The sequence below is a fragment of the Myroides sp. LJL119 genome (genome assembly GCF_054871605.1).
The window spans coordinates 1-115343 of record NZ_JBTXLO010000001.1 but is presented as its reverse complement, the minus strand read 5'-3'; the positions used below and the strand labels follow the sequence as shown (position 1 = coordinate 115343).

Annotated in this window: 97 protein-coding genes, 10 tRNA genes and 1 pseudogene (1 of these 108 running past the window's edge); 54 read left to right on the top strand and 54 right to left on the bottom strand. The window is 33.6% G+C overall.

Annotation, left to right across the window (positions count from 1 at the left end; translation table 11 throughout):
- Positions 1–10, bottom strand: the start of a protein-coding gene (locus ACYSNV_RS00540) for a mechanosensitive ion channel family protein (RefSeq protein WP_461760614.1). The gene continues 752 nt to the left of window position 1, outside the view; 10 of the gene's 762 nt are visible here — the first part of the coding sequence; its start codon is at positions 8–10; its stop codon lies off the left edge, out of view.
- Between the two features lie 15 nt (positions 11–25).
- Positions 26–2032 carry a thioredoxin domain-containing protein gene (locus ACYSNV_RS00535; protein ID WP_461760613.1) on the bottom strand — a complete coding sequence of 669 codons (2007 nt, stop codon included), beginning with the start codon at positions 2030–2032 and terminating at the stop codon, positions 26–28.
- A 152-nt stretch (positions 2033–2184) separates the two neighbouring features.
- Between ACYSNV_RS00535 and ACYSNV_RS00530 the strand changes: the two genes are divergently transcribed.
- Complete coding sequence (locus ACYSNV_RS00530; RefSeq protein WP_461760612.1) at positions 2185–4464, top strand: inorganic phosphate transporter; 2280 nt, start codon at positions 2185–2187, stop codon at positions 4462–4464.
- A 749-nt stretch (positions 4465–5213) separates the two neighbouring features.
- Here ACYSNV_RS00530 and ACYSNV_RS00525 read toward each other — a convergent pair.
- Positions 5214–6113 (bottom strand): NifU family protein, encoded by a 900-nt coding sequence (locus ACYSNV_RS00525; protein WP_461760611.1) that lies wholly within the window; start codon positions 6111–6113, stop codon positions 5214–5216.
- A 116-nt stretch (positions 6114–6229) separates the two neighbouring features.
- Here ACYSNV_RS00525 and ACYSNV_RS00520 point away from each other — a divergent pair, with 116 nt between their 5' ends.
- Positions 6230–8824, top strand: coding sequence for a T9SS type B sorting domain-containing protein (locus ACYSNV_RS00520; protein ID WP_461760610.1), 2595 nt, complete (start codon positions 6230–6232; stop codon positions 8822–8824).
- 7 nt (positions 8825–8831) lie between these two features.
- Positions 8832–9845, top strand: coding sequence for a PorP/SprF family type IX secretion system membrane protein (locus tag ACYSNV_RS00515; protein WP_461760609.1), 1014 nt, complete (start codon positions 8832–8834; stop codon positions 9843–9845).
- Positions 9846–9878: 33 nt separating this feature from the next.
- Here ACYSNV_RS00515 and ACYSNV_RS00510 read toward each other — a convergent pair whose 3' ends face one another.
- The 4 genes and pseudogenes from ACYSNV_RS00510 to ACYSNV_RS00495 form a co-directional block, all read right to left on the bottom strand.
- Positions 9879–10130 (bottom strand): RteC domain-containing protein, encoded by a 252-nt coding sequence (locus ACYSNV_RS00510; RefSeq protein WP_461760608.1) that lies wholly within the window; start codon positions 10128–10130, stop codon positions 9879–9881.
- Positions 10131–10306: 176 nt separating this feature from the next.
- Complete coding sequence (locus ACYSNV_RS00505; protein ID WP_461760607.1) at positions 10307–11971, bottom strand: hypothetical protein; 1665 nt, start codon at positions 11969–11971, stop codon at positions 10307–10309.
- A gap of 84 nt (positions 11972–12055) precedes the next feature.
- Positions 12056–13129 carry a LuxR C-terminal-related transcriptional regulator gene (locus ACYSNV_RS00500; RefSeq protein WP_461760606.1) on the bottom strand — a complete coding sequence of 358 codons (1074 nt, stop codon included), beginning with the start codon at positions 13127–13129 and terminating at the stop codon, positions 12056–12058.
- Positions 13130–13366: 237 nt separating this feature from the next.
- Positions 13367–13573 (bottom strand): annotated as a pseudogene (locus ACYSNV_RS00495) (plasmid mobilization protein).
- Positions 13574–13756: 183 nt separating this feature from the next.
- Here ACYSNV_RS00495 and ACYSNV_RS00490 point away from each other — a divergent pair.
- Positions 13757–14266, top strand: a complete 510-nt coding sequence (locus ACYSNV_RS00490; RefSeq protein WP_461760605.1) for a gamma carbonic anhydrase family protein — start codon at positions 13757–13759, stop codon at positions 14264–14266.
- Positions 14267–14320: 54 nt separating this feature from the next.
- Here the strand turns inward: ACYSNV_RS00490 and murI are convergent, their stop codons facing one another.
- The 8 genes from murI to ACYSNV_RS00450 form a co-directional block, all read right to left on the bottom strand.
- A complete protein-coding gene (gene murI, locus ACYSNV_RS00485; RefSeq protein ID WP_461760604.1) occupies positions 14321–15100 on the bottom strand; it encodes a glutamate racemase in 780 nt (259 codons plus the stop codon).
- A gap of 66 nt (positions 15101–15166) precedes the next feature.
- Positions 15167–15682 (bottom strand): OmpH/Skp family outer membrane protein, encoded by a 516-nt coding sequence (locus tag ACYSNV_RS00480; protein ID WP_461760603.1) that lies wholly within the window; start codon positions 15680–15682, stop codon positions 15167–15169.
- Between the two features lie 43 nt (positions 15683–15725).
- Positions 15726–17006, bottom strand: coding sequence for an OmpH/Skp family outer membrane protein (locus tag ACYSNV_RS00475; protein WP_461760602.1), 1281 nt, complete (start codon positions 17004–17006; stop codon positions 15726–15728).
- A 27-nt stretch (positions 17007–17033) separates the two neighbouring features.
- Positions 17034–19700 (bottom strand): BamA/OMP85 family outer membrane protein, encoded by a 2667-nt coding sequence (locus tag ACYSNV_RS00470; RefSeq protein WP_461760601.1) that lies wholly within the window; start codon positions 19698–19700, stop codon positions 17034–17036.
- A gap of 15 nt (positions 19701–19715) precedes the next feature.
- Positions 19716–20453, bottom strand: a complete 738-nt coding sequence (locus tag ACYSNV_RS00465) for an isoprenyl transferase (protein ID WP_461760600.1) — start codon at positions 20451–20453, stop codon at positions 19716–19718.
- Positions 20454–21170 carry a type IX secretion system protein PorG gene (porG, locus tag ACYSNV_RS00460; RefSeq protein WP_461760599.1) on the bottom strand — a complete coding sequence of 239 codons (717 nt, stop codon included), beginning with the start codon at positions 21168–21170 and terminating at the stop codon, positions 20454–20456. It abuts the gene before it with no gap.
- A gap of 139 nt (positions 21171–21309) precedes the next feature.
- Positions 21310–22194: an NAD kinase gene (locus tag ACYSNV_RS00455; RefSeq protein WP_461760598.1), complete on the bottom strand. Its 885-nt coding sequence runs from the start codon at positions 22192–22194 to the stop codon at positions 21310–21312.
- A 1-nt stretch (position 22195) separates the two neighbouring features.
- On the bottom strand, positions 22196–22864 hold the full coding sequence (locus ACYSNV_RS00450; RefSeq protein WP_461760597.1) for a CBS domain-containing protein: 669 nt from the start codon (positions 22862–22864) through the stop codon (positions 22196–22198).
- A gap of 94 nt (positions 22865–22958) precedes the next feature.
- Here ACYSNV_RS00450 and ACYSNV_RS00445 point away from each other — a divergent pair, with 94 nt between their 5' ends.
- The 8 genes from ACYSNV_RS00445 (at position 22959) to clpX (ending at position 31556) form a co-directional block, all read left to right on the top strand.
- Positions 22959–23672 (top strand): pyridoxine 5'-phosphate synthase, encoded by a 714-nt coding sequence (locus tag ACYSNV_RS00445; protein WP_461760596.1) that lies wholly within the window; start codon positions 22959–22961, stop codon positions 23670–23672.
- Positions 23672–24454 (top strand): alpha/beta fold hydrolase, encoded by a 783-nt coding sequence (locus tag ACYSNV_RS00440; protein ID WP_461760595.1) that lies wholly within the window; start codon positions 23672–23674, stop codon positions 24452–24454. Before ACYSNV_RS00445 ends, ACYSNV_RS00440 begins: the two co-directional genes overlap by 1 nt.
- Positions 24455–24886: 432 nt before the next feature.
- Positions 24887–26137 carry an OmpP1/FadL family transporter gene (locus ACYSNV_RS00435; protein WP_461760594.1) on the top strand — a complete coding sequence of 417 codons (1251 nt, stop codon included), beginning with the start codon at positions 24887–24889 and terminating at the stop codon, positions 26135–26137.
- A gap of 18 nt (positions 26138–26155) precedes the next feature.
- Positions 26156–27742 (top strand): hypothetical protein, encoded by a 1587-nt coding sequence (locus ACYSNV_RS00430; protein ID WP_461760593.1) that lies wholly within the window; start codon positions 26156–26158, stop codon positions 27740–27742.
- Positions 27743–27770: 28 nt separating this feature from the next.
- The gene (locus ACYSNV_RS00425; protein WP_461760592.1) at positions 27771–28127 is read left to right on the top strand and encodes a phage holin family protein; all 357 of its coding nucleotides are present in this window, start codon (positions 27771–27773) and stop codon (positions 28125–28127) included.
- A 99-nt stretch (positions 28128–28226) separates the two neighbouring features.
- A complete protein-coding gene (gene tig, locus ACYSNV_RS00420) occupies positions 28227–29552 on the top strand; it encodes a trigger factor (protein ID WP_461760591.1) in 1326 nt (441 codons plus the stop codon).
- An 83-nt stretch (positions 29553–29635) separates the two neighbouring features.
- Complete coding sequence (gene clpP, locus ACYSNV_RS00415; RefSeq protein WP_461760590.1) at positions 29636–30295, top strand: ATP-dependent Clp endopeptidase proteolytic subunit ClpP; 660 nt, start codon at positions 29636–29638, stop codon at positions 30293–30295.
- Positions 30296–30302: 7 nt separating this feature from the next.
- Positions 30303–31556, top strand: a complete 1254-nt coding sequence (gene clpX, locus ACYSNV_RS00410; protein WP_461760589.1) for an ATP-dependent Clp protease ATP-binding subunit ClpX — start codon at positions 30303–30305, stop codon at positions 31554–31556.
- A 347-nt stretch (positions 31557–31903) separates the two neighbouring features.
- Here clpX and ACYSNV_RS00405 read toward each other — a convergent pair.
- The 9 genes from ACYSNV_RS00405 to ACYSNV_RS00365 all read right to left on the bottom strand — a co-directional run bounded on the left by ACYSNV_RS00405 (position 31904) and on the right by ACYSNV_RS00365 (position 38803).
- Positions 31904–31989: transfer RNA gene (locus ACYSNV_RS00405), tRNA-Leu, on the bottom strand.
- Positions 31990–32297: 308 nt separating this feature from the next.
- Positions 32298–32383: transfer RNA gene (locus ACYSNV_RS00400), tRNA-Leu, on the bottom strand.
- Between the two features lie 613 nt (positions 32384–32996).
- Positions 32997–34310 carry a serine hydrolase domain-containing protein gene (locus ACYSNV_RS00395; protein ID WP_461760588.1) on the bottom strand — a complete coding sequence of 438 codons (1314 nt, stop codon included), beginning with the start codon at positions 34308–34310 and terminating at the stop codon, positions 32997–32999.
- A 166-nt stretch (positions 34311–34476) separates the two neighbouring features.
- Positions 34477–34562 (bottom strand) — tRNA-Leu (locus ACYSNV_RS00390).
- Between the two features lie 168 nt (positions 34563–34730).
- A complete protein-coding gene (locus tag ACYSNV_RS00385) occupies positions 34731–35093 on the bottom strand; it encodes a hypothetical protein (RefSeq protein WP_461760587.1) in 363 nt (120 codons plus the stop codon).
- A 94-nt stretch (positions 35094–35187) separates the two neighbouring features.
- Positions 35188–35276, bottom strand: a tRNA-Leu gene (locus ACYSNV_RS00380).
- Positions 35277–35287: 11 nt separating this feature from the next.
- Positions 35288–35360: transfer RNA gene (locus ACYSNV_RS00375), tRNA-Gly, on the bottom strand.
- A 206-nt stretch (positions 35361–35566) separates the two neighbouring features.
- Positions 35567–38167: a DNA mismatch repair protein MutS gene (gene mutS / locus ACYSNV_RS00370; protein ID WP_461760586.1), complete on the bottom strand. Its 2601-nt coding sequence runs from the start codon at positions 38165–38167 to the stop codon at positions 35567–35569.
- Positions 38168–38254: 87 nt separating this feature from the next.
- Positions 38255–38803, bottom strand: coding sequence for an FUSC family protein (locus ACYSNV_RS00365; RefSeq protein ID WP_461760585.1), 549 nt, complete (start codon positions 38801–38803; stop codon positions 38255–38257).
- 222 nt (positions 38804–39025) lie between these two features.
- Here ACYSNV_RS00365 and ACYSNV_RS00360 point away from each other — a divergent pair, with 222 nt between their 5' ends.
- Positions 39026–39559 carry an RNA methyltransferase gene (locus ACYSNV_RS00360; RefSeq protein ID WP_461760584.1) on the top strand — a complete coding sequence of 178 codons (534 nt, stop codon included), beginning with the start codon at positions 39026–39028 and terminating at the stop codon, positions 39557–39559.
- Positions 39560–39588: 29 nt separating this feature from the next.
- Here ACYSNV_RS00360 and folK read toward each other — a convergent pair whose 3' ends face one another.
- Positions 39589–40737 carry a 2-amino-4-hydroxy-6-hydroxymethyldihydropteridine diphosphokinase gene (gene folK / locus ACYSNV_RS00355; protein ID WP_461760583.1) on the bottom strand — a complete coding sequence of 383 codons (1149 nt, stop codon included), beginning with the start codon at positions 40735–40737 and terminating at the stop codon, positions 39589–39591.
- Positions 40738–40860: 123 nt separating this feature from the next.
- Here folK and sppA point away from each other — a divergent pair, with 123 nt between their 5' ends.
- Together sppA and ACYSNV_RS00345 are read left to right on the top strand one after the other, a co-directional pair.
- The gene (gene sppA / locus ACYSNV_RS00350; RefSeq protein WP_461760582.1) at positions 40861–42621 is read left to right on the top strand and encodes a signal peptide peptidase SppA; all 1761 of its coding nucleotides are present in this window, start codon (positions 40861–40863) and stop codon (positions 42619–42621) included.
- Between the two features lie 83 nt (positions 42622–42704).
- Positions 42705–45362 carry an AsmA family protein gene (locus ACYSNV_RS00345; RefSeq protein ID WP_461760581.1) on the top strand — a complete coding sequence of 886 codons (2658 nt, stop codon included), beginning with the start codon at positions 42705–42707 and terminating at the stop codon, positions 45360–45362.
- 68 nt (positions 45363–45430) lie between these two features.
- On the opposite strand, the gene ACYSNV_RS00340 is transcribed toward ACYSNV_RS00345, so the two are convergent.
- Positions 45431–46228 carry a DUF2797 domain-containing protein gene (locus ACYSNV_RS00340; protein WP_461760580.1) on the bottom strand — a complete coding sequence of 266 codons (798 nt, stop codon included), beginning with the start codon at positions 46226–46228 and terminating at the stop codon, positions 45431–45433.
- 108 nt (positions 46229–46336) lie between these two features.
- On the opposite strand from ACYSNV_RS00340, the gene ACYSNV_RS00335 reads away from it, so the two are divergent.
- Positions 46337–47863 carry a GH3 auxin-responsive promoter family protein gene (locus tag ACYSNV_RS00335; protein WP_461760579.1) on the top strand — a complete coding sequence of 509 codons (1527 nt, stop codon included), beginning with the start codon at positions 46337–46339 and terminating at the stop codon, positions 47861–47863.
- 90 nt (positions 47864–47953) lie between these two features.
- On the opposite strand, the gene ACYSNV_RS00330 is transcribed toward ACYSNV_RS00335, so the two are convergent.
- Complete coding sequence (locus tag ACYSNV_RS00330; RefSeq protein WP_461760578.1) at positions 47954–48169, bottom strand: hypothetical protein; 216 nt, start codon at positions 48167–48169, stop codon at positions 47954–47956.
- A 122-nt stretch (positions 48170–48291) separates the two neighbouring features.
- Positions 48292–50454: a S46 family peptidase gene (locus ACYSNV_RS00325; protein ID WP_461760577.1), complete on the bottom strand. Its 2163-nt coding sequence runs from the start codon at positions 50452–50454 to the stop codon at positions 48292–48294.
- A gap of 279 nt (positions 50455–50733) precedes the next feature.
- Between ACYSNV_RS00325 and ACYSNV_RS00320 the strand changes: the two genes are divergently transcribed.
- On the top strand, positions 50734–51573 hold the full coding sequence (locus ACYSNV_RS00320) for an aldo/keto reductase (protein WP_461760576.1): 840 nt from the start codon (positions 50734–50736) through the stop codon (positions 51571–51573).
- A gap of 71 nt (positions 51574–51644) precedes the next feature.
- On the opposite strand, the gene ACYSNV_RS00315 is transcribed toward ACYSNV_RS00320, so the two are convergent.
- Positions 51645–52895, bottom strand: coding sequence for a 3-deoxy-D-manno-octulosonic acid transferase (locus ACYSNV_RS00315; protein ID WP_461760575.1), 1251 nt, complete (start codon positions 52893–52895; stop codon positions 51645–51647).
- Between the two features lie 158 nt (positions 52896–53053).
- Between ACYSNV_RS00315 and ACYSNV_RS00310 the strand changes: the two genes are divergently transcribed.
- Positions 53054–54187: a DegT/DnrJ/EryC1/StrS family aminotransferase gene (locus tag ACYSNV_RS00310; RefSeq protein WP_461760574.1), complete on the top strand. Its 1134-nt coding sequence runs from the start codon at positions 53054–53056 to the stop codon at positions 54185–54187.
- 93 nt (positions 54188–54280) lie between these two features.
- On the opposite strand, the gene ACYSNV_RS00305 is transcribed toward ACYSNV_RS00310, so the two are convergent.
- From ACYSNV_RS00305 to ACYSNV_RS00275, 7 genes are all read right to left on the bottom strand, one after another.
- Positions 54281–55465 (bottom strand): multidrug effflux MFS transporter, encoded by a 1185-nt coding sequence (locus tag ACYSNV_RS00305; RefSeq protein ID WP_461760573.1) that lies wholly within the window; start codon positions 55463–55465, stop codon positions 54281–54283.
- Positions 55466–55552: 87 nt separating this feature from the next.
- Positions 55553–56425 carry an ACP S-malonyltransferase gene (gene fabD / locus ACYSNV_RS00300; RefSeq protein ID WP_461760572.1) on the bottom strand — a complete coding sequence of 291 codons (873 nt, stop codon included), beginning with the start codon at positions 56423–56425 and terminating at the stop codon, positions 55553–55555.
- Between the two features lie 116 nt (positions 56426–56541).
- Positions 56542–58644 carry a peptidylprolyl isomerase gene (locus ACYSNV_RS00295; RefSeq protein ID WP_461760571.1) on the bottom strand — a complete coding sequence of 701 codons (2103 nt, stop codon included), beginning with the start codon at positions 58642–58644 and terminating at the stop codon, positions 56542–56544.
- 239 nt (positions 58645–58883) lie between these two features.
- On the bottom strand, positions 58884–59081 hold the full coding sequence (locus ACYSNV_RS00290) for a hypothetical protein (RefSeq protein WP_461760570.1): 198 nt from the start codon (positions 59079–59081) through the stop codon (positions 58884–58886).
- A gap of 1 nt (position 59082) precedes the next feature.
- Positions 59083–59643 (bottom strand): LPS export ABC transporter periplasmic protein LptC, encoded by a 561-nt coding sequence (lptC, locus tag ACYSNV_RS00285; RefSeq protein WP_461760569.1) that lies wholly within the window; start codon positions 59641–59643, stop codon positions 59083–59085.
- 14 nt (positions 59644–59657) lie between these two features.
- The gene (locus tag ACYSNV_RS00280) at positions 59658–60926 is read right to left on the bottom strand and encodes an outer membrane protein transport protein (protein ID WP_461760568.1); all 1269 of its coding nucleotides are present in this window, start codon (positions 60924–60926) and stop codon (positions 59658–59660) included.
- Positions 60898–61653 (bottom strand): type III pantothenate kinase, encoded by a 756-nt coding sequence (locus ACYSNV_RS00275; RefSeq protein ID WP_461760567.1) that lies wholly within the window; start codon positions 61651–61653, stop codon positions 60898–60900. Before ACYSNV_RS00275 ends, ACYSNV_RS00280 begins: the two co-directional genes overlap by 29 nt.
- A 127-nt stretch (positions 61654–61780) precedes the next feature.
- On the opposite strand from ACYSNV_RS00275, the gene ACYSNV_RS00270 reads away from it, so the two are divergent.
- The 5 genes from ACYSNV_RS00270 to ACYSNV_RS00250 all read left to right on the top strand — a co-directional run bounded on the left by ACYSNV_RS00270 (position 61781) and on the right by ACYSNV_RS00250 (position 62322).
- Positions 61781–61853: transfer RNA gene (locus tag ACYSNV_RS00270), tRNA-Phe, on the top strand.
- A gap of 32 nt (positions 61854–61885) precedes the next feature.
- A tRNA-Phe gene (locus tag ACYSNV_RS00265) sits at positions 61886–61958 on the top strand.
- 25 nt (positions 61959–61983) lie between these two features.
- Positions 61984–62056 (top strand) — tRNA-Phe (locus ACYSNV_RS00260).
- 90 nt (positions 62057–62146) lie between these two features.
- Positions 62147–62219, top strand: a tRNA-Phe gene (locus ACYSNV_RS00255).
- A 30-nt stretch (positions 62220–62249) separates the two neighbouring features.
- Positions 62250–62322: transfer RNA gene (locus ACYSNV_RS00250), tRNA-Phe, on the top strand.
- 131 nt (positions 62323–62453) lie between these two features.
- On the opposite strand, the gene ACYSNV_RS00245 is transcribed toward ACYSNV_RS00250, so the two are convergent.
- The 7 genes from ACYSNV_RS00245 to purH are packed head-to-tail and all read right to left on the bottom strand — an operon-like array spanning position 62454 to position 70124.
- A complete protein-coding gene (locus ACYSNV_RS00245; RefSeq protein ID WP_461760566.1) occupies positions 62454–62981 on the bottom strand; it encodes a hypothetical protein in 528 nt (175 codons plus the stop codon).
- A gap of 58 nt (positions 62982–63039) precedes the next feature.
- Entirely contained in the window at positions 63040–64293 is a 1254-nt protein-coding gene (gene rodA, locus ACYSNV_RS00240; protein WP_461760565.1) for a rod shape-determining protein RodA, read from the bottom strand.
- Entirely contained in the window at positions 64290–66158 is a 1869-nt protein-coding gene (mrdA, locus tag ACYSNV_RS00235; RefSeq protein WP_461760564.1) for a penicillin-binding protein 2, read from the bottom strand. The genes rodA and mrdA overlap by 4 nt, the downstream gene beginning before the upstream one ends.
- Complete coding sequence (locus ACYSNV_RS00230; RefSeq protein WP_461760563.1) at positions 66155–66679, bottom strand: rod shape-determining protein MreD; 525 nt, start codon at positions 66677–66679, stop codon at positions 66155–66157. Before ACYSNV_RS00230 ends, mrdA begins: the two co-directional genes overlap by 4 nt.
- The gene (gene mreC, locus ACYSNV_RS00225; RefSeq protein WP_461760562.1) at positions 66672–67502 is read right to left on the bottom strand and encodes a rod shape-determining protein MreC; all 831 of its coding nucleotides are present in this window, start codon (positions 67500–67502) and stop codon (positions 66672–66674) included. The genes ACYSNV_RS00230 and mreC overlap by 8 nt, the downstream gene beginning before the upstream one ends.
- A 10-nt stretch (positions 67503–67512) precedes the next feature.
- On the bottom strand, positions 67513–68541 hold the full coding sequence (locus ACYSNV_RS00220; protein WP_461760561.1) for a rod shape-determining protein: 1029 nt from the start codon (positions 68539–68541) through the stop codon (positions 67513–67515).
- 53 nt (positions 68542–68594) lie between these two features.
- On the bottom strand, positions 68595–70124 hold the full coding sequence (gene purH, locus ACYSNV_RS00215; RefSeq protein WP_461760560.1) for a bifunctional phosphoribosylaminoimidazolecarboxamide formyltransferase/IMP cyclohydrolase: 1530 nt from the start codon (positions 70122–70124) through the stop codon (positions 68595–68597).
- Between the two features lie 158 nt (positions 70125–70282).
- Between purH and ACYSNV_RS00210 the strand changes: the two genes are divergently transcribed.
- Entirely contained in the window at positions 70283–71539 is a 1257-nt protein-coding gene (locus ACYSNV_RS00210; protein WP_461760559.1) for an ABC transporter permease, read from the top strand.
- Positions 71540–71639: 100 nt separating this feature from the next.
- Here ACYSNV_RS00210 and accD read toward each other — a convergent pair whose 3' ends face one another.
- The 3 genes from accD to tamL are packed head-to-tail and all read right to left on the bottom strand — an operon-like array spanning position 71640 to position 76247.
- Complete coding sequence (gene accD, locus ACYSNV_RS00205) at positions 71640–72494, bottom strand: acetyl-CoA carboxylase, carboxyltransferase subunit beta (RefSeq protein ID WP_461760558.1); 855 nt, start codon at positions 72492–72494, stop codon at positions 71640–71642.
- A gap of 44 nt (positions 72495–72538) precedes the next feature.
- Positions 72539–73606, bottom strand: coding sequence for a class II fructose-bisphosphate aldolase (fbaA, locus tag ACYSNV_RS00200; protein WP_461760557.1), 1068 nt, complete (start codon positions 73604–73606; stop codon positions 72539–72541).
- Between the two features lie 46 nt (positions 73607–73652).
- Positions 73653–76247 (bottom strand): translocation and assembly module lipoprotein TamL, encoded by a 2595-nt coding sequence (gene tamL, locus ACYSNV_RS00195; protein ID WP_461760556.1) that lies wholly within the window; start codon positions 76245–76247, stop codon positions 73653–73655.
- A 13-nt stretch (positions 76248–76260) separates the two neighbouring features.
- On the opposite strand from tamL, the gene ACYSNV_RS00190 reads away from it, so the two are divergent.
- Entirely contained in the window at positions 76261–76998 is a 738-nt protein-coding gene (locus ACYSNV_RS00190) for a TrmH family RNA methyltransferase (RefSeq protein ID WP_461760555.1), read from the top strand.
- A gap of 74 nt (positions 76999–77072) precedes the next feature.
- On the opposite strand, the gene porT is transcribed toward ACYSNV_RS00190, so the two are convergent.
- The 7 genes from porT to ACYSNV_RS00155 form a co-directional block, all read right to left on the bottom strand.
- Complete coding sequence (gene porT, locus ACYSNV_RS00185) at positions 77073–77882, bottom strand: type IX secretion/gliding motility protein PorT/SprT (protein ID WP_461760554.1); 810 nt, start codon at positions 77880–77882, stop codon at positions 77073–77075.
- Between the two features lies 1 nt (position 77883).
- Entirely contained in the window at positions 77884–78612 is a 729-nt protein-coding gene (gene ubiE / locus ACYSNV_RS00180) for a bifunctional demethylmenaquinone methyltransferase/2-methoxy-6-polyprenyl-1,4-benzoquinol methylase UbiE (RefSeq protein WP_461760553.1), read from the bottom strand.
- A gap of 138 nt (positions 78613–78750) precedes the next feature.
- A complete protein-coding gene (locus ACYSNV_RS00175; protein WP_461760552.1) occupies positions 78751–79311 on the bottom strand; it encodes a GNAT family N-acetyltransferase in 561 nt (186 codons plus the stop codon).
- Between the two features lie 39 nt (positions 79312–79350).
- The gene (locus ACYSNV_RS00170; RefSeq protein ID WP_461760551.1) at positions 79351–80835 is read right to left on the bottom strand and encodes an alanine/glycine:cation symporter family protein; all 1485 of its coding nucleotides are present in this window, start codon (positions 80833–80835) and stop codon (positions 79351–79353) included.
- Between the two features lie 444 nt (positions 80836–81279).
- The gene (locus ACYSNV_RS00165; RefSeq protein ID WP_461760550.1) at positions 81280–81807 is read right to left on the bottom strand and encodes an inorganic diphosphatase; all 528 of its coding nucleotides are present in this window, start codon (positions 81805–81807) and stop codon (positions 81280–81282) included.
- An 82-nt stretch (positions 81808–81889) separates the two neighbouring features.
- Positions 81890–84373, bottom strand: coding sequence for a DUF5686 and carboxypeptidase-like regulatory domain-containing protein (locus ACYSNV_RS00160; protein ID WP_461761065.1), 2484 nt, complete (start codon positions 84371–84373; stop codon positions 81890–81892).
- Positions 84374–84469: 96 nt separating this feature from the next.
- Positions 84470–85447 carry a pyruvate dehydrogenase complex E1 component subunit beta gene (locus ACYSNV_RS00155; RefSeq protein ID WP_461760549.1) on the bottom strand — a complete coding sequence of 326 codons (978 nt, stop codon included), beginning with the start codon at positions 85445–85447 and terminating at the stop codon, positions 84470–84472.
- A gap of 678 nt (positions 85448–86125) precedes the next feature.
- On the opposite strand from ACYSNV_RS00155, the gene ACYSNV_RS00150 reads away from it, so the two are divergent.
- From ACYSNV_RS00150 to ACYSNV_RS00115, 8 genes are all read left to right on the top strand, one after another.
- Positions 86126–86872 (top strand): electron transfer flavoprotein subunit beta/FixA family protein, encoded by a 747-nt coding sequence (locus ACYSNV_RS00150; RefSeq protein ID WP_461760548.1) that lies wholly within the window; start codon positions 86126–86128, stop codon positions 86870–86872.
- A gap of 27 nt (positions 86873–86899) precedes the next feature.
- Positions 86900–87868, top strand: a complete 969-nt coding sequence (locus tag ACYSNV_RS00145) for an electron transfer flavoprotein subunit alpha/FixB family protein (RefSeq protein ID WP_461760547.1) — start codon at positions 86900–86902, stop codon at positions 87866–87868.
- A gap of 124 nt (positions 87869–87992) precedes the next feature.
- On the top strand, positions 87993–88619 hold the full coding sequence (locus tag ACYSNV_RS00140) for a bifunctional nuclease family protein (RefSeq protein ID WP_461760546.1): 627 nt from the start codon (positions 87993–87995) through the stop codon (positions 88617–88619).
- Positions 88620–88639: 20 nt separating this feature from the next.
- Positions 88640–89464 carry a thymidylate synthase gene (locus ACYSNV_RS00135; RefSeq protein ID WP_461760545.1) on the top strand — a complete coding sequence of 275 codons (825 nt, stop codon included), beginning with the start codon at positions 88640–88642 and terminating at the stop codon, positions 89462–89464.
- Between the two features lie 18 nt (positions 89465–89482).
- Positions 89483–89899, top strand: a complete 417-nt coding sequence (locus tag ACYSNV_RS00130; RefSeq protein ID WP_461760544.1) for a 2TM domain-containing protein — start codon at positions 89483–89485, stop codon at positions 89897–89899.
- Between the two features lie 40 nt (positions 89900–89939).
- A complete protein-coding gene (locus ACYSNV_RS00125; protein WP_461760543.1) occupies positions 89940–90425 on the top strand; it encodes a dihydrofolate reductase in 486 nt (161 codons plus the stop codon).
- A 3-nt stretch (positions 90426–90428) separates the two neighbouring features.
- Positions 90429–91226 carry a hypothetical protein gene (locus ACYSNV_RS00120; protein ID WP_461760542.1) on the top strand — a complete coding sequence of 266 codons (798 nt, stop codon included), beginning with the start codon at positions 90429–90431 and terminating at the stop codon, positions 91224–91226.
- Positions 91226–91834, top strand: a complete 609-nt coding sequence (locus ACYSNV_RS00115) for a deoxynucleoside kinase (protein WP_461760541.1) — start codon at positions 91226–91228, stop codon at positions 91832–91834. The genes ACYSNV_RS00120 and ACYSNV_RS00115 overlap by 1 nt, the downstream gene beginning before the upstream one ends.
- A gap of 565 nt (positions 91835–92399) precedes the next feature.
- Here ACYSNV_RS00115 and gldA read toward each other — a convergent pair.
- Positions 92400–93305: a gliding motility-associated ABC transporter ATP-binding subunit GldA gene (gldA, locus tag ACYSNV_RS00110; protein ID WP_461760540.1), complete on the bottom strand. Its 906-nt coding sequence runs from the start codon at positions 93303–93305 to the stop codon at positions 92400–92402.
- 279 nt (positions 93306–93584) lie between these two features.
- Between gldA and ACYSNV_RS00105 the strand changes: the two genes are divergently transcribed.
- The 21 genes from ACYSNV_RS00105 to ACYSNV_RS00005 all read left to right on the top strand — a co-directional run.
- Positions 93585–94673 carry a chorismate mutase gene (locus ACYSNV_RS00105; RefSeq protein WP_461760539.1) on the top strand — a complete coding sequence of 363 codons (1089 nt, stop codon included), beginning with the start codon at positions 93585–93587 and terminating at the stop codon, positions 94671–94673.
- Positions 94674–94691: 18 nt separating this feature from the next.
- A complete protein-coding gene (rsgA, locus tag ACYSNV_RS00100) occupies positions 94692–95657 on the top strand; it encodes a ribosome small subunit-dependent GTPase A (protein ID WP_461760538.1) in 966 nt (321 codons plus the stop codon).
- Positions 95658–95776: 119 nt separating this feature from the next.
- Positions 95777–97753, top strand: a complete 1977-nt coding sequence (locus tag ACYSNV_RS00095) for a DUF3857 domain-containing protein (RefSeq protein WP_461760537.1) — start codon at positions 95777–95779, stop codon at positions 97751–97753.
- A gap of 147 nt (positions 97754–97900) precedes the next feature.
- A complete protein-coding gene (dtd, locus tag ACYSNV_RS00090) occupies positions 97901–98353 on the top strand; it encodes a D-aminoacyl-tRNA deacylase (protein WP_461760536.1) in 453 nt (150 codons plus the stop codon).
- Complete coding sequence (locus tag ACYSNV_RS00085) at positions 98350–98556, top strand: hypothetical protein (protein ID WP_461760535.1); 207 nt, start codon at positions 98350–98352, stop codon at positions 98554–98556. The genes dtd and ACYSNV_RS00085 overlap by 4 nt, the downstream gene beginning before the upstream one ends.
- Before the next feature lie 3 nt (positions 98557–98559).
- Positions 98560–98886 carry a nucleotide pyrophosphohydrolase gene (locus ACYSNV_RS00080; RefSeq protein ID WP_461760534.1) on the top strand — a complete coding sequence of 109 codons (327 nt, stop codon included), beginning with the start codon at positions 98560–98562 and terminating at the stop codon, positions 98884–98886.
- Positions 98887–98917: 31 nt separating this feature from the next.
- Positions 98918–100147 (top strand): 3-phosphoshikimate 1-carboxyvinyltransferase, encoded by a 1230-nt coding sequence (locus tag ACYSNV_RS00075; RefSeq protein ID WP_461760533.1) that lies wholly within the window; start codon positions 98918–98920, stop codon positions 100145–100147.
- A 115-nt stretch (positions 100148–100262) separates the two neighbouring features.
- Positions 100263–101312 carry a tRNA preQ1(34) S-adenosylmethionine ribosyltransferase-isomerase QueA gene (queA, locus tag ACYSNV_RS00070; protein WP_461760532.1) on the top strand — a complete coding sequence of 350 codons (1050 nt, stop codon included), beginning with the start codon at positions 100263–100265 and terminating at the stop codon, positions 101310–101312.
- A gap of 490 nt (positions 101313–101802) precedes the next feature.
- Entirely contained in the window at positions 101803–102633 is an 831-nt protein-coding gene (ygiD, locus tag ACYSNV_RS00065; protein ID WP_461760531.1) for a 4,5-DOPA-extradiol-dioxygenase, read from the top strand.
- A 467-nt stretch (positions 102634–103100) separates the two neighbouring features.
- On the top strand, positions 103101–104378 hold the full coding sequence (kynU, locus tag ACYSNV_RS00060; protein ID WP_461760530.1) for a kynureninase: 1278 nt from the start codon (positions 103101–103103) through the stop codon (positions 104376–104378).
- Between the two features lie 64 nt (positions 104379–104442).
- Positions 104443–105540, top strand: a complete 1098-nt coding sequence (locus ACYSNV_RS00055; RefSeq protein WP_461760529.1) for an agmatinase family protein — start codon at positions 104443–104445, stop codon at positions 105538–105540.
- A 201-nt stretch (positions 105541–105741) separates the two neighbouring features.
- A complete protein-coding gene (locus ACYSNV_RS00050) occupies positions 105742–107088 on the top strand; it encodes an FAD-dependent oxidoreductase (RefSeq protein WP_461760528.1) in 1347 nt (448 codons plus the stop codon).
- Between the two features lie 1180 nt (positions 107089–108268).
- Complete coding sequence (locus tag ACYSNV_RS00045) at positions 108269–109105, top strand: MotA/TolQ/ExbB proton channel family protein (protein WP_461760527.1); 837 nt, start codon at positions 108269–108271, stop codon at positions 109103–109105.
- Between the two features lie 75 nt (positions 109106–109180).
- Positions 109181–109798 (top strand): biopolymer transporter ExbD, encoded by a 618-nt coding sequence (locus ACYSNV_RS00040; protein WP_461760526.1) that lies wholly within the window; start codon positions 109181–109183, stop codon positions 109796–109798.
- Positions 109799–109816: 18 nt separating this feature from the next.
- Positions 109817–110359 (top strand): ExbD/TolR family protein, encoded by a 543-nt coding sequence (locus tag ACYSNV_RS00035; protein WP_461760525.1) that lies wholly within the window; start codon positions 109817–109819, stop codon positions 110357–110359.
- Between the two features lie 29 nt (positions 110360–110388).
- The gene (locus ACYSNV_RS00030) at positions 110389–111231 is read left to right on the top strand and encodes an energy transducer TonB (protein WP_461760524.1); all 843 of its coding nucleotides are present in this window, start codon (positions 110389–110391) and stop codon (positions 111229–111231) included.
- A 9-nt stretch (positions 111232–111240) separates the two neighbouring features.
- Positions 111241–111474, top strand: coding sequence for a hypothetical protein (locus ACYSNV_RS00025; RefSeq protein ID WP_461760523.1), 234 nt, complete (start codon positions 111241–111243; stop codon positions 111472–111474).
- Positions 111475–111623: 149 nt separating this feature from the next.
- A complete protein-coding gene (locus tag ACYSNV_RS00020; protein WP_461760522.1) occupies positions 111624–112616 on the top strand; it encodes a PstS family phosphate ABC transporter substrate-binding protein in 993 nt (330 codons plus the stop codon).
- Positions 112617–112637: 21 nt separating this feature from the next.
- Positions 112638–114314: a tetratricopeptide repeat protein gene (locus ACYSNV_RS00015; RefSeq protein ID WP_461760521.1), complete on the top strand. Its 1677-nt coding sequence runs from the start codon at positions 112638–112640 to the stop codon at positions 114312–114314.
- A gap of 130 nt (positions 114315–114444) precedes the next feature.
- Positions 114445–115077 carry a 7-carboxy-7-deazaguanine synthase QueE gene (locus tag ACYSNV_RS00010; RefSeq protein ID WP_461760520.1) on the top strand — a complete coding sequence of 211 codons (633 nt, stop codon included), beginning with the start codon at positions 114445–114447 and terminating at the stop codon, positions 115075–115077.
- Between the two features lie 97 nt (positions 115078–115174).
- The coding region (locus ACYSNV_RS00005; RefSeq protein ID WP_461761064.1) for a transposase at positions 115175–115343 on the top strand (169 nt) is incomplete at its 3' end.

Sequence of the window (115343 nt, the reverse complement as noted above, 5' to 3'; positions counted from 1 at the left end):
GATCTAACATTTGCATGGGGTTAATTTATAGGGTGATTTTAGTTAAAAATGTTTCCTTAAATTCTACTGGTAAACAGTTGTGTTGTGTGCATAAATAAAATGCATTTTTTTGGTCATACATAGGTTTATTTAAATAGGGTACCTGAGATGGTTGTGTTACGGGGTATATCAAAGCACGAGTGATAATTTTTCGATGGAGTTTTAAAACTTTTTTAACCGCATCTTTACCTGTAATTACTAATTCAGAAGGATTATCAATATATAATTGTACCAATAACCAATTGGAGTAGGCCGACCCGTAGTCGATTTGGCTTAGTACCACTTGGGTCATATGTTTTGCAATTTGTGTATAATGATAATTCTCAAAGAGTAGTCCTAATTGTAAAAGATTTTTGGCCATTACCGAATTGCAGCTTACAATCACATTGTCTTCGGTTTCTATACTTGGTAAAACAGCCTGGTTTTTTGACTTTGAGAAAAAGAAGAATCCACTTTTTTGATCCCAAAAATAATCCAATGTAACATCACAACATTTCTTTGCTATATGTAGGTATTTAGTTTCACCAGTAAATTGATATAGTCCCAATGCTGCTTGTATAAAAAAAGCATAGTCATCCATGTAAGCATCGGGTCCAGTTTGTTGATTGGTCATACTGTGATACAGTCCTTTATCTATGTCATAGAGTTCACGGTAAAGAAAATCAAAACTTTGTTTTGCTAACTGTAAATAACTATCCAAAGCAAGTGCACTATAACTATCTAAAAGACCTTGGATTAACATAGCATTCCAACTTGTTATAATTTTATGATCTAAATGTGGGGGTTTTCTTTTTTTTCTATGTTTTTCTAATAACTCTTCCCACTTTTTCTTTTTCTGAATTAGTGATTCTAAAGTTATATTATTTTGTTCAGCAATGAGTTGTAATGGTTTATCTTGGATTAAGACGTATTGTTTTTCGTGATCCCAATATCCAAAATCATTAATATTGAATATTTGACTAAAAACGTAGAAATCATCTTGTAAAATCTCTTGCAGTTCTTCTTTACTCCAGGTATAATAAGCACCTTCTACTAATTGGCTATCAGCATTAAGACTATCTGCGTCTAAAGCACTGTAATATCCGCCTTGCTTGTTAGAGAAACAAGTTGTTATAAAATCAATAGTTTTTTGTATTACTTGTTTATACAAGGGGTTTTCACAACGCTTGTATCCATCGCTATAAACACTTAAAAGCTGCGCGTTGTCATAGAGCATTTTTTCAAAATGAGGTATATGCCATTTATAATCAACCGAATACCTACAAAAACCACCTTGGATAGGGTCAAAAATACCTCCCCAAGCCATTTTTGTAAGAGTAAGATCAATGTATTGTAGAATTTTATCATCCTTATTTAGCACAGCCAAGCGTTGTAAGTAAAGCAAATTATTTGGCATCATGAATTTAGGACTTTTGCTATATCCTCCGTATTCCCAATCAAAACTTTTAGCCCATTTATCTACTAACAGCTCTACGTTAAAGCGATTGCTCTGATCTAAAACGGGACCTTTACTTAAAATACTAACACCTTGATCTAATTTTTGGGCAAACTCTAAGACTTTTTCAGGATTGCTTTGATAGAGTTGTTGTAGTTGTTCTAAGGATTCAATCCAGTGCTCTGTCTTAAAATAAGTACCTCCCCATATAGCTCTACCATCAGGCAGACAAACTACATTTAAAGGCCACCCGGCTTGCTTGGTCATTAATTGAACAGCTTTTATATAGTAATTATCCACATCGGGTAACTCTTCACGGTCTACCTTTATGTTGATAAAGTTAGTATTCATTACCTGGGCAACTTGCTTGTTTTCGAAGCTTTCCTTTTCCATGACATGACACCAATGACAGGTGGAATAGCCAATACTAATAACAAGTAGTTTGTTTTGTTTTTGGGCCTTGTCAAAGGCTTGTTGGTTGTATGGCTGCCAATCTACCGGATTTTGAGCATGTTGTAATAGATAGGGACTTGTTTCAAAGATTAATTGGTTTGGCATAGAAAGTTATTTTAAGCGGCTAGTAATTCTGGATAAAGATACGTAAGGATTTTGATAAATTTGGTAGCTTAAAACATAACAGTGGCTTAACATTCGAAAATTAATTAATCAAGAACTTTGCACCTCACTTGAATTAAATATAAAATAAGCAAATGGAGCAAATTTTTATTGTCATGCTAATCGCCCTTGCGGTTCTTGCCGTTATCGATATTATGGTAGGGGTTAGTAATGACGCTGTAAACTTTTTAAACTCAGCTATTGGTTCAAAGGCCGTGCCATTTAAAGCAATTATGGTTGTAGCCTCTTTGGGTATATTAGTTGGAGCGATATTCTCTGAAGGTATGATGGAAATTGCCCGTAGTGGTATTTTTGTCCCTAGTATGTTTACCTTCAATGATGTAATGATTATATTTTTAGCCGTAATGATTACAGACGTTTTATTGTTAGACGTTTTTAATTCATTGGGTTTACCAACCTCTACAACGGTCTCTATTGTATTTGAATTACTGGGAGCTGCTGTGTGTTTGGCGGTATTTAAAATTATAGCCAGTGAACAGAGTTTTAGTGTACTTCCTAACTTTATCAATACAGATAAGGCTACAGAAATTGTTTCGGGAATCTTACTTTCTGTTCTTTTAGCTTTTACCCTAGGTGCTTTAGTTCAGTATATTTCTCGATTGGTTTTTACTTTTAATATTGATAAAAAGCTACAATCTGTTGGAGGAATATTCGGAGGAGTTGCTATTACCGCTATTAGTTTTTTTATTTTAATAAAAGGATTAAAAGGGGCTAGTTTTTTAAGCGATCAAACAAGTGATTGGATTGGAAATAATCAATTATTACTTGTAGGAATTAATTTTGCTTTTTGGACAATCTTGTCTCAAATCTTAGTAAGTGTATTTAAAATTAATATTCTGCGTATTATTATAGTAGTGGGTACTTTTGCACTTGCTTTGGCCTTTGCTGGGAATGACCTTGTAAATTTCATCGGGGTACCGATTGCGGCTTATCAGAGTTTTGAATTTTTTACAAGTTCTGGAATGTCAGCCGATACCTACATGATGGATAAGCTAGCTCAAGAGAATCTAGTGGCACCGTTTTACTTTTTAATTATTGCAGGAGTTATAATGGTTTATACCTTATGGACCTCTAAAAAGGCTCATAATGTGGTGGAAACTGAAATGAATTTATCTCGTCAAGACGCCGGGAGTAGCGATGAGCGATTTTCACCCAATGTATTTTCAAAGGCTGTTGTAAGATCGATGGTTTTCTTGGGTATGGGTATGAATTACATTTTGCCTAAATCGTTACAAATAAAATTAGATAAGCGTTTTGAGAAGCCTGTTAAGACCACCAAAAAACAAGCTAAGGATGAACCTGCTTTTGACATGGTTCGTGCTTCTGTGAATTTAATGGTAGCAAGTATTTTGATTTCCATAGGTACATCTTTAAAATTACCATTGTCTACCACTTACGTAACTTTTATGGTGGCAATGGGGACTTCTTTTGCCGATAGAGCCTGGGATAGGGACTCGGCGGTTTACCGTGTAGCCGGAGTTATTAACGTTATTGGAGGTTGGTTTGTAACTGCAATTGTTGCTTTTACAGCTTCCTTTGTGGTGGTTTATATTCTTCGAATTGGTGAGATTTATGCGCTTGTGGGAATGTTAATATTAGTGGGTATTTTACTATACAGAAGTAACAAGGCTCACAATAAAAAACAGAAGCAGAAAAAAGAGCAAGAAACACAGTTTAATTTAGTTGATATTAGTACCATTCAGGGTGTTATTTCTGAGAGTTCTTCTCAAATTGCTAAAGTTATTGCAAAGGTAAACGAGCAATATACCATTGTAATAGACTCGATTGCTCTGCAAGATTTAAATAAATTGAAACGCAGTCGTAAAAAACTTAAAAAGCTGGAGAAAGAAGTAGATAGTTTAAGAGGAAATGTTTATTTCTTTATTAAAAATTTGGATGAAACCTCCGTGGAGGCCAGTAAGTTTTATGTATTGACTTTAGGTTATTTACAAGATATGATAAAAGCAATTAGTTTTATATCTCAAAATAGCTTTAATCATGTGGATAATAACCATAAGAAATTAAAATTCAATCAAATTCGAGATTTAAAATTAATTGATCAAAAATTACAAAGCTTATTTGATCAGATTCATACGTTGTTTTCACAAGAGAAATTCACCGAAATAGATACAATTTTAAAAGACAAAGAGGATTTAATTACAACGGTTGATAAACTAATTCAAAAACAAATTGTACGTATTCGTACAACTGAAACAAGTGCTAAGAATAGTAAATTATATTTCTCAATTTTATTTGAATCCGATGATTTAATTAAATCTACTATTGGATTGTTGGAATTATTTAAAAATTTTGATTTAGACCCTAAAAGCAAGCCATTCAAGCGAATGAGTTAAGCTATATTTGATTAAAGTGAACTAGAGACTTATACCAATTTGGATAGGTCTCTTTTTTTTTATGGTTGTTTGAGAATTTATTTTTCTGCTTTATAGAGTTGAGTTAAATAAGGTTTTGTAGACTTTTTTGATAACTAGCAAATAAAAAGCATGTAGGGCAAATTTTACGTATTTATAAGCTTAATAATATTATAAAGATAGGAGATAAGGTCCAAGATTAAATCAGGTAGCCCAGTAAAAGTCATGCTTTAAAATTGGGGATGTAAAAGTATTGGTGGAAGTCGGTATATTAGAATATACATATAACCTAAAACCAATTAATTGGAAAATATTAGATTAAATAAAAGGTAATTAGTTGTAACTATAAACTTTTTACTCTGATTTATTATTACGTTACTTGTGATTTATAAGTAGCCAAATAAAATACGCTTATCAAACTTTATAAGGTAAAACAAGTTTCACGGTATTATTAAAAAATATAATAGACTCCTTGAGGATAAATATAATTTGTTATATTTTTTAAATTAAAGATGTTTTTAAAAAATAACAAGGTATTAGAAAGTCTAAAAAACAATTAGTTGTATAGTAATTAATTAGAGCAAAACAAATAAATACTGTCCAATAGTTCTTGGTATATTAAAAACAATTAGTGTTTTTTTAGAGCAAATAAGCTTCAAGTGAAATAAACAATTGGATAGTAAGGGAAATAATCCCTTACTTCCTACTGTATCATATTATTTTAAAAACGATTACCCGTTTATTGCCTCAACGATAATATCATTATCGTTTAGCATTTGTTTAAGCATATTTTCAATACCATTTTTCAGAGTAAAAGTAGAGGAAGGACATCCGCTACAAGCTCCTTGTAGAATAACTTGTACGATATTGTTTTGTTGATTATAGTTTTGAAAAGCAATATTACCGCCATCTGCCTGTACAGCTGGCTTAACATACTCCTCTAAAATATTTATTATTCTTTGGGACTTTTCATCCAAAGAGTCAAAATGTTGTTCTTCTTGTTGATCTAGTACTTTTGTATCAATTATTAAAGACTCATCAACGGCCAAATTTCCTTGTTCCAAAAACTCTTTAATGAAAGAGCGCGTAGGCTGAATCAACTCGTTCCAATCAAAAGCATCGAATTTAGAAATAGAGACATAATTCTCGTCAATGAAGATTTCCTTAACAAAAGATTTTTTGAATAATTCTTGTGCTAACTTAGAAGAATTCGCTTGATCGATATTTTTAAATTCTACTCCTTTTTTAGTAAGTAATTTATTTGCTACAAACTTAATTACCGATGGATTAGGTGTTGATTCGGCGTAAATCGTTATAGGCTGCTTTTTACTTTCTGTTTTAGTTTCAATTAGTATTTTATTACCTTTATCCAAGAATGTTTCTATTTGCTGAGCAAGGGAGTCTTTTACATCATCCCACTCTACGATAGAAAATTTTTCGACAGCGATAAAATTATTTGAGATATAAACCGTTTTAACAAAAGGAAGATAGAAAAGTTCACGAGCCAAAGGAGAGTTTGAAGTCTCATCTATGTTCTTAAACTCGAAATTTTCACCTTTAACTATAAAATCTGGTAAAACAAATTTTATAATTGTAGGATTTGACGTATTTTGAATTTGTATTTTTGACATATTGTTTTTAGTTTTTTCAAAATTAACAAAGAATAAATGTAACAGTCAAAGATAAGATCTTTTTAAACATATAATTAACATATAACTAAGCATTAACAATTAAAAGTAACGATAAGATGAGCAATAAAATAGGGCTAATAGGTATGGTCTTGATGTGTTTGTTTTTTTATAAGCACAGTCTGGCTAAAACATCTACTTATGCATATAATGTACATGAGAATACGCAAAGGGAGGTTTGGCAAGATACCGATACAGTTCCAGCAATTGTCTTTGGAAAACCTCATGATTTAACCCAGTGCGCTGGACCTTCTTCGGTAGATCCGGCTACGTTTTATTTACCCGACGCGGTAAAGGGGAAGGCTGAAAAGTTGGATAACCCGGATAACTCTGAAGTTGATATAGTTCCCTTTGGTTATCGTTACGCTTTTTATCTAAGCCAAAGTGATGCTGAGGCTCAGCAAAATGAATTAACCGCAGAGAGTCTTTGGGTTAAATTACAGAGAACTAGTGAGAATGTAATTTATTTTGTTAGGGTTTATTCGGTTTTAGATCCAACTCTATATAAGATTTCGAGTTTTACTTTATTTGTTAAAAAACAAGATTGTACTATACAAGATTTTATTGTATCTGTTGGTGATTTGTACCAAAGTGTTGATTCTCCAGATCAGCCAGGGATATTTAATTTAGCAGGAAATGCGAATCGCGCACTTTTGGGAAATATTGTGGAATATGATGTGCGATTATTTCAAGTTTTAGATTCAGGAGTTAAGCAAGAGATTTTAAATCAGAATAAGGCTTGGGAAAATTTTTCGGCAAGCAATAATACTGTAATTGAAATACAGGCTACCAATAAAAAGGATGGATCTGTGGATGTGGGAAGTAAACGATTTGTTTTGTATACAGAATACTTAGATGTTAATCTACAAGTTAGTCTACTGGCCAATCAAAGCAATGATCAGGTTGAAGAATCAAAACGCGAAGGAATCTTTAATTTACAAGTTGCCAAAGACTCCATTGGCAAAGACAAAGGAATATATGCGCCTTATCTTTTTGTAGAGTATTTTAAGGACCCTTCAAGAAGAGAAAAAATAGATAATCCTTTGGAGTATACTGCTACAAACGGCAGTAAAGTATATACTAAAATAAGTAATTTATTGTTTAATGCTAAGCCTGTTGTAGTAAAATACGGGGAGGTTGAATTAAAAATAGTAAATAAACCAATTATTGGTGATTTTGAAAATTTAACGCAATGTACCGATGATTTAACGCAGTGGAGATTCGATTTATTGACTCTGAATCAGGATATTTTAGGAGATTATCCACCAGCAGATGCGCAAGAAACTACCGGTTATAAAGTTGCTTATTTCGATACAGAACAGGATGCCATTGACAATCAAAATGAACGTTCCAATAGTTTAAATGTTTCTATTAATCAACTAGTAAAAGTATGGGTGAGGTTAACTGATCTGGAAACAGGAAATTTTAATCATACAAGTGTAACGGCGTCTTTGGGATATGATGGAATAAGAGCTTACAATGGGTCTATAAGTTATTGTTACTCAAGTACTAATCAAAATACAACCAACCTTTATGGTGCAAAAAATATTGTGGTTGGAAACAGTTCTTTAAACCAGGAAGTTAGCGAGCTTTATCCTTCCAATGATTTATTAGATGTTCTGTTTTTTGAAAATGAAACGGATGCGCAAAATAATGTAAATGCTTTATCTAGGGATCAAGCCAGTTCCTACCCACTACAAATAGGTGTTAAAAAGACATTATATGCAAGAGTAACTATGATAGAGGGTTTTTCTTGTGAGAGTAACAATTATAGTAAATTGGAAGTTTCGACAAATCTACAGGTAGATGGAAAGGCATTTCCTAATGTACCTATCTTACAACTTTGTAGCAACGGGGAGAATCAAGGTGAGATTGGCAGTACGGTTTGGTTTGAACCGGATGTAGCTGGAGTATATAAAGTTGACTTAGTTAAACAGTTGGAAAATAGTAATGTGGGAACTGTTGTGGATACAAAAGTTGGAAGTAATGCAATGGAGTTAAGTTTTGAATTAACCCAACCTGGTAATTATTGGTTGCGTGCTCAATATGCTAGTAACCCATATCCTGACACGCCTGCTTGTTCGTTTCGCTCAATAACATGGAGTGTTAAGCCAGTTTTTCAAGTGCTTATTTTAAATGCGGATGCCACCAATATGATTAATTCATTTGATGTAGATGAAAAGGGGAGAGCTTTTGTTGAAATAGGAGTAGATGTAGAGGATGATAGCGACTTTCAATACGCGATAGATAATGGAGTTTTCCAAGAGTTTAATCGATTTGAGAATATTCCAATCGGAGATCATGTTGCATGGGTAAGAAGTAAAAGTAATGGTTGTGCGGTTATGAAAGTCTTTTCTGTTTTTGGATATCCAAGATTTTTTACGCCAAATGGTGACGGATATAACGATACATGGAATATTCCTGGTTTAGCAGGACATCCTGAGGCTAGAGTTACTATTTTTGATCGCAATGGTAGACTTTTAAAGCAGATGAGCCCTAATAATGGCCAAGGATGGGATGGTACTTTCAACGGACGTGAATTACCCTCAACAGATTATTGGTTTTCAGTTGAATTTACAAATGATTTACCAGGAAATAGTGAACTAAATGGTCGCCAAGTAAAATACACGGGACATTTTTCTTTAAAAAGATAAATAAGTTATGAACAAAATATTTAAAAAAGGATATATCGCATTAGCCTTAGTTATAGGTCAAATTGGTTTTGCTCAACAAGGTCTTTCAGTTACTACGGAATATCTAGCCGATAACTATTATCTTTTGAATCCTGCTATGGCCGGAATTAAAAATTCGGCTCAATTTAGACTATCTACCAGACAGCAATGGAGCGGAGTGGATGATGCACCTAGTTTATTTACTTTTGCTGGAAGTGCGAGAATTGCCGAACGAAGTGGTGTGGGAATTATAGCCTATAATGATAAAAATGGATATCATTCCAACAGTGGCTTTAAATTGACTTATTCTCACTTTATTACCTTTAGTGAATCTAGATATGATTTAAATCTATTGTCTTTTGGTATAAGTGCTGGTTTTGATCGTACGGCTTTAGATGAGACAGAATTTGGAGGTATTTTTGATCCAAATATCAATGGAACTATCACCACCAAGGGCTCTGTGTTTTCCGTGGATGTTGGAGCTGCCTACCATTATCAAAATCTTTTTGCAATGCTTTCTGTACAAAATTTAGCAAATTCAAAAAACGATTTATATGATGATGCTCAAAGCAATAATTATAGAAAATATCTATTAGGGGTTGGTTATGATTTTGGAAATACCAAGTATGGTACTGGTTGGATATATGAACCTTCTACTTTAATAAAATATACAGAGGAACTTGAGCAATTAACTATAGATTTAAACATGAAGGTATATCGACAGTTTGATTTTGGTCGTGTTTATGTGGGGGCATCGTATCGAACATCTACCCAAGGTGCGGATTATATAACTAGCAATGGTAAAGAAAAAACCCAACGTATGCAGTATATAGCACCTTTGCTAGGAGCGAATTATAAAAACGTTTCTTTTTCTTATTCCTATGTTGAGACTTTAGGTGATTTAAAGATAACAAATTCCGGCATGCATCTTTTTACAGTGGGCATTAACTTATTTGCCAAAAGAAGTAGTTTAGATTGTAATTGTCCTGGCGTTCAGAATTAGATAAAAAATAATCCCGATATTTATCGGGATTATTTATTTTAAAGTTTTTAGGAAAAAGCTGTACCGGTTGAATACTAAGCTTTTGTATAGGTTATCAAAAAATCTTTTGAGCTTTGATAGTTCCTTATTGTAATAGTCTTGCAAAACTTCTTTTCCGCCAAAAGGTCTTTTGGCTTCAATCTTATAAATGGCATTATAATAAATGAGCTTCGCAACAATGGCAGGTTTCTGATGTTTGAAAAAACGGATTTCTTTGTATTTATCACTGAACCCTGTTTTTAGCACATATTCTTTTACTTTAGATAGGGGTTGGGTAATAGTGGATATAATAGTTTCTATCTACTGTAAAGGGTTATTGACTTCAATCCTTAAACCGTTGATTGTTTTTTCTAACGATTAAATGCACAAAGGTTCAGCTTAGGTGTTACCCCGCCATTTTACAAAACTGATTTTGTGCGTAGTTATTCTTTTACGATTTCCATATTTCCGTCATTTTTATTTACGAGTTTCCAGTTTGGATTGAGTTCGATTTCATAAAATTCTCCGAAGATTTTCGTTTCAGTTATTTCTGTTGGCAAAGGAAATACAAAGTAAATCATTCCGTTTTCTTCGTAGCTTAAAATACCGGATTTTCCAAGTTCATCTTTCCCCTCGATCGTTGAAAAACTCCCAAAGTTTTTTCCGTCAGATTTATCTCTTCCACGTATGCTTGAATATACAATCCCTTCATCGTTTAGCGTCAATGTTCCGTTCATATTGAAAGAGCGGGCGTAATTCTCAAAATCCGTGATAGCAACTTTTAAAGTAGGTTTATTGATAAGTAAATCGGTGTAATGGGCAATCAGTTTATTTTGACGTTCCTCTCTTGCGGTTTCCTGCTTACTTATCTCCTCAAAGTTGCTTCTTACTTTGGCTTGGTCCAAAGCTTGTTTGCGGATTTTTAATTTTGATTTACTTATTTGAGTTTCATAGATTTCCGCAAAATTGTAGATTTTATCTAAACCGTTTTTCCAATTGATGTTCAAATAGTCAAAAATAAGTCCGTAAGCTGGTCCTGTTGCATAAGGGAAAGGGCGGGTATAGGTTTCTGCCTTCTCTCTTTGGTTTATTTCAGATATGGCTTTGTCATATTTATTTTCATAAGTTGATAAAACAAAACCTGTATAATTTGCCAAACCCTCCAAAGTTTCTATTTCTAATTCAGCGTTCAGGTATTTTGAATATTGTTTTTGTCTTTCTTTTCTAAACCCGACAGCATCTTCAAGATAACTTTTCACTTCATCAACTCCTTTGTTTTCATTGATGGCTTTCAAGGTATTTCGTAATGCCTCATATTCTAACCGCAATAAAATCCGTGCATTGGTTTCGTCCAAGTAAGCAATTCCATCTCCGTTGAATTTCCTGAATTTGAATTGAAATAAATGAAAAAGCTCGTGAATAATGGTTGAACTATTATCTTTCAGATAATTGCTCAAAACGGTTGCGTATTCTTCTCCCTCATATTTCTGTGTGGTATTTACAAAAACCAGCGTATTGGACTCCATTGTTTTGTAGTACAATGTACCATCGTCCGTTTGGCTGTTTGATAATTTTGTCAGACTGTAAATGGTATTATCATAATCAATCACAATAATATTGTCATTCCAGATTTGATGCCCCCAAAGCTTTCCGTTATCTTTTTCTAAAATAGCTTTTGCTTCCAGAAGTTTTTCTTTGATGTTTTGTCTGTTTCTACCAGGTTGAGTTACTTTGTTTTCTTTGATTTTAGAAATGACATTTTTCCATTCATTTGTAGTATGCCATTTTTGAAATTCGTTTTGGTTATTTACTTTTTCAATGTCAGAATAAAATCGTTTGCCAATCAGATAATTCAAAATATTAAAAGTTTTTTCCCGGTTATTATTACCTGAAAAAATGATTGCTCCCTGAAACAAAACGTAATCGGACAGGTTTTCAATCCCTTTTGCTAAATCTATTAATTTAGAAAAATCATCTGCCGATTTTTTATAGTCTTTGGCTTGGTAATTCTCAATGGCTGATTGATAAATTTTGTTGATGTCGGTTTCTTGTGCGTTGGCAAATTGTATAATAATTGAGAGAGCCAACAATAAAAATACTCTTTTCATTTCCAATTGATTGTTTAAAAATTCGCAAGCAAAAGTAATAAGGCAAGTATGGAAAAGTGGGGTAGATAAAGGTTGAAATTAGGACTAATCCCAAGTATGATTTTTGAATTTATCCGATAATTCGTATCTGTTCGCTACATTTAGTTTTGCGTATAGGTTTCGGATATGTGTTTTTACCGTACTCAACGAAATGAAAAGTTCATCAGCAATTTCCTTGTTTGATTTATCTTCTAAAATCAGTTTAGCAATTTTTTCCTCTTGATTGGTCAATGTCAGACTTTCAATTTCTTGTTTGATTTCTTTAGGTTGGATTGTTCTCAATTTTTTAAACAGCAAAAAAGAAATAAAAGCCAAAATCAGTACCAAAATCCCAAAAATGTAATTGAGGTTTTTGTGGAACGAATATTTTTGTTGAACAATAACGTTTGAAATTTTAGAAATTTCGTCTTGAAATTGAAGATAATACGATGTTTCTGAATAGTATTTTTTAAGCGAGTTAAGAATGTTGTTGTAAAAGTCTGGATTTTTTTCAAAGTCATTTTTCAGGTCAAAAGAGTTTCTTTTTATGTCCGAAAATGCAAGAAGTTTTACCAATGGGTGCAAAATGTTTTTATTGGTGTATGCTTTTGTTTTTTCCGAAAAATCATTGATAGCCTGTTGTTTGGCTTCCTTATTTTTCATTTCATCATATCCTTTTACCAATTTTTCTTCAAATTGCTTTAAGGTATTCCATTCTCTGTCTGCTCCATTAGTGTTCTGGGATTGACTAAACCAATGATTTCCAGATTTTGAAAAATAAACGGTGTCCGTATTTGAAAAAATGAAATTATGATAATTGTTTTTATCGCTGTCGCTTATCAACTGCAAACCTTTTGTATCGTCAAAATTTGAATGGATACGGTAAAGCTTGTCTTTTTCAGACAATAGTTGACCTTTAAATTCAAAATATCCGGTATTGTCGGTTTGGGTAGAAAAAAGGATTTGGTTTTCGGTAATTAGCGCTTGTTCGTCATATTTCAATAAACTCAAATAAACAGTTTTGCTTTTTTGCTCGGTTTCAATATGTCCAGCAATAAAATATTGTCCGTAACAAGTCGGGATAATTAGAAATGTAGCTATTAAAAATATTAAAAGATTGATTGTTTTTCTTTGTTGCATTCTCGGTTTTATAATACGTACAACGTGTTTATAGATACGACAAAATTACAAAATATTTCCTGCCCTTCACTTTGCTGGAAGATGTTATTTGCAAGCAAATTACAACCTCTTGCCTTTCTTATTTTTCTTGATTCGGTTGGCAAACTGTACTTCTTCGTAGTCCTCGCTCTGTTCTTTGGGAAACAGGCTGAACGATCCCAAATCGTAATTAGACGAATGCCTCTGTGAAAACTTTTACTATTTCTTTAGATAATTTCTGTCAAATTTCTCTGTTATCTCAACAACCTTTTTGAATAAACCTATCATCTCAACAGTCTGCTTTTCCAACTTGTAGAGGTATGGCAATGCTTTTTTTTCTGAAATATTAGCTTTTAATTACTATACAATCTGGTTATAATTCACTCCAATAGAGCGGAATTGACTGTGAAACGATGTCAATCGCATATAAAAGTCAACTGTTCCTTTGTCGATTTTAACTATTTTCATTTCCTTTCCAAACTTCGCTTTTCCCTGCTTTTTATCACATTACCAAACAATCAAAAAACGATTGTAAAGCCTTTGTTTACAGCCGCTTTACCTGTTCTTAATCTTTGATGTATATTTGCTGAAAATTTATTTTAAATTGATATGATTATAAAAACAATAAAAGGAAAATCACCTAATATACCTGAGGATTGTTTTGTAGCTCCTAATGCTACAATTGTAGGTGATGTTAGTTTAGGTGCGCAATGTAGCATCTGGTTTAATGCAGTTATTCGTGGCGATGTAAATAAAATTACCATAGGGGATAAGGTAAATATTCAAGATGCTGCTATAATTCATTGTACTTATTTAAAACATCCTACTACTATAGGCAACAATGTATCTATTGGACATGGTGCTATGGTACACGGTTGTGTAATACACGATAATGTATTAATTGGTATGGGTGCAATAGTAATGGATAATTGTGTGATACATAGTAATTCCATTATAGCTGCAGGAGCTGTAGTGACTCAAAATACAGTTGTTGAATCCGGGGCTATCTATGCAGGGGTTCCAGCAAGGAAAGTTAAAGATTTAAGTGAGTCAGATTTTGCAGGGGAAATTAAGCGTATTGCCGATAATTACGTGATGTATTCCAGTTGGTATGACTAGTGAATAAATTCAATATATAACACAAAAGCCTATTGGAAACAATAGGCTTTTGTGTTAAAAATCTTTATACTGTATTTCTGCGGATTCTGTTATAAAACTAGCTAAAATTTTTGGGTCAACATTCGAATAGAACTTATAGCTAGGCTTAGTAAGTTGAACTTTTAATAGATTATGTTGGTCAAGTATATTTTTGGTTTGTAAGGCAACAGCTTTACCTGAGTCTATGATTTTGATATGATCGGGTATTATTTGTTTGATTAAAGGAATTAAATAGGGGTAATGGGTACATCCTAGTACTAAAGTATCTATGCCTTTATCCACCATAGGTAATAAGTAATCCTTTAAATGCTCCATCATTTGTTCAGAGTTAATTAATCCAGATTCTATTAAGGTAACAAGATTATAGCCTATTTGCTCTATTATTTCAACGTGAGGATACTGTTTGATCTTCGCGCTATAAAAATCGCTAGTAATGGTTCCTTTTGTGGCTAAAATACCAATCTTAGAGTTTTTTGTCAAGATTGTTGCTGGCTTAATAGCTGGCTCTATTCCTATGATAGGAATTCTATAATGTTCTCGCATCTCACTAATGGCGTTTGTGGTTGCTGTATTACAAGCGATAACAATAATTTTGCAATCTTGTTGGATTAGAAAATCTATATTTTTAAAACATAAGTTAATAATCTCTTGTTTAGTCTTTAAGCCGTAAGGAGCATTTTTTTGATCACCTAGAAAAACAGTGCTCTCCAAGGGCATTAGTTGATTAACTTCACGCCAGATGGTAGTTCCGCCTATTCCGGAATCAAATAAACCGATGGGATTGTTTTTTAGCATATACAAATATAAAAAAAACCACTCTAAAGTTAGAGCGGTTTTATATGGTTTTTATTTATCAAATAATTAGTTGATACCTAATTCTTTTTTAACATCAGCAAGTAGATTATCTCCATCTGCTAAAAGTACTCCAGAACCAACAGAAGAGTCTAATACATAGTTAAAACCTTTAGCTTTTCCAACTTTTTGGATCGCTGCTAGAGTTTTCTCTAAAATTGGTTGAGATAACTCGTATTGTTTTTTCTGTAAGTCTTGTTCAGCTGTTTGACGGAACTGTTGAATTCTTTGTTGTAAATTTTCTATTTCAACAGCACGCTCTTCATTTGTAGCATCTCCAACAGTAGCTGCTTCAGATTGATATTTTTGAATTTTTGTTTGATATTCAGTCATCATCGTGGTGAAGTTCTTATCGTAATCTTCTCCTAATTTTTTTAGTTGAGCTTCTGCAGCTTTCATTGCAGGTAGTTCACTCATTAAAACTTGAACATCAATGTGAGCTACTTTAGATTGAGCCATCACAGCTGTAGTACCTACGCCGAAAAACATTACAGCTGCAATTAATAACGATTTCATTTTTTTCATTGTTACTCGATTTTTTGATTTATTATCTATAATTATTATTCAATTAATTTTTCTGTTCTTTTTCTTGCTTTGCTTTTTCTATTTGATCCTTTCTATCTTGGATCTCTTTGGCAATGCGCTCTTTACGTTGTTGGGCCTCTTCCAAGGCTTTTTGTTTTCTTTGTTCGTTTTGAATACGAACTTGTTCTATTTCTTTATTTCGACGTTCGATAGCTTCTTCGCGTTTTATTCTTGCAGCTTCTTGTCTTTTTTCTAAATCTATTCTACGTTGCTCGCGCAAGGCTTCATAATCTAGAGTTTGTTTGTTTTTTTGACGTTCTAAGTTGAGTTCAATACGTTTTTGACGTTCTTCCTCAATTAGCTTGTCTCGCTCTTGTTTTTGCCTTTGTATTTCGGCTTTTTGATCTTCAATAAGCTGTTTTCTTTCCTCAAGTGCTTTTTGTTTGGCTAGTGCTGACTTTTCTCTTTGCAGTTCAAGTTCTTTTTGTTTTTCTTGATACATTTTCTCTTGTTCTGCAATTTTAGCAAGTCTAGCTTGTTCTAACTCTTTAGCCTTGGCTTCTCTTTGCTTATTAAGCTCCTCTTGTTTTGCAAGTGCGGCTTGTTGTTGTTGGAACTTAGGATCGTTTGCCTGTTCAGCTTTACGTTGTTTTTCTTGTTGACGTAACAAACGGTCTGCCTCGGCTTTTCTTCTTTGTTGTTCCTCTCTTCGAGATTGACGAAGTGCCATTTGGTCTTCCTCTTTCTCTTCTTGTTCTAAGGCAGCAACTTGCGTTTTTGTCATGTTTTGTTTGCGCCTAGCACTTGCCATTCGCTTTAAAACCAACTCGCTTATATCATGCCTTTTGGTAGCTAAAACCATTGTAGACTCGGTGTTCTTGTCTAAAACATAATCAAATTTTCTAGCCTCAGAAATATCTTCAATAATAGAAAAAACTTGATCTTGTATTGGCTTAGACAACATTACTTTTTGGGTAATTAAGTCTCCTTTGGCTCCAAATCTTTTCTGTTGATATTCGTATAACTCTTGTTCTAGTATAGAAATTTCTTCTTCTTTTTCTAATATTAGCTCACGAGTTAGTAAGATTCGTTCAGCTGCCAAATCATCTTTCAAAGACTGGATTTGCATTTTTTTAGCATCCGCTTCCGCCTTCCAAGATTCTGCTCTAGAATCAATGGCCGCAGTAGCTTCTATATATTCTGGGGTTTTACCCAGAATATACTCCATGTCTATATACGCAACTCTTGCACTCCCGCCTTGAGCTAGTACAAAGTTGAAAGATAATGTAAATATACAAATTATAGAAGCTAAAACAACTCTCATTTTAATCGAATTTAAGTATTATCTACATTAAAACGATTGACCAAGTATAAAGTGTGTTTGCCATCCACTCTTACGTGTTTCCCCTGGAACAGGATCAAATCCATAACCAAAGTCAATACCTAATAGACCAAACATTGGCATAAATACGCGTACTCCTAGACCAGCTGAGCGTTTAAGTTCAAAAGGCTGATAGTTTCTAAAGGTATCGTAAGCATTCCCTGCCTCTGCAAAAGACAACACATAAACTGATGCACTCGGTTTTAATGTAATTGGATATCTTAACTCTAACGTAAATTTGTTATAAATAGTACCTCCAATTTGTTCTCCTCTACTATTTATTGGCGTAAGGGTTTGGTTTTGGTAACCTCTTAATTGGATTACTTCACGACCATCTAGTGAGAAGTTCGCAAGTCCATCACCTCCAAGGTAGAATCTTTCAAAAGGTACAATACCTCTGTGTTGGTTATAAGCTCCCATATATCCAAACTCACCAACTGTTCTAAGTACTAGTTTACCTGCAAGGGTTGTGTACCAGTCTGCTTTGAATTTTAATTTATAGTACTCTAACCAGTTAAATCTTTTTTGGTCAATTTTACTTTGATCAGGTGCCGCATCTTGCCATTTAGAAACTGCTTGTCCTTTATCGTTAATATAGGTACCGGCTGCTAAAGGTAGTCCTGTTGATGGATCTATGGCGCCTTCTTTTGCCGTTAGCTTATATTGTTTTTCATTATGTAGATTTTGGTAGTCTACTTTGTTAAATAAAGAGTACGGGGGTGTGAACTTTCCACTAATACTAAAAAACGAACCAAAAGTAGGGAAGATCGGATCAATACCACGATTATCTCTTCTTAATTCAATTTGGTAGGCTAAGTTTTTAGATTCTCCGTCTCCGAAAGTAAATAGACCTGTATTATAGTTTTTCATGTCATAGTACTGAAAACTTAGGGTATGCGATAATACAAAATAGTCATCAGGTACATTTAATTGTTTGGCTAAACCAAAGGATAAAGTTGTGATGTTAAACCCTCTACTTCTATCGGTTGTACGTGTATAGTAATCATACATGTTTTGCTGGCTATAGGCAACTGTTCCAAAGAAACTAATTGGTTTTTTACCTCCAAACCATGGTTCGGTAAAACTTAAACTATAGGTCTGGTAGTAACTACTTCCTTGTAAACGAAGTGCTAATGATTGACCATCACCCATAGGGAAAGGTTTGTATGCTTTTTTATTAAAGATATTTCGTAAAGAGAAGTTGTTAAATGAAAGACCTAAGGTTCCTATAAAACCACCGCCTCCATATCCACCTTGAAGCTCTACTTGACTTGATCCTTTTTCCACTACTTGCCAATCTACATCAACTGTACCAGCGTTAGGATCTGCATTTAAAATATCCGGAACGATCGCCTGGGCATCAAAGATTTGTAGTGCTCCTAATCGACGCATTGTTTCCATAACTTGTGCTTTACTCCAAGTCTCGCCTGGTCTGGTACGCAATTCTCGGTGTATTACTCGGTCGTGGGTTGTTTTGTTTCCACTTACTGTAATGTTGTTAAACTTAGCGATAGGTCCTTCTGTAATTCGGATTTCAAAGTCTATTGTATCGTTTGCAGTTTTAACCTCCACAGGGCGAATTTGAGAGAAAAGATATCCGTTGTTTTGATACTGGTTAGTAAGATCAAATGCATCTGGATTTTTTTGATCTTGTACACGCTTATCTAATAAGACACCATTATATACATCACCTTTTTCGATTCCTAAAATACGATTTAAATACGCATTGTTATAAACTGTATTTCCAATAAAGCGTATATCTCCGAAATAGTATTTGTTTCCCTCTTGAACATCAATGTTAATAGCTACGGTGTTTGTGGCCGGATCATAAGCCGTAGTATCGGCTATAATACGGGCATCACGGAATCCATTTTCTTTATATTTCTCAATAAGGTTCTGTAAATCTTCTTCATATTTAGCAGAAATATATTTTGATGGTTTAAATAAACGCAAAGGATTCCAAGGACTACGTTGTTTTGTGTCCTTCATTGCTTTTTTAAGTTTTTTATTGGAAAGTTTTTCATTGCCATTAAAGTCGATCTTGGAGATGCGGACTTTTTTGCCTTTATCTATACCAATAACTAAATCAACTTTTCTTCCTAATGTATCAGTAGGAACAGTTTGAAGGGTAACTTTTGTATTGTAAAAACCATCTTTCTTATACTTATTTAGTAAAAAGTATTTCGTGGTAGAAAGGAAATTCTCATTCACAATTTGCCCCTTTGTAAGCTTAGCCTCTTTTATAAGAGCCTCCGATTTTGTTTTCTTATATCCTTTAATATCGATATTGTCTAAACGAGGTAGCTCATTTAAACTTAACTCTAGATTAATTGTATCATTAACAACCGATGTTTCATAGATGTTGATATCTGTAAAGAAATTTAAATTCCATAGCTTTTTCAAGGCATCCGAAATTTCTTCTCCAGGTACTGCTATTTGCTGTCCTTTGGTAAGGCCAGTAAAGGTTATAACGGTTTGTGGGTTATAATTAAATTTTCCAGACACTTTGATGTCTCCAATGGTGTAGATTTTTGGAGCCTCAAAAGAAGGAATGTTAATACTGTCTTGCGCTTGTGCGTTTTTGCAGAAAAATCCTGCAGCTAACAGTGCAAAAAGTGTTGTACCTTTTTGAAACATTATTTTCGTTTTTTATTAAAGTTGTTCACTAGTTTTTCCAAATCTTCTTTCTCTATTTTGATAAGTTAGAAGGGCCTTATAAAATTCCTGTTCGCAAAAGTCTGGCCATAGTACTTCTGTGAAATATAGCTCGGCATATGCTATTTGCCAAAGCATAAAATTACTTATTCTTTGTTCACCGCTTGTTCTAATTAAAAGATCAACTTCGGGCAAGTCATGCGTGTAAAGATGCTCATTTATAATCGATTCGTCAATATCGGTTACAGAAATTAAGTTATTTTTAACTTTATTTGATATATTTTGTATTGCTTGGATTATTTCGTTGCGAGAACCGTAACTAAGGGCTAATGTAATTGTTAAACCAGTGTTAGATTTTGTGGTTTCCATAACCTGTTTAAGGTTTTTCTGCACCTTAGAAGGTAATAGGTCTATATTTCCCATAGCAGTTAAAACCACATTATTTTGCATAAAAGTGTCTAGTTCTTTTTTTAGAGATCTAACCATAAGATCCATAAGCATATCTATCTCAAATTTAGGTCTTGACCAGTTTTCTGTAGAAAAAGCATATAGAGTTAGAAAGGGTATTTTTAGATCTACGCAAGTCTTAATGGTGGAACGAACCGACTTTACGCCATTCTCGTGTCCAATTGTTCGTAAGAAACCTTGCTTTTTAGCCCACCTACCGTTCCCATCCATTATAATGGCAACATGTTGTGGTAATTTGTTTAAGTCTAGTTGATGTTCTAAATTCATTTAATCTGCGCAATAACATGGGTTTTTCCCAAATGTATAACTTAAAGAGATACCGCTGTAGAAAAACCAATCGTTTTGGTTTTTACCAAAACTATATGGTTGTTTATTTTCTTGAGAAGGATGGCTACCATCTAAATTATTAGTAAATGTGTAATTGGCCATCACCTCTGCATTGATGTTTAATTGTGGAGTTAATCTAAACTTTAATCCCAGAGCAAAAGGCACTGTTACCGAGTTTTTCTTATCTCCTTTAACCAAATCTACTCGATTGGATGCCAATAGGCCATCCTCTGGTTCGTCTGGTTTGAAATATAAATCCGTGTATCGGATAGCCGAAATTCCAAAATACACATACGGTGTTAAACCAAAACTCTCTTGATGTAAATCAAACTCAAAAAAGTTAAACTCTAATCCCAGAGCCAACTGCTGTATGGTATTATCAAATTTTAGGCCTCGTTGTTTCCTGCCTGGCGCATCCGATTTAGCATCATCTCCACTTATTTTAGTTTGTGTAAAACTAATTCGGTAGGAATGACGCGGACTTTTATTTAATCTATAGAATAAAGAAAAACCTGCATCTTTAGGATTAATAAATTGACTGCTTCCAATATCTCCTACATAGTTTCCAGCTCCTACTCCTAGACCAACTTCATGAATTTGCCCATAGGCAATTGACATGCTAAAGATCAATAAAAAAGACAATAGGATTTTATTCATTCTGTTAAAATAATTTACAAATATAGCAATATAGGAAAACAAATAAACATTTATTTTCACAAGTAATATTTACTTTTGTTCTGTTATAACTCTTAGAAGCTTGTTTTATTATAGAAAAATCTTTTTTTAATGCAATAGACTAATTTCTTTTATCTTCTCCCCAAAGTAGTTTTGTGCGTAAGGTTTTGATAAAGCTTTGATCTTGGAATTCCACAAGGTCTATTGTAAAAGGAGCTTTTGAAATGGTTAATTCAGTTTCGTTGTCAATTGCCTTTGTTGTTGTATCTAATGAAACTAAGAATTGGTTCTCGCGACTACTTACTTTTAATTTTATTTTTAAATTATCTGGAATAACAAGTGGTCTAACATTTAAGTTGTGAGGCGCCAGTGGAGTTATTACAAAACAGTTTGTTTCTGGCTCAATAATAGGTCCGCCACAACTCAAAGAATAGCCTGTAGAACCAGAGGGAGTTGATATAATTAGTCCATCTGCCCAGTAGGTGGCTAAGTATTCGTGATCTAAATACGTGTCAACAGTTATCATCGAAGTGGTGTTTTTGCGTGAAACAGTTACCTCGTTTAGAGCATAACGTATATCAAAGTCGTTATTTTTCTCAGGATTACACTGTAGACTTAATAAAGAGCGTTTTGATAAGGTATAATTTTTTGTAAATAGATGAGGTAAAAGAGTTTCTATATCGTCTTGTTGTACGTTGGCTAAAAAACCAAGTCTACCTGCGTTGATTCCTACAATTGGAATATTCATACTTTTAATAAAGTTTGCCGCCCTTAACATGGTTCCATCGCCTCCAATGCTAATAAAAAAATCAGTGTCATTATCCAAAGGTGTGTCCTCTCCAAAGGTTTGGTAATCTAAGGATAATAGATTGTTTTGTTTTAGTAGGTTATAAAAATGATCTTCAAAAATAATTTGAGTTTGGTAGCCTTTAAAAACGTTTAATAAACGAAGTATAATGTTTTGGACTATAGGCTTACTAGTTTGTCCGTATATTGCAACCTTCATATTAGATATCTAGGTATTTGTTTAAATATTGTGATCTTTGCTTTAAGTCATTTAAATAAGTGTCTTCCTTGTGGTGAGAAAGAATTTCAAATCCATGTCTTCTAAGATCATCTAAGATTGTTTTTGTATTTTGTTTGTTTTTCTTTATCAATATCTGTATTTGTCCATTATTTTGTTCAAGTAACACAATGCCATAAATTTTAGCATTGTTACTCTCGATAATTTGACTAATTAGGGAAATGCTATAATCTTCCACCTTTTGAGATACTATTAAACTAATTCCTGGCTGTTCGATAAAAATGGTTTTTGACCAAAAATTAAGTAGCGATTCTTTTTTTAAAATTCCTGTTAAACAACGGTTTTTATCTACAACGGGTAATACATTTGTGTCGTTATAGGTAAATAAGTCGTATATTTCAAAAATGTTCAGTACAGTATCTTCTTCGATGCAAAAGTACTCTAAATTGTAGATAATATCGTTAGATAATTGCTCCGATTCTTGGTTTTCGAAATCCTCTGCCAGTAGACTTCCTAAAAACTCTTCGTTTTGATTTACAAATGGTAAATGGGAAAGGGAATTGTCTAGGATGTATTCTCTACATTGTTTTACTGTACTATTACTGGAAAAATGTGCAACAGACTCAATTAAACTGGGTTGAAACTCAAACATATCGACTTGGATTTATACGTGTTGCAAAATAATCAAAATTTAATCAATAGAGGTTAATTATACTTTGTATTTTTGTATTTAAATATTCTAAATTATGACTAAGTTATCTGTAAATATTAATAAAATAGCTACTCTGAGAAATTCTAGAGGAGGTGATGTTCCCAATTTATTACAAGTAGCCAAAGATGTTCAAAAGTTTGGAGCTCAAGGAGTGACTATTCATCCACGTCCAGATGAACGACATATTCGTTATCAAGACGCTCGAGATCTTGTTCAGGTGGTACATACTGAATACAATATCGAAGGAAATCCAATGGATAATTTTTTAAATTTGGTTTTTCAGTGCAAACCCACCCAAGTTACCTTGGTTCCCGATGCAGTTGATCAATTAACCAGTAATGCAGGATGGGATACTTTAAAGCATAAAGATTTTTTAACCGATGTAATTAAGGAGTGTAAATTAAAGGGAATTCGTACCTCTATCTTTGTAGATCCTGAATTAGCTTTTATCGAAGGAGCTAAGATAGTCGGGGCGGATCGTATTGAATTATATACCGAAGAATTTGCCCTTGGATATGGTAGGGGAGATTTAAAGGCAATAGATCCTTATATAGAAGCTGCGAAATTGGCTACCGAGTTGGATTTAGGGATCAATGCTGGTCATGACTTAAGTTTAGATAATATTGCTTTTTTCAAACAAAATATTCCTAATTTATTAGAGGTGTCCATAGGTCACGCATTAATTAGTGAATCTTTATACTTAGGATTGGAAAATGTAGTGAACATGTATATTAGAAAATTACAATAATGCAGGAGATTTTATATTCAAATATTGAGGGGACAAAAGGCACTCCAATGTTAGTGATTCATGGGTATTTGGGAATGTCTGATAATTGGAAGAGTTTTGCAAAGCATATAAGTGAACTTGGGTATCAAGTGCATGTATTAGATCTTAGGAATCATGGACGAAGTTTTCATAGCCAACAGTGGTCATATCAAGTAATGGTTCAAGATGTAATCAATTATATGGATTACCATAATCTACAAAAAGCCATTGTTTTAGGACACTCCATGGGGGGAAAGGTAGCTATGAACTTGGCCACACAGCACCCTTTACGTGTAGAGAAACTTATAGTAGCTGATATTTCGCCAAGGGAGTATGCGCCTCATCATCAAGATATTTTTCAAGCTTTAGATGCAGTAGATTTTTCGCTAAAGCCTAGTAGAGCTGAAGTAGATAAAATTATTAGTCATTATATAAGTGATCAGGCAACTAAATTATTTTTATTAAAGAGTTTGTATTGGGTTGAGCCAGGTCAACTTGGTTTTCGATTTAATAAAGAGGTTTTTAATGATAATCCACAAGTTGTCGGAGAGGCACTTGATAAGCAAGCTACCTATGATGGACCTACTTTGTTTATTCGTGGGCAGGAATCGAATTATATTTTAGAAAAAGATTGGGAGTTAATTCAAAAGCACTTCTCTAATGTAATTCTACGTACAATTCCAAATGCGGGTCATTGGTTACATGCGCAAAATCCAGAATTATTTTTTAAAATAGTGAATGAATTTTTGCAAGGAGCAAATTAAAATTATAAATTAAGAATTATTGATTTAATTCCTAAAAAAGATAGTGAAAAAAGCTATTTACCTTTGCGTAAGTAGCTTTTTTTTGTTTTAATGCTGGATTTGTTTTTAGTATTCATTTTAATCTCATAGTGCGATAATGATACTTTTTAGCTAAAAACTATGTTGTTTATTAAGGCTTATGTGGGTTATTGGTTTTCGAATCTTAATTTTTTAAGAAATAAGTCTTTGGTTTTAAGATATTTTAAGTTTGTGTTGTTTTTAGTTATTTTATCATATTTAGAAAAAGTCAATTATTATGCATGCATAGTATGTGTATTTAATGAAAATAATGTATTTCTTTATTTTTTAATGTTAAAATAAGAATTAAAAATTTGTAAAATTATTGTAATCATTTATATTTGAATAATGACGAATTTTAAATAAAAAACGATTATGATTAGAAAATTAATATCATTGTCCCTTTTGTCCTTAATATCTTATTCCGCTTTTGCAGGGGGGTATCGTGTAAGTATGCAAGGAAATAAGCAACTTGCTATGGGACACACAGGGGTAGCTGTGATTAGTGGAGCTGAGACTTTGTTTTTCAACCCAGCAGCTTCGGTTTTTTTAGAAGATACGTGGAGTTTTTCAGCTGGTATCACTTATTTAGTGGCCGATACAAAATTTGAAAATAAAACTTACGATTGGAAAGATGAGACGCGTAATCCAGGTACTCCAATGTATGCTTATGCTGCTTATAAAGCTACAGATTGGATGACCCTTGGATTGGCTATTTACACTCCTTATGGAAGTAAAGTGGAATGGGATCATGGATGGCAAGGAGCTCACCTTGTTAATAATATCGATTTAAAGTCATTTTATATTCAGCCAACTGTGGCCATTAAAGTTAGTGAGCGCTTTAGTTTTGCCGGGGGGCCTATTTTTGTTAGTGGGGGCGTAACCTTTAATAGAAACGTATCTCGTAGTTTAACTAATGAACAAGGTGATTATACAAACGTGACGGTAAAGTCTCACAATGTTACCGCCTGGGGATGGACCGCGGGGTATCTCTTAAATGTGGATGATCATCTACGTATAGGTATGAACTATCGTTCGGAGATCATTATGAAGGCCAAAAATGGGACGGCGCAATTTCATGATGTTCCAGCATTTGGTCAAGCTTTATTTAAAGATGGTAAAATTACCGCTCAAATGCCTTTACCTGCAGAGTTAACAGTGGGAGCTTCTTATGAGTGGGGGAAATGGTTGTTTGCCTTTGATTATAACAGAACTTTTTGGCATGTTTACGATGCTTTAGTTATTGATTTTGTGGATAGTCCTGCTATTGGAACTTCTGTGAATCCTAGAAATTATAAAGACTCTAGTACTTATCGTCTTGGAGGACAATATACTTTTAATGATCAGTGGAGTGTTAGGGCTGGTTGGTATTATGACCAAAGTCCAGTACAAGATGGTTATTTTGCTCCTGAAACCCCTAGAAATGATTCTCGTGCATACACTGGAGGTTTCACCTATAAGTTCAAAAATGGAATTGGTATTGATGTAGCAGCTTCGTTCCTAGACTTTAGTTCAACTAAAAATTCTTATGATTATTACCAAGAGGATGGTAATTACGTTTCTTTTGGAGGTACTTATAAAAGCGCGGTAACAAGCGGAAGTATCGGTATTAGCTATAGTTTTTAACATCGAAAAAGAAAAATTATGAAAAAAAGATATTTATTACTTTTACCAGCCTTGGCTATTATGACAAGTTGTGAGCCGGATATAAAAGATGGAATTGATTCCCATACCTATTATGCTGGAGAGGCGGATTTCTCTACCTATGTTGCTGTAGGTAATAGCTTAACGGCTGGTTACATGGATGGGACCGTTTTTAAAAGCGGGCAGAAGTACTCTTTTCCTAGTATTTTAGCAGAAAAATTTCAAGTAGTGGGTGGGGGAGAATTTACTCAACCATCTTTTGAGGATGATGTGAACAATGTTGGGGGATTACTCTTAGGAGGCAATGAGATAGCTCCAACTCGTTTAATTATGAATATGCAAACAAGTTCTCCTGAGAACATTAAGGGAACTATTACCATTGAGGTTTCTAATCAGCAAAAAAAGGCTTATCATAATGCTGGGGTGCCTGGAGCAAAGAGCTTCCATCTTTTAGCACCAGGTTATGGATCGTTGGCTGGAGTAGCCAATGGAACTGCTAATCCTTATTTTGTACGAACAGCAACCAGCGAGCAGGTTTCTGTTTTAGAGGATGCACTTAGTTTAAACCCAACATTTTTTACCAATTGGATTGGTTCAAATGATGTGTTAGCTTATGCTACAAGTGGGGGTGAAGGAGTAGATCAAAATGAAGTTAACGGTTATGATCCTGCATTATATGGTGGTAACGACATTACTCATGTAGCTGTTTTTGCTAGTGTATATGAGACAATGACCGAGCTTTTAACAAAGAATGGGGCAAAAGGTGTGGTTGCAACAATTCCAGATGTAACTGCAATTCCTTATTTCACAACGGTGCCTTATAATCCATTAACACCAGAATTAATAGGGAAGGAAAAAATACCGACTTTAAATACTTTTGTAGGAATGCTTAAACAGATTTTAGCCCAAGGTGGACAGGCTGATCGTTTAGAGCTTTTCTCGGCAGAGCATTCAAATGCTCTTTTAATTCAAGATAAATCATTGGCTGATATGTCTGGTTTGTTGAAAATAGGATTAAAACAAGTTTCCGATCAGGGACTTTTTCCTTTGACAGATACGGAAATTGCTATGATTAGTACCTTGTTTGCTCAAGCTAGACATGCGACAAATAAAGATTTATTTGTATTAACAAGTAAAGCGGCCATAGGAGTGCCAGTTGGTAATACGGGTAATCCTGCTTTGGATGCGCTTCTTGTAAGTGGAGTTACTTATCCGCTTAATGATTCTTATGTGTTAACTCCACCAGAGCAACTTAAAATCAAAACAGCAACAGATAACTTTAATGCTATTATAAAAACTACTGCAGCTAAATACGGCTTAGCAGTAGCTGATATGAACGCAATTTTAAATCAGGCTGTCAGTGGTCTTAGAGTAGAGGATGGTCAGATTTATACAGCTGATTATTTTCAAGGCATGGGCAATTTAAATACAGTAATGTTTTCTTTAGATGGAGTACATTTAAACCCTAGAGGATATGCTTTTATCTCCTCGGAAATCATAAAGGTAATCAATCAGCATTTTAAAGCGAATATTCCACTTGTAAATCCAGCCACATATCCGGGGCCTACTTTATTGCCTAGTAATTAAAAAATAACTAAATTTATAAAAAAAAGTTATGGGATTAATTATTAGATTATTAATAACGACTGCTATTGTAATGTTTTTATGTTGGTTATTACCAGGAGTAGAAGTACAGGGTTGGACCTCTGCATTATGGGTAGCGGTGGTATTGGGATTATTGAATTCGTTTTTAAGACCTGTTTTAATTTTTCTAACTCTACCGGCAACTTTAATTACTATGGGATTGTTTCTTTTAGTTATTAATGCGGTAATAATTTTAATTTGTGAATATTTTGTTAGTGGTTTTCATGTGGATGGATTCTGGTACGCGGTTTTATTTAGTATCGTTTTGACCTTTTGTCAATCACTTGTCAATGGGTTTATTCAAAAAGACAGCCTAGAAAACCAATAAAAAAATTAGGGATTGAAATACAATCACTTAAAAACTTGGATGGGTTGTAAAAATAATTTATTTTTGCAACCCAAATTTATTATGTAAATACATCAAAAAATGAATATTACAAGAAATAATGTAGATGCTCTAAATGCAATCGTAACTATTGAGCTTGCAAAGGAAGATTACCAAGGTAATGTTGATAATGTTTTAGCTAATTACAAAAAGAACGCAAACGTTCCAGGATTTAGAAAAGGTGCTGTACCGATGAGTTTAATTGAAAAACAATACGGGAAAGCAGTTTTATTTGAAGAGGTAAACAAAATTTTGCAAGAAAAATTAAACAATTACCTTGTTGAGGAGAAAATCGATATTTTAGGAAACCCACTTCCAGTTGCAAACGATCAGTTTGATTGGGATGCTGATGTATTAAAATTTGATTTCGAATTAGGTTTAACACCTGAATTTACTGTTGATTTAGAAGCAAAAAAAGGTGTTACTAAATTCACAGTTGTTGCTGATGAGCCAATGCTTGATGAACAAGTAGAGTATATTCAAAAGCAGTATGGAAAATTAGTTTCTAAAGAAGCAGTAGAGGAAAGCTCTGATTTATTAGTTACTGTTACAAATGAGGAAGCAGGAATTAATCACGAGGCAAAAATTGCAGTTACTGATTTTAGAACAAAAACAAATCAAAAGAAATTCTTAAATAAAAAAGTAGGTGATCAAATCACTGTTGCTACAAAAGGATTATTTGATGACGAGCACAAGTTAATGAACTTTACAGGTTTAGATCACGATGCTGTTCATGGATTAGAAGTTGATGTAGTTGTTACTATCAAAGAAATTAATGAAACAGAAAATGCAGAATTAAACCAAGAGTTATTCGATAAATTATTTGGAGAAGGAGTTGTAACTTCTGTGGAGCAATTAAAAGAAAAAATTAAAGAGGACGCAGAAAAGCAATTCAAAACTCAAGCAGATCAAAAATTCATGAGCGATGTTTATGAAAACTTAGTAGAAACTACTTCTTTTGATTTACCTGCAGAGTTTTTGAAAAAATGGTTACAAACTGCTGGTGAAACTGCAATGACTCCAGAGCAAGCAGAAATAGAATATAACGGTAGTGAAAAAGGTTTGCGTTTTCAATTAATTGAAGGAAAATTGATGTCTCAGTTTGACTTACAATTAGATTTCGAAGAAATTAAACAGCACACAGTTAAATTAATTAAAGATCAGTTAGCACAATTCGGACAAGCTGAACCAGATGAAAAAACTGTTGAGGATATTGTTGCTAGAGTTATGTCTAACCAAGAAGAAGTTAAGCGTATTTCTGAACAAGTAATGAATGAAAAAGTTTTAGCTTTATTTAATGAAAAAGTAAAAGCTGATACAAAAGAAGTTTCTTACAAAGATTTCGTTAAAGAAATGTATGGAGAATAATTTCTCAAGAAAAAAATAAGTATATTTGAGCGTCTTCCTAAAAGGGGGACGCTTATTTTTTAGAACAAAAAAGCAATAGATATATGGACTACGGTAAGGAATTTCAAAAATTTGCTACAAAGCATCATGGTATCAATAGCATGTACTACGATAAGATCGTAAGTAGTATGACGCCTTATATTATTGAAGAAAGACAAATGAATGTGGCTTCAATGGATGTATTTTCTCGTTTAATGATGGATAGAATTATCTTTTTAGGTACGGGAATCGATGATTATGTAGCTAACATTATCCAAGCACAATTATTGTTTTTGGAGAGTGTAGATAATAATAAAGATATTAGTATTTATATTAATTCTCCTGGAGGAGGAGTTTACGCTGGACTTGGTATTTATGATACAATGCAGTTTATAAAACCTGATGTAGCTACTATTTGTACTGGAATGGCTGCTTCTATGGGAGCTGTACTTTTATGTGCTGGTGCTGCAGGAAAACGTTCTGCTTTACCACATTCACGTGTGATGATCCATCAGCCACTTGGAGGGGCACAGGGACAGGCATCGGATATTGAGATAACAGCGAGAGAAATTTTAAAATTAAAAGACGAATTATACCAAATCATTTCTAAACATTCTGGACAATCAATGGAGAAAGTACATCACGATAGTGATCGTGATTACTGGATGATAGCTCAACAAGCCAAGGAGTATGGAATGATTGATGAGGTATTAATTAGAGAATAAAAAATTTATGGCAAAACAACAGATGAAATGTTCTTTTTGTGGTAGACCCGAATCAGAAACAAATATTTTAATAGCAGGTATAGATGCTCATATTTGTGATCGATGTGTAGAACAAGCCTATGGTATTGTTTTAGAGGATACTTCTTCGGAGCAAGTAGAAAGCTTAGGTAAGGAATTGCTACTTAAAAAACCCATGGAAATACGAGCTTTTTTAGATCAATATGTTATCGGACAAGATCAAACTAAGAAAGTTATGTCTGTTGCGGTTTACAATCACTATAAGCGCTTGTTGCAAGAGTCAAAAGCACAGGAAGATCAAGAGCAGGATATAGAGATTGAGAAAAGTAATGTAATAATGGTAGGGCAAACCGGAACAGGTAAAACCCTAGTGGCTAAAACTATTGCTCGAATGTTAAATGTTCCTTTGGCAATTGTAGATGCTACTGTATTAACCGAAGCGGGTTATGTTGGTGAGGATGTTGAGGGTGTTTTAACTAAATTATTGCAAGCTGCGGATTATGATGTAGAGAAAGCAGAGCGTGGAATTATTTTTATTGATGAAATTGATAAAATAGCACGCAAAAGCGATAATCCTTCTATTACCCGTGATGTATCAGGGGAAGGAGTTCAACAAGCTTTATTAAAACTACTAGAGGGTAGTATAGTTAATGTACCGCCAGAGGGTGGAAGAAAGCATCCTAATCAAAAATTTATTGAGGTTAATACAAAAAATATTTTATTTGTAGCAGGTGGGGCTTTTGATGGTATTGAAAGAATTATTTCAAAACGTCTAAATTTTCAAGCTGTAGGATATAGCTCCCTTAAAGATGCGGATCAAGTGGATCGTGCCAATTTGATGCAGTACATTATACCAAGAGATATTAAAGAATTTGGATTAATTCCAGAAATAATAGGTAGGTTACCTGTATTAACTCATATGGATCCTTTAGATCGCAGTGCTTTAAGAGCTATTTTAACCGAACCTAAGAATGCTTTAATTAAGCAATATGAGAAGCTTTTTGCAATGGATAATATAACTTTGGAGGTTATGCCAGAGGCTTTAGATTTTATTGTAGAAAAAGCCTTGGAATATAAGTTAGGAGCTAGAGGATTGCGTTCTTTATGTGAAGCTATTTTAACCGATGCAATGTATGAGTTACCAAGTAAACCTGAAATTACTAGTTTAGTGGTAGATTGTGCTTATGCACAACAAAAGTTAAATAAAAACCTGTTACAGCGTTTAGAAGCTGCAGCTTCTTAAATAATTAAAAAAAGAAAATAGGACTGATTCCAAAAAGTTGGATGAAGTTTTACAATCTTTGTATAATAATGAGCTCGGTATTTTATATCGGGCTCATTGTATTTAAATTACCGCGTATTGGCTATTTGTTATAATATTTAATGAACAGTTGTCTTTTTACTCTGGGGCAAATTCCTATTTAAACATCTCTTTTTTTTTTATTAGTATTTTTTTAAAAGCTATGTATAATTCAAGGACGGAGCTTCATTTTGCAAAAAATAAAGGTAGATAATAAAACCAATAGATTCGAATCGGTGATTTTGTAATTTTTAATAAAAAAAGGGAGAAGTATAAAACTTCTCCCTTTGTACTCGGAGCGGGAATTGAACCCGCACGAACATTACTGTTCACTGGATTTTAAGTCCAGCGTGTCTACCAATTCCACCACCCGAGCTTAACGCGGCTTTCCTTGTGGATTGCGAGTGCAAATATAGGATAAAATATATTTCTGACAATAAACTTTTTAAAAGTTTTTTAGATAAATAGCAAGAATGTTGATTTGTAAACACTTACAAATAATTATTTTAAGTATGTTGAAGTCTCAAGTCAATATCTAGTAAAAACTAGGGATTCTTTGGATATAAAAATCGCTATTTTTCTCAAATAGTCTCGATTATATATACTTTTAAACTAGTAGTAAACTACTTTTATTACATAACAAAATAAATAAAAAAAGGGAGAAGTATTAACTTCTCCCTTTTGTACTCGGAGCGGGAATTGAACCCGCACGAACATTACTGTTCACTGGATTTTAAGTCCAGCGTGTCTACCAATTCCACCACCCGAGCTTATCGTGGCTTTCCTTGTGGATTGCGAGTGCAAATATAGGTTAAAAACTTGTTTTTGCAATAAACAGAGAAGGATTTTTTAATCTTTTTTCAAAGTTTTTTTTATCATATTGAAATGTAGTTATTTAGGATTTAAAAGAGGAAGCGAAAGATCTGTAAATTCAGATTTACGCTAAGTACTTTATTAAAGTTTGATGATAATTAGAATTCTAAAGTCTTTGAATTTGGGTATATCTATAGATAATTGGTAGAATATTTTTGTTGTACTGTTTTGTCTTCATACAAGTTTTGTTGTCTTGTGTTTTTTTCTTGATATCGGGTATCTATTTTATGTATTTCTGGATTTGATAAAGCAAACCTTTTCGCAATGCTTTTTTTCAGGTTAGAAGAACAACAGAGTTTATTTTATGCTATTATTTTGTTTTCTAAGGCTTAGATTTGACTATTATTTATTTTGTTCCTTTTTACTTTGAGTCTTATCGTCTTGGAGCTCGTATTTTTTTGTTGGTTTACTATTTAGCTGTTTTTAAAATATAACTAGGTTTATCTTTTAGGTTGAATTTACATACAAGTAAGGTCGTTTTTTTTTATAGTTTGTTTAAAGGTTTTGGTGTTATTTTTTATGCATTAAATAATCCGCTACAGCTTGATAGGCGGGCAATGAAGTTGGATCGTTTGCTTTATTGGCAGCAATGGGGTGCGAGGCTAATCTAACAATAACCATTTGGGCTGTAGGATCAATATATATGGCTTGACCATGTACGCCTCTTGCCGTAAAGGCCCTGTTCTTATTTTCTGTTATCCACCACATATTTCTGTAGGACCATCCTTTTAACTGATGGTTCTCCGATTTTGCGAAAGCTTGTTTATTACCTCCTTTTTCAATATCTAATATAGCTTGTTTTGGAATGATTTGCCTATGATCGAATTGTCCTTGATTACGTATTAATTCACCAAATCTTGCTAGATCTCTTAAACCAGCATTTAAGCCTCCTCCTGCAAAGGCTATACCAAGGGCGTCAACTTGATAATATGCGTCTTGTTCAGCGCCAATTTTAGACCATATAAGCTCACTTAGTAATGTTGGTATAGATTTATTTGTACTACGAGAAATAATCCATCCTAAAGCATCAGAGTTAACAGTTTTGTATCCAAATATTTCTCCGTGATTTCCTTGTTTTTTAATTGTCTCTAGAAATTGGTAATAACCTACGGGACCTTGGTGTGTTTTAGGATTTATAAGATGGCTACCTGCTTGTGAGAATTTCCATACATCTGCATTTGGATCTGAATAATCTTCACTGTACTTTAAAGCAGTTGTCATATCCATTATTTGTCTAATTGTAGCATCTGCAAAAGCTGAGTTTTTAAGTTCAGGAACATAATAAGATGCTGTTTTTTGCGGATCTAATATTCCTTGTGCAACTAAAATACTAGCAAGGGTACCGGTGAAGCTTTTGGTTAAAGACATAGTGGCATGCACATTTTGTGGTGTAAAATCCGATAGGTAGCGTTCATATACTACTTTGCCTTTGTGTAGAATTATGATTCCGTCCGTATAGTTTGCCCATAAAGATTCTTCCCAGCTCATGGTTTGATGAGTATTTGTCACTGTAAATGTAATCTTATCTATATTGGAGTCTAATTCATATGGAAAGTCAATGGGAGCTTCTAAGCCTTGTGAAACATTTTTAGTGGGTAAGAATTCACGCATATGCATAACACTATAGCGCAAAGCGGGGAACTCAAAAAAGGAACCATCCTGAGCACTTAATACTCTATCTTTCTTTGGTGGAAATCCTTGCATCCAACCAAATTTTTCAGGTTCACTTTGCTTTGCGGTTAAAAATTCTGTGTCTTGGGCTTGTAAGGCTCCAGTGGATAATAATGCCGATAAAAGTAAGGTAGTGTTCTTTTTTGTTGTCATAGTTAATTTTTACAGGTAAGATGGTATGTCTTTGATTGATATAGGTAAATAGATTTTTGGGAATAAGCTTAGACCTAAAGTTACTATAAAAATAATAGGATATTGTTTTTTACGCTATAAGATTTTCTAAAATAAAAAAGGGAGAAGTTTTAAACTTCTCCCTTTGTACTCGGAGCGGGAATTGAACCCGCACGAACATTACTGTTCACTGGATTTTAAGTCCAGCGTGTCTACCAATTCCACCACCCGAGCTTATCGTGGCTTTCCTTGTGGATTGCGAGTGCAAATATAGGTAAAAAATAAAAATAGGCAAGATTTATTTTTTTTAAACAGCTATTAATTTTCGTCTTTCTTTTTAGATGCGTAATTATCAATATAATAGATATAACCCAGTAGAGTAATTATTTTAAAAAAAGTAAGTTAAAGGTCTTCTGATACGGGAAAATCAGAAAAAACATCATGAGAGAAGTCTAGAATTTCAGCTTGATGGAAGTTTTTATGAATTTCATCAATAGCATTTTCAAATCGAGTTGAGGTATTAAACTTTCTTGATGTTGCGTATGTTTGTTGATCTAAAAGTATTTTAAAATAAAACTTTCCACTTACTGTTTTATAGCGTGAGATAGTTAATAAAGAAAAGTTTTTTTGTAAGAAATCAATAGTAGTATATATATCCTGTTTGTTAGGATATTCAATACTAGTTAACAAAGTACGTCCTCTACGGTGTTCAAAGGTATATTTGTAACTGTCGTTTTCTTTAACACTTATTACAAAAGCGCTCATAATGAAAAATATAATAAATTTTTATGTATTGATTGGTCTAAAATAGGGAAGTTTATTGCAAAAAAAAATCCTAAACTAAAAGTTTAGGATTTTTTGGTACTCGGAGCGGGAATTGAACCCGCACGAACATTACTGTTCACTGGATTTTAAGTCCAGCGTGTCTACCAATTCCACCACCCGAGCAATTGGTCTTGAGCGAAAAACGGGGTTCGAACCCGCGACCTCAACCTTGGCAAGGTTGCGCTCTACCAACTGAGCTATTTTCGCATAATGTTGTTGTTTATGAACTCCGCTTTACTTCTGTATTGCGAGTGCAAATATAGAACGTTTTTTGTTTCTTGCAAACTTTTACAATGAAAAAAAATGAACTTTTTTGTAAGTTATTGATTTGCAGGTATTGTATTGTTGAAAAAAAAACAACTTTTTTTTGCATGCCGTTTGATTTGGCTAAACGGCATGCTGTTTTTGTATGCTTAAGAAATCTTTTTTTGGATTTCATTTAATTTCATCAGAGCTTCCACAGGTGTTAAAGTATTTATATCAATATCTAAGATATCTTTTTTTAACTGTTCTAATAAAGGATCATCCATATTAAAAAAGCTTAGTTGGATATCTTTCTCAATTGGCTTTAAGGTAATTTGCTGTTCCGGGGCTACTTTGCTTTCCAATTGCTTTAACATTTTTTGGGCATTTTCGATTACTTGAATTGGCATTCCTGCCATTTTAGCTACGTGAATACCAAAGCTATGTGCGCTACCTCCAGGAACTAATTTTCTAATAAAAAGTACAGTATCTTTGAGTTCTTTCACCGATACATTGAAGTTCTTTATACCATCATAATATTTAGACATATCATTTAATTCATGATAATGAGTGGCAAAAAGTGTTTTAGCCTTGGTTTTGTCTTGTGCTATAAATTGTGCTATGGCCCAAGCGATAGATATACCGTCATAAGTACTTGTACCTCGACCTATTTCATCTAGCAATATTAAACTACGGGGAGTTAAATTATTTAAGATTGACGCGGTTTCATTCATCTCCACCATAAATGTTGATTCTCCCATTGAAATATTGTCCGATGCTCCAACTCTGGTAAAAATTTTATCCACAATGCCCATAGTAACCGAGGATGCTGGTACAAAACTACCAATTTGGGCAAGTAAAACGATTAAGGCGGTTTGTCTTAAAATAGCACTTTTTCCAGACATATTTGGACCTGTAATCATTATAATTTGTTGATCTTTATTATCCAAATACACATCGTTTGCTACATAAGGAACATCTAAAGGCAATTGTTTTTCAATAACCGGATGTCTTCCATCTTTTATATCTAAAGTAAAGTCTTCAATTAATTCAGGCTGTATATAGTTATTGGATTTAGCTAGTTGTGCAAAACCAAGTAGGCAATCTAATTGCGCAATGATTTGTGCGTTTTTCTGTACAGGTTCAATATACTGCATGGCCCATAAAACAAATTCCTGATAGATTTTGTTTTCTAATTCTGCTATTTTTTCTTCTGCACCTAAGATTTTGGATTCGTATTGTTTTAATTCCTCTGTAATGTAGCGTTCGGCATTTACCAAAGTTTGTTTTCTAATCCAGGTATCGGGAACTTTATCTCGATGTGTGTTTCGAACCTCGATGTAATAACCAAAAACATTATTAAATGCTACTTTTAAAGAGGTAATGCCTGTTGCTTGTATTTCTCTTTGTTCTAAAGCATCTAAAAAGGTTTTCCCTGATAGGGAAATATTTCTTAATTCATCTAGTTCCGCGTTAACACCGTTTGCTATGGCATTTCCTTTTGTAATGGAAACCGGTGCGTCTTGAAAAAAAGTAGATTCTATTTTATGAATTAATAAATCGCAATCCACAATGTTCTTAGCTATGTGATTCAGCGCTTTATTTTGCGTTTTCAGTGCGTGTTTTTTTAATGGAATAATTGCCTTTAAAGACTCCATTAGAACCACAAGTTCTCTAGGGGATATTTTTGTTGTTGCAACCTTAGAGCTTAAGCGTTCTAAGTCTGAAATTTGTTTGATTTGAGTTTGAAAACTAGTGAGTATTTCAATATTGTTATAAAAATATTCGACTATGTGATGACGTTCTTGTATTGCTTTTTTATCTTTTAAAGGAAGTGCTAGCCACCTTTTTAAAAGTCGTCCTCCCATAGGAGAAATGGTTTTATCTATTACATCTAAAAGTGTAATAGCATTTTGATTTGTACTATGGTAAAGTTCTAAGTTCCTAATGGTAAAGCGATCCATCCATACATAAGAATCTTGTGCGATTGCTTGTATGTTTGCAATATGCTGGATTTTTGTATGTTGGGTTTCTGCCAAGTAATATAAAATAGCACCACTAGCAATTATACCTAAATCTAATTCGGCAATCCCAAAGCCTTGTAAGGAATTTGTTTTAAAGTGAGTGGTTAATGACTCAAATGCATAGTCTTTTTTGAAAATCCAATCCTCTAAAAAAAATAAGTTATATCCTGTACCAAATTGCTCTAAGAATTCCATCTTATACCCTTTTTGGATTAGAATTTCACTTGGAGCGAAATTTTGAAGTAATTTATCGATATAATCTTGGTCACCTTGGGAGGTTAAAAATTCCCCAGTAGAAATATCAAGAAAAGAAATTCCAATATACTTTTTATTAAAGTGTAATGCACATAAAAAGTTATTTGTTTTTGATTGTAAAACTTCATCATTAAATGCTACCCCAGGTGTTACTAATTCGGTAACTCCTCTTTTAACCAAAGTTTTAGTTGTTTTTGGGTCTTCCAATTGATCACAAATAGCTACTCGTAGCCCAGCTTTAACTAATTTAGGTAAATATACGTTTACAGAATGATGTGGAAACCCTGCTAATTCAATCTCACTGGCTGTGCCAGGGCTACGTTTTGTTAAAGTAATACCTAGAATGTTAGCTGTGCGTATAGCATCTTGGCCAAAAGTTTCATAAAAATCTCCTACACGAAATAATAAGCAAGCATCGGGATACTTCTTTTTAATATCGTTGTATTGTTTCATTAAAGGTGTCTGTTTTGTCTCACTAGACTTTGCAGTCATATTCAAATATTTAAAATAGAATGGATATTACAAATATAGTCTAAGTATTTGAAAATGGCTCTTGTTGTTTTTAAAGTAATCTCTTGGTTAGGTAAATGACTTATTTAATGGAATATTGTACTTTGTTTTTAATGCGCGAATAATTACGCTTGTAAAAACCGTTATTGCCAAGCCAATAAAGCAGCCTAAAGTAACGGATATAGCTCGAATTAAAGGTGTTGCCTCAAGTATTTTACTAGACAAGGGGATTAATTCACTATTGGGTTGAATCAATATTATAATTAAAGCCACTAAGGCAACTCGTGCCATATTTAAAATATTAAAGATATAGCAAGTTATAATGGTTAAAAAGAAACCTAAAAGACATAACCAAAAATCAGCATTAGGTTGAATTTCCAAACATACCAGACCTACAATAGAACCAACTAGATTAGATTTGAAACGTTCAACAGAAAGTTTTTTAGAGTTTTGCCCCTCTGGTGAAATAACTAATATAATGGATATTAGTGTCCATAACATTTGGTAATCTGGGAGTTTTTCAAGCAGTATAAAACCAATTATTAGTGCTATAGTACAGCGTGTAAAATAGATAATTAACGGGTTTGTTATTATATACTTAATAATCTTGTGGAACATTAGGTTTTGTTTTGGGTGCAAAAATACTAAGCCTTTTGGCTTTAATCAATATTTTACATATAGATTTTTGTTAAATAATTATTTATGCTTTTAAAAACAAAGAAGATTTATCAGAAATAAGTATTGAATTATTATAGAAACTTTACTGATTTATTTATTAATTTGTTTAGTATTGGTTTGTACGTTCAATATTTTTTATTTTTGCTACAAATCAAGGAAAATATGCGAAAATTAGCCAATAGCGAATTAGATCGAAAAAATGCGGAAGAATTTAAACGCTCCTCTAAAACCCCACTTATTGTTGTTTTAGATGATGTACGAAGTCTGCACAACATAGGTTCGGTGTTTAGAACCTGTGATGCTTTTCTAATTCAAAAGGTTTATCTATGTGGTATAACAGCTACCCCTCCTAATAAAGAAATTCACAAAACGGCATTAGGTGCCACCGATACCGTAGAATGGGAGTATGTTAAGGATATTGAGGATGTTATTAGTAGATTAAAGAGTGAAAAAGTAAATATTCAAAGTATTGAACAAGTTCAAAACAGTGTCATGTTACAAGATTTTAAGGTAGAATCTAACACCACCTATGCCCTTGTTTTTGGCAATGAGGTAAAAGGGGTGAGTCAGGCTGTAGTTGATTTAAGTGATGGTGTGATAGAAATACCACAGTTAGGAACAAAGCATTCTTTAAATATTTCTGTAAGTGCAGGAATTGTAATTTGGGATTTATTCTCAAAAATGAGTTTTAAATAAGAAAAGCCTCCATTTTTTGGAGGCTTTTCTTATTTAGTTGTTATCTGTGTGATTTTATTGTGAATAAGTTCTAGAATCTGAATATAGTCCTGTTGTTTGGCAACAAAATCTAGATCAGATATATCGATTAATAAAACGCGATTCTCGGGCAGTGTTTTAATATACTTTAAATACCCTTGGGTAACTTTATCCAAGTAGTTTGCTGTAATATCGGCTTCATAAGAACGTCCTCTTTTTTGAATATTCTCTAGTAAACGATTGGTGTTTTGATATAAAAACACATAAAGGTCGGGCCTAGGAGTTTCTTTATACATAATTTCAAAAACTTGTTTATAAAGTCTAAACTCATCAGGCTCTAGGGTAATTTGCGCAAAAATAAGCGATTTATGTACATAGTAATCTGCGATTACAAATTCTTTAAATAAATCTAATTGAGACAGATCATCTGATAATTGACTATATCTATCGGCTAAAAAAGACATTTCTAAAGGAAATGCATATCTCTCGGCATCTTGATAAAATTTGGGTAAGAAAGGATTATCTGCAAATCCCTCTAAAATATTCTTGGCATTAAAGTCTTCACTTATGCGAGTTGATAAAGTAGTTTTTCCTGCTCCAATATTACCTTCAATGGCTAGAAAATTTATTTTCGAAAAATCGTATTTGTCAAGCGGACAGGCAATATTACCTACCACAATTGGTGTAGATTGATCCGTACATTGTTTGTTGAGTTGTTCAATACTTAGATTAAGTATGGGATGCTTCCAAGAAAAATTTAGATCTAAAAAGGGTTTTAATACAAATTTTCTTTCTTGCATTAAAGGATGTGGAATACTTAAATTGGGAAGATCATAAACCTGTTGGTTATAGGCAATAATGTCAATATCAATTACCCTGGCTGTATATCCTTTTTGCACAGCACGGGTTCTTCCAAGAGCTTTTTCAAAAGACAAGACTTTTTCAATGGCTTGTTCTCCACTAGCTTTTGAGTGTATGAGTATGGCACAATTATAAAACGGTTCACTCTCAAATCCCCATGCAGGGAACTGGTAAATAGGAGATATTTTAATGACACTACCTAGTTGGTTGTGGATCAGATTAATAGCTTTTTGAATATTTGCTATTTTATCTCCCATATTAGTGCCAATGGATAAAACTATGTTATTTTGCGTATACATAGGGGCAAAGTAACTAAAACAAATTTAAATTTAAGCTATTTTTGAATTAGTTATTGGCACAAAATTTTGTCAAAACTGTAACAAGTAGTAGATTTAGCCTACTAATAAAAGAAAAGCGTATTTATGAGATTTTTAGCAAATGTATTAGCAACTTTAATAGGCCTATGTCTGTTTTTCGGTTTGTTGTTTGTGGCCACTATTGGTATTACGGCGGCTTTAGGTAGTAGTGAAAAAGTGGTGGTTAAAGATAATTCTGTTTTAGTATTGGATTTATCTAAGGTAAAGTATGATTATGGTGGTAAATTCAATTATAAAGATATATCTTTTAAAGATGAACCAAAAAATGGTGTATCTAATGTACTAAAGGCCTTAGAGGATGCACAAAACGATACAAAGATTAAAGGAATAACTTTAGTGAATCAGCACAGTGCTTTGGGCTTTGTACAACTTCGAGAAATTCGTGAGAAATTACAAGATTTTAAAAAAAGCGGGAAGTTTATCATGTCTTACGCAGATTATTATTCTCAACGTGAATTTTATTTAAATTCGGTTGCGGATTCCATTTATATGAATCCAGTAGGCCTTGTAGACTTTAAAGGCTTGGCTCTAGAGATTTTGTATTTAAAAGGATTGCAAGAGAAAACTGGTATAAAGATGGAGGTTTTACGTCATGGGAAATATAAAAGTGCAGTAGAGCCCTATTTAGAAGATAAAATGAGTGCGGCTAATTATGAGCAAACCTCTGAATTTTTAAATTCAATTTGGTCCACCTTAGTAACTGATATTTCAACAAGTAGAAATGTATCTGTAGAGAAATTAAATCAAATTGCAACTAATTTAGATGGTCGTACTGCTGTACTAGCATTAGAGAATAATTTAATTGACAAAATAGGCTACAAAGATGAATTTGAAAATAGCGTAAAGCAGCAATTAGGTGTAGATTTAGATAAGAGTTACAATAAGATAGACATTTTAGAGTATATAAAAGCTCCTAAGACTTCTAAAGGTAAATTAGCTAAGGATCAAATAGCAGTAATTTATGCACAAGGCCAGATTTTAAGTGGCGAGGGTAATGTGAATTATATTGGAGAAGAGTCTATTAATAGAGCTTTAACAAAAGCAAGGAATAATGATAAAATTAAGGCCGTTGTTTTACGTGTTAATAGCCCTGGGGGTAGCGCTTTAACCTCAGAACTTATTTGGAGGGAAGTCGAGTTAACTAAGGATGTAAAGCCTGTGATAGTTTCTATGGGGGATTACGCGGCCTCTGGTGGATATTATATTGCTTGTGGGGCGGATTATATTTTTGCCGATCCAGCGACAATAACCGGTAGTATTGGTGTATTTGGTATGCTTCCGAATTTTAGTGAACTAACTCAAAAATATGGTGTAAATCCCCAAGAGGTACAAACCCATGATAACCAAGCAAATTACAGTCCTTTTGCTCCAATGCAAAAAGGATATAGACAATATGCAACACAAGGTATCGAACAGGTATACACGACTTTTGTTCAACGTGTTGCTCAGGGACGTTCCATGAGTTTTGAACAAGTAGATGAATTAGCTCAAGGACGTGTTTGGACCGGGAGTGATGCGTTAGAAAAAGGACTTATTGACGATTTTGGTGGATTGGAATCTGCTATCGCATATGCCGCTGAGGCTGTTGAGATTGAAGATTACCGAGTGGTGAATTATCCAGATTATGAGTTGAATTTTGATGACCTGTTACGAAGCTATTTTGGTAACACTTTAATAAAAAGTCAAGATCAAATGATTATAGACAAAATTGGGCAAGAGAACTTTCAAATGCTAGAGCGTTTAAATTACTTTAGCGCATTACAAGGAGTTCAAGCTATTATTCCTTTTGAAATTCATATGAATTAAGTATTTATAACTAGAAAAAATGGGTCAATGTATATAAAGTACATTGACCTTTTTTTTTGTAAATTTATACAAAACAATATGTTATGAAAAAAAAAGTGTTACTATCCATAATCGCTGTAATAGGGGTTATAGTTGTTTTACTTTTTACTGCTCCTTTTTTATTTCACAATAAGATTCAAGATTTAGTAAAAACAACAATTAATAAAAATTTAAACGCCAGAGTCGATTTCAAACAGGTTGATTTGAGCTTGTTTCGTAGCTTTCCAAAAGCAAATATTAGTATTAAAGATTTCACTGTTATCAATAACGAGCCTTTTTCAGGTGACACTTTGGCTTTTGTAAAGCAAATAAATTTAAAGCTTTCAATTTATGAGCTCTTTAAATCTAATCACCAGATGGATATTGAATCCATCGAGCTTGATTCGGGCAAACTAAATCTGGTTGTAGACTCTCAGGGAGTGAGTAACTATGATATTGCTTTAAAGGATTCTTCATCAAAACAAGATCACAAGGATCAATCTGGGGATACAACTGATTTTTTAGTAAATCTTTCGAGTTATCAAATCAAAGGTTTTGATCTGCATTACACGGATTTAGGTAGTAAGATACAAATTGATTTAAGAGATTTTTATCACAAAGGGAGAGCCAGGGTAAATAGCAATACAAATAAAATCGACTTAGATACCCAAAGCAAGGCTCTAGTTGGTTTTAGTTTAGATAGTGTTTCTTATTTAAAAGCTTTACCCTTAGAGTTACAGGCTATCATTGCTATGGATTTGCAAGACATGAAATTTAGTTTTAAACAAAATCAAGCTTTGATAAACCAATTACCGTTAGAGTTTGATGGTTTTGTTCAAATAAAGGACACTTACCAAGACTATGATTTGGTATTCTCTACTCCTAGCTCTGATTTTAAAAACTTTCTAGCTTTAATTCCCACTTTGTATAGTGAAGATTTACAAAAAGTATCCACTAGGGGAGAGTTTCAAGTTAACGGAGAATTTAAAGGTAAGCTCGATCAACAAAGTATTCCTGTTTTTGATATAGGTATTAAAAGTAAGGATGCTTATTTTAAATACCAAGATCTCCCCATGGCAGTGGAACATATCGACTTAGATATTACACTTGCCAATACTACCACTAAGATGCAAGATACTTTTTTAGCTATCAATTCGTTGGAATTTCAAATAGGTAAAGATACTTTTCAGGCAAATGCACTATTGCGTAATATAAGTGAAAATCCAACGCTACAGGCCACTGTTAATGGAATAATTAACTTAGCTAATTTATCCAAGGTTTATCCTATAAAAATGCAAAAGAGTTTAAAAGGGATATTAAGTGCTAATTTAAGTATTGACCTAGATAAGGAGTCGGTTGATAAATTGCGCTATCAGAATATTAAAAGTAGTGGAAATATAAGTTTAACTGATTTTAATTATAGCGATAGTTCTTTACAAGAAGCAATTCAGATTCAAATGGCTGCTTTAAGTTTTAGTAGCAAGTTTATTTCCTTGGATAGCTTTGTTTCAAAAATAGGACAAAGTGATATTAAGGCCAAAGGTAGGGTAGATAATTTATACGGATTTTTATTCTCCAAGCAAATCTTAAAAGGTAATTTTTCGGTAAATTCTAATTATTTTGTTGTTTCTGATTTTTTACAATCTACAACAAATTCTGGTGTAAATCCCACACAAGGTCAAGTAAAACAACAAGACTCTAGTTCAACAAATGCATTACAGATTCCTGCTTTTTTAGATTGTAGTTTAACCATACAGGCCAATCAAGTGGTTTATGATCAGCTTGATCTTTTTAATGTAAAAGGTACTATGCTTTTAAATCAACAAAGTATAGATTTACAGAACATTCGTGCTAATTTACTTGATGGGAGTATTGATTTAAAAGGTAATGTACAGGCTAAAGACCCTGCGGCTAATTTTCATGTGGATTTAAATCTGAATAATTTAGATATACAGAAGAGTTTTTCACAAATAGAACTTTTAAAAACAATAGCTCCAATATCCGATATTGTATCGGGAAGAATCTCTGCCAAAGCACAATTACAAGGTAATTTACAAAGTGAGTCATTGGATATAGACATGCAAACTCTACAAGGAGAATTACAGGCAACTTTAAATAAAGTTGATATTACTCCTAGTAAGTCTAAAATGCTAAGCTTGATTGACAACACACTTGGTTTTGTTAACTTTAAAGATGTGAATTTAAATCAAAAACAGATTTTGGTTAACATAGATAAGGGAAATATTGTATTTAAACCTTTAGATTTTCAGGTTTCCAATATGCCAGTTACTTTTAAGGGTGCCCATGGGTTGGATCAAAATATGAATTATAAACTTGATTTTTTAGTTCCCAGTAGTCTTTTAGGTCCTGAGGTAAGTGTAGCTTTAGGAAAATTATCAACCACAGAACAGTCTAATTTTAGCCATATACCGGTGGAGGTTGGAATAACAGGAAATTTCTCTTCTCCTAAAATATCTACAGACTTACAAACAGTTGTTAGTAGACTGGCTACTGATTTACTGGAGGCTCAAGCGAAAAATTTAGCAAATAAAGGGAAAGATGCTTTAAAAGATCTATTAAACAGCGCAAGTACAACTAAACAAGATACCACCAATCAGAGCTCTAACTCAAACCAAGGAGTTAATAAGATTCAGCAAGGTTTAAAGGATATTTTTTCAAAGTCTAAACACTCTCCAGATTCTGAACAGCAACAAAAGCCTTAATTAGGTATACTAAAAAAAAGCTAAGTTTTTAACTTAGCTTTTTTTAGTATATAAACTTATTTGGATGCTTAAAGTATTTCAAAATTAATTATAAACCCCTCGTAGGTTCTAATATTAAATACAGTGCCACATTCAAATATTAAATACTGGCCTTTTACTCCTTTAATAACCCCTGTAAAGCTAGGAGTTTTCTCTAAATTTAAGCTTTGTACTTTAGTTGGATATGCAACAACTGGATAATTTAAGTCTATTAGATTGCTATTTGTTGTGTCAAAATAAGGTTGCACCTCTACGGGTAACTTATCCTTTAGGGTATCTCTTATTTGAGAAATATCTATTTGTGCTGTATCGTTTTGCAACATTTTTCGCCAATTGGTTTTGTCGGTAAAACTATCTTTAAGGGCTACCTCGGTTATACCGGCTAGATACCTGTTAGGGACCTCTACAATTTCGATTGCTTTAGAAGCTCCTTGATCTATCCATCTGGTTGGAATTTGGGATTTTCTGGTAACTCCTACCTTAACATTACTTGACAAGGCAAGGTATACAATATGGGGTTGTAATTGACATTTTTGCTCATAGGCCAGGTCTCGATCTTCTATTCCTAGATGAGCAGTACTTTTCTCGGGATGCATAATCCAGTCACCAACTTGGGCTGAATTGTAAAAACAAGTATAACAAAAGCCTTGTCGGAAGATTTTTTTGTGTTCTTTACAGTTTAAACATTGATAATCTACAAAGTCAATTTTTATTTTTTTTTCTAAAATCTGGTTGATATTGACGAAGTTAGTACCTAATACTAAATAGTATTCAATAGGATTGTTAAACTCTGTCTGCATTTTGTTTAAAACTCCTTCGTAAAGCATAAATAAATTATTATTTTTGGGTAAGTGGTAAAAATACAAAAACATTTCTTACCATACTATTTTACCTTTTTTCTAGTTGAGGTAAGTAGTTTTTTAAAACGAACGTTTATGGCATTTACAATTATAAATTCGATTGCTTCATGGATTCTTAAAAAAAGAATTCATCAAATAGATTTATTTCGAACTCATCCAAATCAGGTGCAACAGGAATTATTCTTTAATTTAATTAAGACAAATGAAAAGACATTAATAGGGAAACAGTATGATTATGCCAGTATAAAAAATTATGAAACTTTTTCCCAACGAGTACCACTTTTTAAATACGAGGAATTTGAGCCATATATAGAAAGATGTAGGCAAGGAGAGAATAATATTTTTTGGCCCGAGCCGGTTCGTTATTTTGCAAAGAGTAGTGGGACCACTAATGCTAAAAGTAAATTTATTCCTGTGAGTCAACAAGCTTTGGAGGATTGTCATTACAAGGCAGCTAAAGACTTACTTTGCTTGTATTTGAACAATAACCCAGAATCCCAATTATTCACCGGTAAAGGACTCCGATTAGGAGGAAGTAAGCAATTATACCAAGACAATAATACTTTTTTTGGTGATTTATCGGCCATATTAATTGATAATGCTCCTTTTTGGGCAGAGTTAAGTAGTACTCCAAGTAATAAAACATCTTTAATGAGTGAATGGGAATCTAAAATGGATGCTATTATTAAAGAGGTTCGAAATGAAAATGTAACTAGTATTGCTGGGGTGCCATCTTGGATGTTAGTTTTATTTAATCGAATAATAGCTGAGACAGGAAAAGATAATTTGCTCGAGTTGTGGCCCAATGCAGAGGTATATTTTCATGGAGGTGTAAGTTTTGAACCTTATAAAGAGCAATATCAAAGATTGTTTCCAAGTAATCAAATGAAATACTACGAGATTTACAATGCTTCCGAAGGATTTTTTGCCATTCAAGATCAAAATAATTGCAACGAATTACTGTTGATGCTTGATTATGGAATTTTTTATGAGTTTATTCCTATGGATTCTTATGGGTCAGAGAATCAACGTATAATTGATTTGAGTCAGGTTGAATTGGATAAAAATTACGCTATGGTAATAACCACCAACGCAGGTTTGATTCGCTATGAAATTGGAGATACAGTTCGATTTACTAGTTTACTTCCCTATCGAATTAAAATAACGGGAAGAACCAAGCATTTTATTAATGTATTTGGTGAGGAACTGATGATAGAAAACACCGATCGAGCTTTAGCAAAAACATGTTCCGAGTTTGATGTAAATGTTGTAGAATATACCGTTGGACCTATTTTTATGCAGGGTAAAGAAAAGGGAGCTCATCAGTGGTTAATCGAATTTAGTAAACAACCTTTAGATTTGGATTTATTTAGCCAGGTATTGGATAAGAATCTACAGGAGTTAAATTCGGATTACGAGGCCAAGCGTACCAATAATATGACCTTAAATCCCTTGCGATTGGTTTCGGTTCGTAGAAATTTATTTTATGATTGGTTAAAGCAAAATGACAAACTTGGGGGGCAGCATAAAATTCCAAGGCTATCTAATGAGAGAAAAATTATAGATCAGCTTTTAAAGATGCAAGAACTTCAAGTTGTTTAGTACATTTAAATGAATATAAAAGAAAAACCTCGCTCCAAAAGAGCGAGGTTTTATTTTTTAGCCTTCTAGCTAATCTAGTTTAATCTAGAATTAGTTAGCTGGAGCTTCTTCAGTTGCAGGAGCCTCTTCAGTTGCTGGAGCTTCTTCAGTTACAGCAGCTTCTTCAGTTGCAGGAGCTTCTTCAGTTACAGTTTCAGTTACAACTTCTTCTTCTTGAGCTGGAGCTTCTTTAGCAGTTTCGTTACAAGAAACAAAAGATACTCCCATCATAGCTACTAAAGCAATGCTTAACGCGATTTTTTTCATCTTGATTAATTATAAAAGTTAATTATTAATTCACAACAAATATATGATTTTTTTAAGACTCCTAGTTTTTTTTGAAAAATATTTTTTACAATAAAAACAAAGTGTAAGTTGTTTATTATTAATTAATTAGATGGTTTGCTTTTAGGGTAAACCAATTCCATTTCATCAATCAAGTGTGTTGCGCCTGCGAATTTATCGATAATAAATAAAATATAACGTGTATCTACCATAATGTTACGACAGATAGAAGGATCATAATAAATATCACTCATTGTCCCTTCCCATACTCTATCGAAGTTTAAACCAACTAAATTTCCATAAGCGTCAAGGGCTGGAGAACCTGAATTACCACCTGTTGTATGATTGGTTGAAATAAAGTTCACAGGTAGTTTTCCGTCCGCTTGGGCGTAATTTCCGTAGTCTTTATTTTCATAAAGTTCAATTAATTTTGCTGGAACATCAAATTCATAATCTCCAGGTATATATTTTTCCATAATACCATCTAAATGGGTAAGAGCCTCGTAATATACGGCATCACTTGGTTGATATCCATCTACAACCCCATAAGTAACTCTTAAAGTACTATTGGCGTCAGGGAAAATCCTTGCCTGTGGGTATAAATCTAATTGTGCTTTCATATACACACGTTGTAAAGCAGCTATTTCTGTCTCTAATTGTGTGTAAGTAGGTAAAACATTTTCTTGGTAATTTTTAAAGATGGCCTTTGCAAACACGTAGGCTTTGTCTTGGTTTAAATTAGCAAGTACTTGGTTGGCATCTCCGTTTAAAAGTTCTTGTAAACCTTGGTAAGATGTTAATTTAGTTTGTTTAAATAAATCTTGGGTTAGCGCCTTGGCATCGATTTGCACTAATTGCTCTGGCAAGAATTCTTGTGGTGCATTCTCCGAGTAGAGTTTCATTAGGGCTTCAAAAACCTTTTCATCTACTTTTTGTGAATAATTTTTATAGAATCTTTCTTGTGATTTTATAATATCTTGTTTTTTACTTTCAAAAGCTTTCGGATTATCCATTGCTTTTTCTAAAGCATACACTTTCCATGCTGCGCTTAATAGTTCCGCATTTCTTAATACAATTTCATTGAAATACTCTTTACTTACTGCGTAAGGAGTAATTTGATTGTATAGGGTTTCGAATTGCGCAAGTAAATTTGCGTATTGTTTGGTGTTTTTTGAACTGTTCGCTTTTTCAATAAAATCTTGTTCGAAATCTTTTTTAGATTGTACTGCTCCGGTTTTCTTTAAACCTTGACTCTCTCCAATCCATTTTTTCCAGTGATTTGCTGTACTTGCAAATTTAGAAGCATATTGAATTTTTATAGTTGGATCATTTCGCATGAATTCATCTGTGATTTTTAAAGCAGTATCACGGATTTTAATTTTAGCAGGATTAAGGCTCTCAATGATTTGCTCTACAGCAAAAGAAGGTAAATACTCTTGGGTTCTTCCTGGGTAACCAAACACCATTGTAAAATCATCCTGAGACACTCCATCTAATGAAATAGGGAAGAAGTGTTTTGGAGTATAAGGTATATTATCTAAAGAATACTCGCTAGGTTTGTTGTCTTTATCTGCATAAATTCTAAATAAAGCAAAATCTCCTGTATGTCTTGGCCATACCCAGTTGTCTGTATCGGATCCAAATTTACCAATAGAAGATGGTGGGGTACCCACCAAACGTACATCTTTGAATGTTTCTGTTACAAATAAAATGTATTGGTTACCTTCATAAAATGCTTTTATTCTGTTTTCTTGCCAATCTTCTTTTGGAAAATCTTTGATAGTTTTGGCAATGTTTTTACTAATTTTATCTTGTTTTACTTTCTCCGAATCTTTGTCTTTAACTCCTTTAAGTACTTGATCGGTTACGTCTTGTATTTTAACCATAAAAGTTACCTGCAGATTCTCATTAGGTAATTCTTGTGATCTATCTTGCGCCCAGAAACCATTTTGTAGATAGTCATTCTCTAAAGTAGAGTGAGCTTGAATTTGACCATAACCACAATGGTGATTAGTTAAAAGTAGTCCATCGGGTGAAATTACCTCTGAGGTACATCCTCCATTGAAATGAGGAACGGCATCTTTCATACTTGATGTATTCACATTGTAAATATCTTGGATAGACATTTTCATCCCCAAAGAGTTCATCTCTTTTTCATTCATTCCCTCAAGTAAGGAAGGAATCCACATTCCCCCTTGTTGTCCATAAATAGGTAAGGCAACAACAAGAAATGCAACTTTCAATAAATTTTTAATTCTTTGTTTCATATTAGTGTAAGTTAGAAAGTATATTCTATGGGGCGCAAGATACCATTTTTACACTAAAAAATAGAAATGTATTGCCTGTAGTGCTCCTGTTATATTATATAAACTAAGATTAAATACGAATTTTTAGTATTTAATTAAAGTGTTATTTTTAATAATTTTAGATAAAATATTTTAGGTTACTCTCTTACGAGTGTGTTTTGTTGTTTAAGGAAATTATTGTTGTTAAAAAAATTAAATTTTCGTAACTTGTTATTTGTATTAACCAAAACATATAAAAAAGTGAAACACTATAAATTAAGCAATGGCGTTTTAATACCAGCAATTGGTTTTGGAACTTGGCAAATTCCCGATGGACAAGCCACACTAAAAGCAGTAGAGCAAGCTCTAGATACTGGATATCGCCTTATTGATACCGCTGCGGTTTATGGCAATGAGAAGTCAGTGGGTAAGGCCATAAATGATAGTAAAGTTAAACGTAATGATATTTTTGTTACCACTAAATTATGGAATACCGACAGGGGATATGATCCTGGAATCCGAGCTTTTGAAAAATCTTTAGACCGATTGGGTTTAGATTACATAGATATGTACTTGTTACACTGGCCTGCTAGTGAGAGTAAATATTCGGATTGGGCGCAGAAAAACTTGGATAGTTGGAAGGCTTTAGAACATTTATATACTAAAGGATTGGTGCGCGCCATTGGTGTTTGTAATTTTTTACCAGAGCATCTTGAACCATTATTAAAACAGGCAACCATTGCACCGATGGTTAATCAAATAGAATATCACCCAGGTTTTACTCAAAATGATGTAGTTACTTATTGCCAAAAAAAGGACATCTTAATACAGGCCTGGTCGCCACTAGGACAAGGGAATATTCTGGAGAATAAAACCATAGTAGAAATGGCTAAAAAATATAAGGTATCTCCGGCACAGTTAACTTTGGCTTGGATTCTCTACCATGGGCATTTACCTTTACCTAAATCTGTAACCAAAGAACGTATCGAATCTAATTTTGATGTATTTGATATTGAATTAGATGCTAAAGACGTTGCAATATTGGATAATTTGCCATATTTTGGTGGCTCGGGATTACATCCAGATAAAGTTGATTTTTAAAAAGTTTATCTACCCTAGAGGTGGCTTAATTATTAATTCAAATAAAAAGGTAAACAACCCCTAGGGGTTATTTACCTTTTGTCATTTTTAACTAGGTGCTCAATGATTTTATTTGTAGCATCTTTGTTTTTATATATAAAGTCATAATTAACTTTACCAAGCCTACTACATGCTTGTTTGTTAAAGAGTAATTGATCTAATTCTTGAAACAATTCTTGTTTATTGTTTACCACCAAACAACCTCCTAAAGCAACTAGGTCCTTAGCTTCTTGAAATTTTTGATATTTTGGACCGATAATCACAGGTATGTTATATATAGCGGCCTCTAGGATATTGTGAATTCCTGAGCCGAATCCTCCTCCAACATAAGCTAAGGTTGCATAGCTATATGCTTTTGTTAAAAGGCTATAGGCATCAATAATATATACTTGTGCGTTTTGAATATCTTGGCCTTGTCTTTTTGTATGAAGAATATAGGGTTTTTTAAGTTTTTGGATTAATTCGGTGATTTGATTCTCCTTAATATTATGCGGTGCAAATACGAATTTAATATCCGGGTCTTGTATTTGGTTAATGTAATCAACTAACATTTGTGAGTCTACAGGCCAGGAGCTACCTATAACCAAGGTGGTAGTAGTCTTTTTTTTAGTGAAAGTTTGTAGGAAATCTAAATTATTATCCTTTTCTAAGATATCTATTACGCGGTCAAATCTGGTATCTCCAACTACCTGTACGTTATAGTGGCCAAGCTTTGCCAATAGTGTTTTAGATAAATTGTTTTGTACAAAAAAATACCAAAAAGCATCTAATGACTTTCGATAAAAACCTGCATACCATTTAAAGAATATCTGGTTCTCTCGTAGTATACCTGAAACTAAATAAGTTGGTGTGTTTTTAGCCTTTAAAGCTCTTAGGTAATTGGGCCAATATTCATATTTTACAAAAAATGCCATTTCAATATCTACCAAGCTCATGAATTTTTTGACATTTTTCTTGGTATCCATTGGTAAATAGATTGTTAAATCTGCTATTGTATTGTCTTTTTTAACTTGATAACCCGAGGGAGAAAAAAAAGTAAGTAATAGTTTATATTGGGGATATTGTGTTTTTAATTGCTGCATTAACGGTAAGCCCTGTTCATACTCACCAAGAGAGGCCACATGTAGCCAAATTACTTTGTCTGTAGTACATAGGTGTTTGTTTATTAAAGCAAAGCTTTGTTGTCTACCTTTTATAAATAGGGCTATTTTTTTATTAAAAAGGGCTACGATTTTCAATATACCATAGCTAATGTGAGTCAGAATATTATAAATAAAAAACATCGATAAATCTTTATATGGCGAAATTACATTTCTTTTGTTAAACTGTAAGCTTTTCCCGGTTAGAATTTATTATTTTTGTGTTGTAATATCTTTTGCAATTAATTATTAAAGAAGATTTTTTTGGATTGACTTAAAAATAATATACTTAAAAATATAGTATGAAAAAAATTCAAATGGTTGACCTACAGAGTCAATATGAGGGAATTAAAGATCAAGTGAATCAATCTATTCAAGAAATATTAGATTCATCAGCTTATATTAATGGTCCTGCGGTTCATAGCTTTCAAGCTAATTTGGAAAAGTATCTTGGTGTAAAACATGTAATTCCTTGTGCAAATGGTACCGATGCCTTGCAAATCGCAATGATGGGCTTGGGCTTAGAACCTGGAGATGAGGTAATCACGGCAGATTTTACTTTTGCGGCTACTGTTGAAGTAATAGGCCTGTTGCAATTAACTCCTGTTTTAGTAGATGTATATCCAGATACTTTTAATATTGACCTAGAGGCATTGGAAAAAGCCATTACAGCTAAGACAAAAGCTATTGTACCTGTGCATTTATTTGGTCAAGCAGCCAATATGCAAGGAATTATGGAAATTGCTGAAAAGCATAATTTATTTGTAATTGAGGACAATGCCCAAGGTATTGGTGCCAACTATAAATTTGAAGATGGACATAAAGCAAAAACTGGAACAATCGCTCATGTAAGTGCTACTAGTTTTTTTCCAAGTAAAAATTTAGGGTGTTATGGTGATGGAGGAGCAATCTTTACCAACGATGATGCTTTAGCTCATCGTATTCGCGGAATTGTAAACCATGGTATGTATGAGCGTTACCACCACGATGTAATTGGAGTGAATTCACGATTGGATAGTATTCAAGCTGCTGTTTTAAATGCTAAACTGCCTAATTTAGATAGTTATAACAACAAACGTAGAGAAGCAGCAAAATTATATAGTGAACTTTTAAAAGATAATCCTCATATTATTACGCCTGTTATTCAAGGGGATCAGGATTCACATGTATTTCATCAATACTGTTTACGAATTGTTGATGCCGATAGAGATGCTTTACTAAAGCATTTACAAAGTAAAGATATTCCATGTGCTATTTATTATCCAATTCCTTTGCATCGTCAAAAAGCGTATTTAGATCCACGTTATAAAGAACAAGACTTTCCGGTAACAAATACCTTAGTTCAACAAGTTTTAGCTCTTCCTATGCATTCGGAGTTAGAGACAGATCAAATCGAGTTTATTTGTAAAGAGATTTTAGATTTCTTATCCAAATAAACAGACAAAAATAAAGGACTAATTTAGTTTTAGATATGCCCCAAAAAGTTAAATACTTATTTGGGGCATTATTTTTTTTACTTTGTTTGTTTTTTACTTGTTTTTTCTTGTAAAGTAATTCACTGTAAAGCTTATCAAGGCGCAACTCAATAGGGTTAGGGCTACAATATGCATGGATCCATCATTTAAGCTATTAAGAGTTACCGAGGTAACAAAAGTAAAAGCTAATTGTAGGGCTCCAAAAAGGGCAGAGGCCGTTCCGGATTGTTCTTTAAACGGAGAAAGGGCTAAAGTCGTTGAAGTGGGGAAAATCATTCCTAGTGGCATAATAAACAAAGGTAATGGCACTAGTTGTAAATAGATAGAAACCTGTAAATATATAAACAGCCATAATAAAAATGCAGCAACTATTTGAATACTTGTGGCTAGGGCTAAGATGCTGGTAGGAGCCAGGCGTTTTCTTAACGTTGAGGAGGTAAGAAAAGAGCCACACATTAATGCCATAGAGTTTATCATAAACACAATTGTAAAGCTGGTGGAAGATAACTTTCCGTGTTCCATGACAAGAATTGGTGCATTGCTAATATACAGCATTAAACAGCTATAGGCTATACTTCCTATAACCGTATAGGTTATAAATGTTTTGCTTTTAAAAAGGCTGTAGTAGTTGCGTAATATTTGACTTAAATCAAGCTTTAAATTATGATTTTTTTTGTGATTTTTTAAATTAATTGATGTCATAGCAACGGCAATTAATGCAAAGAAAGCCATAGCTAAAAAAACAACTGGCCATTGGTAATAATGCAAAATAATATTTCCCACTATTGGGGCTAAAATCGGAGCAATTCCTCCCACTACGGCAAGAATACTAAAAATCTTTAAGCTTTGATCTTTATCAAATCGTTGATTAACGATTGCTCTTGCAATAACTACACCTCCACTACTACCAAAGGCTTGAAGGAATCTATAGGCCCACATTAGTTCTATATTTTGAACCTTTATACAAGCAAGCGAGGCTAAAATAAAGATGAATAAGGATATTAACAAAGGCCTTTTACTACCATATTTATCAGAAACAGGTCCCCAAAATAATTGACCAATAGCTAATCCTGCCAAGAAAAAGGATAGTGAAATTTGTACATTGTTCAACGAGGTATGTAAGTCTTTTGCTATATCTGGAAATCCAGGTAGGTACATATCAATAGCAATTGGACCCAAGGCTGTTAGGCTAACTAAAGTAAATACTAAAATCCACTCAGCGCGAGATAATTTTTCCACAATCTAAATAAGGTTAAATATAAAATCCTTGATAGAACCTATCAAGGATTTTTATGAGAATTAAAAAACACTACACCGGTATTTTTGTTATGCCGAGTGGGTTTGTGCTTCTTTATTGATTTTTTTCACTAATCCAACTAGTACCTTTCCAGGGCCTACTTCCGTGAAGCTTGTAGCTCCATCTTCTATCATTTGCTCTACAGACTGTGTCCATTTAACAGGTGCAGTTAATTGCGAAATAAGATTGGCTTTTATTTGTTGTGGATCGGTAATTGCACTAGCTGTTACGTTTTGGTAAACCGGACAAGTTGGATTATGGAACGTAGTGGCTTGGATTGCTGCTGCCAATTCTTCTTTGGCCGGCTCCATCATTGGAGAGTGAAATCCACCACCTACTGGTAAAAGTAAAGCTCTTTTTGCACCAGCTTGTTTTAAGGCTTCACATGCTTTTTCTACTGCTTGTGTTTCACCAGAGATCACTAATTGCCCTGGGCAGTTGTAATTTGCAGCTACAACCACACCATCTATTTGTTGACAAACTTGTTCTACGATTTGGTTATCTAATCCAAGAACTGCTGCCATTGTAGAGGGTGCTATTTCACATGCTTTTTGCATGGCTAATGCTCTTTTAGAAACTAGTTTTAAGGCATCGGAAAAACTTAAAGTACCATTGGCTACTAAAGCTGAGAACTCTCCTAGGGAGTGACCAGCTACCATTTCAGGATTAAAGTCTTGTAAGGTTTTAGCTAAAATCACCGAATGAAGAAAAACTGCAGGTTGAGTAACTTTGGTTTGCATTAACTCCTCGGGAGTACCTTCAAACATAATTTTTTGAATGTCGAAACCTAAAATTTCATTAGCCTGATCAAATAGTTCTTTGGCTATAGGTGAATTTTCATATAAGTCTTTACCCATTCCGGTAAACTGAGCGCCTTGGCCTGGAAAAATATAAGCTTTCATATGTTTATTTTTAATTTTGATGCACAAAAATAAGATATTTTATTAAGTTAAGCTAACCAAAAAAAAAGCCACCTTATTAAAAAGGTGGCTAAATTTTAAAACAATAACAATTAGAATTATTGATAAATATCTAATCTTAAATCTTTAATTGTTGCATTGTCTTTTAATACTTTCATAATGCGCATTGCTGCATTGTTTTGATCTGTATTTTCAATTCTTGTCTTATAAGCATTATAGTTGTTCAACTCAGCAGCTTTATCAACTGATGTGGTTTTAATCATATAAACACCGTTTTGACCATCAATAAGTCCTGAATTAGTATCTAAAGCCGTAGCAAAAGCAACTCCCACTACTTTAGGCTCATATCCAATAGAAGGAATCAAAGGAGCTTTTAATGAAAGGTTGTTTGCAGTTTGAATCGATACATTTGCATTGCTTGCAACTTGTTCGATAGTAGCTCCTTGCATATTTTTCTTAATGATTTCTGCTTTTTTCTGATTCATTAAAATAGGTTCAACTATTTTTTTAGCCTCAATCATTGGTATTAAGCCAGAGTTGTCTACCGTTTTTACTTTAGCAATTACGTGACCTTGAGCTATATCAAAACGTTTAATATCATTGGCTTTTGTATCTTTATTAAAGGCCCAAGATACAATACTAGGTTGATCTCCAATAACAGGTAATTGACCTTGGAAAGGATAAACAACTACATTGTTTTGTGTTCCAAATTTTAATTCGGTAGCTTTTTCAATAAAATCTTGATTTTCAGCTGCTTCTTGTTCTAAGTTAGTAGCTTGACTATAAAGTAGATCTGCGGTTGCATCTGATATTTCAATTTCTCTAACTAAGTTAGCTACTTGAACTGTGTTTAATTTATCTGTAACCTTAACCACGTGGAATCCAAAAGTAGTTTCGATAAGTCCTGCTTTTCCGATAGGGTTAGAGAAGATGTAGGCATCAAATTCCGGTACCATCATTCCTTTTCCTATACCTTGATATACTCCACCGTTTTGTTTTGAACCTGGGTCATCGGATTCTAACATTGCAAGTCCCGTGAATGAACCTGGGTTGCTCTGAACTTGTTCTAATATTTTTTCAGCCTTAGCCTTAGCTTGCTCTTTGGTTAATGAAGATGATGATTGAGCAGCTCCTTGGTAAGAAATTAAAATATGTGCTGCATCAACTTGGTTTCCAATTTGTTTATCAACCATTTTGGAAATAAAGTAGTTATTACCCACCTCATAAGGACCAAAAATTTCACCTACATTTAAATCAAAAATTTGATCTTGAAAACCTTGAGGTAATTGATTTTTAGAGTAGTAAAGCGTGTCAAACTTAACATCTGAATTCGTGTTTACAAAAAGAGCTACATCTTTTGTTGTTTTAAATCCAGGAATTGTATCGTTTGTTTTTGTTTGTTCATTGTATTGTACACTAGGCTCTAATAAAGCTAATAAAGATTCTTTAATATCTTGTTTATCTTGATCAGAAGGCAAGCTTTGTAGATAAGCATACTCAATTACACGTGTAGGTTCTGATTTGAATCGGTTTTCGTGTTTTTTCATATAAGCAGTAATCTCGCTATCACTTACAGGTGCTTCTTGGTCGTTTATAGAAGAATATGGAACGCTTGCAAAGCTAAAGCTAACTTTGTCGTTTTCCAGAGCATAAGCTGCTTTTGCATCTTGTGTTGTAGCATAAATACCTCCCTGAACTAAAGAGAAATACATTTGTTGTAGACCAACTCTTTCTATGTTTGCCTCAAAGTTAAGCCAAGCATTCCACTGCTCAGGCCCTTGTTGCTTCATCATTAAGATAAAAGCATTGAACTTATCCATGCTAAAGTTACCGTACTCATCTTGAAAAGTAGGGTCACCAGCAATTGCAGGGTCATTTTTAATAACATTAATTAACTGGTCTGGTCCAATTCTTAAACCTAATTTTTCTATTTCAGTAGCAAGTAGAATCTCGTTTACATCATTATTCCACACAGCTTCCACGGCTTGTGAATTAGTCCATTGGTTGTTGTTTTTAGCCTGTTCAACTTTATAATTGAACTCCATTGTATTAATGTCTTGACCATTAACCTTTCCAATGTTGCGTGATGCTCCATTACCTGTACTACTTAGTACTCCTTCAATGACAAATGCTAATAAAGCAATTCCGATTACTGCAATTAACAGTGCGGACTTTTGTCTAATTTTTGATAAAACTGCCATGCTTTTTTGTTATGTGTAATTTTTTTCAGTGAGCGAAAATACAATTATCTTATTAATAATAAAAGGGGTCTAGATATTATTTTAGCTTTATTGCAAACTTTTTACTTTATTTTGTTGAAAATTTCGTAACATGTATACTCTAGAGTTTTTTTTTAGCAAATATCTGTGATCTAGACCAAGAACTTATAAAAAGTTGTTTATTAAAAAAAATACCACTTTTTAAAGTGGTATTTAGTATTTTATTTTTTTGGTTGATTGCGTTTTTCCATTTTTTTAGCAAATTTCATTCTAAAGAAGAACATAAAAATTGCTACACCAGCTACAAGAAAACTAATCCAAAAGTTATCTTCTTTTGCCTGTATTTTAGTTATTGCATCGTATATAAATAAAAGGGCAATAAATAGATAGAAATAAGGTATAATGCGTAATGCTTTCATGTTATTTTTCTTTTTTAATACTTTCGGCGTAACTGTTTTTGGCTTTGATAATCTCTAATTTACTATCAAAGTCAATCCCGACACCTTGGGTGAAGTTTTCATTATCTGAGGAAGCCTTGTATTTACCAAGGGTATAGAACCAATCATTTTTTTGATCGTAATACAATTGATCTGCTTCTAATTTTTTTCCATCAAAAGTTGTAATTACCACATCTCCTTGAAGATCAATTAATTCGGTAATTGTGTATTGTTTAGCGTAATTGGCACGAACTGTATTTTTATTATTGTCCTTGTCAAAAAAAGTCACATGAACTCCTTGTGGAAACTCCGTGAATGAATTAGATACATTGGAGTAGTCTAACATTTTATCTCCCACTAATATGGCCTTAATTCTACCTGAATCTACATATTGTAAATAGATGTTTTGGGCTTCTCCTACGGGGAAAAAGCTTGTTTGGTGGAAAGCTTGTATTTGTTTTAAATCATTATTACATGAGCTTAAAACTATAGATGCCACCAAAAACAGTGCGTAGGGTAGTAGGTTACCAAGGTGTTTGTTCATTTATCTTATTGTAACTATTCGTATTTTCTACGTTTAAACCAAATGTCATTTAAAGAGAATCCAATAGACATATTAAAATAGTTTTCTTTTAATAAATCATGATTAGTGGTTCCTCTTTGACCATATTCAAAGCCAACGTTAATATTTGTTAGCCCTCTTACTGGTAATCCAAAACCGATACTAAGCCCATAGTCTTTAATAGCTTGTTGTTTTAATACAAGACCTGTGTTTTCGTATCTAATTCCAGCTCTATATACAATGCGATCAAAGTAGCTTGTAAAGGAATTGTATTTAGGAATATAAAATCCACCAATGGCGTATTTTCTAGTATCTTCAAAATCCGAAATATTTGTAGTATTCCATATATTACCTAGTTTGCTGTTTTGCGTATAGGTAAACTGCCCAGAGACAAACCATTTTGAAATTTTACCAATACCAGCACCAAAAGTCAGATTTTGTGGGTTGACAAATTTCATTTTTTCGTCTAATGCTGTAATTTCTTTAATAGGTAAATTTGGACTATAAATGTCGTAAATACCAACGGTAGTTTTGTTTTTTACGTCCCAATTTGTTTCAGGGGCATAAGTTACATTAGCTTGAATATCATATTGTTTAAACTTTCCCTGATATTGTGCAGAAAGGTTATAGCTAAAACCGGTATAATCTAAGTTTCTATGTTCTAGTGTTTGGGTTATTGCTGGAGTTCCATCTCCTAGGTCTTTAATCCAGGTATACATTTTATTATCCGTGTCTCCAAAGTGGTAACCTGCATCAAAACCGAAGCTAAAGTTATCTGTGATTTGGTAACCAGCTCCAATAAAGGCTCGGTTAACTCCGCCATCTCCTGTAAAGGATTGGGTTGTAATTCTACCAGTGGTATTTGATGTTTCATCCCCCATTACTTTATATCCAACGTTGGAGTAAGGTAATAGTCCAAAAACTACCCCTACATTTTTAGCAACCGGGAAGCCAAGTGCAAAATAATCGAAAGATTGTCTTTTTGCCTCGTCTTTATTTTGATCGGATTTAAATCGGTAGTAATGTGCTGTGGCTCCTAGGCTTAAAGTAGTATACTTTAGCTTAGCAAAGGATGCAGGATTTTTTAAATTAATATGAATACTGTCTGCATAAACACTGGTGCCTCCCATTGCTTTGTATTCATTGGTACCGTTGTAATTTACATTACCTAAACCGTAGTATGAATACGGAGTAGCTGTTCCTTGTTGGGCCATTGCGACCGATGCAAATACTAAGCTAAGACTTACTAGAATTTTTTTTATCATTTTCAATTGTATATTGATATAAAGCGTTCAGACTTTCTAAGAGAAAATTTGAATTAGCAAATATTACATTTTTTAATCTTTTTGCCAAAAAAAGTGTATCTCCACCTGTTAAAATAATTGTTAAATCGGGTGAACTTTTTTTGTATTGTTCTATCATTGCGTCTATTTCGTTGCAGATTCCGTGAATAACGCCGCTATGAATCGATTCATTTGTTGTCTTGCCTATTAAATAATCGATTTGTTGGGGCTCTAATTCTGGCAATTTAGCCGTATAATGATTTAGGGCCTTGTACCTCATTTGTAGACCAGGAGAAATTGCTCCTCCTAAATAGTTATTATTGGAATCTAAAAACTCGTAAGTTACGCAAGTTCCTGCATCGATTATCAAACAATTTTGATTTTTATAAAAAATAGCTGCTCCAGCGGCCAATACCATACGATCAATTCCCAATGTTTTTGGGGTTGCGTAAAGGTTTGTAAAAGGCATTGGGGTTTGATGGTCTATTTTAAAGACATGGACCCTTTGTTTTAACCAGTGATAGATTTGATTGTGATTGTCTGCCACACTGGCAAGTACAACAGGGGTTTGTGGTGGGATGTCTGGAAAAAAATGTAAAAAATTTTCTTGAAATTTTTCCGTTGCCACTCGGTGTATTGTTACGATGCTATTGTTTTCAAATTGAGCTAGTTTGGTTGTGGTGTTACCAATATCTACTACTAAAATCATATGGGTTGTCTTAGGTTTTTCAAATATAGCAAATGATTTTTTGAACGAAAAGTTTTGGTAGTATAAAAATCTATTCTATATTTGCAACCGCTTAAGAGAACAAGTTTCTCTGTTGTAAAAGGCAAATGGTGCCTTAGCTCAGTTGGTAGAGCAAAGGACTGAAAATCCTTGTGTCCCTGGTTCGATTCCTGGAGGCACCACAAAAAACTTTTTACAACTATATAAGAGATTGGGTGCCTTAGCTCAGTTGGTAGAGCAAAGGACTGAAAATCCTTGTGTCCCTGGTTCGATTCCTGGAGGCACCACAAATTTCAAATATAAAGCACAACAGGTGCCTTAGCTCAGTTGGTAGAGCAAAGGACTGAAAATCCTTGTGTCCCTGGTTCGATTCCTGGAGGCACCACTTGTTGAAGACCTCGAAGAAATTCGAGGTTTTATTATTCTAAATCAAAGAATAATAAACACGATCTTTTTTACAAATCAAAAGTATTTAGGTGCCTTAGCTCAGTTGGTAGAGCAAAGGACTGAAAATCCTTGTGTCCCTGGTTCGATTCCTGGAGGCACCACTAAAAACTTTTGCTTAATTTGTATAAAAAGGTGCCTTAGCTCAGTTGGTAGAGCAAAGGACTGAAAATCCTTGTGTCCCTGGTTCGATTCCTGGAGGCACCACAAAAAAACTCTCACTTTTTAAAAGTGAGAGTTTTTTTATTTATAACAAGTTATTTCACGCCTTGGGGTGATGGAAAAAAATAAATGCTCCAAAATCGAAATTTTAGAGCATTTTATGGGCGATTTCTATTTTAGTTTTTAGTCAATGCCTGGTAAGAGAGTGTTAGTTTTTTAACTTCAAAACCTAGTTCTGTTACCTTGGTTTGTAATTTTAACAACTTTGCTTTTGTTTTAAGCTCTTCAATTGGAGTTGTTTTTCCTGTGGCTTGGCGAGCTTGGAACTTGTTGGTTTGTTTACTTAGATTATCCTCAGCTTTGTGTAATTTGGCTGTAGCCTTATCTAACTTTTTTTGGCTGTTGATTATCGATTGTTGTTTTTTAAGTTCTCTTTTATGTTCTTTTTCTTGTTGTTTTTGAGCTTTTAATTCTGCTTTTAATTTTTTATCTGCAATTTTTTGCTCTTGTTTTAAGCGTTTAGCCTCGTCTAATTGATTTTGCAATGAAAGCTCTTCAATTTCTAATTTAGTTTGCAAGGTGGCTTTTTCTTGCTCTAAAGATTCAATGCTATTGCTTAATTGTGAATCTACTTTTTGTTGTGCTTTAGCCGTTAATGTCATCACACACAACATGGAGGCTGCTAAAAAGATTCTTTTTTTCATGTTAAATTTTATTGTAATTATTGTTGTATATTCTGATTTTAGTACTGTTAATGAACGCTTACCATTCATTAATTTTATTGGCATCTAATTTTAAAAATATAAATAAAAGTACGGTAAAGGCTATTAAACTAGACCCACCATAAGAAAAGAATGGCAAAGGTACGCCAATTGTTGGAAAAAGTCCAATTAACATAGATAAGTTAAATGCAAAGTGAATAAATAAAAAGCAAATAACACAATATCCATAAACTCGATTGAATCTCTTTTTTTGATTTTCTGCCAGGTATATCAATCGGAAAAACAGGCATAGAAATAGGATTATCACTAAGCTTGAGCCCATAAAGCCCCATTCTTCTCCAACGGTAGTGAAGATATAATCAGTATGTTGTTCCGGCACGAAGCCGCCCTTTGTTTGGGTTCCTTGTAAAAAACCGGTTCCGCTCCACCCTCCCGAGCCAATAGCAATCTTAGATTGATTTAAATTGTAACCTTCTGCTTGTAGATTTACGTCCTCGCCAATTAATACATTTATACGATCCTTTTGATGGGGCTCTAGCATATTATCATACACATAATCCACCGAGAGTACAAATATGGACATTAGGGCTGTTAAAGCGATATAAATAAAAGGGTTTCTTTGAATTGTTTTATTCAAATAAAAGTGAAGACCTGTGATAAGTGCAATAAGTCCAATAATAAGTATGGGTTTTACCACCAAAGCACTGATAAAAAGTAAAATGGTTATAAAACCAGTCCATAAATACCAGCTTGGTAGTCCTTCTCGGTAAAGCACAAATATTAAAGAAACAAATAACATGGCGCTACCTGTATCGTGTTTTAAAATTAATATAGTAGGTATACCAATGATAGTTAATGCGGTTATTTGTTCTTTAATAGAAACTAAACGATCTTGATTATCCGATAGGTATTTAGCTAAAAGTAGAGCTGTGGTGGTTTTTACAAATTCTGAAGGTTGTATCCCAAAGCCTCCAATACTATACCAGTTAGTTTGCCCTTTAACACTCTTTCCAAAAACAAAAAGCCCTAGAATGGATAAAAGCCCTATGATATAGAATATTAAGGCGTATTTTTCGTAGAATTTGGCATCAATAGAAAGCGTTAGTATAATAACCGGAATGGTAATTAAGATAAACATAAGTTGTCTACCATAGATTTGATTTAAATCAAATATGGAAGTGGTTTCCGCTGGCAGTGAAGCCGAGTAAATATTAACCCAACCTGCCAGAACTAATAAAAAATATAGTAATACAGATATCCAATCTATATTTCGGTGTACACTTACGCTTCTCATTTTTTTAGCTTATTGTTTTCAGCGTTTTTATATAGTTGTAAAACTTTATCATACTCATGCTCAAGACTACCTTCAATCATTTTCTTTTCAAGATCCTTACGTACAACCTGTTTTAATAGATATTTTTGAAGCATTAATGAGTTTATCGGACCAGCCCATCGAGATCCCCAGTACCCGTTTTCAATAAAGACAGCTACAACTATTTGTGGGTCTTCAACCGGCGCAAATGCCACAAAAACCGAATGGTCTGTTAATTGATATCGTTTGCCATCGATTCTTGTAAAATTTTCAACAGTTCCTGTTTTACCTGCAATTTCTAAACCTTCTACCGCCACACTTCGTCCTGTTCCCAGGTGAAAAACATCATTCATTCCTTTGATAACTGCATCGAAATGTTTGGAATCAATTGTGGTTTGGTGTTTTGTGGTGTATTTGGAGTCAATAGGCAGGTGCTCAATACTTTTTATAATATGAGGAGTGTAATAATAGCCTTTGTTTGCAACAGCGGCAAAAGTATTTGCTAGTTGCATAGGGGTCATAATAATTTCACCCTGCCCAATTGCATTGGAAATGGTGGTTGTACTTCTCCACCCACCATTGGGATACCATCTATTGTAATAGTCAGAATCGGGTATATGTCCTTTTCTACCTTCGGGTAAGTCGTAACCTAGAAATTGTCCTAATCCAAAACTAGCTAAGTGATTATGCCAATTATCTATTCCTTCTTTTGGAGTTTTGTATTTTTCTACTATTTTTTTATACGTTTGTGCAAAATAGGTATTGCAGCTCTTGGCTGTGGCCTGAAAAAGATTCCATGTACCATGATCATGGCAACCCATCCAAGCACCTTTACCATAAAAAAAGCCACCATTACATGGAAATGAGGTATTAGGAGTGATTACTCCTTCTTGTAAACCAATTAAAGCTGTTAAAATTTTAAATGGTGAACCTGGGGAATACTCTCCGGATAAAACTCTATTATACAAAGGTTTGGCAAGCGAATCGTTGTATAATTTCGTGTAGTTTTTTGACCTCTCTCTACCTACAAGTAAACCAGGATCGTAACTAGGGGCATTTACAAGGGCTAGAATTTCGCCAGTTTTTGGTTCAATTGCAACAATTCCCCCGCGTTTGTTTTGCATTAGTAGCTCCCCGTAAGCTTGTAACTCACTATCGATTGTCAGGGTTATATCTTCTCCTTTTTTGGCCAAAGTATCGTAGATTCCATCTTTAAAAGAACCTATTTCTCTGTTGAACCGATCACGTTGAATGTACTTAACTCCTTTTTCGCCTCGCAGGATTTTTTCATATTCTTGCTCTATGCCTTGAATTCCAATTAAATCTCCGGGTTTGTAGTAAGGATTATTTTTAATATTGTAATCCGTTACCTGGCGGATATAACCAAATATATTTGCTCCCGAGGATACTTGGTAGTCTCTTAGCGAGCGTTTTTGAATATAAAATCCTTTAAAATGTCTTATTTTTTCTTGGAAAGCAGCATATTCGCTTTTGCTTAATTGCGGCAAAAAAATAGAAGGCAGCCTTGGACTATATCTTCGGGCTTTTTCTAATTTTGTTTTAAACTCATCCATAGGTACATCAAGTAACTGGCATAAAGCTAGAGTATCAATACCCACAACCTCTCTTGGTATGACCATTATATCATAAGAGGGTTGGTTGGCAATTAAGAGTTTTCCATTGCGATCAAATACGTATCCTCGCTCTGGGTATTCATATACAATTTTTAAAGCATTATTTTCAGATTTTTTTATATACGTATCATCAACTGTTTGTAAATAAAACAATCTAGCTAAAATAGTAAGACTTACCAGGGCAATAACAATAGGTAGAAGTAACTTTCTCATTTTCTACTAGGTTTGATTAAAAACAAAATTAATATACTAGTAAGTAGCGTTGCTATGGCTGTTAAGCAAATTCGTAGAGCTAGTTCTAATAAAAAATCAAAGCGTAGTAATTCGAGTGTGAAAAGTACCACATGGTGTACAAGTATACAAATGGCAATATAACCAAAGACCTCAAGTGATTTTAATAAATCGGATGTTACTTTTCTAAAGATATTTAGGTTGTGATATTCATAAGAGATTCCAAAAGAAAATTTTAAAATAGAAGGTCTACAAAAAGCTAAAATTAAACATGAAGCCGCGTGTATACCTCCTGAATTTTCAAACATATCAATGGAAAGTCCTAGTAGAAAGCTCGAAATATAGAAAAGGGCCTTATTACCAGTAACTGGATATAAAATAATAAACAGTATGTAGGGGTAAGGATTAATGAAACTAAAAAGGTCGATATTATTGAAAACTAATACTTGTGCAAGAACAAGACCAATAAATCGTATAATATTTGATAAAGCGATACTATTCATTTTTTGTACTTTGTTCTAAGTCTAGAATTTCTTCTAAATCGTTATTTCTTAAAATATAAACATAACCTAAATTGGTCATATCATTAAATAGCCTTACGGAAATAGTGAAATAATTTGAGTTTTCATTTGTATATGCCTTTTCAATAACTCCAATTGGAATATTTTCTGGGAAGATAGAAGACCTACCTCCGGTTACAATGGTATCTCCTTTGTATATTTCAGCTAAACGAGGTATGTCTGTAAGGCTTACATAACCGGTACTTTTTCCATCCCACTCTAGAGTTCCAAAATGGTTAGAACCCTTGATTTGGGCGTTAATTTGTGATTTAACGTTTAATATACTTTGTACAGTAGAGTAATTGTTTGATGATTTTTGAACAATACCAACCACACCTTTACTGTTTATAACGCCAAGATCTTTGGTGATTTGTTGTTTTCTACCACCTTTTATAGTGAGGTAGTTTTCTTTAGTGTTAAAAGAGTTTCGAATCACTTTTGCCACTATGATTGAAAAATTTTCTAATTCCGCTGGTCTATGTGTTAGCATTTGTATGGAATCCTGGGTGCTTAAAGAGTTGTAAACAATTGCTTTAAGCTGTGCGTTTTCAGCTACCAATGCGTCGTTTTCCGACTTTAAATGTACATATTCTTTTAGATTATTTACATTTTCATAGACATAACCTGTCACATCGTTTGCTGAACTAACAAACGAACTCTTGTGAAATGCATGAGTTCGTATTATTAGTGCAAGCGATATGAATAAAAGCAGCAAAAACAGTAACTTGGTACTGTTTTTTATAAAAAAGTTAATTATTTGCTGCATAGGTTTTTATTTACTTGATCAACACACTTTTGTATTTCTCAATATTTTTAATTGCTAGTCCTGTTCCTCGTACTACTGCTCGAAGAGGATCTTCTGCAATATAAACAGGCAAATCTGTTTTTTGTGAAATTCTTTTATCTAAGCCTCTTAACTGAGATCCACCACCTGCTAGATAAATACCAGTATTGTAAATATCGGCAGCTAATTCTGGTGGAGTTTGAGATAAGGTTTCCATTACAGCGTCTTCAACACGTTGGATAGATTTATCCAAAGCTTTTGCAATTTCACGATACGAAACGGTAACTTGTTTTGGTTTTCCTGTTAATAAATCTCTACCTTGAACAAGCATATCATCTGGTGGAGTTTCTAAATCCTCGGTTGCGGCTCCAATTTGTATTTTAATTTTCTCGGCTGTGCTTTCTCCAACAAATAAGTTGTGTTGGGTACGCATGTAATAAATAATGTCATTTGTAAAGACATCTCCAGCAATTTTCACTGATTTATCGCAAACAATACCCCCAAGAGCTATAACAGCGATCTCCGTGGTTCCACCTCCGATATCTACAATCATGTTACCTTTTGGTTGCATAATGTCAACCCCAATACCAATTGCGGCACTCATTGGTTCATGTATTAAATAAACCTCTTTACCATTTACTCGTTCACAAGATTCTTTTACCGCACGCATTTCTACTTCTGTAATCCCAGATGGGATACATACTACCATACGAAGAGCAGGGGTAAACATTTTTTTTCTCAAAGAAGGTATGCTTTTGATAAAAAGGCTTATCATTTTTTCAGAAGCGTCAAAATCAGCTATAACTCCGTCTTTTAATGGGCGTATCGTTTTGATATTACCGTGAGTTTTTCCCTGCATTAAGCTCGCTTCTTTACCTACAGCAATAATTTTTCCTGTTGTTCTATCACGAGCAACAATAGAAGGGTTGTCTACAACAACTTTTCCGTCGTGAATGATTAAAGTATTGGCCGTTCCTAGGTCAATCGCGATATCCTCAGTCATAAAATCAAAAAATCCCATACAATTAAAAAGGCTTTTAGAGTTAATATTTTTTACTACGCAAAAGTAATAAATTAATGTTTAAAATGGCGTGTTCCTGTAAAGACCATTGCCATATTATTTTGGTCACAATAATCAATGCTTAATTCATCTTTGATAGACCCTCCTGGTTGAATTACAGAAGTTATCCCCGCATTATGTGCAATTTCTACACAGTCTGGGAAAGGGAAAAAAGCATCACTTGCCATTACTGCCCCATTTAAATCAAAGTCAAAACTAACTGCTTTTTCAATTGCTTGTCGAAGCGCATCCACACGAGATGTTTGTCCAGTTCCAGAGGCACAAAGTTGTGCGTCTTTTACCAATACAATGGTATTGGACTTTGTGTGTTTACAAATTTTTGAAGCAAAAATTAAATCTTCAATTTCTTTTTGACTTGCAGCTTGTTTAGTTACTTGCTTTAAGTGTTGTTTACTATCTGTGATGTTGTCCTTATCTTGAACTAAGATACCGTTTAAACAGGTACGAACTTGTTTTTTAGGTAGTTCAATGTTATTTAGGACTAAGATTATTCTATTTTTCTTTTCTTTTAAAATCTCGATGGCTTTTTGATCATAGCTTGGTGCAATAACAACTTCGCAAAAAAGTTGATTGATTTCCACAGCCGTTTGCTCATCTATATTAGCATTGGCAATTAAAACACCACCAAAGGCAGAGGTAGGGTCACCCGCTAAAGCGTCTAAATAGGCTTGTTTGATTGTGTCTCTTTGTGCAACTCCACATGCATTGTTATGCTTTAAGATTGCAAAGGTTGGTTTGTCATTGGCAAACTCACTCATTAGGTTAACAGCAGCGTCAACATCTAAAAGATTGTTGTAAGATAATTCTTTTCCATTTAACTTTTGGAATAAAGAATCAAAATCTCCATAAAATTCTCCTTTTTGATGTGGGTTTTCTCCATATCGTAAAGAAGTTCCGTTATCTATACTGATTTTTAAGGTATTAGATTGGTCTTGGTTAAAGTAATTAAAAATCGCCGAATCATAATGAGACGAAGTATGAAAGGCTTTAGTTGCTAAATAACGTCTTTGTTCAAGTGTTGTAGCTCCATTGTTTTGTTGAATCATTTCCAAGAATACTTGGTATTGGTCAACCGATGCCACAATGTTGGTATCGCTAAAGTTCTTAGCAGCTGCTCTAATTAATGAAATCCCACCAATATCTATTTTTTCAATGATATCTTCTTGGCTAGCACCTTGTGCTACTGTTTTTTCAAAAGGGTAAAGATCAACAATTACTAAATCAATTTGAGGGATGTCAAATTCTTGCATTTGTTGCACATCTGAGGCATTATCTTGACGATTAAGAATCCCTCCAAATATTTTTGGATGAAGAGTTTTAACACGGCCTCCTAAAATAGATGGGTAAGATGTTACATCTTCTACTGCAATAACATCAATACCTAAGTTTTTGATGAAAGTCTCTGTACCACCTGTTGAATATATGGTTACATTGTGCTTATGTAATTCTCTAACAATTGGTTCTAGTCCATTTTTATCAAAAACGGATATTAACGCAGATTTAATTTTTTTTGTTGTGTTCATGTTGTGTTTTGAATTAGCGTACAAAATTAAGTATTGTTAGTGTAATTATAAAGTTTATAATAGAAGTTTTATCTTTATTTATCAATAATGTTTTGTAACTTTTTAAAAAGTCTGGCGTCTTATAAGTATCACTTGACCATTTTTAAACTCAGTTGGCTATGTTTCTATATTTTCGGTTACTCTCAAGTAGCTTTTATTTTGCTATTAATGCTCTTCGTACCAATAAATTACGTACTGTTTTATCGCTTTTAGGGGTAACAGTTGGAATTTTTTCAATCATAGCTGTATTAGCAGCAGTGGACTCCTTGGAGAAGAACATTAAAAAGGAGTTAAACAATTTTGATGCCAATATGATTTATTTATTCAATGGATCTTTTGGGCCTACGGATGTTCCACGTTGGAAAAGAGAACAATTTCCACAGGTAAACTTTGAGGAATATGAGTATTTAAAAAAGCATGTTCAAGGAGTGGAGTATATTAGTTATGATTTATTTACTAAAAGGGAGAACATCATGTATAATGGATTTTATGCAAATGATGTTAGTATATCAGCCGGCGGGGTGGATATGCAGTATTTAGATAACTTACGTATTGCTGATGGCCGATTTTTTAATGAAACCGAATCCAATAGTGGTGGTTTTGTTGTGGTTTTAGGTCATGAGGTTGCTAATACCTTATTTAACTTTAGTGACCCTATAGGTAAACGGGTTCGTTTGTATGGAAAGAATTTTACTGTGGTGGGCGTATTAGAAAAGCAAGGTGATTCCAGTATTAATATAGGTGGTAAAAATGACGAAAAGGCTATTGTACCTTCCAATACGCTGCGTGTGTTATATGGAGATAACAGCAATATGATAACTCCGGTAATAGTTATAAAGCCTTATAATAGTTATAATATAGATAATTTTCAAGAAGAGCTTAGAGTTAAGCTTCGTGCATTTCGCGGATTAAAGGTAGGTGATGATGACAACTTTTTTATTAATCAATTTGGAGGATTAATGGATTTTATAGACTCGATTATTTCTCAAATGAATACAGTGGGATGGATCGTAAGTGGATTTTCTTTACTTGTTGGAGGTTTTGGTATTGCAAATATTATGTTTGTGTCGGTAAAGGAAAGAACTCATTTAATTGGGGTTCAAAAAGCTATTGGAGCCAAGAATCACTTTATTTTAGTACAATTCTTATTTGAGGCAATTATATTGGCTTTAATAGGAGGGGGGATAGGTGTTATTTTAGTTTGGATTATAGCAGCTGTTGTAAGTGGCTTAACTTCTTTTATTTATGTTCTAAGCCTAACCAATGTATTTATCGGATTAATTATCTCTGGGGTAATAGGAATCTTATCGGGGTATTTACCAGCTAAGAGTGCGGCAAAATTAGATCCTGTTGAAGCTATTCGTTCAGGAATGTAAAACAAGAGATTGACTCTAAAGATAGGTCGTATAATATAAAAACCTTATTAGTGTTAATAGTTTATATAAAAAAAGCACCCTTTAGGGTGCTTTTTTAAAATTATCTTATTGGTCTGTTAAGAACTAAATCGATGTACTGATTTACTTGATTTTTTAAATTTTTTCGATGAACGATAAAATCTAGGAATCCGTGTTCTAATAAGAACTCTGAAGTTTGAAATCCTTCAGGTAAATCTTTTCCAGTTGTATCTTTTACAATTCTGGGACCTGCAAAACCAATTAATGCGCCTGGTTCAGCAATATTAATATCACCTAACATTGCGAAAGAGGCAGAAATACCACCTGTTGTAGGGTCCGTACATAATGAAATGTATGGGATTTTCGCATCACTTAATAATGCTAATTTTGCAGATGTCTTAGCCATTTGCATTAATGAAAATCCTGCTTCCATCATACGTGCACCTCCAGATTTGGAAATCATTAAAAATGGAATATTGTGTTTCAATGAGTAGTCTATACCTCTGGCAATTTTCTCTCCCACTACTGATCCCATAGAACCTCCAATGAAAGCGAAATCCATCGCTGCAACTACTAACTTTTCTCCTTTTGATTCTCCCACAGCAACTCTAACAGCATCTTTCAATTGTGTTTTAGTTGTTGCTTCTTTCAAACGATCTACGTATTTTTTGGTATCTTCAAATTTTAAAATATCTTTTGAAGAAAGGTTTTTGGCTATTTCCCTGTAGTCGTTATTGTCAAAAAGAATTTCGAAATATTCTGCACTACCAATACGAACATGGTATCCATCTTCTGGTGAAACCCATAAGTTGTCTGCTAGTTCATCAGAATCAATAATTTTTCCTGTTGGAGATTTATACCAAAGTCCTTTTGGAACATCTTTTTTGTTTTCTGTTGGTGTTTGAATTCCCTTTTCTTTCCTTTTAAACCAAGCCATAAAATGATTGTTTTGTTTATATTAAGTTCGAAAGCAAGGAGGCTTTATAATGTGTTAACATTATTTAAATCTTCAAAAGCTTTTTCTAAACGAGCTATTAAAGTAAGTTCTCCTTGTCTAACCCAGGTTCTAGGATCATAATATTTCTTATTTGGAATATCTGCTCCTTCTGGATTACCTATTTGAGTTTTTAAATAGTCTATTTTTTGTGTCATGTAATCTCTTACACCTTCTGTGTAGGCAAACTGGGTATCTGTATCGATATTCATTTTGATTACACCATATTCGATGGATTCTTGAATTTCAGCTTTGGACGATCCTGATCCTCCGTGAAATACAAAATCTATCGGGTTGTGGCCTAAGTTAAATTTTTCTGATACGTAATCTTGTGAATTTCGTAATATAATAGGTGTTAATTTAACATTGCCAGGTTTGTATACACCATGAACGTTACCAAATGCAGCTGCAATTGTAAATCTAGAACTAACTTGAGATAGTTGTTCATAGGCATATGCAACCTCTTCAGGTTGTGTATATAATCGAGAGCTATCTACGTTTGTATTATCTACTCCGTCTTCTTCCCCTCCTGTAATTCCTAATTCAATTTCCAAGGTCATCCCTAATTTATCCATTCTTTCTAAATAAGATTTAGAGATGGCAATGTTTTGTTCGATTGGTTCCTCGGAAAGATCAATCATATGTGAACTAAACAAAGGTTTACCATACACTCTCATATGCTCTTCTCCGGCTTGTAGAAGACCGTCAATCCAAGGTAATAGTTTCTTTGCACAGTGATCGGTATGTAAAATAACAGGAACACCATAACTTTCAGCTAAGGCATGAACATGTTTTGCACCAGCGATTGCTCCTGCAATCGCAGCTTTTTGATTTTCATTAGAAAGACCTTTACCTGCCATAAATGCAGCACCTCCATTGGAGAACTGTATAAAAACCGGAGCATTCATTTTAGCTGCAGTTTCTAAAACAGCATTGATCGTGCTAGAACTTGTTACGTTTACCGCTGGTAAAGCAAAGCCTTTTTGTTTTGCATATCTAAAAATTTCTTGCACTTGATCTCCAAATGCAACTCCTGGTTTAATATTATGTGCCATGTGTTGTGTGTTAAAAATTTTGGACAAAAATACTAATTATTATTGATTAAAACGGATAATTAATCCCAACATTTATTACCGACTCTTTAAAGTTAAATTCCTTTAACCACTCACTACGTGTTTCCAACGATGGATTATAGGTCTTGAATCCCATGTCTAATCTAAATACAAAGAAACTAAAATCATAGCGAATTCCAAAGCCAGTTGCCACTGCTATATCTTTTAAAGAAGATACTCCGTTAAAGGTATAGTTTTTATCTTTAATATCGTCAAAGACGTTCCAAATGTTCGAAGCATCTACAAATAAGGCCCCATACCAACTACCTGTAATATTAAAACGATATTCACCTGAGAAAAGAAGTTTCATGTTGGCTTCATTAAAATCATTGACTCCTCCACTTCTTCCAGGGCCTAGTCGATAGGATTGCCAACCTCTATTGTCATTGGAACCCCCTCCAAAATAACTTCGCGAAAAAGGTATTGAATTTGAGTTACCATACGGGACTGCTAGTCCAGCAAAAGCGCGGATGGCAAAAACTTGTCTTCGACCTAAATCCCAATATTTAACAAAGTCTATTTCTGATTTTAAGTATTGGGAGAATTCTACGTCAAAAATAGTTTTATGACCAGTAGGACCTGTTTTGTCACTGGCTTTAGTTAGTAGGTTTAGTATCCCACCGGCTGATTCTATTTTCGCCCTAAGGGTATAGAAATTATTATCGTTAATACTTGTTTTTGTTGTTCGGGTAAATAAAATATTGGAAGCTACAATTAGGTTATTCTCCGATAACCTGACTTTTCTCTCATTGATACTAGAGACCTCGCGAAGATCTTCTTGACTTAAGGAAAGTGGGTTGTTACTAGCCAGGGCTTGATCTATAAATTCACTAGTGGTTTGATTGTTTTGCCATAAGTCACCAGCGGGATCAAAGTAATTAGGAGGTAATTCCGATTTATAGTTTTGCGCTATTTCATTTAACCTACGATAGGATGATTTGTATACATTAAAGTAATTCCCTGGATTTGTATTTCTTACATATTGCGCATTAACTAAATCAAAGCTAAACGCATTATTTCGAGATGGCATCCATCTGTAATTAATAATTCCTGTAAAATTATCCTTGTCTAAACCAATATTTCTTTGTTTGGATATTCCAAAACTCATGGTTGTACTAGGTAGCATGGATTTAGGAATTATTCTTTCTGTTGCGATTGGAAAAAACACCCTTGGAAAGCTTAATTTGACATCTGCTCCATATTCCGTAACATTAAAAAAGACATTGTTCGGATTGTTCATTTGTCTAGATGAGCCAATACTACCTTTAACGGCAAACTCGAGGATTTCCGCTCCTTTAAATACATTTCGGAATAACAAACCTACACTCCCTGCTAATCCAAAATCTTGAATATTGGAGTGGGTTATATCCAAAGAAGGACTAAAGGTTTTTCTTTTTCGTGAGGTAAGATAGATATTTGTTATAAGGGATTGTCCGGTGGAATCTGCCTTGTCTTCGATATACTCAATTACAGGATAATTAAATACCCTTAAATTACTAATAGCTCTACTGGTTAAAATACGTCTTTGATCACTAAAAACACTTCCTTTAGTTATAAATATGGCATCGGTAATAGCTTTAGGTTTATATTGTAATTTTGTTGAACTGTAAATATTGTAATTCTTGTGTTGGATGCTATCAAGAAAATAGGCGCGATCTTTACTACTGTGATCCGTATAGATATTTACATCACTAATTTTATAAATTTTAAATGGTTCTTGGGTAAGTTCATCTCCAAGTTTCACAGTTCTTGGTTCAATAATTAATTTTACGTTCGCTTTTTGTTTGGCATTTAAAACCGTATCCACTTCATAGCGAATATTTAATTCTTGAAAGTAATAAGCTCCATTGTTTCTAAAATCCGTAGTTATTCTTGCCCTTTCACTATCAAAGTTAGCCACATTAAATACCGTATTTGTTTTAATATAGCTTTTATCTTTGTTTTTATTGAAAATTTCTTCTAAAGCCGGGGTAGCTATCTCATGTGTAAGGCTATCTATATAATAGGGCTCGCCTGTGGTTATTTGGTAGATAGCTTTTACTTTTTTATCGTTTAATGTATCTACATGGCTTTGTACTTTGGTGTCAAAGAAGCCTTTGTTAAAGTAGTGATTTTTCAAACGCGTTACCGATTTAGCACTGCGTAGTGAATCATATAAAACAGGAGGTTCTCCTGTTGTGATTAAAAAGTTGTTAATTCCTGATATCACAAATGACTCTCCAAGGCGATTGACTTGTTTTTCTGATAGTAGCCAAGTTAGATTGCGATGTGCTTTGGGGTTTTGATCAAGCCAAAGATGGTATAAAGAGTCTGGGTTTTGTTTGGCTAGATTATAAAGTTGCAAGCGAAGTCGAACCCCTAATAAAGGGATTGAACTATTTGGGTGTTGATAAAGAAGTTCATTGATTTCTTCTTTATTATTCTTTTTATTATTTTCAATAATAGTGTTTTCCATTAATAGCATCTGACCCTCTGGAACTCTTTTAGTTAGAGAGCAGGAAAAAAAACTTATGCTGGTTAATAGAATTAATACTACTTTTGTTAGAAATTTACTCAAGGCAATTAGGTGTCTATAATAGTTCAAAAATACATTTTTTATGGTTACAAAGAACCAAATCAAGCTAATTAAAAGTTTACATCAAAAAAAATACCGAAAAGAGCACGGTTTGTTCATTGCCGAAGGTATTAAAGTTATTCAGGAACTTTTAAAGGCGGATTTTACTTTAGAAAATTTGTATATGACCCAAGATTTGGACTTAAAGGCTCCTGATCATAAAAAGGTTTTAATTAAAAAGGCTGAAATGGAAAAAATATCAGCCTTAACTAGTGCTAGTGATGTGTTAGCAGTTTTTCATTGTCCAAAACCTCAAGCTGTTGATTACAAAGATTTGGTTGTGGCCTTAGATGACGTACGTGATCCTGGAAACTTAGGAACTATAATTCGTCTTTGTGATTGGTTTGGAATAAAACATATTATATGCTCAGCACAAAGTGTTGATGCATTTAATCCAAAGGTTATTCAAGCTACAATGGGTTCAATTGCTCGGGTTAATTTGGTATATGGAGATTTGCAACAGATGATTTTAGACAATGGTGAAAATAAGAGTGTTTATGGTACTTTTATGGACGCAAAAAATATTTACAAATCGGATTTGGCCATAGATGGTATTGTTGTTTTTGGAAATGAAGCCAATGGAATTTCTAAGCAAATTGAGCAATTAGTGACAAATAAAATAAGTATTCCTCGTTTTGGGGATTTACAGCAAACAGAAAGTTTAAATGTAGCCATGGCAACCTCTATTGTACTTAGTGAGTTTCGCCGTAATAATAGTTAAAATCTGAGAGAGATATAAGATTAAGGGTTTAATAAAAAAGGCGCAAAAATAGATTGCGCCTTTTTCTATGGTAATTAATGAAAAGTAAAGTTAATAAAAACACCTCTACTTTTCATAGACGTTATTGCTCCAGTCCACGGACTATTAGGATCTTGGTCTACAATTAGTTCATTATCTAAGCCAAAAACGCCTCGAATAGAAGGGGAGAACTTAAAATACTGAAAGTAAATATCTATTCCGGCTCCTATTTCATAATTATAGGTCCATTTTTTCATTCTCCAGACTCCCTCCGAGTTATCTACATCGGAGCTGCTATTACTACTTAGGTTAAGGTCTGCTGAAAAACCACCTACTAAATAAGGACGTATATTTCCGGTTCTTTTCGAGGAGAACTTTAACAATAAAGGCAAATGGATGTAGGTGCTACTTATTTCCTTAATGGATGCCATGTCTAATTCTCTTTGGCTAGGATTTGGATTACCGTATTTATTATCAAAATAGTTATAAAAAATAGCCTTAGGGTAACTCAGTGTTCTTTTAGTATAATTTAGACCAGGTTCAAATCGAAGATCAAGATATTCCATTAAACGAAGATTACCTATTAAACCGATATTAAAACCAGTTGTTGAACTTACTTGAATTTCTGAGTAATCTCTAGGAAGTTGATCTTTATAAGTATCTTGATATTGTTTTAATTGTTTGTAATAATCAGCGTTATAATCAATTTTGTAGTTGTATGAGTTAAAGCCTAAGTAATAACCCCAATGTACTCTTTGTTTATCCCAATCCTGTTTATTTAAAATAGGATTACGGCCAAAGACCCATTGTCCAAAACTAGGAGCGGTACAAAACAGAACCAATATAATACAAAAAATTTTTTTCATTTTACTTTGATGAACGGTAAATAGTTGCAATTCCCATTGTTTGAGGGAAGTGTTGTACATCTTTAAACCCAACTTTGGTCAAAATATTGTTGAGTTCGACGCCAAAAGGGAAATTTTTTGCCGAATCCGAAAGGTATTGGTATGCTTTTTTATCCTTTGAGAATAGTTTACCCATTAAAGGTAAAACGTTTTGAGTATAAAAAAAGTACCCTTGTTTGAAGGGGAATTTTGTAGGTACGGAAGTCTCTAAAATAACAAATACTCCACCTGGCTTTAAGACGCGAAGAATTTCCGAGAGTCCTTTTTCTAAATTTTCAAAGTTTCGGATTCCAAAACCCACTGTGATGGCCTCGAAACTATTGTCTTGAAAAGGCAAGTTTTCCGAATCCCCTTGTACCATTTTAATTTTTTTGTCCAGCTTTAAAGCTTTTACTTTTTGCTTACCTACCTCTAGCATTCCTGCCGATAGGTCTAATCCTGTAATGCTTAATGCATCGGATTGAGATAGTAAAATGGCAAGGTCACCAGTTCCTGTGGCAATGTCAAGAATGTTAATAGGGTTAGTTTGGCTAACCATATTTAGTACTTTTTTTCTCCAGCCTTGATCTGTTCCTAGGGAAATCATGCGATTTAAATTATCGTAATTCCCCGATATATTGTCGAACATTTGTTCTACTTGTTTTTTCTTACCTAATTCAGATTCTTTATATGGAGTAATATTCTTTGACATTGTAAAATAATTTAAAGGCAAATATAATTATTAAAAGCTAATTTTTCAGAAACCTGTGGGATATAATTGTATGACGGGTAGGGATTTTTGTGATAAAAAAAGTCCTAGAGATTATTTGCTCTAGGACGTTTTGAATTTTTAGATATACATATTGTAGTATTGTGCTCCAGCAAAATCTATTATATCTGCTTGTTTAAAGCCTAATCTACTATAGAGTTTCATTGCATCGGGATTTTCAAGATCAACAATTAATCCTACTTTACCATGCCCATTGCTTTTTGCATAGTCTATCATGTGTTTTAAAAGCCTTGTGCCAACTCCTTTTCCTTGCGCTAATACAGACACAGCTACTGTGTCTAGATAAAATTGGTCATCGCTAGTCTCCGGTTCAGGTTGATAGTCATTTTGATATTTATCTGACATATATTGTAAAACAGGTTGTCTTAAAGTAAAGAAATCTGCACCATCATAACCCGTAATACAGCCCATAATCTCACCGTCTTTATCTACTGCAACAAATGTGTTTTGATAACTGTATAAATTATCAGGTTGTTGAAATAAGGTGCTTAAAAAATGAATAGCTTCTTCAATATCTTGGCTTTGTATAAAAGTAAAGACAATATCTTGCATTGCTTGAAGCATTAATTCAGGGACTACATCCACGTCATTTGGCGTGGCTTTTCTAATGGTATACTCCATATGGCTTTAATTAAATTATATTACAAAGGTACAAAGGATTTATTTATCTTGATTCTGCATATTTTTTTTTAAGGCTTGTTGTTGTTTATTTTGTTTTGCTATTCGTGTCCAAATAGGGCTGACATTTTTAATATCCACTGTCTGTGGGTCAAAAATAGGGTCTAGTCCGGCTTTGTATTGTTTTATATAATCATCTAAGGCTCGCATGGCTGGTTTGTATAAAAGTAAAATAGCAATAATATTTAGCCATGCCATTGCTCCCACACCTATATCTCCAATGGCCCATGCTGTACTTGGTTCATTTATAGCAGCAAAATATACGTTGATTAATATAACACTACGCATAATCCAGCGTAGTACCATGTTTTTTTTCTTACTTAAGTAATCAAAATTCGATTCAGCTATAAACAAATAACTCATTGTTGTTGTAATGGCAAAGAATGTTAGTGCAATGGCAATAAATTCAGCTGCTATGGTTGGGAACTGCGTTGCTATTGCCTTTACCGTATAACTCGCACCGGCTTCTATATCGGGAAGATTATGAACAATGTAATTTCCTGTAGAATCAAGTACATTATATTGATTTGTAAATAAAATCATAAAGGCTGTAGCTGAACATACAAACAATGTATCGATATATACCGAGAAGGCTTGAACTAAGCCTTGTTTTACCGGGTGTGATGTTTCCGAGGCAGCAGCAGCGTGTGGACCTGTACCTTGACCAGCTTCATTGGAGTATATTCCTCTTTTAACACCCCAGGCAATTGCGGCTCCGAATATTCCACTAAATGCCGCCTCTTGGTTAAAGGCCGCTTTTATAATCAACATAAACACATCAGGAACTCCTTTATAATTAATTCCAATAATAATTAAGGCCATGATAATATATGCCGTTGCCATAATAGGGACTACTATTTGTGCAATTCTACCAACACTTTTAGCACCTCCGAAAACGGAAATAGCTAAAAACAGACATATAAAAATCCCTGAAATATACGGTGAAACATGAAATGCCTCTTGTATGGAAATAGAAATGCTATTTGCTTGGATACTAGGTAAAAATAACGAGCAAGAAATTAGGGTGATAATTGAAAAGGCTAAGGCAAAATACTTGTTGTTTAAACCTTGTTGAATATAAAAAGCGGGTCCTCCACAATATTGCCCATTTTTCTCTGTTTTGTAAATCTGAGCTAAAGTAGATTCGATAAACGCCGAGGCACTTCCTAAAAATGCGATAACCCACATCCAAAAGATTGCCCCTGGTCCTCCTGCGGCTATTGCGGTTGCTACCCCAACAATATTTCCCACACCTACACGACCTGCAATTGCGATAGAAAATGCCTGGAAAGGACTTACGCCATTCTCCGAGGAGCCTTCTGTGAAAAGTAGTTTTACCATGGATCGGAAGAAACGTACTTGTATGAATTTAGTTTTGATTGAAAAAAATAAACCCGCACATAAACATAGGGCGATAAAGACATCTGACCAAATTAAATCATTGGCTATTTTAATTGCATTTTCCATAAATATTGTTTAATCAAGGTAAAAAAGTAAGGATAATCTTGATATCTACAAATTTTATTTTTGATACTATTAAAACACAGTGTGTTTTTTAGATAATAAGCAGTGTGAGGTCAGTGAGAAAATATACCTTAAGGTACTTGTAAGTATTGGTTTTTTAGGGGTTTTAGCCAGTACTTAATAAAAAGTATGTAAAGTGTATAAGACATTTGTCTTGATTTGATATTTATAGTTAGACTTAATAAGAATAATGGATTTTGTATCTATTAAGTAAAAAAATCAACAAGGAATCGCAGTAGGTAAATAGGGAAGATTAGGAGAGGGAAGTGGGTAAAAAAGTTGTTTTTTTCTTTATCCTGAGTTTATTTGTAAAAGGGTTTAATAATTTTTTTTGTACCCATGGGTACAAAAAAAGCCAATCTTTTAAAGATTGGCTTTTATAGTTTTTTAGAAGCGGATGCTAAACAAACCTTCTTCTTTGTTTTCTAGATTTTCAAAACGCTCTGTACACTCTTGAATCATTTTTAAAGCAGCTGCTTTATCTCCGAATCCATTTGTAGTTACTTGTTTTTTCTCTAAATCTTTATATACTTTAAAGAAATGTTCGATTTCTAACTTTAAGTGTTCGTTTACTTGATCTATATCATTTATTTTATTCATGATAGGGTCTGATACAGGAACACAAAGAATTTTTTCATCTTGTCCTTTATCATCTGACATGTAGAAAATACCAACTGGCTTAACCTCTACTACCAATCCTGGAACTGAAGGCTCTGAGAATAGAACAAGAACATCTAAAGGGTCACCATCTAAAGCTAATGTTTCTGGAATAAAACCATAATCAGCTGGGTATCTCATATTAGAATATAACATTCTATCGAATCTTAGTCTTTTTAAATCAAAGTCGTATTCGTATTTGTTTCTGCTTCCTGCTGGGATTTCAACAAAAGCATCAAAAGTTTCAAATTTACTCATATCTTTTAATATTTATTCTCTTTTTTAAATAGGTTGCAAAAATACTCTAAATAGTGATTTAGAACAAGTTTTAGCAACTATTTTAAAAATAAAGTGCAAATGAGGCTTTAACTGCAAAATTTCTAGATGCTGGTACGTGTCTATAATTTCCTTTCCAAGACAGGTCTATTCGGATTATTTTAAAAATATTACCTACAGCAACATAGTATTCATAATACGTGTGGGTTGGAGCTTTGTATACTAAATTGGATGCATTTAAATCGATGTTTGCCTGTGAAATAGTACCGTGTATACCTCGAATCCCGATAATTTCTCGCATATTTAAATCGCGAAGAAAAGGAACGCGAGAAAATAATCTACCTCCAAAATTGTGTTCTAAGTGTAGGGAAGTATATTGATCAGTTACAAAATCGTAGTAATCTAGGTTTGCAAAGGTGTTTTCGATATGAAACCATGATTGGTTACCAGGTACTACATTAAGTAATCCAAGGGGAACCTCACCGAAGGTTTTACCAGCCTCAAATGTAGTTGTTAAGGTTCCAAATCCACCTAGTAAAATTGGTTTTCTGGCATAGAATTGTAATTTTTCGTAGGTAAAATCACTATCAAATACCCCTTTAAAGCCTTGACTGTATTTTAAATATAAACGCAAGTACTTTTGATCAACCTCTGTTCTATCTACTCCAAAACCGATTGTTTTTTTGCCTGGAGTATAATCTATTTCAAAAGCTACCTCACTTTGCTTGGTTTCATTAGAGATAATGTGATTAGCCTTGTCTTTATAATAATCTAAATTAAAGTCATGCCCGGCTGGCTTTAATGTTCGATAGGTAAATAATGTTTGAAATTTTAAGTTTTTCCAAGGTTCAATCTCCAGGCCTAAGGTGGTTAGGTTAATAGAGGTTAATTTGGTATTGTCACCACTTGAGAATAGGGAACTCGAAGCAAAACTTCTACCAAGGATATCGGAGGTCTCTGTTAGACTTACACCAATTTGCTCAATATCTCTTCTATTACCTCCATGAAGTATTAGACGATTATTTTTATTTAATAGCACCCTGGCGTTAAGCCCGTATTTAAACTGGCCATCTTTAAAGCCATAGGCTGTATATCCTTCTAATCGCCATGGGTCATTTTGACCAAAATAAGTTCTAGCCCCTAAGCGCAAACGCAAGCCTTCAATATCATTGTATCCAATGGTGGAGAAAATTGGTCCAAAGTCAATTTTACCTCTATTGTAATAATTACCTAATATAGTCTCGGTAAGATTAAATAACATTTTAAATTTCGGGGTGTTTTTCAAAGTATCCAACATTTGGTAAACGCCAAGTTCGTCTTTGCTAAGAGGTTCAAAGCGGTAAGTATCCCAAAACTCGTTATCCCTTTGATATACACTAGGGTCGTAGTGATTGACTTTTTCGGTATAGAATTCGTTAGGATGTTTTATATCAAATCGGTGATTTTTATAAATCGAAGTTCTTTTTCCATAAACTCCCTTAGAGGTTTCTTTTTTGGAGATTGCAAAATCACTCATAAAATGATCCCTAGTAAGAAGAAATACAGAGTCATTAACTACATCAAATTCTTGTTCAATATAAATATCTTTAACCCAGTTGATATTGGCATCTTTACTGGCTTCCATGGCTATTTTCTTTATGGCAAAAGTGGTGTCATTCACCCAGAAGTCTCCTTTGAAGGTTAGCTCTCCTTTTCTTCTAGGGTAGTAGATGATATTATAGCACCATTTATTATCAATAAAGGTACTATCGGCCAAGACATAGTTATAAACATTTATCCCAGTTCTTGATAAAGGACTAACAAAATCTTTATCAAAAATCTTAATGTAATTATCGTAAATATTATATTGAGCGTATAGATCTTTTACAAAGGCAATAATGGTTTGGTTACTTTCAAAGCCAGAGTTTTTATTACCTAAGGATTTCTGTGTTTTTTTATTCGAATTATTATCTCCATATACCAAGGAAATGTTCTCGTTGATAAATATGGGAAGGTATGTTTTTCCTGTTACCTTGGAGGTGTCTACTTGGTCAAAAATAAACTCCATTCCTCTGAAAATCTTTTTGGATTGGTATGCGCTATCTATGGAGTTAAGATCAAATTCAATTTTTTCATATTGATCATATTCATATTGATCAAACATGTAAATACCGTTTTTACGTTTTCGCTCCCATATTTTACGAAGAATATCCAAGGCCGGATTATTTTTCTTTGAAGTTTTCCCAGCGAAAATCTGAACTTCATCAAGTAGGTTGTCCGTTTCCAGAACAATGTTTAAATTTAAATTGACTTTATTCTCAAGTTCAATTTCAAGGGTTTTATAGCCAATAAAAGCGATAACTAAAGTAGTATGTTTTTGGTCAGACTCTAGATAGAATTTACCATTTTCATCAGCAATAACGCCTTTGGTTGAATTTTTAAAGTAAACGGAAGCGTAAGAAACTTCGTAGTTTTGGTCGTCTATAATTTTCCCACTGACTTTGGTTTGTGAAAAAAGCAATAAAGGACAAAGTAATAAGAATATTACAAACGGTATTTGATTTCTCATAATATGATGTAACGCATAAAAAAGCTCCATCTTAAAATTGCATTAAGATGGAGCTATCAAATATACTTTATTTTTATTTATATAAGGACTTTATTTTTATTTATAAAGAACTTTTTTTACCGCTTTAATTACATCTTGCGAATTAGGTAACCACTCTTGAAGTAATAGTGGAGAGTAAGGCGCAGGCGTGTCTGCTGTTGTAAGTCTTTGAATCGGAGCGTCTAAATGATCGAAAGCTCTTTCTTGTACTTGGTAAGAAATTTCAGATGAAATACTTGCAAAAGGCCATGCTTCTTCTAAGATAACTAAGCGATTTGTTTTCTTAACCGATTTTAGTACAGTGTCCATATCAAGTGGTCTTATAGTACGTAAATCGATAATTTCACAAGAAATACCTTCTTTAGCTAATTCATCAGCTGCTTTATAAGCTTCTTTGATAATTTTACCAAAAGAAACAATTGTTACATCTGTTCCTTCTCTTTTGATATCTGCAACTCCAATAGGTAGTACGTAATCTCCTTCAGGAACCTCACCTTTATCTCCATACATTTGTTCAGACTCCATGAAAATCACAGGGTCATTATCACGAATAGCGGCTTTTAATAAACCTTTAGCGTCATAAACATTTGATGGTACAATTACTTTTAATCCTGGTACGTTTGCATACCAATTCTCAAAGGCTTGAGAGTGGGTAGCACCTAATTGTCCAGCAGAAGCAGTAGGTCCACGGAAAACGATAGGAATATTGAACTGTCCACCTGACATTTGACGCATCTTAGCGGCATTATTGATAATTTGGTCGATTCCCACTAAAGAGAAGTTAAAGGTCATAAACTCTACAATAGGACGGTTACCATTCATAGCAGAGCCTACTCCAATCCCTGCAAATCCAAGTTCTGCAATAGGAGCATCGATTACTCGTTTAGGTCCGAATTCATCTAACATACCTTTAGATGCTTTATAAGCACCATTGTATTCTGCTACTTCTTCACCTATTAAATATATAGATTCGTCGCGACGCATTTCTTCGCTCATGGCTTCACATATGGCCTCTCTAAATTGAATCGTTCTCATAATGATATGTATTAGTCTCAATTAATATATTACGAGCAAAAGTATAAAAAAATATTAAACTTCAAGATGCTTGTTTTTTGTTTTATGCTTTTCGAATCATTACGTGAAATAAAACAAGCATTTATGCGTGTTAATTGAAAAAAATATAACTTTTACTAGGTTATTAGTGTGTATTTGATAAGATTAATTTTGTTGGACAAACAATATTTTTGTTTATTTATTAGTCAATTTAGTTTTAAGGGCTAATTAGGATGCTGTTTTTTGACAAATCAACATTATATATGATTATTTAAATCTAGCTGATTTTGATTTTTTTACTTGGTTTGAAAACATCTTGTTTACAGGGAAGGTTTAACTATTAGGAGATTTTTTTTAAAGTTAATTTTTATTTTTTTTTACTTGTTATGATTTGTATTTCGTCTTTTATAGTAGGAAGTTTTTTATTTGTTTTTTTTTGGATAATTCAAACGGTAAAGCCTTGTAAACTAACAAAGAGTTAGCTCATAGGCATATTGGATTATTTAAAACAATAGAACAAAACCGGTTTTATACCTATTAATGTAAGTGGTGTTTTTTGATTGTTCCATATTATTTTGTATGCTTGCATAGTAAAATATCGGAAAATATTCTTATTTTCGTCAGTAAGAGAAATAGAAAAAATCAAAAAAACTATAAACAATGAAGATATTAGTTTGCATCAGCCATGTGCCTGATACTACGTCAAAAATTAATTTCATAAACTCAGATACACAGTTAGATACAACAGGTGTACAGTTTGTGATTAATCCAAATGATGAATACGCTTTAACAAAAGCTATTAAATTAAAAGAGAAAACAGGGGCTACAGTAACTGTAGTAAACGTTGGTGGAGCTACTAGTGAGCCAACCATTCGAAAAGCACTTGCCATAGGAGCAGATGATGCTATTCGTGTTAATGCGGAACCTTTAGATGGTTTTACTGTGGCTAAACATTTAGCTGAGGTTGTAAAATCAGGAGGATATGAATTAGTTATTTGTGGGAAAGAGTCTTTAGATTATAATGGAGGAATGGTACCGGGTATGTTAGCTGGTATTTTAGATTACAACTTTATCAATTCATGTGAGGGGTTAGATATTGATGCAGACAAGATAACTGCGGTTCGTCAAATTGATGGAGGAACAGAGACAATCTCTGGAAAATTACCACTAGTAGTTGGTGGACAAAAAGGTTTAGTGGAGGAAAAAGATTTAATTATCCCGAACATGCGTGGAATTATGACAGCTCGTTCAAAAGCATTAAATGTTGTTGAGCCTGAGGTATTAGATCTAACTACAGAAAGTGTAAAATTTGAAAAACCTGCCGCTAAAGGAGCCTGTAAGATGATTTCGGCCGATAATATCGACGAATTGATCAATTTACTTCACAATGAAGCTAAAGTAATCTAATTCTAATTTTAATTAAAAAACAAGAGTATGTCAATCTTAATATATGCTGAGTCAGCAGAAGGAAAATTTAAAAAAGTTGCATTAGAACTAGCTTCTTATGCTAAAAAACTTGCAGAGTCATTATCAACAACTGTTACAGCGGTAACTGTTAATTGTAACGATACTTCGGAGTTGGGTAAATATGGTGTAGATAAAGTTTTAAGTGTAAGTAACGATAAACTTAATAGTTTTAATGCAAAAGCGTATAGCGATTTAATTGTTCAAGCAGCTAATCAGGAGCAGTCTAAGATAGTTTTATTGTCTTCCTCTACCGATAGTTTATATGCAGCTCCTTTAGTGGCTGTTAAATTAAAAGCAGGGTTAGCAACTAATGTTGTGGCCTTACCACAGAGTACTTCTCCTTTTGTTGTAAAGCGTAATGCTTTTTCAAATAAAGCTTTTAATTTAACTCAGTTAAATACCGATGTAAAAGTGTTGTGTATTGCTAAGAATTCTTTTGGTTTAGTTGAATCGCAAGGATCTGCAACAAAGCAAGACTTCGCACCGAATTTAAATGACTCTGACTTTGACTTAAAAGTTGAGAAAACCGAGAAAATTTCTGGTAAGGTAACAATTGCTGATGCAGATATAGTTGTATCAGGTGGTAGAGGTTTAAAAGGACCTGAGAATTGGAAAATGTTAGAGGATTTAGCTGATGTACTTGGTGCAGCTTTAGCTTGTTCTAAGCCAGTATCCGATTTAGGATGGAGAGACCACGAAGAGCATGTGGGGCAAACTGGAAAACCTGTTTCTTCAAATCTTTATATTGCCGTTGGGATATCTGGGGCTATACAGCACATTGCCGGGGTTAATTCATCTAAGGTAAAGGTGGCTATTAATACAGACCCAGAGGCACCTTTCTTTAAAGTAGCGGATTATGGAATTGTTGGAGATGCATTTCAAGTTGTACCTGAATTGGTAGAGAAATTAAAGAAATTTAAAGCCGACAACCAATAAGTGGTAAAACGTATCGACGTTACTCTTTTGTAATGTTTTTTCCACAATACAATAAATTTAAAAAAGCAAGTAACGAAGTTTTTGTACCTTTGTTTTACTTGCTTTTTTTATATATACATACATTATGAGTTTGATAAAGCTAATGGTTAAGGGAATTTCATATAGTCACACCCAAAATGGAGCTTATGCCCTTATTTTAGATGAAGTAGATGGAGAGCGAAAGCTACCAATTGTTATAGGAGCTTTTGAGGCTCAAAGTATTGCCATTGCAATAGAAGAAGAGATTAAACCACCAAGACCTCTAACCCATGACTTGTTTAAAAACTTCGCAGATCGTTTTGAGATTCGTATTAAACAAGTTATTATTCACAAACTTGTGGACGGCGTGTTTTTCTCTAGTTTGATTTGTGAATCTGAGCAAGTTGGAGAGCAGATAATCGATGCTAGAACCTCCGATGCTATTGCACTTGCTATTAGGTTTTATGCTCCTATATTTACCTATAAAGACATTATGGATAAGGCTGGAATTATCTTACATGGTCAAGATTCAACTCAGGATGATTCTACGCTGGACTCAATCCAAGATGTTGTTTCTCAGGTTGAACAAATATTAGATCAAGAGTCTAGCAAAGAGATTGATTATAGTGGATTTACTTTAGATCAAATAAATGTATTGCTAAATCAAGCAATCCAAGGGGAGGATTATGAGACAGCTGCAAAGCTTAGAGATGAATTAAATAAGAGGAATTAGAAAACTTTTAAAAAATTATAATGAAACAATATAAAGACTTATTACAACAAATTTTGGACCATGGCGTTCAAAAGGGCGACCGTACCGGCACTGGTACAATTAGTATGTTTGGTCATCAAATGCGCTTTGATTTAAGCAAAGGTTTTCCCTTGGTAACCACTAAAAAAGTCCATTTAAAGTCCATTATATATGAATTGTTATGGTTTTTAAAAGGAGATACTAATATAGGATATCTAAAAGAAAATGGGGTTCGCATCTGGGATGAATGGGCAGATCCAAATGGTGATTTGGGTCCAGTATATGGTTTTCAATGGCGAAATTGGGATAATCAAGGTATTGATCAAATAAAGCAAGCTATTGATACTTTAAAAACAAATCCAACTAGTAGAAGGATTATAGTAACAGCTTGGAATCCTAGTGTTTTACCTGATACGACAAAGAGTTTTAGTGAGAATGTTGCACAGGGAAAGGCTGCTTTACCTCCATGTCATTCCTTTTTTCAATTTTATGTTAGTGAAGGAAAGCTCTCGTGTCAGTTATATCAAAGAAGTGCGGATGTGTTTTTAGGGGTGCCTTTTAATATAGCTTCCTATGCTTTGTTTACAATGATGGTAGCTCAAGTATGTGATCTTGAATTGGGAGATTTTATACACACCTTTGGGGATGTACATATTTATAATAATCATTTAGAACAAGTGAAATTGCAATTAGCAAGACCATGTAAAGAATTACCAAAAATGGTTCTAAATAAACAAGTTAAAGATATATTTGATTTTAAATACGAGGATTTTAGTCTAGAAGGATATGATCCTCATCCTGCTATAAAAGCAGTTGTGTCGGTTTAAACTTAATACATATATAAAATGGAAGCTAGACAAGAGTACAAGATGTATGATTATGCAAAAAGACGAATAAAACAAAGAAGGTTACTTTTTTTTAATTTTGTTTTGTTTGTCTTGGGTGGAATTTTAATGTTCTGTATTAATAATTTTATTCAAGATCCCATAACAGTAAGCCAATGGTGGTTGTGGGTTTGCAGTATATGGGCAGTTGTTTTATTTATTCAGTTTGTAAATGTTTTTATTGTAGAGCGTTTCATGGGTAAGGCCTGGCAGGACAAAGAAATCGAGCGTTTGATTGATTTACAAAAAAAGAAAATAGAAGAATTGAGAAAGAAAGTCGAAAAAGACTTTCCTTTAGTGGACGTGAAAAGAGACCTAGCACAGCCTGAGTTACCTAAGGATCCTGGTAAGGTAGACCCACAACAAAATGTAGAATAAAGAGTCTTGAATGATTTAATTTTTTGAAAACAGATATTTAATGATTATATTAATAGCTGCAATGGGCCAAAATAGAGCTCTAGGTAAGGATAATAAGATGATATGGCATCTACCAGATGACTTTAAGCACTTTAAAACCTTAACCACCTCTCATTATATTATAATGGGTAGAAAGACCTTTGAGACTTTCCCTAGTCCTTTGCCAAATAGAGTGCATGTTATAATTACCCGCCAATTGGATTATGTGGCCCCACAAGGATGTATAGTAGTTCATTCCTTGGATCAAGCCCTACAGGTATGCCAAGGACAAAAGGATGTGTATGTAATAGGGGGAGCACAAATCTATGAACTTGCCTTGGAAATTGCCGATAAAATCGAATTAACAAAGATACATGAGGATTTTCAAGCCGATGCGTTTTTTCCTGAAATTGATCAAGGAAAATGGGATTTAATTAAGCAAGATTTTCATCCGAAAGATTCTAGGCATGCCTATGATTTTACATTTTTGACTTATATAAAGAAGTAGATTATGCGTTTTTTAGTTTCGTTTTTTTTATTGCTAACACCTCTTTGTTTTTGGGGACAGGACACAATAGTGACAAGGTTTTCTAATTCTGAAACCCTTGCAAAGGATCAGGTTTTCTTAGCCAAAGATATCTATGATAATACATATGTTAGAGAAAAAAACGTACTAAAAAAATTAAGTAAATATAATTCCAGTTTATATCAAAATCCAAGAATGGGGGATTTAACAATGGTAGATTTAACCCTTGCTTTGTCTCCTTTGGTTTTCTACAAACAAGAGCAAACTGTCTTTATACTTTCGCGAGAACTTGCTCAGGTAAATCAGATTGATTTTTCTGAGAAATTTCCCAATATGCAAGGAGAGTATGTGGCAAGTAGTAATGGTAGACGTATGTGGATTGTGGATCATCACGGTACTGGGGCTATTCGCCTTTATAATATATCTTCTTATGAAAGACATTTGGTATATACTCTACAGAGCACGGATAATAAGGATTATTACTCAACACTTACTCATTTTTTTTGGGTGGATAAAAACAATGTCCTTCACGGGATAAATACCCAGGGTAAGGTTGTTGTGAATTATCCTTTGCCCTTTACCTATGATAAGATGCAAATATTAGATTCTTCAAAATTATTTTATTTACATGAAAATAAGCTCTATTATGTTGATATTACGCGTGATAAGATTTACCCAATCCAATTAGCAGACAAATCCATTTTAGGCTTCTTTTATAACACCCAAAAATTAAGTATTTTTGTCGAAGAAAAATTGAACAATTACTTAATAAAATTACCATAATGCATATAGCAATTGCTGGAAATATAGGGGCTGGAAAAACTACATTAACTAAGTTATTGGCCGATCAATATAATTGGGAGCCTCATTATGAGGATGTAGTAGATAACCCGTATTTAGATGACTTTTACCATCAAATGGATCGTTGGTCATTTAATCTTCAAGTATATTTCTTAAATAGTCGTTTTCGTCAAGTTCTGCAAATCAGAGAGAGCGGAAAAAACATTATTCAAGACCGTACTATCTATGAGGATGCTCATATTTTTGCACCTAACCTTCATACAATGGGGTTGATGAGTGGACGCGATTATCAAAACTATGCCTCTTTGTTTGAGCTAATGCAAGGTTTGGTTGGTGCTCCGGATTTACTTATATACCTAAGGAGTTCAGTGCCGAATTTGATTAATCAAATTCGTATGCGTGGTCGAGAATATGAGAATTCTATATCTGCCGAATATTTAACTAGTTTAAATCAAAGGTATGAAGACTGGATAAAGGGGTATGATAAGGGAAAACTTTTAATTGTGGATGTAGATAATTTAGACTTTGTTGGTCAACCACAAGACTTTGAAGACATTAAAAATAAGATAGAAATCTTATTAGAAAAATAAAATAAAAGCCTTTTAGATTGTAACTAAAAGGTTTTTTTTATGGTCCTATATCTGCAAATCGCGGTTTTAAGGTGGTAATTAACCACTAGTGCGAGTTTTTGTTTTAGGTTAAAAATCTATAAAGTAGTCTTTTTTATAGTTTTGAAAGTTGAAATATCTAGTTTGTAGTTATTTTATAGAATTATATCCTGTATTTTTTAATCAATGCTCTGTTTGTAGCTGGATTCTGTATATTTGGTAGAGTTAAATAGTGTAGTGGTTTAGTATGGTTGAAACCATTTGATTAGTTTAGTACAGTATTAAAAATATATATAGTATAAAGCCACAAGGTGGTTGACATACTAGTTTTTATGTAATTTATCGATACTGGTTCATATTTACTACTATTAGAAAAAAAGATTGTTAAGTAAGTGATCTGGTCGGAAGTAATTCCGACCTTTCTGCTTTACTAGGCTCTTATAGTTGTTATTTGAAATTTTTTTTGTAATTCTATAAATAAGATTGATTTAAAAAGGTGTAGAAAGTTCTAAAATGTAAAAGTTTTAGAACTTTTGTAAGTTAAGATCTATTCTTGGGAGGTAGTTATTTCTTGAAATAATTGTTCTAAACTGCGATTTTTTATCTGAAGAGAAAGAGTTTTTAACCCTTGTTCTTGAGCAAAATCGTATACAAGTGGACGGTAATCCTGATCTTTAGGAAAGGCTAATTCCCATTGGTTATCGTGAATATGTGTAGCCTTAATTAAATTAGGGATTCTTTCAATAAATTGAATTTCTATTTTATAATCAAACTCGACAGCTATTAGTTGGTTGTCTTTATTGGTTAGAATTTGATCAAGCATTTGATCTGCTAAAATTCGTCCTTTATTCATAATAATTACGCGTTGACAAATAGCCTCGACCTCTTGCATGATATGAGTGGAGAGTAAAACTGTTTTATCCTTGCCTATTTGTTTGATTAATTCACGAATGAAAACTAGTTGGTTTGGATCTAATCCTGTGGTTGGTTCATCTAAAATTAACACAGCGGGATCGTGTAAAAGAGCCGTTGCAATTCCGACTCTTTGTCGAAAACCTTTGGATAATTCAGCTATTTTCTTTGTTTGTACTTGTTCTAAACCAGTTTGCGATATAACCTGAGCGATTCGTTGTTTACTTACCTTATAAATAGCAGCATTAAATTCTAAATATTCGATAACTCGCATATCTAGATATAAAGGATTATGCTCGGCAAGGTAACCAATAGAACTCCTTACTTGCAGACTGTTTGTTTGCACATTAAAGTCATTGACAAAAGCCGCTCCTTGATCCATTAGTGCGTAGGTGGTTAATATTTTCATCAAAGTAGATTTACCAGCACCATTTGGACCTAGAAAGCCAACAATTTGGCCCGTGGGTATATTAAAGCTTACGGAATCTAATGCTTTGTGATCTTTGTAGGACTTACTTACTTTTTGAACGCGAATTGACATAGAATAAATTTTAAACAAAAATAGTATTTTAAATCAAAACTAGGGGTAAAAGTGTATTATACTATACTTTGTTGCCGATTAGAAAAAATAAATAACCAATAAAACAAAATTAGTCTTGTGGTGCCTTTCCTATAAAGGGTAGGATAGACAAAACATAGATTACATACATAGATAAATTATTAAAATAAAAAAAACAGTCGATTATAAATTAGAAAATTGTATTTTGCCAGACTGTATAATTGCCAAACTATATTTATAAAAAATTATAATTACATTACGATGGAAAAAATGAATGTGGACACCCAATGGCTAAGTATTTTTCAAGGACAAAATCCTGCCATAATTGCAGGTCCTTGTAGTGCTGAGACGCCAGAACAGGTGATGAGAATTGCCAAGTCTTTACCAAAAGAAGTTAAAGTATTTAGAGCTGGTATTTGGAAGCCAAGAACACGTCCAGGTGGATTTGAAGGAGTGGGAGCAATAGGTCTAAAATGGTTACAGCAAGTAAAAAAAGAAACAGGTTTACTTTTAGCCACGGAGGTTGCAACAGCCGAGCATGTTCAACTTTGTTTACAGCATGATATAGATATTTTGTGGATAGGAGCTCGTACGGCAGTAAATCCGTTTGCTGTACAAGAAATTGCAGATGCTTTAAAAGGATCAGATAAAATCGTACTTTTGAAAAATCCTGTTAATCCAGATTTAGCTTTGTGGATGGGTGGATTAGAGCGTTTGTATGAGGCAGGTGTTAGAAAACTAGGAGTAATTCACAGAGGTTTTAGTACCTATGAAAAAACCAAATATAGAAATATTCCAGAATGGCAAATACCTATAGATTTAAAGCTACATTTGCCTAATATTCCTGTTTTTTGTGATCCATCGCATATTACAGGAAAAAGAGATCGTATCTTTGAGGTTTGTCAACAAGCTTTAGATTTAAACTTTGAAGGTTTAATGATTGAAACTCATTGTGATCCGGATAATGCTTGGAGTGATGCCGCGCAACAAGTTACCCCTGTGCAATTACAGGATATTATTAATAAATTAACGGTAAGAAATATTACCGATGAAACTGAAGAGTTTTTGCAAAAGATACAAAGTTACCGAATTCAAATCGATGATATGGATGGTAAATTATTAGATTTGTTACGTAACCGTATGGCTATTTCAGATTCTATTGGTAAATTGAAAAGAGAAAAGAACGTTGCGGTTTATCAACAAGGTAGATGGTCTGAAATGTTAGAAAAATTACAACACGAAGGTCAGCAATTAGGATTTACTAAAGAGTTTATCACTGATTTTTATACCGCTATTCACCAAGAGAGTATCCATAGGCAAGATAAGATTATAAATCAAAAAGAAAACTAAAAAGTATTAGAGCAATATATGAAAGGAATAGTTTACAAATCAACAGGTAGTTGGTATATCGTTAAAGGCGATGATGGAATTTTCTATGATTGTAGAATCAAGGGGAAATTTCGTTTAAAAGGTATTAAAAGTACTAATCCAATTGCAGTGGGAGACCACGTTGTTTTTGAACTAGAGAATACAAACGATCAAGTAACGGGTGTTATAAATGAAATTTTAGAGCGCAAAAATTACATTGTTCGAAAAAGTGTGAATCTATCCAAACAAGTTCATATTATTGCCTCTAATATTGATGTTGTGTTTTTAGTGGTTACCATTAATAATCCTGTAACAACAACAAGTTTTATCGATCGATTCTTAGTTACCGCCCAGGCCTATGGTATTAAGACAATTATAGTCTTTAATAAAATAGATACCTTTGATGAGGATACCTTAAACGAACAACTTTACTTACAATATATTTATTCTAGTATTGGATATGAGTGCTTAAGAGTTTCTGCTCAAAGTGGTAAAGGTTTAGATCAAATCAAGGAAAAAATGCAAGGAAAAGTATCGATGTTTTCTGGACATTCGGGAGTGGGTAAATCCACCCTTATCAATGCCATTGAACCGGGACTAAACTTAAAGACAGCTATTATCTCCGAGCAACATCAGCAAGGACAACATACCACGACTTTCGCTGAAATGTATGATCTGAGTTTTGATGCTCGAATTATTGATACACCAGGAATCCGTGGATTTGGAGTAGTAGATATGCAACCAAGTGAAGTTGGAGATTATTTTCCAGAGTTCTTTGCATTAAAACATCATTGTAAGTTTAATAATTGTCTGCATAAAGAGGAGCCTTATTGCGCGGTTAAAGATGCTTTGGATAAAGATGAATTATCTTGGTCTAGGTATAGGAGTTATATCCAAATCTTAGATGGAGAAGAAGAACATTATCGTACCGATATATATAAAGATGGGAAGAACCAAGACGAGTAGTCTTGGTTTTTTTTGTTTTCAGGCTGTTTTTAGTTATTAGATGACTTAAATTTCATATAATGGTATTTACCTTTACACGGCATTACGTAACTTTGTATATATTATAAAATCAAATTACTATGATAAGAGTTTTTTTATTTTTGTTGGTTGGTCTGTTTTCCATACATTGTGTAAATGCGCAAGATTTTATTGAAAAGGTTACCCCTTTAGAATTAGCCTCCAAGAAAAGTCAGGTATTTCCCGATGCAGATCTTGAGGTGTTAGATGAGCACCAAGAGGTATACTTTGATTTTAGTAATGTGGATCTAGAATTTAAAGTAGTTCAGATTGTGACAAAAAAAATAAAAATATACAAGGAATCCGGCGCTTCTCAGGCAAGTTTTGTTGTGGGATTCACTCGCAATAACTATATCCAAGAAAAGGTTAGTTTAGAATTTGCCAATATCTATGAACTAAAAGGTTCACAGATTCAAAAAAAACAGGTTGATTCTAGTTGGATTCTTAATCCTACTAACACTAAAGATTATAAGGAGGTTGGAATAGATTTTTCAAAGGTAAAGCCTGGAAGTATCATTGAATATAGTTATGTGAAAATTACAAATTACTTTGACGTATTACCTGTTTGGGAAATTCAAAGTCATATCCCCAAACTTAGATCCACTTTCTCCAGTACAATTCCGGAATATTATCATTATGAATTTGTAAACAATGGGTCTGTGAAGATTAGTCATAAACAAGAGAATGTGATAAGTAACTTCTCGCAAAGTCGTCAGTTTTTAGATAAAACCTCCGTGCCTTCTATTAAGACTACTTTACAGGCAAGTCAAATTCCGGCCTACCAAAATCAGCCTTACATAAATAATGCACAGAATTATTTGGCATATGTAAAAATGGATTTAATATGGGTACAATATCCTTATTCTAACAAGCAAGTTATCTTGGAGAGTAAACCTAAATTTTTAGAGTCTTTGGTTAAAAGCAAGTACTTTTTTGGGCAAATCCAGCAAGATAAATATTTCAATAAACAAATAAATAAAGCCGAGTATCTTGCTTTACCAGTAAAACAAAGAGCGCAAAAAGTATTAGAGCTGGTACAAAGTAAAGTAAAGTGGAACAAACAATATTCTGTTTTTTCTTCTCAAGGGGCTAAAACAGCTTTTAATAAAGGTACGGGAAGTTCGGCGGATATCAATTTTATTTTAATTAGTATGTTAAATTATGTAGATATCCCTGCCATGCCTGTATTAATTAGTACAACTGACAATGGGGTTAAAACCACTTGGCAAAGTATGTATTACAATAATACAATCGCAGTGGTGAATATAGATCAGCAATATTTTTTTGCTGATGCAAGTAGTGCGTTTTCTAGTCTTGGATTATTGCCTTTAGAGGATTTAAATGGCCAAGGGCAAGCTATTTCTAGCACAGGGGAGTTGATGCAATTCAATATGGTGCCCGAGTTTTTATCTACAGCCAAGGAGTCTTATCAAATGGAACTTCATGCAGATGGATCCATCCGTGGAGCTTTACTTGCATCGTATCAAGGATATTATTCAATGTGGTTTAACCAACTCTATCAGCAAATAGGAACTTTTGGTTATAGTCAAAGATTTACCCAAGATCATTATGGAATGCGACTTAGTGAGATTGATATTACAAATTTAAATAATGCCTCGAATAATGTACGTGTGGTTGCTAAGGTATTTAAAGACAGCGGGGTTTTAAATTTTAATAATAAGCTTTTTGTTAATCCTTATGATTGGTTTAGTGAGAAGATTAATCCTTTTACAGCCACCCAACGATTTGGGGATATTAGTTTTGAGTTTCCAAGTAGTCAAGTTTACAATGTATCGTTTACCATTCCTAAAGGGTATAAGGTTTCACAAACTCCCAAACAAATCCAGCTTGAAGATTCCCAGATTCAAATGCAACTTACATCAAATATTACAGTCAAGCAAAACAGTGTAGAGGTACAGCTTGTTTTTGTAAGACAACAGGCGCAAATCGCTAAAGTACAGTATGATAGGGTACAAGGTTTCTTTGAAAAAATGCAAGAAGAATTACAGCAGTTTATCATTTTTGAACCCAGTAAATAACTCTCTTTGAACACCTTTTACTAAAGGTGTTCTTTTTTTTTAGTAAGTTAAATTTAAAGATGCCAATTGTTTGACTAAAACATTTAGATAGGCCATAAAGTTTTTTTAAGTTTGTATGGATACATAATTACATACAAAAAATATAAATTGAGAACAGTTATTCAAAGAGTAAAGAGCGCCAATGTAATGGTGGACCAAAAAGTTGTTGGTCAAATTAACCAAGGTTTACTTGTCTTAGTAGGGTTTGAGCAGCAAGATACTAAACAAGATATGCAGTGGTTGAGTAATAAAATTGTTAACCTTCGTATTTTTGCAGATCAACAAGGTGTAATGAATCAAAGTATACTAGATCTGGGTGGAGATATTCTACTTGTGAGTCAGTTTACTTTACATGCAATGACTAAAAAAGGAAATAGACCATCTTATATTATGGCTGCAAAGCCAGAGGTAGCTCATCAGATGTATAACGAGTTTATTGAAATTCTACAAGGAAGCTTATCTAAAGACATACAAACCGGGATTTTTGGAGCCGACATGCAGGTTAGTTTAGTAAATGATGGACCGGTTACAATTTGGATAGATACAAAAAATAAACAATGATAAATCAAATAGCCAAATACGGTATATTTACTTTAATATACTTGATTTTAAACTGGTTTATTTCAGATGAGATAGCTTGTGCACTACAAGGAAATGCATCCTGTTTGTTTGCATTTTTTAGTAAATACATTGTGTTTATGATTTTAATGATCATCTACGATAAATGGATAAAGAAAAAAATAATTAGCAATAGTAAAAAATAATATATGAATATTCAAGATGCACAATTAGCCGTAGATAATTGGATTAAACAACACGGAGTTCGTTATTTTAATGAATTAACTAATATGGCTCAGTTAACCGAAGAGGTAGGGGAGGTAGCTCGTATCATTGCAAGAAGGTATGGCGAACAATCTGAAAAACCTAGTGATAAAGATAAGGATCTTGGTGAGGAGTTGGCCGATGTTGTGTTTGTAGTTCTTTGTTTAGCTAATCAAACAGGCGTAAATTTACAAGAGGCCTTTGATAAAAAGCTTGATTTTAAAACTAAAAGAGATCATCAAAGACATCATGATAATCAAAAACTGAAATAAGAAGGATTAACCAACCCAAAAAATATATTTAGTGAATATTAAGTTATCCCCAAGTCAGCTTTTAAGCCAACAAGAGCTAACTATCTCTGGAAGTAAATCCGAGAGTAACCGTTTATTAATTCTGCAGGAACTTTTTCCTGGTTTAACTATTTTGAATCTCAGTGATTCTGATGATGTAAAGGCGATGCAAAGTGCTCTTGGTAGTACACAAGCTACTCTTGATATTCATCATGCAGGAACGACAATGCGATTTTTAACCGCATATTATTCTTTATGCACTACAAAACAGCTTGTTTTAACAGGCTCATCTAGAATGCAAGAAAGACCAATAGGTATTTTGGTGGATGCATTAAGACAACTAAAGGCCGATATAAGTTATGTTAATCAACCAGGATATCCGCCCTTGCGCATTAACGGACAACTAAGTAAAGGGGGGAGGATTTGTCTACCTGCCAATATAAGTAGTCAATATATAACAGCCCTATTATTAATAGGAACAAAGTTACCAAATGGTATAGAGTTGGAGCTTATCGGGGAAATTACCTCCTTGCCATATATTCAGATGACATTATCCTTGTTAAAGGAATTACAAGTGGATTGTTATTTTAAAGACAATGTAATTGTGGTTAAGCCTTTACAACAGAGTCCGGAGAAAACCTTTACTGTTGAATCAGATTGGTCTTCTGCTTCCTATTTTTATTCTATAGTGGCTTTAAGTAAACCGGGCTTTAGTCTAACTTTAAAAAGTTATAAAAAAGATAGTTTACAAGGAGATAGCCATGTGGCTAGTATCTACGAAAAGCTTGGGGTTTCTACTTGCTTTAATCCGGATTATAGTATTGTTTTAACAAAGACTCATGATGATTTGCAGGCTTTAGAGCTGGATTTAATTCAAACCCCGGATTTGGCTCAAACCATTGCAGTGACTTGTTATGGTTTAGGTGTTAAATGTGTTTTAACGGGTTTACATACCTTGAAGATTAAAGAAACCGATCGCTTAGTAGCCCTATATAATGAATTAAGTAAGTTAGGGGCCCAAGTTCAGATTACCCCTAATAGTCTTATTTTAGAACAACATCAAGGTGAATTAGTTGGCAATGTGGCAATTCATACTTACCAAGATCACCGTATGGCTATGGCCTTTGCTCCCTTGGGTTTAAAGGTTCCTATAATAATTAATCAAGCAGAGGTGGTGAGTAAGAGTTTTGTTAATTTTTGGGATTTACTCCAGTTAATTGGTTTTCAGATTACTATAGAATAGCCGGTTAATGGAAATATTTCGTTAAATACTTGACAAGGCCTATTGTTAGGTTGTATATTTGTAAATTCTTTGAAAATAGGAAGTCTTTGTTTAATTAATATTAAAATCGTATTCAATGAAGTTATCAAACTTTAATTTTGATTTGCCGGAAGAATTACTGGCTGAGTTCCCTGCGGAAAATAGAGATGAGTCTCGTTTAATGGTAGTGGATCGTGCAAAGGGAAGTATAGAACATAAATTATTTAAAGACTTAATCGATTATTTCGACGAAGGAGATGTGATGGTATTAAACAATACTAAAGTATTTCCTGCACGTTTATATGGTAATAAAGAAAAAACCGGTGCAAGAATTGAAGTTTTCTTATTAAGAGAATTAAATGCAGAACAGCGTTTATGGGATGTACTTGTGGATCCAGCTCGTAAGATTCGTATTGGTAATAAATTATATTTCGGTGAAGATGATTCTTTAGTTGCAGAGGTGATTGATAATACCACATCAAGAGGTAGAACATTGCGATTTTTGTATGATGGTTCATATGAAGAGTTCCGCTTTAAATTACAAGAGTTAGGAGAGACGCCAATTCCAAAATATATCAATCGTGAGGTGGTACCTGAGGATGCGGACCGTTACCAAACAATTTACGCAACCCAAGAGGGAGCGGTAGCAGCTCCAACTGCAGGATTACACTTCTCCAAGCATTTAATGAAACGCTTGGAAATAAAAGGTGTTAAATTCGCGGAGGTAACTTTGCACATAGGTCTTGGAACTTTTAATCCAGTTGAGGTAGAGGATTTATCTAAACATAAAATGGATTCAGAGGAAATGTTTGTAGATCAAAAAGCTTGTGATATTGTAAATACAGCCAAAGCAAACAAACAGCGTGTTTGCGCCATAGGTACAACTTCCATGCGCGCTTTAGAAAGCTCCGTTTCTTCAAATCAAACATTAAACCCTTTTGTAGGGTGGACAAATAAATTTATTTTCCCTCCTTATGACTTTAGTATAGCCAATTGTATGGTAACTAACTTTCATATGCCTAAGAGCACATTGTTGATGATGATTTCTGCATTTTGTGGTCATGATTTAATGATGCAGGCCTATGATGAAGCTGTCAAAGAAGGATATAAGTTTTATTCCTATGGTGATGCGATGTTGATTATCTAATACAACAAAAAGATAGTAATATAACACCTATTAAAAGTAAATAGCTTTTAATAGGTGTTTTTTATTGGCCTAATTCTTATCTGCTGGCTTTTTAAAAGAGTAATTTTATCTTGATTAAATGATTTAGGATTAGATTTTAGCAATGAAGTAAGTATTATGGATAATTTTCAATTCCAACTTTTTTTCATCAGTGCGTTTGATTGCTTCCAGTGGATTTAAGTTTCTTTAAAAAGGGATTGGATTTTATTGTAAGAGTCTCTAAGGTATATTTCCAAAAAAATACCTATCACGTAATACAAGAAAGCTTTGATAGCTTATGCTAGTTGCATTAAACAAAATGTTTGTAAATAGCCCCATAAAATACCTTGTTTAGTTTGATTTTTTGTATTGTTCCTAGAAAACTTCACTTTTTCTTTCTTGCCTTTTTTGTTTATCAAATCAACTCTAGCGAATTTTTAACTATATTAGCTATAGTCCAATTACGTATTATATGAGTGATTTAAATGAATTATATAAAACCTCACAGAGGTTTGCCAATACACAAAAAATGCCTGTTTTATTTCTTGGACATGGAAGCCCTATGAATGCGATAGAGGAAAATCAATTTGTAGCAAGCTTTAAGAAATTGGCTATAACTTTACCAAAACCCAATGCAATACTTTGTATTTCGGCGCATTGGTTTACCAAGGGGACAAAGGTTACAGCAATGGAAATGCCTAGAACCATACATGATTTTGGAGGATTTCCTCAAGAATTATTTGACGTACAATACCCAGCTGCTGGGAATCCGATTCTAGCAAAAGAAACAAAAGATTTATTGTTACCAGAGTTCGTAGAATTAGATCATAAATGGGGATTAGATCATGGCGCTTGGAGTGTTATTAAACACTTGTATCCAAAAGCGGATATTCCAGTTATACAATTGAGTATTGACTATACTAAAACGGCAGAGTTTCACTACAAGCTTGCACAAAAATTAAACTCATTGCGATACAAAGGAGTTTTAATCATTGGAAGTGGAAATATTATTCATAACTTAAACTTAGTGGATTTTGCAAATTTTGATATAGATAATTATGGCTATGATTGGGCTATCGAAGCTAAATCTACTATAAATGAGCATTTATTAAATGGAAATCACTCGGCTTTAATAAATTATCACAAGCAATCAAAAGCAGTTCAATTAGCCGTGCCAACACCCGAGCATTATTTACCTTTGATTTATACATTAGGATTAAAACAAGACAATGAAAATATTAGTTTATTCAATGATAAATTGGTTGCTGGAAGTTTGAGTATGACTAGTGTCAAGATATCGTAACTTTAATTATTTATATGCGTTTATTTTACTAAAGGCTTGTCGATTATATTTTAAAAACACATATTTCGATAGCAAATCCAGTGGTTTTTGTTTTTCTACCATTTTTATCGCAAGAACAAAGAGTTGTTTTTTTTTAATACCAATAGTCTAAAATTAACGATGTGAAAAAGTGTACTACAGTGATTTTAAAAAATGGATTAAGGCCTAAAACTGCATAGATACTTTAACGACTGATTTGTTATGGTTTAAAACTACTAGTTACTTATTTATTAATAAGAAGTTATTTTCAAGGATTTAATGCTAAAATGATTATCTGTAAATCTTACCCAAGTAAAGTGTTTTATTGTATAAAAAACAAATAAATCATATCTTGTATTGGGTTAATTAGTATATTGTTTAAGTTGTTGCGTTTTTTTAAACGTAAGCAAAAAAAACGTAAATTTACCTTATACCAATTTATTGAAGATATGCTATTTGAAAATACTTTAGACTTTGCTAGATCTTTAGACAAACAAGATCCTTTAGCCTCTTACAAGGAGGAATTTAATTTCCCTTTAGTTAACCAAAAAAAGGTTATTTATTTCACTGGAAACTCCTTAGGCTTACAACCCAAAAAAGCTGTGGATTATGTTAATGAAGTAATGAAAGACTGGGCTGAATTGGCTGTGGAAGGACATTTTTATGCCGATAAGCCGTGGTGGGATTATCACGAGAGATTTTGCGAGCCATTAAGTCATATTGTTGGGGCTAAAGCCTCGGAGATTACTGTGATGAATACCTTGACTGTTAATTTACATTTGTTAATGGCTTCTTTTTATAAGCCCAATAGCAAGAGGTTTAAAATTCTATGTGAAGAGAAGGCTTTTCCTAGTGATCAATACCTTATTCAAAGTCAAATTCGCTTGCATGGATTAGATCCTAAAGATGTTTTAATACAAGTAAAAAGAAGAGATTCTGAGCATAATTTTAGAACACAAGATATTTTAGATCAGATTCAAGAACATGGTTCTGAGTTAGCCTTGGTACTTATGGGAGGTATTAACTATTATACTGGGCAAGTTTTAGATATGCAGGCCATTAGTGCTAAAGCAAAGCAAGTGGGTAGTATTGTTGGCTGGGACTTAGCTCATGCTGCTGGGAATGTTAAGTTGGATTTGCATAAATGGGATGTGGATTTTGCGGCTTGGTGCAGTTATAAATACATGAATGCTGGACCTGGCAGTGCATCGGGTTGCTTTATTCATGAAAAACATCATCAAAATAAAGATTTAGTTCGTCTAGCAGGTTGGTGGGGACATAATAAAGAGCGCAGATTTTTAATGGAACCAGATTTTGATCCTATTGCCGATGCTAATGGGTGGCAAATAAGTAACCCATCTATATTGAGTTTAGCACCTTATTTGGCTTCTGTTGAAATGTTTGCTGAGGTGACCATGCAGAGTCTTTTTATTAAAAGAGATATGATTACTGCTTATTTGGAGTTTGTTATAAAGGATATAGCCAATCAAACAATGGCAGATTACGAGATTATTACCCCTGAGGATCCCAAACAAAGAGGTAGCCAGTTATCGATTCTATTACATGGAAAAGGTAGAGAACTATTTACATACTTAATGAAACAAGGTGTTATTGTGGATTGGCGAGAACCAAATGTGGTAAGACTAGCACCAGTTCCTTTATATACTTCTTACGAGGATATTTATAATTTTGGACAGATTCTTAAACAAGCAGGTAGTTTAATGTAATTGAAAAATCTTGCCTAGGATTAAATTATAATTATACATTTGCAAAATATAAATAAGATTTCGTATGTCGAGTAAACAAGATATAATAAATACTTTTGACCCTTCACAACCCGGGTTAGCTGAAGCAACTATATATGGATTGCCTTTTAGTGCTGAACAAAGTGATATTATTATTCTACCTGTGCCTTGGGAGGTAACGGTAAGTTATGGTGCTGGGGCTTCTTTGGGACCCGATGCAGTTTTACAAGCCTCTTATCAAGTAGATTTATTGCATCAAAAATATCCAGAATTATGGAAGCTGGGGATTTATATGGACCAGGCTCCAGAGCAGTGGATGCAAAACAGTGAAAAATACAAAGCATTAGCTAAACCTATTATAGAGGTTTTAGAAAATGGGGAAAATATTCAAGATTACCCAAGCTTAGCTGAAGATCTTAAACAAATAAATCAAGCTTGTGATTTATTGAATCAACAAGTAGAGCAAAAAGTTACCCAATGGCTTGAAAAGGGTAAGAAAGTTGTTTTATTAGGAGGTGATCACAGTACTCCTTTAGGGTATTACAAAGCTTTGGCTAAGAAATATTCTGATTTTGGAATTTTACATTTCGATGCACACATGGATTTAAGAGAAGCCTATGAAGGTTTTACCTATTCACATGCTTCGATAATGTATAATACTTTAAAGCAAATACCACAGGTTAGTTCTATTGTTCAAGTTGGAATTCGCGATTTCTGTGAATCGGAAGTAAAAACGGTCCAAGATTCTAATCAACGTGTTTTAGTTCATACCGATAGTGATTTAAAACAAGATGAATTTGAAGGAGTTACATGGAAACAAAAATGCCAACAAATTATTGACTCTTTACCTGAAAAAGTGGTAATTAGTTTTGATATCGATGGCTTATTACCTTGGTATTGTCCAAACACAGGAACCCCAGTTCCAGGAGGTTTAAGCTTTGAACAAGCCACCTATATGATTTCTTTACTTGCACAAAGTGGTAAGGTAATAATAGGTATGGATTTAGTAGAAGTTGCACCCTCAGAGCAACAAGAGGATGATTGGGATGGAAATGTAGGAGCAAGATTGTTATTTCATATGTGCGGAGCTATGGCCGAGTCACAAAAAATGGCAGTAGGGCAAAGCATCGTTTTTCAAAAATAATTAGTTTAAAGATATTCAAAAAACAGAAGTCCTAGATTGCTAGGACTTCTGTTTTTTAAAATTAAAATAATCGTTGTAATACTCTGTTACAGCGAATCAATTAAAAAATTTAATAAGTAGCCCAAATTATCTTTAACCATGGGTTAGAAAACAAACATTTAGATCTGTAAAAGGTATTTTACAGGTAAAAATTAATTAAGTATGAGCTCAAGTATAGCAGTTGTTGGAAGCGGATTAGTTGGTGTTGTTTTAGCTATTAGTCTAAAACAAAAAGGATTTGATGTAGTGGTTTATGATAAAAGTAAAGATATCCGTGATATCGATTTTAAAGGTAGATCAATTAATTTAGCCCTTTCTGATCGCGGTTGGAAGATTTTACGTAAACTAGGGATAGAGCAGGAAATTCGCCAAATAGGTATACCAATGTCACAAAGAGCAATTCACATGAGTGATTGTTCAGTAAAGTTTCAACCATATGGGATTAATGGTGATTCTATTTGGGCATTATCAAGGGGCGAATTAAACAAAAAACTAATTGATATAGCTTGTAAACAAGGTGTTAAGTTTTGCTTTCAAACCCCTGTTTGGGATGTAGATTTGGAAAAGGGAATCATCTATACGGCACCGGATGAAAAACAGGCCTATACTGGTATTCAGCACAAGGCTATATTTGGCGCGGATGGGGCTTACTCAAGGGTAAGGGCTCGAATGCAAAGACAAAGTTTATTTGAATATCAACAATCCTATCTACCTCTAGGTTATAAAGAACTCGTTATACAACCAAATGATGATTCAACACATCGGTTAGACCCCAATAGCTTTCATATTTGGCCAAGAAAGGATTTTATGTTAATTGCTCTGGCAAATACAGATGGGTCTTTTACTTGCACTTTATTTATGGCCTATAAAGGGACTATATCTTTTGATAGTATTAAAGAGGATCAGCAAATTCAAAGTTTTTTTCATACGTATTTTCCTGATGTAATTCAATTAATACCTGAATACAAAAAAATGTATAAGAACAATCCGGTTAACTCCTTGGTCACAACAAAATGTTTTCCTTGGATTCATAAAGGAAAAGTTGCTCTTATTGGAGATGCCGCTCATGCAGTTGTTCCTTTTTATGGACAGGGCTTAAACGCAGGTTTAGAGGATGTTTTTGTTTTAAGTGAAATATTGGAAGAAAACAATTTAGAGAATTGGGAACAAGTTTTTCTACAATATCAAGAGTCGCGAAAAATTAATGCAGATGCAATAGCAGAACTTTCTTATCGAAATTTTCAAGAAATGAGTGAACACACTGCCGATGATAATTTTTTACTTAGAAAAAAAATAGAGGCAGATTTTGCAAAAAATTACCCCGAGCTTTGGCTTCCCTTATACGATATGGTAACCTTTAGCGACCACACGTATTTAAGTGCACTTGAACTAGGTAATAAGCAAAAGCATATTATGGATCAGATAATGAGCTTGGATAAGCTAGATGAATTATATGAATCCAAGAAGGTGTTTGAAGAAATTAAAATACTTATCCAAAAAAGTAATTAAATAGCTTGTAGTAGTAGACTAACTCGTTAGAAAATAAGGATTATTTAAACTAGTAAAGATATTAGTTTAAATAATCCTTATTTTTTTATAAACAAAACAAGCGCCTAATGGGCTTTATGTCTTTTGGGGGTAAATTTACCTTGTAATATAAGTTATTTACTAGCTAAAAAACACGGTGATATTAAATTACTGTCAACAATCAGCAAGAGTAACTGTTCATTGGAATAAGTTGGTAAATTGCGCCCTGAAAAATACACCATTAAAGATTCGTTGAATTCTATGGATTAGGTTCTCTTTGGTAATATATAAGATGTTAATGTTTTCAAACAAAATTAGATTGTGTTTTTTATATTGTTATAAAGCTTACCAGATAGGTAGGATTAAAGCAAGAGAACGGTTAGATAATAAAATGGATGCTCTTTTTTTGTTCTTTTTAAGATTTTTGAGTACCAATAATCAATAAAAATTAGCAGGATTGGGAGTTAATTCAGGGAAATAACTATAAAAATGAGCAAAAAAAAACAGCATTAATAAATAAAAATATAGCGCTTTTTTGATTGATGTGATTTTTTAGTATTTTTAAGGTTTTATTTGAGATAATTTTAAGTTTTTTTGCTAAAAAGGTTTTGTCATTAAAAGGAATGTGTTTTTAAGCTGTTTAACTGTTTGTTTATCAAGAGGTGTTTTAGACCAGATATTGTCGCGAATTAAACAAGAGAATTGTTGTGTGATGTGTAAAAAAATAAAAAATATTTTTTTTTATTAAAAATTAGCCTCAATTTGCGGTGCTAAAAAAACAGAAATACACAGTAAATCAACTTTAGGTTTATTCAGGTTTGTATGAATTATTTGATGTTAAAGTAAAAAATACAAATTCATGATCGTTTTTAATATAATATTGTATTTAATACAATAGGTAAATGTTAAAATTGAAAGTTGTGTAAAAAAGATAGTGGTTTAATTGCATTAGACTTATTATCTTTACCGGTGGTTAACAAATAATTTAGTTACATAGATATTAAAAAGTGTAAATCTTACCTGGTGAGTAACAAAAATTAAAAATTACATTTTTAATTTTTTTATTTCAGGTAAAAACATAAATTTGCGACTCTCATCGGTTGTAAATGAGAAAAAAAGAAAAATAAGTAATAATTGAAAAAAAGAATTAAATTTTAAAAAGATGACAAACGTATCAAACGAATCAGTTGAGAAAAAAAGTTCTAGTTCAGGAGCAAGTAGAGTAATTGCATCATTAGCAGTAGTTTTTTGTATTGTTTTTGGAATTCTAGTTTTTAAATTTGTAATGGGTAGCCCAACAAACTTTCAAAACGGAGATCCAGAAGGACATCCACTACCAGGTAACATTTTAGGTTTATTCTATAAAGGGGGACCAGTTGTTGCTATATTAATCGGGTTACTGACTATGACAGTTGTTTTCTCTATCGAGAGATTTTTCGTAATCAGCAAAGCTGCAGGAAAAGGAAATATTGGAAAATTTGTTGCTGATGTTCAAGCTGATATCAACGCTGGAAGAATCAAAGAAGCAATGGATGCTTGTGACGCTCAACAAGGTTCAGTAGCAAACGTAATCAAAGCAGGTTTGATTAAGTACGAAGAAATGAAAAGAGAAGGGTTCTCTAGTGAAGAAGCTACAGAAGCTATTCAAAAAGAGATCGAAGAGGCTACTACATTAGAAATGCCAATGTTAGAAAGAAATATGATTGTATTGGCTACTTTAGTATCTATTGGTACGTTAGTGGGATTATTAGGAACAGTAACAGGGATGATTAAAGCGTTCTCGGCTTTAGCTACATCAGGTACTCCAGATTCAGCTGCTTTAGCAACTGGTATTTCTGAGGCGTTAATCTGTACTGCAACTGGTATTGGTACATCTACTTTAGCTATTGTTATGTATAACTCATTTACTACTAAAATTGATAGATTAACTTATTCAATTGACGAAGCTGGTTTTGCTATTACTCAATCTTACAGAAGATTTAAAGGATTAGTAAAATAATTTTGAAAAAGGAATAAAGTATTAATGTCCAAAGAAGCTCATAAGTGGACTTTGGAGGATTAAATAAAACTATCAATGGCAAAAGGTAAAATGAAAAAGAAGAATATGTCAGTAGATATGACCGCGATGTGTGACGTGTCATTCTTACTACTTACCTTCTTCGTATTAACTTCTACAGCGAAACTTCCGGAGCCATTACCTGTTGATACACCAAGTTCTACTGTTCAAACAAAATTACCAGAGAGTAATTTAGCTACAGTAACCCTAGGTGAAGAGAAGGTTTTCTTTGGAGTTTTAGGAAAAGAGGATCGTATTGCTACCTTAGAAGAAATGGGTAAAATTTACGATATAGAATTTAATGATCAAGAGAAGCAAGCTTTTTCATATTTAGAGGGATTTGGAGTTCCAATGAAGGATTTGAAAAGCTTCTTAAACCTGCCTGCAGACGTTAGAAATAAAACTTCTGCTGATCAAGTGGGTATCCCTACTGACTCGGTAGATAATCAATTGAAAAATTGGTTAAGAAGTGCACGTGTTGCAGCTAAGGAAAAAAATAATTTAGTTCTTAATGTTGCCATTAAAGGTGACGCAGAGGAAAGTTACCCGCAAGTTAAACATGTGATTGACATCCTTCAAGATCAAAGAATTAATAAATTCTTCTTAGTTACTGGACTTAGAAATGAGGATTTTTAATCATTAAAAAAACTGTAAATGGCTGAATTAAATACAGGTGGTAATGGTAAGGATAAAAAAGTAAGAAGTAAGAAGCAAAACGCCGGAGTGGATTTAACCGCGATGGTTGACTTAGCGTTCTTATTAATTACATTCTTTATGTTAACCACATCTATGAATAAGCCCCAGTCCATGAACTTAGCTATGCCGGATAAGGCTGATGCTAATAAGGAAGAGGACAAAACCAAAGTAGATGAGAATCGTACATTAACGATTTTACTTGGGGCTGATAATAATATAAAATGGTACATGGGAATGCCTCATGAGCCAATAGAAGGACCAAAAGATACTTCTTACGGAAAAGCTGGTATTCGCGAAGTTTTACTTGAAAAAGAAAAACAAGCCAAGGCTTATTCGCAAGATGACGAAAAAGGTCTGATTGTTATTATTCGTGCGAGCAAGAATGCTAACTACCGAAATTTAGTTGACATCCTAGATGAGATGGCAATTACTGGAGTTAAGTCATATGCTATAGTGGATATAACAGATACAGATATGGAGTTCTTAGGTGAAGAAAATTAGTTAACGTCCTAACGGAAAAACAAGAAATTATGTCAAAATTAAATATCTTTAATAAGGATTGGATTGATATTGTCTTCGAAGGTCGTAACAAATCTTACGGAGCTTATGAATTAAGATCTACAAACCCAAAGGTTACAACTTATGCACTTATCATCGGTATGGTTGTATTTGGATTGGCTTTAGCCTCTCCAATGCTAATCGATGTTGCAAAAGGAACTTTTGGTGTAAAAAAGGTGAAAGAGTATGATGAAGTGATTGAAATCATGGATATCGAACTACCACCGCCAGTTGAGGAATTACCTCCACCACCACCAGTTGAGGAGTTACCACCGCCACCGCCACCAGCGGTTAAAAACGTAAACGATACAAAGAAGTTTACCGAGCCGGAAGTAACTAAGAAAGAGGAGGTAGTTGAAGAGATTGCTAAACAAGAGGATTTCTCTGAAGATGTAGAACCAGGTGCAAAAGATGCAGAAGGGGATAAAGATAAAGGAGAAATCAAAACAGGTGAAGCTACCGGAGACAAAGACAAAGGAGATGATGAACCTGATTACACAAACACAGTTTTTGATGCTGTACAAGTTCAAGCTGCATATCCAGGTGGTATGGGAGCTTTCAACAAACAGTTCATTAGCCGTTTTAGAACACCAGATATCGATTCAGGAACAAAACAAATCCGTGTGATTGTTCAGTTTATTGTTGAGATTGATGGGTCTTTAACAGAAATTAAAGTTCTACGTGACCCAGGTTACGGTGTAGGAAAAGAAGCGGTACGTGTTTTAAGCGGTCTTCCTAAGTGGGCTCCAGCTCAGCAAAATGGAAGAAACGTTCGTTCTCGTTTTACATTACCAATTACAATTCGCGTACAATAATTATATAGTATGTTAAGTAATAAATTTAAACAGAAATCGCCATTACAGCGATTTCTGTTTGTTTTTGGCTTATTGTTCTTTGTCCTTTATTTAGGTCTAGGAATCATGTTTATTGTTTGGAAAAATATGCCAATCGATATGGATTATAACGTTAGGGTTCTTTTTGGAGGACTATTAATAGTTTATGGAATATTCCGTTTTTATCGTTTATGGAATAAGCAAGACAGCGAAAAAGATGCATAATAAAAGCTTCACTAACAGTGAAGCTTTTTTTTTTGGTGTTTTTTAATCAGACGTTGTAAAAAATGGCCTTGATAATTTAATAATACTTGAATTATCCTTATCTTTATGCAATAGGCTTTTTAAAGTAATAAGCTATTAATTTGGTTACAATGAATAAAAGAATTAAAAAAGTAGCTTTTTACGCTATTTTTGGTTTTGCAGTACTAGGTTTTTTTGTACAGTGTAAAAAGAACACGGACAAATTAGAAAATCAGCAACAGACTCAAGTTGATTACAACGCCATAGAGCAGACCCCTGTAAGTGGTCGTATTACCTTACTTGTAGAAGAGAGTGTTTTTCCTATTGTAGAGGATGTAACAACCGTCTTTGAACATGAGTATGATCGTGCAAAAGTGGATTTGCAGGCAAAGAGTGAACAGGAAATTTTACAATTAATCGTTAATGATTCCTTGCGTGTTGCTGTGTTACCTCGTATGTTAAGTGATAAAGAGTTAGAGTATTTTAGCGGCAGGGTTACCCCTAAACAGACACACTTTGCGACAGATGCAATTGTTTTTGTGGTAAATAAAGATTATCCAGATTCAATTGTGGATTATGAAAAAATCATTAATAATTTAAAGGCCACACAAAGCATTGGTGATAATAAGGTAACTGATTTTAAGTCTATTGAGCAAAAAGAACCAATTTTAATTTTCGATAATTACTATTCTTCGGTTTCTAAGTCTTTTAGGGAGCTAACAGGAAATACTGATTTCCCAAAGGATTACGCTTACTTTTTGCCAAGTACCCAAGAGGTTATTAATTACGTTAATAAATCACCAAACGCTATTGGTGTAATTGGGTTAAATTGGTTAACTCAACCTAGTGCTGATATTAAGGCACAATTAGATAATATAAAAGTTCTAGGGGTTAAAAACCCTAAAGACGGGAAATACTATAAAGCATCGCAAAATAATATTGCCACCAAAGACTACCCACTAACAAGAGATTTGTATGTGATAGATGTGCAGGGTAGAAACGGGTTAGGCCTTGGTTTTGCGTCGTACATTGCAGGTTATAAAGGTCAGCGTATTGTTTTAAAAAGTGGCTTGGTACCATTTATGACTCCAACCAGAGAACTGCAGGTACGAAAAGAATTGTAATCTTTTTAAATCTACCATATTATGAATGTAAAAAAAAATCTTTTATTCAGTAGTCTAGCAGTGCTTTTATCAGGAGTTAGTCCTATTTTAGCTCAAGATTTGTCTCAAGCTATCGATAAATTGGATAAGCTAGAATTAAATAGTGCAAAGCAAATCCTTAGGAAGCTACTTGTAGAAGACCCTAATCAAGGAGCTGCTTATTACTACCTAGGAGATGTTTATTTACAACAAGACAAGGTAGATTCGGCCCGCATTACATTTAATCAAGGTCTGGCTGTAAAAGACAATGGTTATTTGAATTACATTGGACTTGGGCAAATTGACCTTTTACAAGGTAATAATCAAGGGGCGACTTTAAATTTTGCTAAAGCTCAAAGTAAGATAAAGCGACGTGATTATGATCAAAAACTTCTAATAGCCAATGCTTATCTTCACGCGCAACCAGCAGATTTGGTTATGGCTCGTAGTATTGCTCAGGAAGTACTACAAGACGATATGCAGAACTCTAAGGCTTATATGATTTTAGCCGATGCGGATTTAGCTCAAGGTGATGCCCAACAAGCATATGCTAATTATCGTCAAGCTTCTTTAATGCAAAGTGATAATCAAGTTGCAAAGTTGGCCTTGGCTCTTATTTTACAAAAATCAGGTGGGTATGAATCCTCTGTGCAGCAAATTCAGGAGATTATTTCCGCAGATCCAAGTTATCTTCAAGCTTATAAGGCCCTAGGGGATAGTTATTACGCTTGGTCTTTGGCAGATAAGTCGCAAAGTACCAAGTTGCAGGAAAATGCCCAAAAAGCTTATTTAAATTACCTGGATAAAACAGGTGATGATTTTCAAAGTGAATTGGACTATGCAAAATTCCTTTTAGAAATTAATGACCTGGATAAGGCTACTTTGTTTGTTGAGAATTTAAAGAGAAAGTATCCGAATGAGCAAGATGTAAATCAGATTTTAGCCTACGCTTATTATAATAACAAGCAGTATGGTCCTGCGAGTTTAGCATTTGAAAAGATTTTGGCTAACTCTAAAACTGCTTCCGCACAACTTTATTTTGATCTTGCTAGTAGTTATGTGTTGAATCCGCAAGCTAGTGAAAGTGAACTAAGTAAAGCAAAGCAGTATTATCAACAGGCTTTAAAGATGGATGTTTCTTTAAGTAGTTCTTTTAATGCTATTGGAGTGGAGCTTTTAAGAGCTAAGAAATATGATGCAGCCATAGATATATTTCAAGTAGCTATACAAGATAAGCAAGGTGTTAATTACCCTGCAGATTTGTATTATATAGGTTATTGCTCTTATTTAGCAGCTGAGCAAGCCCAGGAACAAAACCAATTGGATTTGGTTAACCAGGCTAATGAATATTTTGATAAGTGTTTAGCTACTGGTAAATATTTAGTGGAGGCTAATTTTTATAAGGCTAGAGTAAATCGATTGGTTTCTTCTGAAGACCAACAGTATTATGACCTGGTTTTTCAAAGTTATGATGCTTTTGTAAATCAAATGAAGAAATCTACCCAAGAATTAGATTCTACAGACACACAAAGATTAATTGAGGCTTATAATTGGTTGGGATCCTATTACGCTAACCAAGGTGAGAACTTCAAGGCCAAGGAGTGTTTTAATATAACCCTTAGTATGGATCAAAACAATAGTTATGCCCTAAGTACTTTAAGAGCCTTAGACGGCATGTAAGAGTTTTGTGATATTACTTGAAAACAAAAAAACCTATTTAACTTAGTAAGTGTAATAGGTTTTTTTTGTTTTTATTAAAGAATTTAAGTTGTAATAAAGCGTATCTTTGCACTCTTAAGATTTAATACAAATGTTGGAAAAACAAGCAAATTTGGCATTAGAACAAGGAAAAATTTTACCCCTTATGGAGGAGTTTTACACCATTCAAGGGGAAGGATTTTATACCGGATCAGCAGCTTATTTTATTCGATTAGGCGGTTGTGATGTTGGCTGTCATTGGTGTGATGTGAAAGAGAGTTGGGATCCAAAACTACATCCTTTAACCAAAGTAGAAGATATAGTTAACAATGCAAAACAAACAGGACCTTTAGCTGTGATTACAGGAGGGGAACCGTTGATGTATAATTTAGATTACTTAACCCAAGAGTTGAAAAAAGTCGGTATGCAAACCAACATAGAAACCTCGGGTGCTTATGAATTAAGTGGAGATTTTGATTGGATTTGTTTATCTCCTAAAAAAGCCAAGCTTCCCACCCAAAGTGTCTATGATGCGGCTAATGAATTAAAGGTAATTATTTATAATAAACACGATTTTGTTTTTGCCGAGCAGCAAGCCTCTAAAGTAAATAAAAATGCGTTGTTATTATTACAAGTAGAGTGGAGTAAAAGGGACCAAATGGGACCATTGGTGGTTGAGTATGTAAAGAATAATCCCAAATGGAGAATTTCTGTACAAACACATAAGTATCTTGATATTCCTTAGTTTACAATACATAAAAAAAGCAGAACTTTTACAGTCCTGCTTTTTTTATAGAGATAATGTCACGTCCTGAAATAACGATACACAAAAAACAATCGTTATGACAAATCCTTATGTAAAGCGTACTCAGAAAGATTATACGTTAAGTTTCAAGCTCCAGGTTGTTCAAGAAATAGAACAAGGGCAGTTAAGTTTAGCTCAAGCTAAAACTAAATATGGTATTCAAGGCGACCAAACAGTTAAAAATTGGTTGAAAAAATTTGGTAACT

Bases quoted from the DNA above. Each gene is read 5' to 3' on its own strand.
- ACYSNV_RS00535 (WP_461760613.1), bottom strand. From the start codon at position 2,032: ATGCCAAACCAATTAATCTTTGAAACAAGTCCCTATCTATTACAACAT.
- ACYSNV_RS00530 (WP_461760612.1), top strand. From the start codon at position 2,185: ATGGAGCAAATTTTTATTGTCATGCTAATCGCCCTTGCGGTTCTTGCC.
- ACYSNV_RS00525 (WP_461760611.1), bottom strand. From the start codon at position 6,113: ATGTCAAAAATACAAATTCAAAATACGTCAAATCCTACAATTATAAAA.
- ACYSNV_RS00520 (WP_461760610.1), top strand. From the start codon at position 6,230: ATGAGCAATAAAATAGGGCTAATAGGTATGGTCTTGATGTGTTTGTTT.
- ACYSNV_RS00515 (WP_461760609.1), top strand. From the start codon at position 8,832: ATGAACAAAATATTTAAAAAAGGATATATCGCATTAGCCTTAGTTATA.
- ACYSNV_RS00505 (WP_461760607.1), bottom strand. From the start codon at position 11,971: ATGAAAAGAGTATTTTTATTGTTGGCTCTCTCAATTATTATACAATTT.
- ACYSNV_RS00500 (WP_461760606.1), bottom strand. From the start codon at position 13,129: ATGCAACAAAGAAAAACAATCAATCTTTTAATATTTTTAATAGCTACA.
- ACYSNV_RS00490 (WP_461760605.1), top strand. From the start codon at position 13,757: ATGATTATAAAAACAATAAAAGGAAAATCACCTAATATACCTGAGGAT.
- murI (WP_461760604.1), bottom strand. From the start codon at position 15,100: ATGCTAAAAAACAATCCCATCGGTTTATTTGATTCCGGAATAGGCGGA.
- ACYSNV_RS00480 (WP_461760603.1), bottom strand. From the start codon at position 15,682: ATGAAAAAAATGAAATCGTTATTAATTGCAGCTGTAATGTTTTTCGGC.
- ACYSNV_RS00475 (WP_461760602.1), bottom strand. From the start codon at position 17,006: ATGAGAGTTGTTTTAGCTTCTATAATTTGTATATTTACATTATCTTTC.
- ACYSNV_RS00470 (WP_461760601.1), bottom strand. From the start codon at position 19,700: ATGTTTCAAAAAGGTACAACACTTTTTGCACTGTTAGCTGCAGGATTT.
- ACYSNV_RS00465 (WP_461760600.1), bottom strand. From the start codon at position 20,453: ATGAATTTAGAACATCAACTAGACTTAAACAAATTACCACAACATGTT.
- porG (WP_461760599.1), bottom strand. From the start codon at position 21,170: ATGAATAAAATCCTATTGTCTTTTTTATTGATCTTTAGCATGTCAATT.
- ACYSNV_RS00455 (WP_461760598.1), bottom strand. From the start codon at position 22,194: ATGAAGGTTGCAATATACGGACAAACTAGTAAGCCTATAGTCCAAAAC.
- ACYSNV_RS00450 (WP_461760597.1), bottom strand. From the start codon at position 22,864: ATGTTTGAGTTTCAACCCAGTTTAATTGAGTCTGTTGCACATTTTTCC.
- ACYSNV_RS00445 (WP_461760596.1), top strand. From the start codon at position 22,959: ATGACTAAGTTATCTGTAAATATTAATAAAATAGCTACTCTGAGAAAT.
- ACYSNV_RS00440 (WP_461760595.1), top strand. From the start codon at position 23,672: ATGCAGGAGATTTTATATTCAAATATTGAGGGGACAAAAGGCACTCCA.
- ACYSNV_RS00435 (WP_461760594.1), top strand. From the start codon at position 24,887: ATGATTAGAAAATTAATATCATTGTCCCTTTTGTCCTTAATATCTTAT.
- ACYSNV_RS00430 (WP_461760593.1), top strand. From the start codon at position 26,156: ATGAAAAAAAGATATTTATTACTTTTACCAGCCTTGGCTATTATGACA.
- ACYSNV_RS00425 (WP_461760592.1), top strand. From the start codon at position 27,771: ATGGGATTAATTATTAGATTATTAATAACGACTGCTATTGTAATGTTT.
- tig (WP_461760591.1), top strand. From the start codon at position 28,227: ATGAATATTACAAGAAATAATGTAGATGCTCTAAATGCAATCGTAACT.
- clpP (WP_461760590.1), top strand. From the start codon at position 29,636: ATGGACTACGGTAAGGAATTTCAAAAATTTGCTACAAAGCATCATGGT.
- clpX (WP_461760589.1), top strand. From the start codon at position 30,303: ATGGCAAAACAACAGATGAAATGTTCTTTTTGTGGTAGACCCGAATCA.
- ACYSNV_RS00395 (WP_461760588.1), bottom strand. From the start codon at position 34,310: ATGACAACAAAAAAGAACACTACCTTACTTTTATCGGCATTATTATCC.
- ACYSNV_RS00385 (WP_461760587.1), bottom strand. From the start codon at position 35,093: ATGAGCGCTTTTGTAATAAGTGTTAAAGAAAACGACAGTTACAAATAT.
- mutS (WP_461760586.1), bottom strand. From the start codon at position 38,167: ATGACTGCAAAGTCTAGTGAGACAAAACAGACACCTTTAATGAAACAA.
- ACYSNV_RS00365 (WP_461760585.1), bottom strand. From the start codon at position 38,803: ATGTTCCACAAGATTATTAAGTATATAATAACAAACCCGTTAATTATC.
- ACYSNV_RS00360 (WP_461760584.1), top strand. From the start codon at position 39,026: ATGCGAAAATTAGCCAATAGCGAATTAGATCGAAAAAATGCGGAAGAA.
- folK (WP_461760583.1), bottom strand. From the start codon at position 40,737: ATGTATACGCAAAATAACATAGTTTTATCCATTGGCACTAATATGGGA.
- sppA (WP_461760582.1), top strand. From the start codon at position 40,861: ATGAGATTTTTAGCAAATGTATTAGCAACTTTAATAGGCCTATGTCTG.
- ACYSNV_RS00345 (WP_461760581.1), top strand. From the start codon at position 42,705: ATGAAAAAAAAAGTGTTACTATCCATAATCGCTGTAATAGGGGTTATA.
- ACYSNV_RS00340 (WP_461760580.1), bottom strand. From the start codon at position 46,228: ATGCTTTACGAAGGAGTTTTAAACAAAATGCAGACAGAGTTTAACAAT.
- ACYSNV_RS00335 (WP_461760579.1), top strand. From the start codon at position 46,337: ATGGCATTTACAATTATAAATTCGATTGCTTCATGGATTCTTAAAAAA.
- ACYSNV_RS00330 (WP_461760578.1), bottom strand. From the start codon at position 48,169: ATGAAAAAAATCGCGTTAAGCATTGCTTTAGTAGCTATGATGGGAGTA.
- ACYSNV_RS00325 (WP_461760577.1), bottom strand. From the start codon at position 50,454: ATGAAACAAAGAATTAAAAATTTATTGAAAGTTGCATTTCTTGTTGTT.
- ACYSNV_RS00315 (WP_461760575.1), bottom strand. From the start codon at position 52,895: ATGTTTTTTATTTATAATATTCTGACTCACATTAGCTATGGTATATTG.
- ACYSNV_RS00310 (WP_461760574.1), top strand. From the start codon at position 53,054: ATGAAAAAAATTCAAATGGTTGACCTACAGAGTCAATATGAGGGAATT.
- fabD (WP_461760572.1), bottom strand. From the start codon at position 56,425: ATGAAAGCTTATATTTTTCCAGGCCAAGGCGCTCAGTTTACCGGAATG.
- ACYSNV_RS00295 (WP_461760571.1), bottom strand. From the start codon at position 58,644: ATGGCAGTTTTATCAAAAATTAGACAAAAGTCCGCACTGTTAATTGCA.
- ACYSNV_RS00290 (WP_461760570.1), bottom strand. From the start codon at position 59,081: ATGAAAGCATTACGCATTATACCTTATTTCTATCTATTTATTGCCCTT.
- lptC (WP_461760569.1), bottom strand. From the start codon at position 59,643: ATGAACAAACACCTTGGTAACCTACTACCCTACGCACTGTTTTTGGTG.
- ACYSNV_RS00280 (WP_461760568.1), bottom strand. From the start codon at position 60,926: ATGATAAAAAAAATTCTAGTAAGTCTTAGCTTAGTATTTGCATCGGTC.
- ACYSNV_RS00275 (WP_461760567.1), bottom strand. From the start codon at position 61,653: ATGATTTTAGTAGTAGATATTGGTAACACCACAACCAAACTAGCTCAA.
- ACYSNV_RS00245 (WP_461760566.1), bottom strand. From the start codon at position 62,981: ATGAAAAAAAGAATCTTTTTAGCAGCCTCCATGTTGTGTGTGATGACA.
- rodA (WP_461760565.1), bottom strand. From the start codon at position 64,293: ATGAGAAGCGTAAGTGTACACCGAAATATAGATTGGATATCTGTATTA.
- mrdA (WP_461760564.1), bottom strand. From the start codon at position 66,158: ATGAGAAAGTTACTTCTACCTATTGTTATTGCCCTGGTAAGTCTTACT.
- ACYSNV_RS00230 (WP_461760563.1), bottom strand. From the start codon at position 66,679: ATGAATAGTATCGCTTTATCAAATATTATACGATTTATTGGTCTTGTT.
- mreC (WP_461760562.1), bottom strand. From the start codon at position 67,502: ATGCAGCAAATAATTAACTTTTTTATAAAAAACAGTACCAAGTTACTG.
- ACYSNV_RS00220 (WP_461760561.1), bottom strand. From the start codon at position 68,541: ATGGGATTTTTTGATTTTATGACTGAGGATATCGCGATTGACCTAGGA.
- purH (WP_461760560.1), bottom strand. From the start codon at position 70,124: ATGAACACAACAAAAAAAATTAAATCTGCGTTAATATCCGTTTTTGAT.
- ACYSNV_RS00210 (WP_461760559.1), top strand. From the start codon at position 70,283: ATGTTTCTATATTTTCGGTTACTCTCAAGTAGCTTTTATTTTGCTATT.
- accD (WP_461760558.1), bottom strand. From the start codon at position 72,494: ATGGCTTGGTTTAAAAGGAAAGAAAAGGGAATTCAAACACCAACAGAA.
- fbaA (WP_461760557.1), bottom strand. From the start codon at position 73,606: ATGGCACATAATATTAAACCAGGAGTTGCATTTGGAGATCAAGTGCAA.
- ACYSNV_RS00190 (WP_461760555.1), top strand. From the start codon at position 76,261: ATGGTTACAAAGAACCAAATCAAGCTAATTAAAAGTTTACATCAAAAA.
- porT (WP_461760554.1), bottom strand. From the start codon at position 77,882: ATGAAAAAAATTTTTTGTATTATATTGGTTCTGTTTTGTACCGCTCCT.
- ubiE (WP_461760553.1), bottom strand. From the start codon at position 78,612: ATGTCAAAGAATATTACTCCATATAAAGAATCTGAATTAGGTAAGAAA.
- ACYSNV_RS00175 (WP_461760552.1), bottom strand. From the start codon at position 79,311: ATGGAGTATACCATTAGAAAAGCCACGCCAAATGACGTGGATGTAGTC.
- ACYSNV_RS00170 (WP_461760551.1), bottom strand. From the start codon at position 80,835: ATGGAAAATGCAATTAAAATAGCCAATGATTTAATTTGGTCAGATGTC.
- ACYSNV_RS00165 (WP_461760550.1), bottom strand. From the start codon at position 81,807: ATGAGTAAATTTGAAACTTTTGATGCTTTTGTTGAAATCCCAGCAGGA.
- ACYSNV_RS00160 (WP_461761065.1), bottom strand. From the start codon at position 84,373: ATGAGAAATCAAATACCGTTTGTAATATTCTTATTACTTTGTCCTTTA.
- ACYSNV_RS00155 (WP_461760549.1), bottom strand. From the start codon at position 85,447: ATGAGAACGATTCAATTTAGAGAGGCCATATGTGAAGCCATGAGCGAA.
- ACYSNV_RS00150 (WP_461760548.1), top strand. From the start codon at position 86,126: ATGAAGATATTAGTTTGCATCAGCCATGTGCCTGATACTACGTCAAAA.
- ACYSNV_RS00145 (WP_461760547.1), top strand. From the start codon at position 86,900: ATGTCAATCTTAATATATGCTGAGTCAGCAGAAGGAAAATTTAAAAAA.
- ACYSNV_RS00140 (WP_461760546.1), top strand. From the start codon at position 87,993: ATGAGTTTGATAAAGCTAATGGTTAAGGGAATTTCATATAGTCACACC.
- ACYSNV_RS00135 (WP_461760545.1), top strand. From the start codon at position 88,640: ATGAAACAATATAAAGACTTATTACAACAAATTTTGGACCATGGCGTT.
- ACYSNV_RS00130 (WP_461760544.1), top strand. From the start codon at position 89,483: ATGGAAGCTAGACAAGAGTACAAGATGTATGATTATGCAAAAAGACGA.
- ACYSNV_RS00125 (WP_461760543.1), top strand. From the start codon at position 89,940: ATGATTATATTAATAGCTGCAATGGGCCAAAATAGAGCTCTAGGTAAG.
- ACYSNV_RS00120 (WP_461760542.1), top strand. From the start codon at position 90,429: ATGCGTTTTTTAGTTTCGTTTTTTTTATTGCTAACACCTCTTTGTTTT.
- ACYSNV_RS00115 (WP_461760541.1), top strand. From the start codon at position 91,226: ATGCATATAGCAATTGCTGGAAATATAGGGGCTGGAAAAACTACATTA.
- gldA (WP_461760540.1), bottom strand. From the start codon at position 93,305: ATGTCAATTCGCGTTCAAAAAGTAAGTAAGTCCTACAAAGATCACAAA.
- ACYSNV_RS00105 (WP_461760539.1), top strand. From the start codon at position 93,585: ATGGAAAAAATGAATGTGGACACCCAATGGCTAAGTATTTTTCAAGGA.
- rsgA (WP_461760538.1), top strand. From the start codon at position 94,692: ATGAAAGGAATAGTTTACAAATCAACAGGTAGTTGGTATATCGTTAAA.
- ACYSNV_RS00095 (WP_461760537.1), top strand. From the start codon at position 95,777: ATGATAAGAGTTTTTTTATTTTTGTTGGTTGGTCTGTTTTCCATACAT.
- ACYSNV_RS00085 (WP_461760535.1), top strand. From the start codon at position 98,350: ATGATAAATCAAATAGCCAAATACGGTATATTTACTTTAATATACTTG.
- ACYSNV_RS00080 (WP_461760534.1), top strand. From the start codon at position 98,560: ATGAATATTCAAGATGCACAATTAGCCGTAGATAATTGGATTAAACAA.
- queA (WP_461760532.1), top strand. From the start codon at position 100,263: ATGAAGTTATCAAACTTTAATTTTGATTTGCCGGAAGAATTACTGGCT.
- ygiD (WP_461760531.1), top strand. From the start codon at position 101,803: ATGAGTGATTTAAATGAATTATATAAAACCTCACAGAGGTTTGCCAAT.
- kynU (WP_461760530.1), top strand. From the start codon at position 103,101: ATGCTATTTGAAAATACTTTAGACTTTGCTAGATCTTTAGACAAACAA.
- ACYSNV_RS00055 (WP_461760529.1), top strand. From the start codon at position 104,443: ATGTCGAGTAAACAAGATATAATAAATACTTTTGACCCTTCACAACCC.
- ACYSNV_RS00050 (WP_461760528.1), top strand. From the start codon at position 105,742: ATGAGCTCAAGTATAGCAGTTGTTGGAAGCGGATTAGTTGGTGTTGTT.
- ACYSNV_RS00045 (WP_461760527.1), top strand. From the start codon at position 108,269: ATGACAAACGTATCAAACGAATCAGTTGAGAAAAAAAGTTCTAGTTCA.
- ACYSNV_RS00040 (WP_461760526.1), top strand. From the start codon at position 109,181: ATGGCAAAAGGTAAAATGAAAAAGAAGAATATGTCAGTAGATATGACC.
- ACYSNV_RS00035 (WP_461760525.1), top strand. From the start codon at position 109,817: ATGGCTGAATTAAATACAGGTGGTAATGGTAAGGATAAAAAAGTAAGA.
- ACYSNV_RS00030 (WP_461760524.1), top strand. From the start codon at position 110,389: ATGTCAAAATTAAATATCTTTAATAAGGATTGGATTGATATTGTCTTC.
- ACYSNV_RS00025 (WP_461760523.1), top strand. From the start codon at position 111,241: ATGTTAAGTAATAAATTTAAACAGAAATCGCCATTACAGCGATTTCTG.
- ACYSNV_RS00020 (WP_461760522.1), top strand. From the start codon at position 111,624: ATGAATAAAAGAATTAAAAAAGTAGCTTTTTACGCTATTTTTGGTTTT.
- ACYSNV_RS00015 (WP_461760521.1), top strand. From the start codon at position 112,638: ATGAATGTAAAAAAAAATCTTTTATTCAGTAGTCTAGCAGTGCTTTTA.
- ACYSNV_RS00010 (WP_461760520.1), top strand. From the start codon at position 114,445: ATGTTGGAAAAACAAGCAAATTTGGCATTAGAACAAGGAAAAATTTTA.